Genomic DNA, 112,891 nt, shown 5'->3' with positions numbered 1-112,891 from the left:
CCAGCGCCGGTGCGCAGAAATTCACCGAAGGTAAAGTTGCGAAAAAAATTATCGTGGTACCCAAGCGCTTGGTGAACATTGTGGTATAAAGCCGCCCCGCTGCAAACTGCCTGGCCGACGCCAGGCAGTTTGTTTTCATGGTAACGGTTTCAGCTAAGCCGCTTGAATCAGTGAAACCGGCCTACCGTCACCCCTGTTTATCAATCAGCAATCGAACACAAATGAACACTCAAACCCTATTCGTCAGCGCCCTCCTGGCCGTTTTCTTATCCGCCTGCGGCAGCAGCGGGGGTAGCGGCCCGACAGTTGGCCAACCACCCGCCCCGCCGGCTGAAACCTTACCGGACACACCGTCCAAACCTGAAGCGCCAGCCAAGCCCGAAGCGCAGCCCAAGCCCGAAGCGCAGCCCAAGCCCGAAGCGCAGCCCAAGCCCGAAGCGCAGCCCAAGCCCGAAGCGCAGCCCAAGCCCGAAGCGCAGCCCAAGCCCGAAGCGCAGCCCAAGCCCGAAGCGCAGCCCAAGCCCGAAGCGCAGCCCAAGCCCGAAGCGCAGCCCAAGCCCGAAGCGCAGCCCAAGCCTGAGGCAGAACCCAAACCTGAAGCAGAACCCAAACCCGACACACAGCCAACACCGCCGGCATCATTACAAGAACTGAACCGCCAAACCTTTGAGAAACTGGTTGTTGACAATAGAATGAATGCGGAAAACCGCAACTTGGTGCAATTAAGCCTCGATACCGGCGGCAAAAACATCCAACTGCAAATTCTGCACCCAGATGCCAATTTTGTCGGCCAACCGCTGATCGAGACCTTGCGCGGGCACAATGGGCGTTTGATCGGCTACTACGGCCATGCCGCCGTCAGCCGCCAAGTTCGCAACGTATACAATAACGAACCTGAAGGCTCCATCCTGCACTTGCTGCACCTACAGGATGCCGACGACGCACTGTTGAAGCGGCCGGAAGGCTTGGCCAACCTGCATTACCGCGGCACCATGTATTACCGCCACCACCACGTCAGCAATGAAGTGCTTGAGGCACCGGTAGCGGCCGTTTATCACGGCGGCAACAAAACCCTGGCGATGCAGATCAACGGCAGCGGCCGTGACGGCGTACAGATCTGGCATCTGGGTCCCCAGAGCAGTCTCGCCCCCCGCGGCAGTAAAGGACTGGCCGTTCCGGTCGGTGACGACGGCCGTGTAAGCGGCCAGCTGTGGTTGGACACCCAAGGCGGACCCAATGCCCGACTGCAAATCAACGGCTTTTTTGACGGCGGCCTGTACGGTGAGCACGGCGAGGTGCTGACCGGCAAGGCGTGGAATGATCGCGATCAGCGAGACAGCCATTGGGAAGGCGTCATCGGCGCCACCACGGCCAAACCGGAATAACTCGGCTGAACCGCCTCCATCAGGGCTACCTGAAAGCATCACGCTTGCAGGTAGCCCTTTCGCATGAACATCCGCCCGCTGCCAAACGCCTGCCCGGGCGCGGCATGTTATGATGCCTACCTTTGTTCTACCGAAAACGCCCACATGACCGCCCAACGCATCCGCACCCTTACCGACACCCTCAACCGCTACGCCCACGAGTATTACACCCTCGACGCGCCCAGCGTGCCCGACGCCGAATACGACCGCCTCTACCGCGAGCTGGAGGCTCTGGAAGCCGCGCACCCCGAGCTGAGGCTACCTGAAAGCCCCACCCGTCGGGTGGGCGGCGCCGTGCTGGCCGGTTTCGACACCGTGGTGCACGCGGTGCCGATGCTGTCGCTCAACAACGCCTTTTCACCGCAGGACGACAGCGGGGCGTTTGATCATGCCGAAATGCGCGCGTTCAATGAACGGGTGGGCAAAGACTTGGGGCTGGCGCAGGTGGTGTATTGCAGCGAGCCCAAATTCGACGGCCTGGCGGTGAGCCTGCTGTATCGGCACGGCGTGTTGGTGCAGGCGGCCACCCGCGGCGACGGCGCCAGCGGCGAAGACGTGACCGACAATCTGAAAACCGTGCGCAATGTGCCGCTGCAACTGCAAGGCGGCCATCTTCTGCCAAAGTTGATCGAAGTGCGCGGCGAAGTGCTAATGCTGAAAGCCGATTTCGCCGCCCTCAACCGACGCCAGGAAGCGGCGGGGCAGAAACCGTTTGCCAACCCGCGCAATGCCGCCGCCGGCAGCCTGCGCCAACTCGATTCCAAAATCACCGCCCAACGCAAACTGCATTTTTTCGCCTACGGCATCGCCCGCCAACAAGGCGGCAAAGTAGCCGAGACCCACATCGACGAGCTGGCCTATTTGGGCGGGCTGGGTTTCAGCCTGCCTGAAGGCCGCTTTGCCGTGTGCAAAGGCATCGAAGCAGTGCTGGCCTTTTACGAGCGCTTGGCCGCCGAGCGCCCCGGCCTGCCCTATGAAATCGACGGCGTGGTGGTAAAGGTGAATAGCCTGGCTCAGCAACAGCAGCTGGGTTTCGTGTCGCGCGCGCCGCGTTGGGCGGTGGCGCACAAATTCCCCGCCGAAGAAGCGCTGACGGTGGTGGAAGCCATCGATGTGCAGGTGGGCCGCACCGGTGCGGTCACGCCGGTGGCACGTTTGCAGCCGGTGTTTGTCGGCGGCGTCACCGTGACCAACGCCACCCTGCACAATCAGGACGAAGTCAGCCGCAAAGACGTGCGCGTGGGCGACACCGTGGTGGTACGCCGCGCCGGCGACGTGATTCCCGAAGTGGTGCGCATCCTGCCTGAGCGGCGGCCGATGGTGGAAATACCGGGCGCAGACTTGTTTTCAGGTAGCCTCTCACCACAATCTCCGCCCTTCAGGCTACCTGAAAGCTGCCCGGTGTGCGGCAGCGCGGTGGTACGCGAAGAAAACGAAGCAGTGGCGCGTTGCAGCGGCGGCATGCTGTGCGCGGCGCAACGGGCGCAAGGCTTGATTCATTTCGCCGCGCGCAAGGCGATGGACATCGAAGGCTTGGGGCAAAAACAGATTGAAGCGCTGGTGGCGCAGGATTTGGTGCACGGCTTTGCCGACCTCTACCGCCTCGACATCGCCACCCTGCAACAAATCAAAGACGGCGGCCAAGACGACAGCAGCAAGCCCAAGCCGCAAAAATGGGCACAGAATATTCTCGACGGCATCGCCGCCAGCCGCACCCCGCCGTTGGCGCGGCTGCTGTTTGCCTTGGGCATCCGCCATGTGGGCGAAAGTACCGCCAAGCAGCTGGCCGCCGCCTTTGGCAAGCTGGCGCTGCTGCGGCAGGCGCCGCAGCCCTTGCTGGCGTGCCTGCCCGACATCGGCGGCGTGGTGGCGGCCTCGATTGCCGATTATTTCCGCCAGCCCGCACAAAGCGCGCTGTTGGACGATTTGCTGGCCGCCGGCGTGCAGCCGCAGGAAGGCCCGCCCAGCCCGCAGCTGGTGCAGTATTTCGCCCCGGAGCAATGGCTTGCCCGCCTGCCCGGTATCAAACTGAGCGAAAAACGCGCCGCCGAATTATGGGCGCTGGCCGGCGGCAGCATGAATGGCCTGTTACAAGACGAAGCGCTGCCGGCGGCCTGGCAGCAATGGCGCACGCAAACCGAACACGCCGCCCTGCTGCGCGACATCGCCCGCTTTCTGGCCTCATTGCCCGAGGCCGCAGACCACGCTGCCGCGGCCGGCGTTTCCGACAGCCCGTCTGCGCCGCTGGCCGGCAAGACTGTGGTGCTCACCGGCACCCTGCCCAGCCTCAAGCGCGATGAAGCCGCCGCCTTGATTGAAGCGGCCGGCGGCAAAGTGTCCGGCAGCGTGTCGAAAAAAACCGATTATGTGGTGGCCGGCGAAGCCGCCGGCAGCAAGCTGGACAAAGCCCAAGCTTTGGGTGTGGGCATTCTGGACGAAGCCGGCCTGCTGGCGCTGCTAAACGGAGAGCACCACAGCGGATAAACCGCCAAGCGCCGTTGCGGATTGCCTGCCCCAATATACGAGAAAGGCTACCTGAAACGTTTCAGGTAGCCTTTTGCTGCTTTGAGCGTCAAGATTACAGAGCTTTCCAGCGGGCTTGCGACTCGCGGATCACTTCCTTGGCCTCTTCAATGTCGCCCCACTTGGTCACTTGGGTGGTGCCGGGCTTTTTCAGGTCTTTGTAGTGGTTGAAGTGGAATTCGATTTGTTTGATCAGCTGCTGGGGCAAATCAGACAAGCTGTTAATCGCATTGCCGGTATGGCGGTCGTCGGCCGGTACCACCACCACTTTGTCGTCTACTTCGCCGTCGTCCACAAACTTCATCACACCGATGACTTTGGCTTCCATATAGATGCCGATGGGCAGCGGGGTGTCGGTAATGATCAAAGCATCCAGCTCATCGCCGTCTTCGTCCAAAGTTTGCGGGATAAAACCGTAATTGGTGGGCTTGGCAAAAGCCAGGGGTTCCACCCGGTCGAGTTTCATTACCGCGTTTTTACGGTCCCATTCGATTTTGTGGTTGGAGCCCTGCGGGATTTCAATCACCACATTGATGATGCCGCCGTCTACGTCGCCGGCGTCGAGAATTTTGTTGAAGTCTGCCATGGTTGTTCCTTAATGTTGGAAATACAGGGCGGCCATTATACTGTAAAACCCTGCGGGTTATTGGCCGCCGCCACCCTAAAAGCTTTTCAGGTAGCCTCAGCAGGCTACCTGAAAGCCGTATAGATAGTGTGATTTTATTTCTGGTTGTCGGCAATCGCTTGCTTCAACTCGGGGTTGGGCAGATAACCGGCCATGATTTTGCCGTTGGGAAAGACCAAAGTCGGCGTACCGTTAAAGCCCAACTGCGTCCCCAATTCCATGGTGTCGGCAATCGGATTGCCGCAAGCCGGCACTTCTGCCGGCACCGCGCCTTTGCGCATCCAGCCTGTCCACGCTGCCGTACGGTCCTGGTTACACCAAATGCGCTCGGCTTTAGCTTTGGCCGCCGGATGCAGGGAGGGAATCGGCATCATAAAGTTGTAAATCGTGATGTCGCTCATCTTCTCAAACTCACGCTCCAGACGCTTGCAATACGGGCAATCCGGATCGGTAAACACCGCCACTTTCAAGCTGCCGTTGCCGCGCACCTCAGTGATCGCTTTATCCAAAGGCAGGGCCGCATAATCGATGCGGTTTAAATCGCTGCGCCGCTGTTCAGAAAGATTGCTGCGTTCGGTAACGTCAATCAAATCGCCGGTGAACATATGGTTGCCGTCCGCACTCATGTAAACCAATTGATTGCCGGACAAATACACCTCGTAAATTCCCGCTACCGGCGACTCGGCTACGTTCAGCACTTTAATGTCCTGCTCGGCATAAGTTTGCGTGATTTTATCGGTAATGGCTTTAACGGCATCTGCCGGCGCAGCAGCCGGTTGTGCGGATTTGTGCGCCGGCTGTGCATTACAAGCGGCTAAAGGCAGCAGCGCGGCCAAAACCGCGGCACGAAGAAAAGCAGACTTCATCAACATTCCCCAAGATGGTGTGCAAAAAGTAAGCATTATGCCTAAAAATAGGATAAGCGAACAGAAAAGAAGTCTATATCCATGCCAAATGCCTGAAACATTGGCACATCCGAAATCAGATATGTGTTCTGCATTTATCCAAGATGGTTGCTTCAAAAGCAAAAGCCCCCTGATATTCAGGGGGCTTTAGTAATGGGGTTTGGCGGTGACCTACTTTCACACGGGTATCCGTACTATCATCGGCGCTGAGTCGTTTCACGGTCCTGTTCGGGATGGGAAGGCGTGGGACCAACTCGCTATGGCCGCCAAACATAAACTGTCAAATTGGTAAGCCGTTATGAAGCGCTGCTTCACTTATTTATTGTTTAATCAACGGTGCGATGATGTGTCATCAAGTCTTATGTAAGCTTTTATCTTTTTATTACTTTGATTCGTGATGTTGGATATCGGTTTGCCGATATCCGATGTCCGAATCCAAAGTTCTTCAAATGATAGAGTCAAGCCTCACGAGCAATTAGTATCGGTTAGCTTCACGCATTGCTGCGCTTCCACACCCGACCTATCAACGTCCTGGTCTAGAACGACTCTTCAGGAGGGTCAAGCCCTCAGGGAAGTCTCATCTTCAGGCGAGTTTCGCGCTTAGATGCTTTCAGCGCTTATCTCTTCCGAACTTAGCTACCCGGCGATGCGACTGGCGTCACAACCGGTACACCAGAGGTTCGTCCACTCCGGTCCTCTCGTACTAGGAGCAGCCCCCGTCAAACTTCCAACGCCCACTGCAGATAGGGACCAAACTGTCTCACGACGTTTTAAACCCAGCTCACGTACCACTTTAAATGGCGAACAGCCATACCCTTGGGACCGACTACAGCCCCAGGATGTGATGAGCCGACATCGAGGTGCCAAACTCCGCCGTCGATATGAACTCTTGGGCGGAATCAGCCTGTTATCCCCGGAGTACCTTTTATCCGTTGAGCGATGGCCCTTCCATACAGAACCACCGGATCACTATGTCCTGCTTTCGCACCTGCTCGACTTGTCGGTCTCGCAGTTAAGCTACCTTTTGCCATTGCACTATCAGTCCGATTTCCGACCGGACCTAGGTAACCTTCGAACTCCTCCGTTACTCTTTGGGAGGAGACCGCCCCAGTCAAACTGCCTACCATGCACGGTCCCCGATCCGGATTACGGACCTGGGTTAGAACCTCAAAGACACCAGGGTGGTATTTCAAGGACGGCTCCACAGAAACTGGCGTCTCTGCTTCTAAGCCTCCCACCTATCCTACACAAGTGCCTTCAAAGTCCAATGCAAAGCTACAGTAAAGGTTCACGGGGTCTTTCCGTCTAGCAGCGGGGAGATTGCATCTTCACAACCATTTCAACTTCGCTGAGTCTCGGGAGGAGACAGTGTGGCCATCGTTACGCCATTCGTGCGGGTCGGAACTTACCCGACAAGGAATTTCGCTACCTTAGGACCGTTATAGTTACGGCCGCCGTTTACTGGGGCTTCGATCCGATGCTTGCACATCTTCAATTAACCTTCCAGCACCGGGCAGGCGTCACACCCTATACGTCCACTTTCGTGTTAGCAGAGTGCTGTGTTTTTAATAAACAGTCGCAGCCACCGATTCTCTGCGACCCTCCAAAGCTTACGCAGCAAGTGCTTCACCTCAGAGGGCATACCTTCTCCCGAAGTTACGGTATCAATTTGCCGAGTTCCTTCTCCCGAGTTCTCTCAAGCGCCTTAGAATTCTCATCCTGCCCACCTGTGTCGGTTTGCGGTACGGTTCTGATTCAACTGAAGCTTAGTGGCTTTTCCTGGAAGCGTGGTATCAGTTACTTCTTGTCCGTAGACAATCGTCATCACTTCTCGGTGTTATGAAGACCCGGATTTGCCTAAGTCTTCCACCTACCGGCTTAAACAAGCTATTCCAACAGCTTGCTAACCTAACCTTCTCCGTCCCCACATCGCATTGAATCAAAGTACGGGAATATTAACCCGTTTCCCATCGACTACGCATTTCTGCCTCGCCTTAGGGGCCGACTCACCCTACGCCGATGAACGTTGCGTAGGAAACCTTGGGCTTTCGGCGAGCGGGCTTTTCACCCGCTTTATCGCTACTCATGTCAACATTCGCACTTCTGATACCTCCAGCACACCTTACGATGCACCTTCTCAGGCCTACAGAACGCTCCCCTACCATGCGCGCTTCATTAAATAAACTCCACTTTAATAAATGCTTTCCGTCGCTTCGCTCCGGCAAGCTATCTGAATTCATTTAATGAAGCGCGCATCCGCAGCTTCGGTTACAGATTTGAGCCCCGTTACATCTTCCGCGCAGGACGACTCGACCAGTGAGCTATTACGCTTTCTTTAAATGATGGCTGCTTCTAAGCCAACATCCTGGCTGTCTGGGCCTTCCCACTTCGTTTACCACTTAATCTGTCATTTGGGACCTTAGCTGGCGGTCTGGGTTGTTTCCCTCTTGACAACGGACGTTAGCACCCGCTGTCTGTCTCCCATGATTGCACTTTCCGGTATTCTTAGTTTGCCATGGGTTGGTAAGTCGCAATGACCCCCTAGCCATAACAGTGCTTTACCCCCGGAAGTGATACATGAGGCACTACCTAAATAGTTTTCGGGGAGAACCAGCTATCTCCGAGTTTGTTTAGCCTTTCACCCCTATCCACAGCTCATCCCCGCATTTTGCAACATGCGTGGGTTCGGACCTCCAGTACCTGTTACGGCACCTTCATCCTGGCCATGGATAGATCACTCGGTTTCGGGTCTACACCCAGCAACTGATCGCCCTATTAAGACTCGGTTTCCCTGCGCCTCCCCTATCCGGTTAAGCTCGCTACTGAATGTAAGTCGTTGACCCATTATACAAAAGGTACGCAGTCACCCCATTAAGAGGCTCCCACTGTTTGTATGCATCAGGTTTCAGGTTCTATTTCACTCCCCTCCCGGGGTTCTTTTCGCCTTTCCCTCACGGTACTGGTTCACTATCGGTCGATGATGAGTATTTAGCCTTGGAGGATGGTCCCCCCATCTTCAGACAGGATTTCACGTGTCCCGCCCTACTTGTCGTATACCTAGTACCACTGCTGGAATTTCGAATACGGGGCTATCACCCACTATGGCGGACGTTTCCAAGTCCTTCTTCTATCCCAACAGCTATCGTATACAGGCTCCTCCGCGTTCGCTCGCCACTACTTGCGGAATCTCGGTTGATTTCTTTTCCTCCGGGTACTTAGATGGTTCAGTTCTCCGGGTTCGCTTCGCTTATCCTATGTATTCAGATAAGGATACCGTACAGAATACGGTGGGTTTCCCCATTCGGACATCACCGGATCATAGCTCTATTGCCAGCTCCCCGATGCTTTTCGCAGGCTTACACGTCCTTCGTCGCCTATCATCGCCAAGGCATCCACCTGATGCACTTATTCACTTGACTCTATCATTTGAAGAACCTGCTGACTTCGCTAAACCTTCCGTTGACAAGTCGGTTTAACTTAGGCTCTCTACTTTGATAAAGCTTACTGCTTGTTGTGTGTTCGTCTGTGCCTTTTGCACTCACAGACAAACGATACAATCATCACCCAAATTACTGTGGTCTCACCCTTGCCTTTGCAGGCTGCCTGAAGACAAATGAATCGCTTCGGGCGGGTAAAACCAACATTGTCTTTGTTTGTTGATTTCGGCTTTCCAATTTGTTAAAGATCAATGCAACTTTTAATCGCAAATAAAAACCAGCTCTTCAAACTCGTTTTTATTTGCCATCAGCTTTTGGTGGAGGCAAACGGGATCGAACCGATGACCCCCTGCTTGCAAAGCAGGTGCTCTACCAACTGAGCTATGCCCCCAATCTCTTGGTGGGTCTGGCAGGACTTGAACCTGCGACCCCACGCTTATCAAGCGTGTGCTCTAACCAGCTGAGCTACAAACCCAGATTACTCCAACTTCGTCGGGTTCCCCCAACCAGTTTCGCATCTCTAATTCACAGTTTACCGATAAGTGTGAATGCACCAAGCCCCGTCTTTTCTCTAGAAAGGAGGTGATCCAGCCGCAGGTTCCCCTACGGCTACCTTGTTACGACTTCACCCCAGTCATGAAGCATACCGTGGTAAGCGGGCTCCTTGCGGTTACCCTACCTACTTCTGGTATCCCCCACTCCCATGGTGTGACGGGCGGTGTGTACAAGACCCGGGAACGTATTCACCGCAGTATGCTGACCTGCGATTACTAGCGATTCCGACTTCATGCACTCGAGTTGCAGAGTGCAATCCGGACTACGATCGGTTTTTTGGGATTGGCTCCACCTCGCGGCTTGGCTACCCTCTGTACCGACCATTGTATGACGTGTGAAGCCCTGGTCATAAGGGCCATGAGGACTTGACGTCATCCCCACCTTCCTCCGGTTTGTCACCGGCAGTCTCATTAGAGTGCCCAACTAAATGATGGCAACTAATGACAAGGGTTGCGCTCGTTGCGGGACTTAACCCAACATCTCACGACACGAGCTGACGACAGCCATGCAGCACCTGTGTTACGGCTCCCGAAGGCACTCCTCCGTCTCTGGAGGATTCCGTACATGTCAAGACCAGGTAAGGTTCTTCGCGTTGCATCGAATTAATCCACATCATCCACCGCTTGTGCGGGTCCCCGTCAATTCCTTTGAGTTTTAATCTTGCGACCGTACTCCCCAGGCGGTCAATTTCACGCGTTAGCTACGCTACTAAGGTGTCATGCACCCCAACAGCTAATTGACATCGTTTAGGGCGTGGACTACCAGGGTATCTAATCCTGTTTGCTACCCACGCTTTCGAGCATGAACGTCAGTATTATCCCAGGGGGCTGCCTTCGCCATCGGTATTCCTCCACATCTCTACGCATTTCACTGCTACACGTGGAATTCTACCCCCCTCTGACATACTCTAGCCTGCCAGTTCAGAACGCAGTTCCCAGGTTGAGCCCGGGGATTTCACATCCTGCTTAACAAACCGTCTGCGCTCGCTTTACGCCCAGTAATTCCGATTAACGCTCGCACCCTACGTATTACCGCGGCTGCTGGCACGTAGTTAGCCGGTGCTTATTCTTCAGGTACCGTCATCACTCCAGGGTATTAACCCAAAGCTTTTCTTCCCTGACAAAAGTCCTTTACAACCCGAAGGCCTTCTTCAGACACGCGGCATGGCTGGATCAGGCTTGCGCCCATTGTCCAAAATTCCCCACTGCTGCCTCCCGTAGGAGTCTGGGCCGTGTCTCAGTCCCAGTGTGGCGGATCATCCTCTCAGACCCGCTACTGATCGTCGCCTTGGTAGGCCTTTACCCCACCAACTAGCTAATCAGACATCGGCCGCTCGAATAGCGCGAGGTCCGAAGATCCCCCGCTTTCCTTCTCAAAGCGTATGCGGTATTAGCCATCCTTTCGGACAGTTATCCCCCACTACTCGGTACGTTCCGATGCGTTACTCACCCGTTCGCCACTCGCCACCCAAGAAGCAAGCTTCTCTGTGCTGCCGTCCGACTTGCATGTGTAAAGCATGCCGCCAGCGTTCAATCTGAGCCAGGATCAAACTCTTATGTTCAATCTCTAACTTAATAACTTCTGGTCTGCTTCAAAGAAACCAACACAATGTAGTTAATCTACATCTTGTCTGTTTTTGTCGCAGTGTGAGGCTCAATGCACTCACACTTATCGGTAATCTGTACTGTTAAAGAGCAAAATTTTTGCTGCCGAAGCAGCGAAGAAGGCGAACTATACGCCCCCAACCAAACACAGTCAACCACAAATCACAAAAAAATCCCACCCAATCCATCACCACCATGAATAACAAGGAAATTTTATCAGACAATAAAATAACCAGCCCGCACCCAACCCCAAAATAAACCCAAATCAGACCGCCCAACCTGAATACAGGCTACCTGAATACAGGCTACCTGAAAAGTTTCAGGTAGCCTGAGCCACTTCAACTTATCTCATCTAAGCAAGCTGAGACCTTTGCAAAACCCTCAGATGTGGATACAGTTCAAGGCGTAGCAGCGCAGCGAACGCAGACATATCATCTAGATAGGCAAGTGAGCGAGCAGCGCACAACGCAGAAATGCGCCGCAGATGGGGGTTTTGCAAAGGTCTCAAGCTATACTTATCCAACTTACATGGTTATATTGCCAAGATTGATTCATTAATGTGGAGCTTGTCATGAACACACCTTTTCGAACCGTACCCACCACCCGGATGCGCCGGATGCGTAAAGACGAATTTTCCCGCCGTTTGATGCGTGAGCACTTATTGAGCACCAATGATCTGATTTATCCGGTTTTTGTTTTGGAGCAGGGGAAGCAGAATGAGGCTGTCTCCTCTATGCCGGGTATCGAAAGGCAAACTTTGGACAATCTGCTGCACCAAGCAGAAGAAGCCTGCAAGCTGGACATTCCGATGTTGGCACTTTTTCCGGCATCGGTTGCTCACAAAGACTTGCAGGCCAGCGAGGCTTTTAATCCGGAAGGCATTATTCCGCGTACGGTACGCGCTTTACGCGAACGTTTTCCCGAATTGGGCGTAATGACGGATATTGCTTTGGACCCCTATACCAGCCACGGGCAGGACGGCCTGGTTGACAATCAAGGCTATGTTTTGAATGATGAAACCATTGAAGTCCTGATCAAACAGGCACTTTGTCATGCGGAAGCCGGGGCGCAAGTGGTGGCCCCCTCGGATATGATGGACGGTCGGATCGGCGCCATCCGCGATGCGCTGGAAGAGGCCGGACATCGGCACACCCGCATCATGGCCTATTCCGCCAAATACGCTTCCGCTTTCTACGGCCCTTTCCGTGATGCGGTAGGCAGCTCGGGCAATTTGGGCAAGGCCGATAAGCAGACCTACCAGATGGATCCGGCCAACAGCGACGAAGCCTTGCATGAAATCGCTTTGGATTTACAGGAAGGGGCCGATATGGTGATGATTAAGCCGGGGATGCCGTATCTCGACATCATTCGTCGGGTAAAAGATGAATTCGGGGTACCGACTTATGCCTATCAAGTATCCGGCGAATATGCGATGTTGCAGGCCGCCATCGAAAACGGCTGGCTGGACGGCAGCAAAGTTATTTTGGAAAGCCTGCTGGCTTTTAAACGGGCGGGGGCAGACGGCATTCTGACCTATTTCGCTTTGCAAGCGGCGCGGCAATTGAAACGCTGAGCATCATCCAATGGAAAAGGCTACCTGAAAATTTTCAGGTAGCCTTGATTTCAGCCTAAAAGGCTTATCCTTCGATTCTCACCTCAACTCGACGGCCTTCGGCATTGTTGCCTTGAGCGGCAGTGGTGTCTTCCGGTTTACGCAGCTCGATGTTTTTCGGATCCACACCTTGCGCCTCTAAAAATGCCTGTACGGCTTGAGCGCGCTGCTTGGACAACTCGGCATTTAAGGCGGCATTGCCGGTGCTGTCGGTATAGCCGCTGATCACCAGTTTTTTACCGGCTTTACCGGCCTCAACCAACTCGGCGGCAACTTGGGCGGCATTGCCGGCCACTTCGCTCTTACCGGTGGCAAAATAGAAGACGGCCATACCTTTATCAAACGATACTTGCGCTTCATCCGCAGCGGGCTGGGCTTGCGAGGCTGCTACGGGAACAGCTTGAGAAGCGGCAGCTTCGGAAGCAGCAGGCGCAGAAGCAGGTTTGGTGTCTGCCGCAGCGGCGGCTTGGCCGTTATTGGATTTGCCCCATACGTAAGCAGTCAGGATGTGTACTTTGTCGTCATTCAGGAAGCCTTCCCATGCCGGCATTTGGTTGTGACGGCCGTTGGTGATAGTTTCCATGATGGCTTTCTCGCTGTTGCCCCACAGCCAAACATCATCACTCAGGTTGGGGCCGGCACCCAATACGCCCTGACCTTTGTCACCATGGCAGACGAAACAGTTGGCAGGCGGGCCGTGGAAGACAGCTTCACCGCGTTTTACGCGGGCCGGATCCAAGCTGGGATTACCGGAATTGGACAGGGACAACACATAGTGGGCGGCATTTTTCACGCCTTCCTCACCCAGTTGCGGGCCCCAGGCAGCCATGATGCCGACGCGGCCTTTGGCAATACTCTCCTTGATTTGCTCGGGAGAGCCGCCCCACAGCCAGTCGTGGTCGGTCAGATCGGGGAAGCCGCGCTGGCCCTTGGCATCGGAACCGTGACATTGGATACAGTAGGTATCAAAGAGGTGTTTGCCGATACGTTGCGCATCTTCGTCTTTGGCCACTTCTTCCACCGGCATATTGGCAAATTTCGCATAAACCGGAGCGAATTTTTCGTTGGCCGCTTTGACTTCCGACTCATACTGGCTTTGGCTGGTCCAAGCCTGGCCGCCGAAGCCCACGCCTTTGAAGTCGCCCATACCGGGATACACAATCAGATAGCCGATACTGAACAAAACGGTGAGAATGAAGAGAAAGAACCACCAACGCGGCAGCGGGTTGTTGTACTCTTCAATGCCGTCCCATTCATGGCCCATGGTTTTGACGTCTTCGCCTTTCGGCGGCGCTTTCACTTTGTTTTGTGAAAACAGCAGCCAAAACAGACCGATGAAGCTGAGGATGACAATGGCACAAATATAGTAGTGCCAGAAACTGCTGGTAAATTGAGATGTTTCCATTATTCTGCTCCGTGCCGGTTGCGGCTACCTGAAAGGCCGGAATCATCGCCAGGCGTATCTTCATCGTCAATGATGCGCTGGCCTTCGTTTTCATAATGCGGCTTGGCTTTACGGTTGAGGGTAATCCACAACACCAAAGCAAACATCAACGCAATAATCAAAGTGACCACGATGTAGATGATCTGATTCACAGCCAAAGTCAGGATAGCCATAACCCGCCTTATTTCACTTCGTTGTTTTTCAGTGCCAAGCCCAAGCCTTGCAGGTAGGCGATGACGGCATCCAGCTCAGACTTGCCTTCCACTTCGCCGGCAGCGGCGGCAATCTGCTCGTCTGTGTAGGGCACGCCCACGGTGCGCAGGGTGCGCATGTGTTGGGCCACGGTTTCGCCGTCTACGCGATTGCGCGCCAACCACGGGAAGGCAGGCATATTGGACTCCGGCACCACATCACGCGGATTCAGCAGGTGCAAACGGTGCCATTCGTCAGAATAGCGGCCGCCCACACGGGCCAGATCCGGACCGGTACGCTTGGAGCCCCATTGGAACGGGTGGTCGTAAACCGACTCGCCGCCCACCGAATAGTGGCCGTAACGCTCAGTTTCCGCACGGAACGGGCGGATCATTTGCGAGTGGCAGTTGTAGCAGCCTTCGCGGATGTACACATCGCGGCCGGCCACTTGCAGGGCGGTGTAAGGCTTCACGCCCGGAGCAGGTTCGGTTACCGATTTGGTGTAAAACAGGGGAACCACTTCGACAAGCAGACCCACGCTGATTACCAAGAAGGTAAACACGATCAGGTAACCGACTTTTTCTTCAACAAGTTGTTGTAATTTCATTTTGGTAGCCTGTGCTTTCTATCTGTTGGTATTAGTGATGCTGGTTTTGGGTCAAAACCGGGATTTCGGCATTAACAGGCTTGCCGGCGGTAATCGTGCGGTACACGTTATAGGCCATCAGCACCATGCCGGACAGATACAGCGCACCACCGACAAAGCGGATCAGGTAGAACTTCATGCTTTCCTTCACAGACTCAACGAAAGAATAAGTCAGCGTACCGTCTAGGTTCAGGTTGCCCCACATCAGGCCCTGCATCACACCGGCAATCCACATGGAAGCGATGTAGAGCACGATGCCGATGGTGCCGATCCAGAAATGCACTTCAATCAGCTTGGTGCTGTACATTTCTTTGCGGCCGAACAGGCGGGGAACCAGATAGTAGATAGAACCGATGGTGACGAAGCCCACCCAGCCCAAAGCGCCGGAGTGCACGTGGCCGACCGTCCAGTCGGTGTAGTGGCTCAAAGCGTTCACCGTTTTGATCGACATCATCGGGCCTTCGAAAGTAGACATACCGTAGAAGGACAGGGACACCACCAAGAACTTCAGAATCGGATCGGTGCGCAGTTTGTGCCACGCGCCGGACAGCGTCATGATGCCGTTGATCATGCCGCCCCAAGAGGGCGCAAACAGAATCAGCGACAACACCATGCCCAGAGACTGGGTCCAATCAGGCAGGGCGGTGTAGTGCAGGTGGTGCGGGCCGGCCCACATATAGGTGAAAATCAAAGCCCAGAAGTGCACAACGGACAAACGGTAGGAATAAACCGGACGGCCCGCTTGTTTGGGCACGAAGTAATACATCATGCCCAAGAAAGCAGCGGTCAGGAAGAAGCCCACCGCATTGTGGCCGTACCACCACTGCACCATGGCGTCGATGGCGCCGGAATACACCGGGTAAGAAGTCATGCTGAACAGGCCGGTCGGCACAGCCAAGCTGTTGACCACGTGCAGCAAGGCCACAGCCAAAATGAACGCACCGTAGAACCAGTTGGCCACATAGATGTGTTTCACCTTACGCTTGGCGATGGTGCCGAAGAACACAACCGCATAAGCCACCCACACCAAGGTAATCAGAATATCGATCGGCCAAGCCAATTCGGCATATTCCTTACCTTGGGTGTAGCCCAGCGGCAGGGTAATGGCGGCCAGCACAATCACGGCCTGCCAGCCCCAGAACGTAAACGCCGCCAGCTTGTCGCTGAACAGGCGCACATTACAAGTACGCTGCACCACATAATAAGAAGTGGCGAACAGGCCGCAACCGCCGAATGCGAAGATCACCGCATTGGTATGCAGAGGACGCAGGCGGCCGAAGTGGAACCACGGACCTACATCGGTCAAGTTGAGTTGCGGCCAATAAAGCTGCGCGGCGATAATCACGCCGACCAGCATGCCCACAATCCCCCAAACCACAGTCATGATGGCGAACTGGCGCACCACTTTGTAGTTATAAGTTTGCGTTTCCATGAGAAATCTCCATTAAAAATGGCTTTATATAACATCAATATCGGTTTGCATCGGCCAAATTTCCGCACCCATGCGTCCGATTTATCTTAAAAATTGAAACACCGCAGCCGCCGTTAAACATAGTCTTAACACAAACTGCGGGTGTTTTAACCGTGCCATTTTAAAGCAAAATACGGGCCTTAACCACAAAAACGCAGTTTACGCCCTGTTTTTTACTTTGTGCCGCGCCCGGCAGGCCGGCGAACCCGGCAAGAATATCCTTTTCCCTCCCCCGCCGCCTTGACAAACATCAAGCCGCCCCAAAATTGTAAACAACTCTTTACACGAGGCTACCTGAAACATGCCGCACTACCGCATTTCCGCCCTGCCCCTGCGCCACCTTTTCCGCGTCGAGCTCACCTTCTCCCACCAAGGCAATCAAGCACCGAAGCTCAGCCTGCCCAATTGGGTGCCCGGCAGCTATATGATCCGCGAATTCGCCCGCCATCTCACCGATCTCTCTGCCAGCTGCAACGGACAAACCGTTCCCCTGCAACAGCTCGACAAACACACTTGGCAGGCCGCCGCCAATTGCCACGGCGAATGGCAACTGGTTTACCACATCTACGCCTTCGACCTTTCCGTGCGCGGCTGCTATCTCGACCGCGAACGCGGCTTCTTCGACGGCGCCGCCCTGTTTCTGCGCCTGCACGGCAGCGAGCAACAAACCCATCGGGTAAGATTAGACTTCCCCGCCGAATGGCAAACCGCCACTTCCCTGCCCCGCCTGGACGACGGCAGCTACCACGCGCCTAACTACCGCCAACTCATCGACCACCCAGTAGAAGCCGGCTGTTTGGAAATACTCGAATTCACCGCCCGCGGCCTGCCACACCGCATCGTGCTCAGCGGCCGTTATGCCGACTTCGACCGCGACCGCCTGCTTCGAGACACCCGCGCCATTTGCGAAACCCAGCTCGACTTTTTCCCTGCTCCCGCCCCGTTTGCCGACTACACCTTTTTACTGCACGTGGGCGACAAGCTATACGGCGGCCTCGAACACGGCAGCGCCACCGCCCTGCTGGCCGACCGCCGCTGCTTGCCTGCGCACGGCTTGGGCGAACCCGACGACGGTTACACCCAATTGCTCGGCCTGATTTCGCACGAATACTTCCACGCCTGGAACGTCAAATCCATCCAGCCGGCCGCCTTTGCCGAATCCGAACTCGACCGCGAAGCCTATACCGAACAGCTGTGGGCGTTTGAAGGCATCACCTCTTATTACGACGATTTATTTCTCGTACGCAGCGGCGTGCTCAGCCCGGCAGGCTACCTGAAACTGCTGGCGCAAAACCTCACCCGCGTACAGCAAGGCCACGGCCGCCGCCTGCAAAGCCTGGCCCAATCCAGCCTCACCGCCTGGGACAAATACTACAAACCCAACGAAAACAGCCCCAACGCCATCGTCAGCTACTACCAAAAAGGCGCCCTCGCCGCCCTCTGTCTCGACCTCACCGTGCGGCAGCGCAGCCAAGGCCGACACAGCCTCGACAGCATCATGCAGGCGCTCTACCAAGACTGGCTCGACCACCGCAACCCCCTGCCCGAAGGCCGCTGGGAAAGCTTCGCCCAAGGCCTCACCGGCTTGGACCTGCAAGACTTTTTCGACCACGCCATCCGCAGCACCGCCGAGCTGCCGCTGGCCGAAAACTTGGCACACGGCGGCATCCGCCTGAGCTGGCTGCCCCTGCCCCGCAGCCACGGCGGCGGCACGGGCGACACGCCGCCGCCGGCCGCCGTCGTTCCCGACTTCGGCGCCCGCTTCAAACAAAACACCGCCGACATCACGCTCAGCCATGTTTTCAGCCACGGCAGCGCCGAACAGGCCGGTCTGGCCGCCGGCGACCGACTGATCGCCCTCAACGACTATGCCGCCGCCGACTTTGCCGCACTGTGGGCACAACAACCGGTGGGTAGCCGCATCAGCGCACACTACTTCCGCCACGGCGTGCTGCAGCAAACCGAGATTGACGTGCAGGCCGCCCAAGCCGACACCGCCTGGCTGTCGGTAGCCGATGCCGACGCGCTGGCCCGCTGGCTGCAGATGCCCGATGCTGTTCAGGTAGCCTGATCCGCCGCCATGAACAAACTCATCGCCCAACTGCCCGTTTTCATCACCCCGCCCCTGCTGTGGGCGGGCAATATGATTGTCGCCCGCGCCATCCGCGACGACATTCCGCCGCTCACACTGGCCTTCGGCCGCTGGGTGATTTCCCTCTTGATCCTGCTGCCGTTTGCCTGGGCGCTGATGCGGCGCGACCGCCTGCGCTACCGGCAGCATTACCGCCTGATCATCGGCACCGCGCTCGCGGGCATCGCCGCCTTCAACACCTTTGTTTACATCGGCCTGCACACCACCACCAGCACCAACGCCCTGCTGCTCAATTCCTGCATTCCCGTGCTGATCATGCTGCTGGGCGCCGTGTTTTACCGCCAAAACCTCAACCGCTGGCAAAGCCTTGGCCTGATATTGTCTTTGGCGGGCGTGGCCGTCATCATCCTGCGCGGCAGCTGGCACAACCTGCTCGCCCTGCGCTTTGCCGTCGGCGACGTGTGGGTGTTTGCCGCCACCGCGTGCTGGGCGGTGTACACCCTATGGATGAAACGCTTGCCGGCCGACATCCACCGCACCGGCCTCACCGCGGTGCAAATCCTCATCGGCCTCTTCGCCCTGCTGCCTTTCTTCCTGTGGGAAACCGTCTCCGGCGCAACGGTCAACTGGCAACCCGCCGCCCTGCTCGGCTTGGCCTATGTGGGCATTTTCCCTTCCGTGGTCGCCTATCTGTGCTACACCGCCGCCATTGCCCGTTTCGGCGCGGTGCGTGCCGGGCTGAGCATCCACCTGATGCCGGTGTTCGGCACCCTCTTGGCCTTCCTGCTACTCGACGAGCAACTGCACGCATACCACTGGTTCGGCATCGCCGCCATTTTCGGCGGCATTCTGCTCAGCAGCCGCAACGCCGATGGCAAACCTTGAAGTGCCTTGCAGTCAATCTGCTTTCAGGTAGCCTGCGGAGGGCGGCGGCAGTCCAGGATGCCCGCCCTACAGTTCAGTTGCCCACCGCCGCGCACAACTCGCAACAAGCCGAATACGCCTATCCAACAATATGCGGCCGAGACCTTTGCAAAACCCCCATCTGCGGCGCATTTCTGCGTTGTGCGTTTATGCCCTATGGGTACTGCTCACTCACTTGCCTATCGTGTGATATGTCTGCGTTCGCTGCGCTGCTACGCCTTGAACTGCATCCACATCTGGAGGTTTTGCAAAGGTCTCGACCAGTACTTTGTCAGCCCCCAAAATCCGGCCAAGCGCCCATAAAAACAGGCTACCTGAAACCTTTCAGGTAGCCTGTTGGCCACAGTGGAAACGGCAAGGGATTACACATAATCCCGCTGTTCGCCCTGCCCTTCGATGTTGTCGGCGCAGCGGCCGCAGATGGTGGGGTGGTCGGCACGGGCGCCGACTGCTTCGGTGTAGTGCCAGCAGCGTTCGCACTTGGGCGCTTGGCTGGGCTGCACCGCCGCAGCCCATTCTTCACCTTCTTGCAGGCCGACTTTCGACACCAGCAGGGCGAAGCGCAATTCGTCGCCCAAGGCTTTCAGGTAGCCGTAGGCTTCGGCCGGAGCGGTCAGCGCCACTTCGGCCTGCAGGGACGAACCCACCGATTTGTCGGCGCGCAAAGGCTCGATGGCGGCGGTCACGGCGGCGCGCGCCTGGCGCACGGCACCCCATTTTTTCAGCAGTTCGGCTTCGCTGGCCGCCTGCATGGTGGGGAAGTTGTGCCAAGTGTGGAACAGCACGCTGTCCTCCTCGCCGCCGCCGATAATGTCCCACGCTTCTTCGGCGGTGAAACACAAAATCGGCGACATCAACAACACCAGGCTGCGCGTAATGTGGTAAAGCGCGGTTTGGGCGCTGCGGCGAGCGTGGCCGCAGGTTTGGGTGGTGTAGAGGCGGTCTTTCAGAATGTCCAGATAGAACGCGCCGAGGTCTTCGGAACAGAAATTGACGATTTCCTGCACCGCGAAGTGGAAGGCGTAACGCGGATAATATTCGCCGGCCACTTTCTCCTGCAGCTGGCGCGCCAACACCAGGGCGTAGCGGTCAATTTCCACCATATCGGCCTGCGGCACCGCGTCGTCGATCGGGCTGAAATCTTTCAGGTTGGCAAACAGGAAGCTGAGCGTGTTGCGGATGCGGCGGTAGCTTTCGGTGACACGCTTGAGAATTTCTTTGGAAATGGCCAGCTCGCCGCTGTAATCGGTGGCGGCGGTCCACAGGCGTAGGATGTCGGCGCCGAATTCGTTATACACCTCTTGCGGGGCTACCACATTGCCCAGCGATTTGGACATTTTGCGGCCGTTTTGATCCACCACGAAGCCGTGGGTCAGCAGCTGTTTATACGGGGCGCGACCCAAGGTGGCGCAGCCGGTGAGCATGGAGGATTGGAACCAACCGCGGTGCTGGTCGCTGCCTTCCAAGTAAAGGTCGGCCGGCCAGGCCAGTTCTTCGCGTTGTTTCAACACGGAAAAATGGGTGCTGCCGGAATCGAACCACACGTCCATGGTGTCGCTCAGTTTGTCGTACTGTTCGCAGTCTTCCGGGCTGAGCAGCTCGGCTTTATCCAATTCAAACCAAGCGTTAATGCCTTTTTGCTCGATGCGTTGCGCCACTTTTTCCAGCAGCTCGGCGGAATCGGGGTGCAACTCGCCGGTTTCTTTGTGGGCGAAGAAGGTCATCGGCGTGCCCCAGTAACGCTGGCGGCTCACCACCCAGTCGGGGCGGCCTTCGATCATGGCCTGCAGGCGGGCGCGGCCCCAGGCGGGGAAGAATTCGGTGTCGTCCACCGCTTTGAGGGCGGTGTTGCGCAGGGTGGCGCCGTTGTGGCCGGCTTTGTCCATGCCGACAAACCATTGGCCGGTGGCGCGGTAGATCAGCGGGGTTTTGTGCCGCCAGCAGTGGGCGTAGCTGTGTTCGATTTTGTCTTCGGCCAACAGGCGGTTTGCTTCTTTCAACCAGTCGATGATCACCGGATTGGCGGCCCACACGGTCAGGCCGGCCACGCGCGGCACTTCGCTGATGTAACGGCCTTCGCCGTTTACCGGGTTGTAGAGCTCGATGCCGTATTGCTGGCAGACGAAATAGTCTTCCAAACCGTGGGCGGGCGCGCTGTGCACGAGGCCGGTACCGGCGTCGGTGGTCACATGGTCGCCGTTGAGCATCAGGATGTCGCGCTCGAGAAAGGGGTGGGCCAGATGCAGGTTTTCCAGTTTGCTGCCGGTGGTTTCGGCCAGCACGGGGCTACCTGAACAGCCGTAGCGGGCCAGCGCGGCTTCGGCCAGGTCTTTGGCCAGCACCAGTTTGCCTTTGGGCGTGTCGATGAGCTGGTACACGATGTCGGCACCGGCGGCAATCGCCTGGCTGGCCGGCAGCGTCCACGGCGTGGTGGTCCAGATCACGGCATAGGCTTCGCCGTCGAGGGCATTCAAGCCGAAAGCCGCCGCCAATGCTGCGGGGTCGCGGAAGGGATAGGCCACGTCGATGGCGTGGGAAATTTTGTCCTTATATTCCACTTCGGCTTCGGCCAGCGAGGAGCCGCAGTCCAAACAGAATTGGACGGGCTTGGCGCCGCGGTAAAGGTAGCCGGCTTGGTAGATTTCGCCGAGGGTGCGCACGGTGTCGGCCTCGGTTTGATAGTTCATGGTGAGGTAGGGGTTGTCCCAATCGCCCAGCACGCCCAAGCGGATGAAGTCTTTTTTCTGGCGGGCAATCTGCTCGGCGGCGTATTCGCGGCACAGCTCGCGGAATTTGCCGTCGGGCATGTCTTTGCCGTACAGCTTTTCCACCATCACTTCAATCGGCAGGCCGTGGCAGTCCCAACCGGGCACATAGGGGGCGTCGAAGCCGGCCAGCGTTTTGCTGCGCACGATGATGTCTTTGAGGATTTTGTTGACGGCATGACCGATGTGGATGTCGCCGTTGGCATAGGGAGGGCCGTCGTGCAGGATGAATTTCGGGCGGCCTTGGGCTTTTTGGCGCAGTTTCTGATAGCGTTTTTGATCCTGCCAGTCTTTCACCCAAGCCGGCTCGCGCTTGGCCAGGTTGCCGCGCATGGGAAAGGGTGATTCGTAAAGATTGACGGTTTTGCTGTAGTCGGTCATATCGGGTTCTCTTGTTTGAGCAGCGGTTATCATCGAGCCGCTGAAATTCTCAGGCTACCTGAAACCCGGTTTCAGGTAGCCTCGGGGCAACGCACACTCGCGTTACCATTTGTTAAAGGATGTTTATTTTATAAGGCTTAGGCCAAAAAGGCTACCTGAAAGGCGGCCTGGCGTGCCTCATTCGGGCAACTCGGGCGGAGGCGGCGGCATGGCGGCGTTTTCACGCTCGGGATCGGGTTTTTTCCAGCCCAGCAGCAGCCACATGCCGAGCAGGCAGATTTGGCCGAGCAGCACATAGGCGGAAATCATCAGAAAATCTTCCCAAAACCAGAAATCGAAGCGGTAGTTTTCCATCAGCGGATTGCTCTCGCCGAGAAACACCCAGGCGGCATGCAGCCACATGCCCCAGGTGAGCAGGGTAAACAGCAGGTATTTCACCCGCCGGCGGCGCGGCAGGTGGTCGATTTTCTGCTGGATGATCATCGGGTTGATTTTGCTACGGCGGAACATCTCACACCCCCCTGTCCGGGCTGACCCAAGTGGCCTGCCGTTTGCGGTCGCGCAGCAGGGCTTTGGGAATGCCCATCACCAAGGTGGCCACGCTCATGGCCCAAAACACATAGGGATACCACACACTGTTGACAAAATAGCGGCCCACGCCTTTTTCGTAGCGGCTGTCTATCCACACGCTCAACATGAATTGCACCAGGAAAAACAGAAACAGCAGCGCACTTTGCGCGGGCAGAAAGTCGTCACTGTTGTTCCAGGTAATCATCGGCGTGTCGTAGAACACGATTTTAGCCACCAAGATGGCAATCAGCGAGTAGGCCCAAAAAGCCGTGACCATGTATTCCGCATACAGCGGCCACAGGCGGCGGTAGTCCCAGCGCCACACATAACGCGCGTATTTCATGATCACTTCCGCCCCGCCCTGCGCCCAGCGCAAGCGCTGCTTGAACAGGCCGCGGAAAGATTCCGGCATCAGCACCCAGCACAAGGCGCGCGGCTCGTAAGCGATGTTGTAGCCCGCCAGCTGCACCTTCCAGCTGATGTCGATGTCTTCGGTGATCATATTGGTGCTCCAACCGCCCACCTGCAGCAACACCGAGCGGCGGAAACCGCAAATCACGCCGGAAACGGTAAACACCGTACCCAAAATACATTGCGCACGCTTGATCAGGCCGATGATGGAGCTGAATTCGGCCACCTGCATTTGGCCGAGAATGGTGCTGCGGTTGCGCACACGGGGGTTGCCAGTCACGCCGCCGATCATCGGGTCGGACAGCAGAGTCTGCATCATGTAGTCCACCGCTTTGCGGTCGAGCACGGCGTCGCCGTCGATACAGACCACATATTCGCTGTCGATTTTCTGCAGGGCATTGTTGAGCGCACTGGCCTTGCCGCCGTTGGGCTGGTGGATGGCGCGGATTTTGTGGGGATGCTGCGCCGCCAGCTCGTTGATCACACGGCGCGTGTTGTCGCGGCTGCCGTCGTTAATCAACACCAGCTCGTAATTGGGGTAGTTCAGCGTGACCAAAAACGGGACGGATTTGCGCAGATTGGCCGCTTCGTTGTAGCAGGGCACCAAGACGCTGACTTTGGGCGCGTCTTTGGCGCGGAATTTCGGCTCGGGCTTGCCGCGCTCCCAGAAGAAATAGTAGAAGGTGCCGAACACCGTCCAATAAACGGCCATCGCACCGGGATAGAGGAAAACAAACAGCGCCAGCCAGCTAATCCATTCAGGCATGGCCGCCTCCCTGCGGGAGTGCAAACAGGTAAGCAGTGTGTGTGGTCATAAAGCACCATTGTGTCCGGCAAAGCTTGAAGCGGCTGTTAGGGTTTCAGGCCGCCGGTATTGTTTTTATGGGATGAAAAAGCAGCATCCTGTTTTCCGCCGGTATCATGCTGACGGAGCGGAAAAAAGGGAGAGCGGATTTTAACACAGCCGCCCGCCGCAGATGAAGGCGGCTGCCCTGCGGCCGCCCGGTTTTACCGTGGCAGATGGCAAAAGCGCCACACAGATACCCTTGTCCCCACCCACAGGCTACCTGAAAGCGCCACCGTGTTTCAGGTAGCCTGTTCGGCATGCAGCACTTCCGGCCAGCCGAATGCCCGCATCACCTGCCGCCAAGCCGTATCCGGCTCTGCCTGCACCGTGATGCGGCAATCCGGCTTCTGCGGGCTGCAAAAACTGAGCGCACGCGCGTGCAGCAGCAGGCGGCGGTTGCCGCAAAAAGCGGCGACGGCATGGTTTTGGCGCAAATCGCCATGAGTGGTGTCGCCCACAATCGGGTGGAAAATGTGCTTGAGATGGCGGCGGATCTGATGCTGGCGGCCGGTGAGCGGTGACACCGCCAGCCAGGCGTAGCGCGAGGTGGGATGACGCGGATGGCTGGCAAACGGCAGTTCGGCGCGCGCCAGCGTGCGATAGTCGCTTATCGCCTGCTGCGCGGCTTTATCGGGATCGGCCAAGGGGTCGGCCAGCGGATCCGCCAGGGTTTTCAGGGGGTGGTCGATGCGGCCGCACTCCGGCGGCCAGCCGCGCACCACCGCCCAATATTCCTTATCCACTTCACGGTTTTCAAATTGTCGTGTCAGCAAGCGGGCGGCTTCGGGATCACGGGCAAACAGCACCACGCCGGAAGTGGGTCGGTCGAGACGGTGGACGGGGTAAACATGGCCGCCGATTTGGTCGCGCAGGGTCTGCATCAGAAACACAGTTTCGCGGCGGTCGATCGCACTGCGGTGAATCAGCATGCCGGCCGGCTTGCACACGGCCAAACAGGCCTCGTCTTGGTACAGAATCGGAATCATACACATACGGGCTACCTGAAAACCAAACAGCCCCTCCAAACAAACAGGCTGAGACCTTTGCAAACCCCCCATCTGCGGCGCATTTCTGCGTTGTGCGTTTATGCCCTATGGGTACTGCTCGTTCGCTTGCCTATCTATATGATATGTCTGTCCCACAGGGATTCCTGACGTTCACACTCGCTGCGCTGCTACGCCTTGAACTGCATCCACATCTGGGGGTTTTGCAAAGGTCTCAGGCTTGGTATTTTAGCCCACCCTCCTTACAATAGGCTCCGTTTTTCTCCTTCCTGTTCCACCCAATGAGCAGCCAAGCCGTTTATTTCACTTTTCTTCTGTTTGTGGCCGCCACCACCCTGCTGCAGCTCTATCTTTCATGGCGCCAGAGCCGTGCAGTGCTGCGCCACCGCCACCGCGTGCCGGCCGACTTCGCCACCGCCGTCACGCTGGAGGAACACCAAACCGCCGCCGATTACGCACTGGCCAAACAGCGGCTGGCACGCTGGCAGATTGTGTACGACACCCTGCTGCTCCTGCTGTTCACCCTCGGCGGCGGCCTCAACCTGCTGGCCCGCTGGACGGCCGGCTGGAGCGAGCACCCGCTCACCCAAGGCGTGTATCTGGTGGCCGCCTTCGTTTTGCTCAACGCCCTGCTCTCGCTGCCCTTCTCACTCTACCGCACCTTCCTCCTCGAAGCCGCCTTCGGCTTCAACCGCGCCACGCCCGCCACCTTTGCCGCCGACCAACTCAAAGGCATGCTGCTCGGCGGCCTGATCGGCATTCCCCTGCTGTATGCCGTGATTTATTTGATGGGCGCCATGGGCAAGGGCTGGTGGCTGTGGGTATGGCTGCTGTGGCTGGGCTTTTCGCTGCTGATGCTGTGGGCATTTCCCAAATGGATCGCCCCACTGTTCAACCGCTTCGAGCCGCTGCCCGATGCCGCCCTGCGCCAACGCATCGAAAACCTGCTTTCGCGCACCGGCTTTTGCAGCGACGGCGTATTCGTGATGGACGGCAGCAAACGCAGCGGCCATGCCAACGCCTATTTCACCGGCTTGGGCCGCCACAAACGCATCGTCTTTTTCGACACCCTTTTGGGCAATCTGCTGCCGCAAGAAGTGGAAGCGGTGCTGGCGCACGAGCTCGGCCACTTCAAACACCGCCACATCGCCAAACAAATGACCATCACCTTCCTGCTGGCCTTGGCCGTGCTGTTTGTACTCGGCCAAGTCATCCACCACAGCGCGTTTTACCAAGGCTTGGGCGTGGCCTACCCCAGCCACGCCATGGCCCTGCTGCTGATGCTGCTGGTTTTGCCCGTGTTTACCTTCCCGTTTGCCCCGCTGGCCGGCTTCAGCTCGCGCAAAAACGAATTCGAGGCCGACCGCTTCGCCGCCGAACACGCTTCGGCCGGCGATTTGGCCGCCGTCCTGGTCAAACTCTACCGCAGCAATGCCGCCAGCCTGGTGAGCGACCCCTGGTATTCGCGCTTCTACGACAGCCATCCCGGCGCCCGCGAACGCCTGGCCGCGCTCAAACAGCTGCCCGAACAGGCTACCTGAAACCCACAAGCAAGCGCCGGGGGCAACACCGGTGCCGCAGCCTGTGTATAATCCCTTCCTTTCCGCATAGCGCCGAGGAGCGAGCCGTGAACCGTTTTTACCCCCATCCCGTGATTGCCTTGGAAGGCTGGCCGTTTATCATCGGCGGCCTGATTGTCAGCCTCCTGCTCAGCTTCTGCTGCGGCTGGTGGTCGCTGCCCTTCTGGCTGTTCACCCTATTTGCCGTGCAGTTTTTCCGCGACCCCGCCCGCGATATTCCGCAAGACCCCGATGCCGTGCTCTGTCCGGCCGACGGCCGCATCGTGGTGGTGGAACGCGCCACCGACCCCTTCCGCCAAACCGAAGCCCTCAAAATCAGCGTGTTCATGAACGTGTTCAACGTGCATTCCCAACGCGCACCGGTGGACGGCACCGTCACCCGCGTCGAATACTTCCGCGGCAAATTCCTCAACGCCGCGCTGGATAAAGCCAGCACCGAAAACGAACGCAACGCCGTGCTGGCCACCACCCGCAGCGGCCGCGACATCACCTTTGTTCAGGTAGCCGGCCTGGTGGCGCGCCGCGTGCTGTGCTATGTGAACGCCGGCGAACCGATTGTGCGCGGCGAACGCTACGGCTTCATCCGCTTCGGCTCGCGGGTAGATGTGTATCTGCCCGTGGATGCCCAAGCCGCCGTGAGCATCGGCGACAAAGTCAAGGCCAGCGAAACCATTCTCGCCCGCCTGCCCTTAACCGCCCCTGCGGCTGAAACACCCGCTGCACCCGCCTCCGCCCCGGCTGCCACCGCCGAAGCCATGCCTGCTGAAGCCACAGCGGCGCAAACAGACGAACAGCAAATCGTTTTGGCCGCCGCCGAACGCGCCCAAGCCGCTGCCAAAACCGTGATGAAGCAGGAATAAACGGCTGTCCGCCACCATGCTGCCCAAATAAAAGGCTACCTGAATCGTTTTCAGGTAGCCTTTTCTCATCTCCTCTGCCAACCGTTTACATCACGGCTTGCCCGTCCGCAGTTTTCAGTGTGGCGGCTCCGCCATCATCCCAACCCGCGTTGTTAATGCAGGCAAACAAACGATGACCCGCCATGCGCTCAACAAAAATCAGGCTGAGACCTTTGCAAAACCCCCATCTGCGGCGCATTTCTGCGTTGTGCGCTGCTCGCTCGCTTGTCTATCTATATGATATGTCTGCACTCACTGCGCTGCTACGCCTTGAACTGCATCCACATCTGGGGGTTTTGCAAAGGTCTCAGGCTACCTGAAGGCTTTAGCTACGCAGGAACTCGCGCAGCTCGTTTTCAGGTAGCCTTTTTGTGGTGGTGTCGGCGGGCTCGGCCGGCCCCGCATGGTTGGCGAGTATGGTGCGGAACGTCAGGTTGATGCGGGGCTGCTTGACGGCAGTATTTTTCAGCAGCGCGTGTTGCCAGTATTGCTGGGTGGTGCCGCACATCAGCAGCAGTTGCCCGTGCGCCAGGGGGAGAATGCGTTTTTCTTGCGTCTGTTTGTGGCGGAAGGCGAAGCGGCGGATGGCGCCGAAGCTGAGTGAAGCGATGACCGGGCCGAGTTCGGCTTCGTCGTCGCTGTGCCAAGCCATCCCTTGCCGGCCGTCGGCATAGAGGTTGAGCAGGCAACTGTTGAAGTGCGCCTTGCAGACAGCGGCGGCGTGCGCTTCAACCCGCTGTTTGATTTCGAGCAGCAAGGGCGTCCATGGCCGGGCGGCACGGGCGATGCCGGAATAGGTGTAAAGCAGGCCGTTGTCGCCGTACCAGGCGGTTTGGCGGGCGGTGGTGAGGGTTTTGCCGTAGAGCCGCACTTGGTCGTGTTGCCAAGGGGTGTTGTGCAACAGGCTGTGCAGGTAATGGTCGGCTTCGGCGGCAGCAAACGGACTGCCGAGAAGGCGGACTTCGCCGTCGTAGGGCAGAAGATTGTGTTCAGGTAGCCCGAGGTCGGGAAATAAGGTAGGCGGGATCATTAGAAAGTACTTGCAGGGCGTGCGTTTTGCCGCTGCTTACATAGCTTGGCCAAGCGCATCAGTGCGACCTGCGTTCGTCGTTTCGCTCCTTGTCTGCTGCTTCGCTTTCGGCGGCATCGTAGGCATCGACGATTTTCTGCACCAAGGGGTGGCGCACCACGTCTTCGCTGGTGAAGGTGTGGAAATACAGCCCTTCGATACCGGCCAGCTTTTCTTTGGCGTCTTTGAGACCGGACTTAATATTGCGCGGCAGGTCGATTTGGCTTAAGTCGCCGGTAATCACGGCTTTGGCACCGAAGCCGATGCGGGTGAGGAACATCTTCATTTGCTCGGGCGTGGTGTTTTGCGCTTCGTCCAGAATCACATAGGCGCCGTTGAGGGTGCGGCCACGCATATAGGCCAAGGGGGCGATTTCGATGAGGCCTTTTTCCAACAGCTTGGTGACACGGTCGAAGCCCATCAGATCGTACAGGGCGTCGTAGAGCGGGCGCAGATAAGGATCGACTTTTTGCGCCAAGTCGCCGGGCAGAAAGCCGAGCTTTTCGCCGGCCTCCACCGCCGGCCGCACCAAAACAATGCGCTCGACCTGGTGTTTTTCGATGGCATCCACCGCAGCGGCCACGGCCAAATAGGTTTTGCCGGTGCCGGCCGGGCCGAGGCCGAATACGACATCGTGATTAAGCAGGGCACGGATGTAGCCGTTTTGGCGCGGGGTGCGGCCGCTGAGGTTGCCGCGGCGGGTGCGGAAGTGGTATTGGTGGTTGGCGTCGGTTTGCGGCTGGAAGGCACTGTCGGCGGTTTGCGCTTCCACGGCGGCCAGGCGGATGTCGTTGTCGTCCAAATCGCGGCTTTGCGCCAGTTCGGCCAGTGCGAGCAAGGCGCGGCGGCCGGCATGGGCGGCTTCGCCGAGAAAGGTGAAATGTTCGAAACGGCGGCTCACTTGCAGGTTTAGGGCGCGGCCGAGAGTGGCGAGGTGGCTGTCGAGCGGGCCGCACAGGCGTTGCAGCACGGTGTTGTCGATGTCTTCAAATTGCAGGCGTACGGTATGGCTCATAAATGGTGGGGGTTCCGTAAAAATAGAGTAGGCTACCTGAAAAGGCGGCCGGCTAATCAAATGGCTTGGTGAGGGAAGTCATTATAAGGTAAGGGCTAAAATTTTTCCTGTGTGCCATACCTCGTAAAGACAGTTGCGCTGGCAGTTAATTTCCGTTAATTTGACGGGTTATGCGGATGTGCTGCGCATTCTATATTTCTTTTTTACGACTTCATTTCGGAGATATGCCATGAAAAACACTTCTTCCAAACTGATTATGCTGGCATTGGCTGCTGCATTGGCAGCTTGTGGCGGAGACAATACCGCCAAACCCGCCGCAAGCAGTGATGCGGCACCCCAGCAAGAGCAGGCGGCACAAAACGGCCTGCAGACCAAATTCGTGACCGTGGGCACCGGCGGCGCTTCCGGCCCCTACAACATCATCGGCACCGCCTTGAGCGAGCTGTATGCGCAAAAATTCGGCGTGAACGCCAAAACCCAAACCACCGGCGCTTCGGTAGAAAACCTGAATCTGCTGGCCCAAAACAAACTGGAAATGGCCTTTGTGATGAGCGATGCTTTGAGCGACGCAATCAACGGCCAGGGCAGCTTCAGCCGTAAAGTGGAAAACGTGGAGCAAATCGCCGCGCTGTACCCGAACTATGTGCAAATCGTCACTTCCGCCTCTTCCGGCATCAAATCGATTGAAGACTTGCGCGGCAAACGGGTGGCCGTGGGTGCACAAGGTTCCGGCGTTGAGTTGGCTACCCGTGCCCTGCTGAACGGCTTCGGCATCAACTACACCGACATCAAAGTGGATTACTTGGGTTATGCCGAAGCGGCGGATGCCTTGAAAGCCGGCAAGCTGGATGCGGCCTTCCTCACCAGCGGCTTGCCCAACTCTTCTTTGATGGAACTGCAACAAGGCTTCGACCTGCAGCTGGTGGCCGTACCGGCCGACAAGCTGGCAGAAATTGCCCAGACCACGCCGTTCTTCAACGCCATGCCGATTCCGAAAGGCACTTATAATAATGCCGAAGACATCCCCACCGCCGCCATTTTCAATGCCTTGGTGGTGCGCAAAGACATGAGCGAAGAAGACGTTTACCAGCTCACCAAAGCGCTGTTTGAGAATCTGGACAAATTGCAAACCGCCCACCAGGCTGCCAAAGGCATCAGTGTTGAAGGTGCGCAAAAAGGTTTGGTAGCGCCGCTGCATGCCGGTGCCAAGCGCTATTATGACGAAGTGGGCGCGGTAGCGGCTCCGGCAGCCCCGGCGGCGTCTGAAGCTGCTGCGGTGCCGGCTTCCGCTGCATCCGCCGCCCAATAAATGGCAACAGGCTACCTGAAAAAGGTAGGGCAAGGCGCAACTTGGCTTGCGCCTTGTTTCTGTCTGTGGCTTTTGTGGCAGCCGCAGGAAAAAATTGTGCTGCAAGCAGAGACGCTGCGCTGTGTGTGGCCGCACCCGGAATTTGTCTTGAAATGGCGCCACTCGGTAGAAAAGCAGTATTGGCAGGAAGCTTATGTGCTGGAGAACGGCAGCCTGCATCTGCGCCATACGTATATTCAGGCTTTCGGCGCGGGCGTGCCGGTTTCAGGTAGCCCGATACCGGCACCGCCGGGTTACGTTGGCCTGAGCAGCGAAGTGCGGCTGCCTGAAATCAATTGGATGGTGTCGCGCAATATGCAGGGCGAGGTGCGGCTGGGTCAGCGGGTGCTGCCGCTTTACCGCATGCTGCCGGATTACACGGCGGTCAACATTGCTCCGGTCCGTCAAAGCCGGCTGCAATGGTTTTTTGAAAAGGATTGTTGATGAACCATGAACAAGAAGCTGCGGCCAAGTCGCAGGAAATTTTGGAAAAATACGACCGCGAGTCGGTTACGCGGAATCCGCAGAGCAAGGCCGTGCGCACTTTGATTGCGGTGATTGCCGTGGCCTATTCGCTGTTCCATCTTTATATTACCTTCAACCCTTTGCCCGAATTGGTGCAGCGCTCGGTGCACGTTGCCGTGGGCGTGGCGCTGATTTTTCTGATTTATCCGCCCGCCAAGCGCAGCAGCCGCAAGCAGGTGGCTTGGTATGACTGGCTGTGGGTGTTGGCCGCTTTTTCCAGCGCAGGCTACCTGATTTGGCAGTACCAAGACATCGTTACCGTGCGCGGCGGTATTCCGAACCAAATGGACATTGTGTTTTCCATGATTACCGTGGCCGTGGTGTTGGAAAGCACCCGCCGCATCACCGGTTGGATTCTGCCGATTTTCGCCTTGGTATTTTTGGCCTATCCCTTCATCAGCCACATGGGCTTCATGCCCGACCGGCTGCTCACCCGCCCTTACGATCTGGGCGACATCTTCGGCCAGCTTTATCTGAAAACCGAAGGTTTGTATTCCTCGGCCATCGGCGCTTCGGTGACCTTCATTTTCCTGTTTATCCTGTTCGGCGCTTTTTTGGCGCGCTCCGGCATGGGCCAGCTGTTTAACGATCTGGCGCTGGCGCTGGCCGGACACAAACAGGGCGGCCCGGCCAAGGTGGCGGTGATTTCCAGCGGCTTTATGGGCAGCATCAACGGCGCGGCGGTGGCCAATGTGGTCGGCACCGGTGCGTTTACCATTCCTTTGATGAAAAAAATCGGCTACCACAAAAACTTTGCCGGTGCGGTGGAAGCCAGTGCATCGGTGGGCGGCCAGATTCTGCCGCCGATTATGGGTGCCTCCGCGTTCATTATGGCCGAAACCACCGGCGTGTCTTACGGCACCATCGCCTTGGCCGCCCTGCTGCCCGCTTTGTTGTATTACCTCGGCGTGATTGCCCAAGTCCATTTCCGTGCCGGCAGCCGCGATTTGAAAGGCATTCCGAAGGCCGATTTGCCGCGCGCGAAAGAAGTATTGAAAGCCCGCGGCCACATGCTGCTGCCGATTGTGGCGCTGGTGTGGATGCTGGCCGAATCGGTGCCGGTGGGCTATGCCGCGGCTTATACCATCGGCGTGACGGTGGCGGTAAGTATGTTGCGGCCGGAAACCCGTATGGGCGTGAGCGACATCATCGGCGCCTTGGCCGACGGCGCCAAACAATCCCTGTCTGTGATGGCGGCCTGTGCCATGGTGGGTGTGGTCATCGGCGTGGTCAACCTCACCAGCTTCGGTACCGTGATGACCTCCTCCATCGTGACCCTGGGCGCAGGCTCCCTGTTTCTCACCCTGGTGCTGACCATGTTGGCCTCCATGGTGTTGGGCATGGGCTTGCCGTCTATTCCGGCCTACATCATCACCGCCACCATGGCCGCCCCCGCACTGGCCGGTTTTGACGTGCCGGTATTGGTGGCGCATATGTTTGTGTTCTATTTCGGCATCTTTGCCAACATCACTCCGCCGGTGGCCTTGGCTGCTTTTGCCGGCGCAGGCATTGCCGGCGGCGATCCGATGAAAACCGGCTTCCAGTCGCTCAAGCTCGCTTTGGCCGGTTTTATCGTACCGTTTATGTTTGTGTACAACCCGAACATGATGATGATCGATGTCACCAACGCCGCTGTTACCGCCAAAACCTTCCCTTTGCCGGCTTGGCATGTGATCGCCATGGTAACGGTGACTTCCATCATGGGTGTGCTGGCCTTGTCTGCGGCAGTGGAAGGCTACTTCAAAACCCATATTCCGATGTGGCAGCGTATCGTGATGGCCGTCGGCGCATTCTGCCTGATCGTGCCGGAAACCCTGACCGACATCATCGGTTTGGTGGTGGCGGGCGCCATGCTGCTGCTCAACTGGCGTATGGCCGTGCGTACGAAACCAGCACAGATGGAATCTGCGCCTTAAACAGACCGGATGCCCCAAGGGGCTACCTGAAAAGCATGGTTTCATGAAGAAATTTAGCTTCCAGGTAGCCTTTTTCCTTTTGCAGGCAGGCGAGAGACGAGGGGCAGACTGCTGGGCGTTGGCAAAAAAGCAACAAATCAGCCGTGCTGTACATGATTTTCTATAAATTTGTAAAATCCATTTTACTTCAAAATATTAAATTTATTTTGTGGTGGAAAGTCTACAGGTGCCGAATGGTTTCCATTACCGATGTGCGGATTAAATTTGTTTTTTTGCAGCCCAGCAATTATATTACGCCCCATGAAATCGCTAACGCGGCGATGACGTGAATAACTTGAAGAACAAGCAGCTTCTTTGAGTTTGTTTTTTTAGACTAAGAAAAGGAATGCAGCAATGAAAAAAACCCTGATTGCATTGGCATTGGTTTCCTTGCCGGTTGCCGCTTCAGCTGAAGTAATTTTGTACGGTGCCGTTAAAGCCGGTGTTGAATACCAATCTAACTCCGAGCGCGCCGCTTCTGGCCACAAAGAAAAAGCTTTCCACATTGTTGACTACGGTACCCGTATCGGCCTGAAAGGTTCTGAAGACTTGGGTAACGGCCTGAAAGCCATTTGGCAAATTGAAACCAAAGCCAATGTTGGCGGCGGTGAAGAAAAAGGCTTCGGTACTCGTGATTCTTTCATCGGTTTGGAAGGCGGCTTCGGTACCGTTCGTGCTGGTTTTGTTAGCTCTCCGCTGAAACACGCTGTTGATGCTCAAGACAACTGGGAATACAGCGACGAAGTTTTGGGCTTGGGCCGCTACACCCGTTTCGGTGCCCGCCGTACCAGCATCAACTACACCTCTCCCAACTGGGGCGGCTTTGAGCTGATGGCTCAATATGCTCCGGGTAACAATGTTTACGGTGGCAACCGTAGCGACAAAGTGCCTGTATACGGCTTGGGCTTGGGCTACAGCAACAGCGGCTTCTTCGCTCGCTACGCAGTAGACTACTACACTGTTCGTGCAGATAAAGATGCTCACGTTCACAACCTGAGCGGTGGTTATGATGCCAACAACCTGTATGTTGCCTTGGGTCTGCAATACGCTAAAAATAACGATGGTTCTTTGACTGCTGTTAACTACGGTCACGAGAACACCCGTGAAGTACAATTGAGCGGTGCTTACACATTTGGTGCAGTAACTCCCAAATTGACTGCCGCTTACGGTAAATCCAGCAGCAGCAACACCAACGCTCACAGCGGTGCCCGTTACACCCAAGTGATTGCTGGTGCTGACTACGCCTTCTCTCGTCGCACTACCGGTTTGGTATCTCTGGGCTGGTTGCGTGACAAAGCTGGTACTGGTGCTAAAAACGTAAACTCTTGGTCTGTTGGTACCGGTGTTGTTCACAAATTCTAATTTGTGTTGATCACGGCTTAAAAAAAGGGCTTGCCTTCGGGCAGGCCCTTTTTGTATACGGAGTTTATGGCATGAAACTGTTTGCTGATGGGAAGTGAGATGGTCCAACACAAGGCCTTGCTGCGGCAGCAATTGCGGCAGGCGAGAAAGCGTCTGCCACAGACCAAACGCAGGCAAGCGGAACGGCATGTGGCAAATCTGCTGAAAGGCTACCTGAAACGGGGTAAGCGTTGGGGGGTATATTGGCCGGTTAGTAGTGAATTGCGTTTGGACGGTTTGCTGCAGGCCGCGCGGCGGCGCGGTGTGCAGCTGTATCTGCCCTATATTGAAGCCGGGGCATTGCGCCTTTGGTTTACGCCCTATCCCGAACGCGCTATTGCCGAACGTAAGCGGCATAAACAACCGGCCATTCCGCAGTTTACGGGCAAAAAAATCCGTGCCCACCACCTGCATCTGATGCTGATTCCTTTGGTGGGCGTGGATACGCGAGGCTACCGCCTGGGACAGGGTGGCGGCTATTATGACGTTACTTTGGCGGCCACGCGGGGGCGTTTACAGCCCCTCAAAATCGGCGTCGGCTTCGCCTGCCAACAGGTGACTGCTCTACCTGCAGAGCGGCACGATATGCGTTTGGATCTTTGGATCAGCGAACGTGGATGTCAAGATTTTCGCGGAAGAGGTCGGCATGGTTGTTCCGCCAGGCTACCTGAAAGAAGCAAGTGCTGTACCACTTGGATATCTTGACTGTGTGAAATAAACATTGAGGAAGCCGTCCGCTTGTTTTTTGAGACGTCTGACGACATGCTTAAAGTGTTTTGATGGGAAGTAATAAGTCATTATTTCAATTTTAGAAATTTTTAATTTTTAGAAATGATGAAATACTTTTACAGAAGTCGAAAGGTCTAAGTTTACTGTTAAAAATATTGATAATTATTTTTAATTAATGCAGAATATTTGCTCATCTTAACAACTCCCCACTTTTCTTAGCATATGAGCCCCACACATACAGTCCGTTTTTCCGCGCCCCGCTTCACTCTGCTTTATTTGCTGTTGCTCGGCGCATTCTCTGCTTCTGCGCAAGGCACAGACGGAGCGGAGCAGGAAGAAAGCATCGAGCTGGAAAGCATCACGGTTACCGGTAAGCGGCCATCTGCCTGGCAGTCGCCAAGCGGTGTGGTGGCCACCCGCAGCGCTACGGCCACCAAAACCGATACCCGGTTGCTGCATACGCCGGCATCGGTTTCGGTGATCACGCAGGATCAGATGCGGCAAATGGGGGCGCAGAATGTGGCGCAGGCATTGCGTTATACGCCGGGTACGTTTTCCGAATCGCGTACCAGCCGCCGCTACGACAGTATTTTTTTGCGCGGCTTCGGCGGTTTCGGCGGCAATGCCAACTTTGTCCAATATCTTGACGGACAGCGTTTGCCGGCCGGACAAGGCTACCTGAAAAGTGCCATTGATCCGTATTTGTTGGAGCGGATTGATGTGGTGCGTGGCGCCAACTCTGTGCAATACGGCCAAATCAATCCCGGCGGTTTGGTCAATCAAATCAGCAAACGTGCCTATTTCGAGCCGAGCAGGGAGGTGGCGGTTGAGGCCGGCCATGACAGCAACCGCTTTGTCGGTTTCGACATCAACCAGCCTTTGGGGCAGGGAGAAAGCGTGGCCTTGCGGCTCACCGGTCTGCACCGGTACAGCGAATCGAAAACCGGCTTGGCTGCCGAGCGTTATGCCCTGGCTCCTTCGCTGACCTGGCGCATCGGCCCGCAAACCGAGCTGACGGCACATGCGCAGTGGCAGCACGATCCTGCTGGGGGCGATTACAATGCGGTGCCGGCTTATGGCACGTTGGCAAACAATCCGGCAGGCAATGTGCCGGAACATGCTTTTTTGGGCGAGCGTAGTTTTGAGCGCTTTAAGCGCGATACGGCGCTGTTGGGCTACCGCCTATCTCACACATGGAACGAAAATATTTCCTTACAGCATAATCTGCTCTATGCACATGGGCGTTCTGAGTTCCGCAACACTTCATTGATGGGGCATCTGGGCGGCAGCATTTGGGCCAGAACGGCCACCGCCTCCGATGAAAAAATGCGCGGCATCCACACCGATGCCCAATTGCGCCTGCGCTTTCACACCGGTGCCGTCAAACATACGCTGAATATCGGTGCCGATTACCAAAACAACCGGGCCGAGCGCCTATTGGGCAATTTACGCGGCGGAGCCGGGGTGCCGCCGGTGGATGCGGCCAATCCGCAGAGCAGCGTCATCCTCACGCCGCCTTGGCAGAGTGACGGCCGCATGCGGCAGCAACAGCTTGGCCTGTATGTTCAGAACCAAATGGAAGCCGGCGCTTGGCTGGCGCAGCTGGGGGTACGCCATGACCGCGTACATACCCGGGAAACGGTGGACCAGCTGTTACCGGTCTACCGACAGCAGCAGCATGACCGGCGGGACCACAAAACCACGTATCAGGCGGCGCTGATGTATCGGGCGGACAACGGTTTGTCGCCTTACGCCAGCTATGCCACTTCATTTGAGCCGGTATCAACCCTGAATCTTTATGGCGACAAAAAACCGTTCCACGCCACCACGGCCGAGCAGTGGGAAATCGGCCTCAAATATCAGCCCGAGGAGTTTCGCGCTTTGTTCGGCCTGTCCGCTTTCCAGCTGACCCGGAATCATGTGCTGACCAAAGACACCCGCACAGGGGCACATCCGAGTGCGCAAATTCAAACCGGCCAAGTGCGCGTGAGGGGCATGGAGTTGGAAGCCCGGGCGGAGTGGAACGAGCGCTGGAGCACCATTGCGGCGCTGACTTGGTTGAAGCCCGAAGTGACCCGTTCCAACATCAAAGAGGAGTTGGGCAGCCGCCCGGTGGGGCTGCCCGCCACCATGGCCTCGCTGTGGCTGCAATATGCCTTGCTGAACGAGAGATTGAAATTGTCTGCCGGCATACGCCATGTGTCTGCCAGTTATGCGGATGTGGCCAACACGGTAAAAACGCCTGCCGCCACCTTGGTTGATTTGGGCGCCCGTTACGATTTGGGCCACCTCAGCCAAATGCTGCAAGGCGCGACGGCCTCGCTGGATATCCATAATGCGGCCGACAAAATCCATTACGGCGGCTGCTTTGCACGCGGCACCACCGGCAGTGCACGCACCACCCAATGCTTCCCCAGCAGCCGCCGCAGCATTGTGTTCGGCCTCAATTACCATTGGTAAAACATCATGCGTTGGACGATTTTCTTGAGTGTGCTCAGTATATGGTTGGCCGCCCCGGCCGCCCGCAGTGAGCCGGCGGTGCCTGCGGCACAATTGTCGCCGGCGGTGGTGCCGGGGGCGTATGAATACCGTTTACCCAGCCGCCATACCGGCAAAACCTACCGCATTCAGGTAGCCGCAGTCGGCCCGGCGCCGGCACAGGGTTATCCGGTGCTGTATGTGTTGGACGGCGACGCGTTTTTCCCGGTAGCGGCCATGGCCGCTCAAGGCATGTGGATGCGGGCGGAGGAAAACGGCGCGGTGCCTATGTTATTGGTGGGGGTGGGCTACTCCGACCGGCATTTTCTGGATTTGGCCACCCGTGCGGAAGACTACACGCCTCCATCTGAAGATTACAGCCAAACCGGCGACCGTTTGAGCCGTCGCTTTGGCGGGGCAGACGCGTTCCACCGTTTCCTTACTGAAGAATTACGGCCCGATTTGGCGCACCGTTTTTCGTTGAATCCGCAGCAGCAAAACTTATTCGGCCATTCTTACGGCGGTTTGTTCGCTTTGTACAGCCTGATGAAATACCCGGCCAGCTTCCGCAACCGCTTGGCAGCCAGCCCGTCTATCTGGTGGAACCAACGCCGCATCCTGCAAGAATGGCCGGCCTTCTCGGGCCGCCTGGCTGCGGCGGGAGAGGGCCGGTTCGGATTGCGGCTCAGCGCCGGCCAATACGAAGAAACATTGGCTCCCCATCTGCCACGCTCATCGCAGCGCCAAGCCGTATTGTCCGAGCGGGCCATGGTCAGCGAAGTGCAGCATTTCGGCGCACAACTGCTGAAGCCGCAGTATCGGCAGTTATCGGTGGAAACCGTCACCTATCCCGAAGAAACCCACGCCAGCGTGGCACTGCTGGCCATTGGCGACGGCATCCGCTGGCTGTATGCGCGTTGCCGCGAAGATGCCGGCTGCCGCCCGCCGCTTTTCAGGTAGCCTGTCTGTGGCATATGGAAGCGGAAAGCCTGAATGAGGCGGTTAAAATCGGTTAAAATAAGCCCGTTTTTCTTTTCCGACTCAGAAAGCGCATCATGAGCCAATCTTTAAGCTACCGCGACGCAGGCGTGGACATCGACGCAGGCGACCAACTCGTTGAAAACATCAAACCTTTTGCCAAACGCACCATGCGCCCCGAAGTATTGGGCGATTTGGGCGGCTTCGGCGCACTGGTGGAAATCAGCAAGAAATACCAAAACCCCGTGCTCGTTTCCGGCACCGACGGCGTGGGCACCAAACTGAAACTGGCTTTCGATTGGGACCAACACGACACCGTCGGCATCGACCTAGTGGCCATGAGCGTGAACGATATTCTGGTGCAAGGCGCGGAGCCGCTGTTTTTTCTCGACTACTTCGCCTGCGGCAAACTCGATGTCGCCCGCGCCACCGACGTGATTAAAGGCATCGCCCAAGGCTGCGAAGCATCCGGCTGCGCCCTCATCGGCGGCGAAACCGCCGAAATGCCCGGTATGTATCCCGAAGGCGAATACGATTTGGCCGGCTTCGCCGTGGGCGTGGTGGAAAAAGACCAAGTCATCAACGGCCGCAGCATCGTGCCCGGCGACGTGGTGCTGAGCTTGGCTTCCAACGGCGCACATTCCAACGGCTATTCTCTGGTGCGTAAAATCATCGAGCGCGACCAGCCCGATTTGGACGCACCGTTCGACGGCGGCAAAACTCTGCGCCAAGCCATCATCGCCCCGACCCGCCTGTATGTGAAACCGATTCTCGCCGCGCTGAAGCAGTTCACCATCAAAGGCATGGCGCACATCACCGGCGGCGGCATCACCGAAAACGTACCGCGCGTACTGCCGGAAAACACCGTAGCCCAAATCGACGCCAAAGCATGGCAAATGCCCAAGCTGTTCCAATGGTTGCAACAAGCCGGCAATGTGGCGCAGCAAGAAATGTACCGCACCTTCAACTGCGGCATCGGCATGGTCGTCATCATCGCCAAAGAAGATGCCGACGCAGTGCAGCAGTTCTTGGCCGAACAAGGCGAAACCGTTTACCGTTTGGGCGAAATCCGCGCACGCAACGGCGACGAACACCAAACCCAAGTGGCATAAGCAGCAAACTGCTCTGCTCAGCTTCTGTAACAGCTTTCAGGTAGCCTGAGAAGAAAAAACCGAGGCCGTTTCTGTTTGGACAGAAACGGCCTCGGTTTCTTGATGCGCGCTTTTATTGGGTGGGCAATACTGGCCGCTTGTGTCTGGGCACTTAAGGTTCTTTGGCAGACGGCGGGTTTTGCTCCTGTCGCTTCATCAGCCGGTTGCGCCGTCTGACCATCGCCACCCAAAACATAAACAGGGTGGGCAGAATGGTCCAGAACACCAGATAAATCAAGGCCCGCGCCAAAGAAGGCTGGGCGATAGAGAACATCAGGGTGACGAAAATATAGCCGATGGCGACGATGTGCCACATGGTTTTGCTCCTCAGGCTACCTGAAAAAACACTTTGCCTTTTCAGGTAGCCTGTTTATTTAAGCGGCGTATTCGCTGCCGTCTTCACGCAGCAGTTTGGGCTGCTGTTGCCGGTCGATGACGGCTTCGTCAATGACCACGGTTGTGATCTCATCTTTGACATCGGGCAGGCGGTACATGGTTTCCAGCAGGGCGCGCTCGACAATCGAACGCAGGCCGCGGGCGCCCGTTTTGCGGCTCATCGCCAACTTGGCGATGCTGCGCAGGGCAGAGGGCTGGACCTTCAATTCCACGCCTTCCATGGCAAACAGGGCTTGGTATTGTTTTACCAAAGCGTTTTTCGGCTCGGTGAGAATATTGATCAGCGCATCTTCATCCAGTTCGGCCAGGGTAGCGATCACCGGCAGACGGCCGATTAATTCGGGAATCAGGCCGAATTTGATCAGGTCTTCCGGCTCCACCACTTCAAACAGCTCGGTGATGTCGGCGTCTTCATCTTTGCTGTGCACCGCCGCACCGAAGCCGATGCCGCCTTTTTCGGTGCGCTGACGGATCACTTTCTCCAAGCCGGCAAAAGCACCGCCGCAGATAAACAGGATGTTGGTGGTGTCCACGTTGATGAACTCTTGGTTCGGGTGCTTGCGCCCACCTTGCGGCGGCACGGAGGCCACGGTGCCTTCAATCAGTTTCAACAGCGCTTGCTGTACACCCTCCCCGGAGACGTCGCGCGTAATCGAAGGGTTGTCGCTCTTGCGGGAGATTTTGTCGATTTCGTCAATATAGACAATGCCTTTTTGCGCTTTCTCTACGTCGAAATCGCATTTGCCCAGCAGTTTGGTGATGATTTGCTCCACATCTTCGCCCACATAACCGGCTTCGGTGAGGGTGGTGGCGTCGGCCATCACGAAAGGCACGTTCAGCTTGCGTGCCAGGCTTTGTGCCAGCAGGGTTTTGCCCGAGCCGGTGGGACCGATGAGCAGGATATTGGATTTGGACAGCTCGACGTTGTCGCCTTCTTTGGGGTGGCGCAGGCGTTTGTAATGGTTGTAAACCGCAACGGCCAAGGCTTTTTTGGCCTGCTCTTGGCCGATCACATGTTGGTCGAGGTTGGCCACGATTTCCGCAGGGGTGGGCAGACGGTCGTTTTCCGCGTCGGTGCCGGTATCGGCTTCCGCGTTATGGATCATATGGCTGCAGGTGTCGATGCACTCGTTGCAGATTAAGGCATCGTCTCCCTCAATCAGATTTTTGACTTCGTTTTCGGATTTGCCGCAGAAAGAACAATGGCGGAGGTCTTTACTCATGATGTTTGTACTGGAAAAAATGGCTGCAAAAGACGCGCCAGTATATAGAGTTACGCCTGCCATATCAAACGGCGCCCGGTTGTGCCGGCGATACGCAGCACGGGCGGATTGGGTAAAAAGGCTTTACAAGGCCGTGTTTTTTAACCAAAATGAATAAGGTTATGTTTTCAATCATAAATTGAACGTTTGCGTAAACGTGTGATGCGGCAGAATCTGCAGCCGCTTTGTTTGATTTAAGTAGTTGAGGTAAAACAAAAATGCAGTGGTTTCAGTTTAAAAAATGGGGCGTAGCCCTGGCCGCCGGGTTCAGCCTGATGGCATTCAGCTTACCGGCATCGGCGCAAGACGACATCGACGTATTGGGCGACTTTTTGGAACAAAAGCTGCCGGTACAGGAAGACCCGCTGGGCAATTTCATCAGCAGCCGCCCGGCCGATGCGGTGGAAGCGCAGGCCGCATTGGCCGGCCCGCTGTTGTCTTCACAGTCGGCTTTGATCATGAACGGCCGCAGCGGCGAGATTCTCTATCAGAAGGGCATCGACCAAGTGCGCCCGATTGCCTCTATTTCCAAGCTGATGGCGGCCATGGTGGTGCTGGATGCGCGTCAGAACATGGGTGAGCAGCTGGAGATTACTACGGCTGAAATCGACCGTTTGAAAGGCACGTCCAGCCGCCTGAGCATCGGCACGGTCATGAGCCGTCGCGATATGCTGCATTTGGGTTTGATGAGCAGCGAAAACCGCGCCATCCATGCCTTGGGCCGCAATTATCCGGGCGGGATGCCGGCTTTTGTGGCGGCGATGAACCAAAAAGCGCAAAGTTTGGGCATGCACCAAACCCGTTTTTACGAGCCTACCGGTTTGGATTTCCGCAATGTTTCCACCGCCCGCGATTTGAGCCTGATGGTGCGGGCGGCCAACGAGTATCCGGTGATCCGCCAGTTCAGCACAGCTAATTCCGGCTCAGCCTATACCAGCAACGGCCGCGTGCAGCAATATCGCAACAGCAATGCGCTGATCCGTGAAGGCGCGTGGAATATTTCCCTACAGAAAACCGGCTACATCCGCGAAAGCGGCCGTTCCATGGTGCTGTATGCCAATGTGCAGCAGCAGCCTTTGGTAATTGTGCTGCTCAATTCGCCTTCCACCACCACCCGTGTGAACGATGCGCGTGCCATTCGCAACTGGGTGAGCGGCCGCGCCATTTAAATCGAACCGGCAGCAGCCGGAACGGAAAAAGGCTACCTGAAAGTTTTAGCTACGCAGAAATCCGCGCAGCTTGTTTTCAGGTAGCCTTTGGTTTGATGATTGGGGAAAATCAGGGAGCCATGTCTAAGAGCGTTGCAGTTCCGGCGGCAGCTGCTCGCTGGTGCGGCCGAAGCGGCGTTCGCGTTTTTGGAAAGATTGTACTGCTTTGTCGAGTTCGGCGGCGTCGAAGTCCGGCCACAAGACATCGGTAAAATACAGTTCGGCATAGGCCATCTGCCACAGCATGAAGTTGCTGATGCGGGTTTCGCCGCCGGTGCGGATAAAGAGGTCGGGTTCCGGCGCTTCGGCCAGCATCAGGCGGGCGGCCAAATCGGTCTCGGTGATTTCGGTTTTGCCTTCCCGTATCAATTGGTTGGTGGCCTGCAAGATGTCCCAACGGCCGCCGTAATCGGCGGCTACGGTGAGGGTGAGGCCGGTGTTGGCGGCGGTCAGCGCCTCGGCGGCTTCGATGCCGGCGATGATCTCGGGGGAGAAGCGGCGGCGGCTGCCAATCACTTTCAAGCGCATATTGTTTTGGTGCATTTTCTCCACTTCCACTCTGAGCGCGCGCATGAACAGCTTCATCAAAAACGATACTTCGTCTTCGGGGCGGCGCCAGTTTTCGGTGGAGAAGGCGAATACGGTGAGGTAGGCCACGCCCAATTCGGAGCAGCGGGCGGCCATGGTTTCCAGCGTTCCCACGCCGCGCTTGTGCCCGAGCACGCGGGGCAGGAAGCGCTTTTTGGCCCAACGGCCGTTGCCATCCATCACCACGCAGATGTGGCGGGGAATGGCGGTGGGAGAGGGGATGGTTTGGGTGCTGCTGCTCATGGCGGGCTCCTTTGCAGGGCATTTGGGGCAGTTTAGCAAGATAAGAGGCTACCTGAAAGCAGTTTGTGTGGCTGTTTCAGGTAGCCTGAACGGACAAAGAGACGGATGAGCGGCGCGGTTGGCGGCTTAGATGGCCATCAGGTCTTCTTCTTTGGCGGCCAGCATTTTGTCAACTTCCGCAATGTATTTGTCGGTCAGTTTTTGCACGGCTTCTTCGCCACGGCGTGCATCGTCTTCGGGCACTTCTTTGTCTTTCAACATTTTTTTAATGTGGTCGTTGGCGTCGCGGCGCACGTTGCGGATGGCCACGCGACCCTCTTCGGCTTCTGCGCGCACCACTTTGATCAGGTCTTTGCGGCGCTCTTCGGTGAGCATGGGCATCGGTACGCGGATCACGTCGCCCATGGCGGCAGGGTTGAGACCGAGGTTGGAATCGCGGATGGCTTTTTCTACGGCGGCGGCCATATTGCTTTCGTACACTTTGACGCCGATGGTGCGCGCGTCGAGCAGGGTTACGTTGGCCACTTGGCTCACCGGCACCGGGCTGCCGTAATATTCCACTTCCACTTGGTCCAACAGGCCGGTGTGGGCGCGGCCGGTGCGCACTTTGACCAGGTTTTCGCGCAGCACTTCCAGCGAGCGCTGCATTTTGCTGTCGGCTTGTTTTTGAATGTCATTCAGCATGGCGGGTTTCCTTTGGATTTTGATGAATGGTTGTTTGTCGGTTTCAGGTAGCCTTGGGCACCGTTCTTTAAATGTGCACCAAGGTGCCTTCGTCTTCGCCCGTTACCACGCGCTTGAGGGCGCCTTCTTTGGCGATGCCGAAGACGACGATGTTGAGCTTGCGTTCGCGGCAGAGGGCGAATGCAGTGGCGTCCATCACTTTCAGGTTTTTGATGATGGCTTCGTCGAAGGTAATGGTTTGGTAGCGGGTGGCGGCCGGGTCTTTTTTCGGGTCTGCGGTATAGACGCCGTCCACATTGGTGGCTTTGAGCATGATGTCGCAGTTCATTTCGGCACCGCGCAGGGCGGCGGCGGTGTCGGTGGTGAAGAAGGGGTTGCCGGTGCCGGCGGCGAAGATGACCACTTTGCCTTCTTCCAGATATTGAATGGCTTTGGGCCGCGCGTAGGTTTCGGCAATCTGCTGCATGGAGAGGGCGGATTGCACGCGGGCGGGTTGGCCGAGGCTTTCAAAAGCGTCTTTGAGAGCCAGCGCGTTCATGACGGTGGCCATCATGCCCATGTAGTCGGCCGTGGCGCGGTCCATGCTGCCCGCTTGGGCGGATACGCCGCGGAAAATGTTGCCGCCGCCGACCACCACGCCCACCTGCACGCCCATGTCGGCGATTTCTTTCACCTGGCCGACAATTTCCATGATGGTGTCGCGGTTGATGCCGAAGGGGTCGTTGCCCATCAGCGCTTCGCCGGAGAGTTTCAGCAGGATACGTTTGTATTTTACGGACATGGCGGCCTCTCTGTTTCGGATACTCAAACGGCGGCTATTATACGCGCTTTCAAAGCGGCTGTTGGCGCTATTTTGGCAGGAGAAAGGCTACCTGAAAGGCTTTCAGGTAGCCTTTGGCGGGCAGAGGTTGTTGACCATTAGTGTTGCGGCGGTATTTTTGCTGCGCAAGTTCGCTTCTGTGTCTGCTTGAAAATCCATGCCTGCTGCGTTGTGCATGCGCACAAAGTGTCCAGCCTTGTGCGCATTTCCGCTCGTCCGGGGAGGCTTGACTCAGGGCAGGCGGTGCTCGAGGCCATGCTCTTGGCACACCCGGATGGGGGGGCATGACCGAGAAATAAAGCAGGGATTCTATCCATCATTAGGCATCAGGCTACCTGAAAAAACCACGGGCAAAGACAACAGATAGCTGGCCGCTGTCTAGCAGCGACACAAAAATGCTGGAAGTGAAATACCGGGCAGAGACCTTTGCAAAACCCCCATCTGCGGCGCATTTCTGCGTTGTGCGCTACTCGCTCGCTTGCCTATCTACTATCTGATATGTCTGCACTCGCTGCGCTGCTACGCCTTGAACTGCGCCGCAGATGGGGGTTTTGCAAAGGTCTCGGGCAGTGACTTGCTCGATGTTGCACACACGGTGCGCTTGATCATTTGCTGCGCAGTCATTTCCGAAGAAAAACCCTGCGGCTATCGGAGTTTGCAGATGCTTGGGCCACAATAATGCCTGCTTGAAACCGCATTCCAAGCAGGCAGCCACAGAATTTAAGCCTTATAGGCCGAATACTTGCAAGCGTTCTTCCAGCGGTTTGAACGCTTTCTCGCCGGCGGGGGCATCAATGCCGCCGAACACCATTTGCGCACGCAGGGTCCAAGATGCGGGGATGTTCCACTCTTTAGCCACGGCTTGGTCAATCAAAGGATTGTAGTGCTGCAGATTGGCGCCGATGCCGGCAGCAGCGAAGGTCGTCCACACGGCATATTGGTGCATGGCATCGGTGTGTTCGGCCCAAACCGGGAAGTTGTCTGCATACAGGGGGAATTGTTCCTGCAAGCCTTTAACCACCGTTTGATCTTCAAAAAAGAGCACTGAGCCGGCCGCTGCTTTAAACATATCGAGCTTTTGTTTGGTGGAATCAAACTGTTCGGCAGGCACAATGGCGCGCAAGGCTTCTTCGGCGAATTGCCACAGCTTTTCATGGTCTGCACCCAGCAATACCACCACACGGGTAGATTGCGAATTGAAGGCAGAAGGCGTATGCAGCACGGCATGCTTCACGATTTCCACCACTTCGGCCGCCGGCAAAGGCAGGTTTTTATTCAGCGCGTAAACAGAGCGACGGGTTTCTGCGGTTTTTTGAATATTTTGATAAGACATAGGGTTTCCTAGATTTTCAATGAATGAGGATGGGGTAAAAGGAAAAAGCATCGACAACCCAAAGACGGGCGGCAAGCGGTACGGCATCGGCGCTTTCGGCAGAATCTTGCTTTGGCTGCGTGAAGCATATCGGCACAACGTATCACGCCGCACTTAATTTCCGGCCTCTGCTGACAGATTGTCACCCGAATGCCAGTCCATACCGCCTGGCATGAAACACCGCGGGAAGGCGCTGCTTGTCGGCAGTTTTAAGCGCTTTTATCCAGCTGCTTATCCAAAGCCCAAAGGCCGCCGCCTGCCGATGCGATATATAAGAAGATAAAGCAGAACAGGGCTGCCGGTTCGCCGCCATTGAGCAGCGGAAGCAGCGGAGAAGGCGCTGTATGGGCCATAAAATAGGCGAATGCCATTTGACCCGACAAAATAAAGGCCACCGGGCGGGTAAACAGGCCGACCAAAAGCAACAGGCCGCCGACGACCTCGAGTATACCTGCTAAGCCGTAGATTGACATCAGCTGCATGCCGTCAAACATTTCCACATGGGGCAAAGCAAAGAGTTTGGCCGTACCGTGCAGCAAGAACATATAGGCGGATGTGATCCGCAAAACAGCGAGCAGGGCTGGCTGAAAGCGGCTGAGTTTATGATTCAAGGTATTCATTTGGATGTTGTGTGTGTTGGTTTCAGAAGACACGCAGTATATTGATTTCCTATTTGTATATATATAACCTTTTTATTGATGAATCATTTCCCAATAAGAAAACATAGATACCTTATCCAGCCTGAAACCTTTGCAAAACCCCACGCCAACAAAAAGCCGGAACATACCCCGTTATGTTCCGGCTGTTTTTGCCTAAAAAGCAGACAAGCAATCCCCAAAACCCCTTTAAAGTACCTAATCATTAGTCGCTTCCTGCCTGTTCAGGCAGCCATAGGCACACTGAGCCTTTTGGCCGCACTCAGCAGGTATAGACTTCGCTTTCAGGTAACTTTTCTGCGACCACCTTCTGTAAACCAAAGTACGAGCACAACCATAGCGGAATCTACGCTGCAACGTACCAAAGCCTTGTTCCACCACATAGCGCACTTTGGTCAGTCGCCCGTTGCGCACGCTCTGTTCTCGGCTTAACAGCCGACTGCGGTGTGCTTTGTTGCATGATGCCGTCTTTCAATCCACACCCTACCAAATGGTGTCGGCTCTCTCAGCTGCCGTAGACTGAGATCTTGGATGTATGCGGCTCTCCCGCCCGCGGCCTTATGGCGCTTCCGCTTTCTGCAAGCTATACAAATCCGCCATCTCGCCTTCCAAACGGTTGCCTTCGGCATCCATGCCCCAGATGCGGTTTTCGCCCACCAGGTAATAGCGCCGGTCGCCCGCTGCGTCCAAACGGATGCGGCTGCCGTCGTCCAGCCATTCAAAGCGGCCGGATACCTCGGTGCGCACCGGCTCGCGCTCCAGATAGGTTTCCACCAAGCGGTAGCCGCCGTCCTGCTGCAACACCAGCTCGGTTTCGATGGCTTCGCAGGAGCCGCAGGGCAGTTTGCCGCGGTAGGTGCCGGCCCAATCCAGCACGTCGCGGCTGGGGTGGGCGCCATCAGCAAGCGGCTGCGATACGGCGGCAGCCGGGGCGGAAGCCGCAGAAGCGGCCTGCGGGACGGCGCTGTCTTGCGGCGAACAGGCGGCCAGCAAAACCGCTGCTGCAATCCAAACATAATGTTTCATGTCATCACTCCGGTTTCAACACATCGGTATCGGTGGCCGATGCAGAAGCGGCGGGCGGTTCGGCAGCCGCCTCCTCGGCCAAACGGGCTTTTTCCGCTTCCAGATAACGCTGGATGGTCTGCACCAATTCCTGCGTGCCCTGATGGGTGAGCGCGCTGATGCGGAACACGCGCGGGGTGTCGCGGTCGAAGCCGAAGCGGTCGTCCGGCTCAGGGTAATCCCAGCCGATGGCGCTTAAAAATTCGGCCACCCGGCTTGCCTGCTCGTCTTCGGGCAGCATGTCGAACTTGTTCAACACCAACCAGCGCGGCTTCTGATACAGCGCTTCGTCGTAACGGCGCAGCTCGTCCACAATCGCCAGGGCTTCGGCGGCGGGGTTGGCGGCCTCATCAAAAGGCGCCAAATCCACCACGTGCAGCAAGAGGCCGGTGCGCGCCAAATGCTTCAGAAAGCGGTGGCCCAGCCCCGCACCTTCGGCCGCGCCTTCAATCAGACCGGGAATATCGGCCATCACAAAGCTGTGGTTTTCGTCCAAACGCACCACGCCCAAATTCGGATGCAGGGTGGTAAACGGATAATCGGCCACTTTCGGGCGGGCCGCGGATACGGCGCGGATCAGGGTGGATTTACCGGCATTGGGCATGCCGAGCAGGCCCACATCGGCCAGCACTTTCAATTCCAGCTGCAGGCTGCGCGCCTCGCCTTCCTCGCCGGGCGTGGACTGCTTGGGCGCACGGTTAACGGAAGACTTGAAATGGATGTTGCCCAAGCCGCCTTTGCCGCCGCGCGCCAAGCAGACGCGCTGGCCGTGGTGGGTGAGGTCGGCCACGATTTCATCGGTGTCGGTGTCGCGGATCACGGTGCCGACCGGCATTTTGAGTTCGATGTCGTCCGCGCCCGCGCCGTAGCAGTCGGAGCCGTGCCCCTTCTCACCGTTTTTGGCCTGATAGCGTTTGACAAAGCGGTATTCCACTAAGGTGTTCACGTTTTCGTCGGCCACGGCAAACACGCTGCCGCCGCGGCCGCCGTCGCCGCCGTCCGGCCCGCCGCGCGGCACGAATTTCTCGCGCCGGAAGCTCACCGCGCCGTTGCCGCCGCGGCCGGCGACCACTTCGATTTTGGCTTCGTCAATAAATTTCATGGATGGATTTCCGATTGGTTTTTCAATTCTTTATGTTACAGGCTTTCAGGTAGCCTTTCGGCCAGCGTCAGGCTGAGACCTTTGCAAAACCCCCATCTGCGGCGCATTTCTGCGTTGTGTGCTGCTCGCTCGCTTGCCTATCTTCATGATATTGTCCCACGGGGATTCCTGGCGTTCACGCTCGCTGCGCTGCTACGCCTTGAACTGCATCAACATCTGGGGGTTTTGCAAAGGTCTCAGGCTACCTGAACACTAAAACGCCGCCACAAACAGGGCCACGATGCAGACCAAGCCGACGGTAAACGAGATCGAGCGCAGGGTGTGTTTGTCGCAGATATAGCAATAGATATACAGCAGGCGGCTGGCCACAAACAGCAGCGCCCAAAAATTGATCACGCCTTGGGCAGCCCCGCCGGTGGCGTGCGCCACCAGCACGGCGGCGGCAAAGGGGGCGAACACTTCGTAGCCGTTTTGCTGGGCGGCGTTGGCACGGGCGGCGCGGCCTTCGGTTTTGGCCAGAAAATCGCGCGGATTGCGGTTGTCGGCGGCAAAGTTGAAACCGGCCGCTTTTTTGGCGTAGGCGGCGCAAAACAGGGGCAAAAACACGGCTATCAAAATGCAGAAATAGGCTAAAGTCACGACGCACCTCCTTCGGGCGGCAAACACAAAACGCAAAGCGCTCCGCATTATAAAGGATAATCCGCCCCTTCCCTTATCTTTCTGCCGGCTCTGTGGCACAATCCGCGCTTCGTTTTTCTTTTCAGGTAGCCCGTGATGAATCCTCTGCGTAATCTGATGCACGCCAAACTACTGGTGGTGAAAGTCGGCTCCAGCCTGGTCACCGCCGGCGGCGACGGCATCGACCAGCAGGCGCTGGCGCGTTGGGCGGCGCAGATTGCGGCGCTCAAAACACGCGGCGTGCAAGTGGTGTGGGTGTCGAGCGGGGCGATTGCCGAGGGCATCAAGCGTTTGGGCTGGCCGGGCCGGCCCAAGGCTTTGAACGAATTGCAGGCAGCCGCCGCCGTGGGGCAGATGGGGCTGGCGCAGGCTTATGAAAACGTGTTTGCCCCACTGGGCATGCACACCGCGCAAATCCTGCTCACCCACGAAGACCTCAGCAACCGCACACGCTACCTGAACGCCCGCAGCACCCTGCGCACCCTCTTGGCCAAAGGCATTGTGCCGGTGATCAACGAAAACGACACCGTCACCACCGAAGAAATCAAACTCGGCGACAACGACACCCTCGGCGCTTTGGTAACCAACCTGATCGAAGCCGATGCGCTCGTGATCCTCACCGACCAGCGCGGCCTCTACGACAGCGACCCGCGCCGCAACCCGTCCGCCCGCCTGATTCCCCACATCGCCGCCGACCACCCCGATTTGGAACGCATGGCCGGCGGCGCGGGCAGCAGCGTGGGCACCGGCGGCATGTACACCAAAGTACTGGCCGCCCGCCGCGCGGCGCTCAGCGGCGCCTCCACCGCGGTGGCCTCCGGCCAGGAAGCCGACGTCTTGCTGCGGCTGACCGAAGGCGAGAGCATCGGCACCTTGTTCACGCCGGCGCACAACCGCCTCAATGCGCGCAAACAATGGCTGCTCGGCCATGTGCAGCTGTGCGGCAGCGTGGTGGTGGACGACGGCGCCGCCCGCGCGCTTACCCAGAAAAACGGCAGCCTGCTGCCGGTGGGCTGCGTGTCGGTACAGGGGCAGTTTCACCGCGGCGAACTGGTGGCGGTGCTCGACGGCCAAGGCCGCGAAATCGCCCGCGGCCTGGCCAATTACGCCAGCGGCGAAACCGCCAAAATCCTGCGCACGCCGTCGGAGCAAATCGCCACGCGGCTGGGCTATGTATCAGAAGACGAGTTAATCCACCGCGACAATATGGCGTTGGTGCGCTGATTGCGCCATCAATCATCAAAGCTAAAAGCTACCTGAAACCCTTTCAGGTAGCCTTTTAGCCTTGCCGACCGCCAAACTAACGCTCATCCACCACCACAAAACCTGCCACCACCGGCAAAGCCGGCGGATAGCGTTTTTGGTCTTTCGGATGGGCATACAGCGGAAAATGCAGCTGGCCGCCGTGCAGCGACAGCTGCCGCTGCGGCGTGCTGTACACGGTCAGAATCCGCTCCACCGCAGCCGGACGGCGGGCATCGGGCGGCAGGCGGTAGAGCGCAATCAGAGCCCGCATGGCATTCAAGCGCATTTGGGTATCCTGCATACGGTGCACATAGCCCGCAAAATCCACCTGCATCTCGTCCGCAGTCAGGCCGCAGCCCACCGTATTGCCGATGCAGGCCCAGCTTTGCGCCCAATTCCAGTGCAACGGCGCGCTGTCCCGCCACACTTCGTCACGCCGCAAAGTATCGGCCGCCGCGCCGCGGCAGGCCGAAGCATAATAGGGTGCCATACGCGCCGCGCTGTGCGCTTCGTTGATCTGCCAAGCTGTCAGCCAGCCCAAGGGCCGCTCGGCGGCGGCGGAGACGGCAATATTGTGTACGGTTTGGCGGTACAGGCGGAATTCGTCGCGCATGGCGCGGCAGAGACTGAGTTCGGTCGGCGGCAGCGGATCAAAAGCAGCCAAACAGTCGGCGGACAAGGCGCCGGCCAATTGCGGCCGCTCGGCCAGAATGTGGGCAGCCACGTCGATATTGCGGCGCAACATGGCGCTGCCGACCATCGGATAAATCAAACCCGGGCGGCTTTGCAGCAGCAGGCGGCCGGTTTTCATCTGCCGGCAGGCTTGGCGCAGGCCGGCGGCGGCTCCTTGCTGCTGCCACAACAACAGCGGATACAGTGTGCCTTCTTGCGTGAGCGGACGCAGATTGGGCATCACCAGGTTTTCCATCCCGCTGTGCCCGTCGGGCCAATAGGGATGGTGGAACACCTCGTAATCGGCCAAGGCATCGATATTGGCCAACAGGCGCTCGCGGCCGGCCAAGGCGCCGGCAAATGCATCCGGATCGGTACGCATTTGGCCGATGCAGGCAGCCACCGAGTCTTCCAGACAGGCCAGGCTGTCCATTTCCGTTTGATGCAGGCGGCGGGGTGCCAAATCGGTCATCATCTGCGGCGAGTGGTTCATGGCCGCACCGTAGCGGCGCAGCAACGCCTCTTGCTCGGCCGCCGGAATATCATGATTGAGCAACCACAAAGCCGCAAAAACATTGCGCCGTCCGGGGGCGGGCGGCGGCTCTTCGCTCTCCAACAAGCGCATATCGGCGGCCGCAGCCTCAATCTGCTGGCTCTGCAGCCATTTGGGCAGACCGTAAAACAGGGCCAAACAAAGGGCCGCACAAGCGGCGGCCAAACTGAAAAACAAACGCATGGCGCTTTCTCTCTCCCAGCAAAGCGAACGGTTTCAGGTAGCCTGTTCGGCCAACACCGCTTCAATTACCTCCTGCGCGCCGTCGTCGGCCAGCTTTTTGGCCACGGCGCGGCCGAGGGCGTCGGCATAGGCCAGCGGCGCTTGCGCCGACGCCTGCAACATCACCGAACCGTCGGGATGGCCGACCAAACCGTGCAGGGTGAGCAGGCCTTCGCTTTCGGTGCAATAGGCGGCCAAGGGCACTTGGCAGCTGCCGCCCAAAGCACGGGCCAAGGCGCGTTCCGCAGTCACGCAGGCATTGCTCAGCGGGTGGTTGAGCGGATTGAGGATTTCGAGCAAATCGTAACGGCCCTCGGCAATCTCAATGCCCAAAGCGCCTTGGCCGGCAGCGGGCAGGCTGTCGGCGGGCGAGAGGATTTGGCGGATGCGGCCGTCCAAACCCAAGCGCTGCAAACCGGCCGCCGCCAGAATCACCGCGTGGTACTCACCGGCGTCAAGTTTCGCCAAACGGGTTTGCACATTGCCGCGCAAGGGCCGCACCTGCAGATGCGGATAGCGCGCGCGCAACTGGGCTTCGCGACGCAGGCTGGACGTGCCCACCACTGCACCGGCCGGCAGGTCTTCCAAGCGCTCAAACTCATTGGCTACCAAGGCGTCGAAAGGATTGGCCCGCTCGCCGATGGCGGCCAAAACAAAACCTTCGGGCAAATCCATCGGCACGTCTTTCATCGAATGCACGGCCAAATCGGCGCGGCCGTCTTGCAGCGCCTGCTCCAATTCTTTGATAAACAGCCCCTTGCCGCCGATTTTCGACAGAGTACGGTCAAGAATCTGGTCGCCGCGCGTGGTCATGCCCAAAATGCTGACCGCGCAATCGGGATACAGCGTCTGCAGGCGGCTGCGGATGTGTTCGGCCTGCCACATCGCCAAGGCGCTCTCGCGGCTGGCGATGACCAATTTTTTCGGATGCATACTGAAATTTCCGGCTCAGAAAAAAGGCGGCTAGTCTAACACGAAATCCGCCAAGCGGCGTATTGACGCCCATGGCCACGGCTTCCATAATCGGCGGCCGCCAACCGAAACTTTGCGCCGATGGATGCTTTTGTTTTGCACACCCTCTTCAAGCGGCTGCTGCACCGCACGCCGCTGAAACATCTCAATTCCCGCCACTGGCTGATGCTGTTTGGCCTGCTGCCGGCCTGCTTGGGCCTATTGGGCTTTTGGCGCGGCGGCTGGACTTTAGCCCTGATTGCTTTTTTTCTGAGCCAATCGGTCTTGCTGTTTGCGCTTTCCGCCTTCCTCCATCACCACCCACGGCGCGACAGCCTTTCCCTTGCCGAGCTGTGGCGGCATCCCGTTGCCTATCATCCGCCCGAGCCGCACCTTTCCCGCCGGAGATGACGCCATGAAACGCCACCCCTTACTGATTCCCTTGTCGCAAGCGCACCACCATTCACTGGCCCTGTGCTTGCGGATTCTGCGCGACCCCGCGGCCGACCACCGCGCCGACATCGCCGCCCACCAAAACGATTTGCTGGCCCACTTCGCCGCCGAAGAGGCGCAGTTCGCCCCCTTATGGGCCGCACTCGGGCAACCCGAACTGCAAACGCGCTTTACCGAAGACCACGCCCGCCTGCGCGCCATGCTGGCCACCCCCGCTTGGGACGATGCCGAATGGAAGCGGCAGTTTGCCGAAACCCTGCGCGAACACGCCCGTTTTGAAGAACGGGTGCTGTTTCCCGCCCTCACGCCCCTGCTGCCTGAGCGCCTGATCTAAGCTTTCTTGTGAAATGATTTTGGGTGGCAAAAACCACGCATATCAGGAGAAAGGCGCAGTCGGCGTATTCCCTTCCCCCGACTATTGACCTCACCCACCATGAACATCCTCTCTGCCCGCCACCCCCTGTGGGGCATGGCCTTCCGCCCCTTCTACCTCTTGGCCGCCTGCTACGGCGCGCTGTCCGTTTTGCTGTGGGGCTTCGGCCACACCGGCACCGCCGCCCTGCCCGGCTTTTACTGGCACGCCCACGAAATGATTTGGGGCTACACCGGCGCGGTGGTGGTGGGCTTTCTGCTCACCGCCGTCGCCACTTGGACCGGCCAGCCGCGCACACAAGGCAAAGCGCTGATGCTGCTGGCCGCCCTGTGGCTGCTGGCGCGGCTGGGCGCGTTTGTCGGCGTGTTGGCAATACCGGGGGCGGCGGCCGGCGTGGCGTTTTATTGGCTGGCGGCGGGCTATATGGGCGCGGCGGTGTGGCGCAGCCGCAACCGGCGCAATTATCTGGCGGTGGCGGCCTTGGTGGTGTTCGGCCTGCTGCTGGCGGTGTTTCAGTTTCAGGTAGCCCGCGGCCGCTTTGACGCCTTGCAAAACGGTTTGCTGGCCGGCTTAAGCGTGGTGGCGGGTTTTATCGGCCTCATCGGCATGCGCGTGGTGCCGTTTTTCACCGCCAAACGGCTGGGCGGCGAGCAAGTGGCGTCCCACCCCCATATCCTGACCGCTTCGCTGGCCGCGCCGCTGCTGATGGCGATGCTGTACGGCTTTCAGGTAGCCTTGCCCGCAGCGGCGGCCGTTGCCGTGGCCACCGGCGGCCTGCTGTTGGTGCAAACACGGCGCTGGTGGCGGCCGGAAGTGGCGAAAGAGCCGATGCTGTGGGTGCTGTTTCTCGGCTTTGCCTTTACCGGCGCGGGCTTAATCGTGATGGGCATCGGCCATTGGCTGCCGAAGTGGAACAGCTTGGGCGTGCATCTGTTTGCTGTGGGCGGCATCGGCGTGATGACTGTGGGCATGATGGTGCGCACCGCGCTGGGGCACACCGGCCGGCCGCTCTATCCCGCGCCCAAGCTGATGACGACCGCTTTTTGGCTGATGGTCGCGGCCGCTTTGGTGCGCGCGCTAGCGGCGGTGATGCTGTATGTGCAGCCGACTGCCTACCAGCACAGCCTTTATCTTTCCGCCGTATTGTTTGCCGCCGCCCTGCTGCTCTATCTCTGGCGTTACCTACCGTGGCTGACTGCGCCGCGCGCGGACGGCAAAGCGGGATAAAGCTTTCCCGATCAAACAAAAAAGCACTTCGCTTGGAAGTGCTTTTTCTATGGGGCGCGCAGGCGGCCCGAGACCTTTGCAAAACCTCCAGATGTGGATGCAGTTCAAGGCGTGGCAGCGCAGTGAGCGTGAACGCTAGGAATCCCCGTGGGACAGACATATCATCTAGATAGGCAAGCAAGCGAGCAGCGCACAACGCAGAAATGCGCCGCAGATGGGGGTTTTGCAAAGGTCTCGGCCCATCTCATTTAACGATGTAGGTAACACCGGTGGCGGTTTCCTTGAACGTAACGTCCACCGGATAGTTTTGATTGCCGCATTGCACCACCCAGATTTCCTGCCATTGGCGCTGGCCGACGGCGCCGCTGGGCTCGGCTTTTAAAAACGGCGCAACACCCTGCGGCGATTGGCAGCCCTGGGTGTGGGCGCTGATCATCACAGGCGTCATGGTGTCGCGCACCAGAATTTCATTGGCCATTGAGCCCGCACGAATGGCGCCGGCCGGCGCTTCCAGCGAGGGTTGCGCCACGGCGCAAGCAGCCGCCGAGCAGGCGGCAAAAGCAAATAAGGTGCGTGCAGAAATCATGGTTTTTCCTCTTAAAACGGAAGCCGCGGCCGTCAAACCACTTCTGGCCGCAGCAGGAGGGCGATTATAAGGAATGCCGCTCCGTGCAGGCAACGCAGCCCGCCGGTCTTTACTTACTGAAACACAGACTTACCCAAAGTGACCAAGCGGGTGCTCGGCCAAACGCCCTCAGGCTACCTGAAAACCCTGACCGGCCTTTCAGGTAGCGTTCAGCGCCCATCAACGGCCGGGAAACAGGCCTTTCATGCCCTGCGCCATGCGCATCAGCTTGCCCATGCCCTTGCCGCTGAACATCTTCATCATTTTTTGCGACTGCTCGAACTGCTTGAGCATTTTGTTCACTTCCTGCACGCTCACGCCCGCGCCGGCGGCAATGCGGCGTTTGCGGCTGGCCTTGATCAGCGCGGGGTTGCTGCGCTCTTTCGGCGTCATCGAATTGATGATGGCCTCCACGCGGCCCATGGCTTTTTCCGCCGTGCCTTCGGGAATCTGCGCCGAGAGCTGGCCGAATTCACCCGGCAGCTTGGACATCAGCGATTCCAAACCGCCCATGTTTTTCATCTGCTGAATCTGCGCTTTGAAATCGTTGAGGTCGAAGCCCTTGCCTTTGTGCAGCTTTTTCGCCATTTCGGCGGCCACTTCCTCGTCGATGCCCTTTTGCACGTCTTCAATCAGGGTGAGCACGTCGCCCATGCCCAAAATGCGGCTGGCGATGCGGTCGGGGTGGAAAGGCTCCAAGCCGCTGATTTTCTCGCCGGTGCCGATAAATTTAATCGGCTTGCCGGTTACTTGGCGCACCGACAACGCCGCGCCGCCGCGCGAATCGCCGTCCATCTTGGTGAGCACCACACCGGTGAGCGGCAGCGCCTCGTTAAACGCCTGCGCGGTGTTCACCGCGTCTTGGCCGAGCATCGCATCCACCACAAACAGGGTTTCCACCGGCTTCACCGCCGCATGCAGCGCCTTGATTTCGTCCATCATCTCCTGATCGATGGCCAGGCGGCCGGCGGTATCCACCATCAGCACGTCGTAAAAATGCTTTTTGGCATAATCCAGCGCCGCCTCGGCAATCGCCACCGGCTGTTGCGAGGTATCGGAAGGGAAGAAGTCCACGCCCACCTGCTCGGCCAACAGACGCAGCTGCTCGATGGCCGCGGGGCGGTATACGTCGGCCGACACCAGCAGGATTTTCTTTTTGCCTTCGCTTTTCAGCAGGCGCGCCAGCTTGCCCGCAGTGGTGGTTTTACCCGCGCCCTGCAAACCGGCCATCAGCACTACCGCCGGCGGCACGGCAGCCAGATTGAGGCTGCTGTTCTGCGTGCCCATCAATTCGGCCAGCTCTTGGTTCACGATGCCGATAAAAGCCTGGCCGGGCGTGAGGCTGTCGGCAATTTCGCGGCCGATGGCGCGCTCTTTTACCTTGGCTACAAAATCCTTCACCACCGGCAGGGCCACATCGGCCTCCAACAGCGCCATGCGTACTTCGCGCAGCGCGTCTTTAATATTGTCTTCGCTCAAACGTGCCTGGCCGCGCAGGTTTTTGCTCATCTGGCTCAGGCGGCTGGATAAGTTTTCTAACATGGTTGTCCTTATGTTTCGGCAAACCGGCGCAGGCAACCGCCCGCGCCGTAGGGCGTGTCGTCATCATGCTTGCGAAGCGGTTTTTTGAGGCAAAATCTGCAGCTGCAAGGCAAAACGCGCAGCAAGATTGGACATCTTGCGAGCATTTTTAACGCCGCAGATGGGGGTTTTGACCAAAAATACCGCCGCAACGCTTTATGACGGCACGCCTAGGGGTTTTGTTATAAAATCGCCGCATTTTACACCACGCGCGCGGCACAGTCGCCAAAATTGTCCCGAAACCGACATCGGGCTACCTGAACGCCCGCCGCCAGCTTGAAGCCCCGCCATGACCCTGCTTTCCCTTTTACTGGCCGCCTTTTATGCCGCCATGAGTGCCTTTGTTTGGCGCTTCGGCCGCCCCAACGCCCCGCAGCACTATCCGCTCAAAGGCGAAATGGCGGTGCTGATCCCCGCTCTCTTGGCCCACGCCGCCGCCGTTTGGCTGCCCGTGGTGCAGCAGCAGGCCTTTCTTTCCGGCTTCGGCTACGCCTTGAGCATGGTTACCTGGCTGATGCTGATGCTGTATTGGGGCGGCAGTTTTTTCTATCCGCTCAAAGGGCTGCAACTGCTGCTTTACCCGCTGGCTTCCCTGGGCATGCTGGCCGCCGCTCTGCTGCCGCAGCACACCGGCGGCACCACCGTGGCCCACCTGCCCTTTGTGCTGCACATCACCGTTTCCCTGCTGTCCTACAGCCTGTTCGGCATCGCCGCCCTGTTTGCCTTGCTGATTCTGCTGCTCGACCGCGATCTGCGCCGCCACCGCTTTTCCCCCTTGGTTTCTTTCCTGCCGCCGCTGCTCAGCCTGGAAAAACTGATGTTCCAAAGCATGCTGCTCGGCTTCATCCTGCTCACCGTTTCCGCCCTCAGCGGCACCGTATTCGCCCCCGCCGTGTTCGGCCACCCGATGGCGTGGACGCACAAAACCGTTTTCGGCCTCGCCGCCTGGCTGATTTACGCCATGATTCTGCTGCTGCGCCGCACCCGCCGCTGGCGCGGCCGCCAAGCCGCCTGCTGGTGCCTCGCCGGCTTCGCCAGCCTGATGCTGGCCTATATCGGCAGTAAATTTGTGCTGCAGGTGTTGCTGCAGCGGGTGTAGTCAAAGATGGCCGATAGGGAAAAGGCTACCTGAAAGGGTTTCAGGTAGCCTGTTTTCATGGAAACAATTGTACTCAACAGCTTTACCAAGGCCGCAAATCCACCACGCCGAGAATTTCCCGCTCTTTGCTGTTCAGCAACACCACGGCATCTTCAGCCGGGCCTTTTAAGGGCAAATAACCGTCAGCTTCGGGAAAGTGTTGCAATATATTTTGCCTGTCTTGTGCGGAATTGTATTGCAGCAGCTCATCCAAATCATGCCGGTTTTTCACGATTTCCGGCCATGCCTCGTCCAAAGACTGATACAAATCTGCCTGCATGGCCGGTGATACGCCGGTTTGCAGCTCGGTAAACGTGCGTTGGCTTTGTTCTGCCGCATCTCGATAGGGGCGCACGGCCAGCCACTGGGGCGCAAAAACCGGATTGCTGCGGTAGGCCGCCGCGATTTCTTTGCCTGCATTGCGCACCACGGAATCGGCCTGCACCAGCTCGAAGCGGATACGGTCAAACGCCAGATACACCGGCCGGCTTACCGCAATACTGTGCATACCATACAAATACGCCCCAATCTGCAACAAGCAGATCACGGCCAAATCAAACTTCAGCGTTTTCTTCTCTTTACTGCTGGCCACCAACAAACTGAGCAGCGGGCCGACTACCACATCAATCGCCAGCAACATCAAAAAAATATGGGTTACCCCCACGGCTTTCTGCAACGGCGCCGGATGCCACACCTGAAACACCAAAAACAGGCTGCATAAAGCCACCAACAGCGAAATACCGAGATGGGATAAAAAAACTTTTAGTCGAAACGGTATCTTCATGGCCGAATCAGTTGGCGCAAGAAGACGGGATAAAGCGCTCGGGGTTACTCAAAGTGGTGCTGTTGGCACTACACACCCACATAATTACCTGTTCGTTTAAATTAGCCCTTGGATTAACAGTGGGCGTGAGCACCAATTCCAATCCAGAGATAGTTCCCGCATCAAACGGCACGGTAATCACACCACTATCCGCCGCCACCGTAATGCCGCCGTCATCAATATACTTCCCTTGCAAAGCCGCCGCCTGCTGGCCGATATAGCCGGTAGCCGCTACCGCTGCCGCATCAGGGAAAGCTTTATAATTGGCCAGCCAAATGGCTATCTCCTGCCGCAATCCCTCGGTTGCCGAGAAACCTTCCATGGTTTGTGCGCGGCCGGTGTAGTTTTGATAAGCCGGCAGTGCAAGCGCCGCCAAGATTCCGATGATGGCAATCACAATCATCAGCTCAATCAAGGTAAAACCGCTGGATTTTTTCATTTTTATTTATTCCTAATCAAAACACCCTCCCTACGCCGGGCATAGAGAGGGTAAACATCTAAGCAAAGCTTAAAGTATTATTGACAGCTGGAAGGCAGACGTTTGGCCTCAATACCATTGGCAGCTGCAGGGGCGCAAGTCCAGCCAGTAATCTGGCCGTTTGATTGAGCCGGAGTGATGGTCATGCCTTTACCGCTATTAGCACCCGCAGTAAAAGCAACTGAAATAACACCAGTACCATCGCCAACACTTACATTACCTGCATTGAAATATTTGCCATCCAACGCAGCAGCAGCAGTATGTACAGCGCTATTAGCAGCAGGATAAGAGCCAGTATCAGCCAACACTACACCAATATCAGTTTGCAAACCGGAAGTGGCTTTAAAGCCTTCAGTAGCTTGAGCGCGGGCGGTGTAATCTTGGTAAGCCGGCAGGGCGATGGCGGCCAGAATACCGATAATGGCGATCACGATCATCAGCTCGATCAAGGTAAAACCTTTTTGTACTTGTTTCAACATAATGAAATTCCTTTAAAAAATAAACAACGAAGTAAGTAGACAATCAACCTAAAAAGAAAGGGTACTGCGTTTCGGAGGGTACAACAATGAAAACATACCTAACAAGCTTTGGAGCATCCTATTCTCCGCTGCCATGAGAAGGGTTGAGCAACGGGGATGCCAAAACAGCAGCCCAATCTCTGAATCCATTTTTAATCATATGAAATAATTATTTTTTATATTATTTATCTTCAATTTTAGGCTGGATTTTTTCTTTGATGCCCCGTCTTTTTCCGCCTGAGCCAACACTCCAAACTGACATTTTTTGTCAGTTTTCTACCTCCGCTTCCGCAAAATCTGACTTTTTGCGGGGCAAAAGCAAGCACACTATGCCAAAAAACAAAGCAGGCTACCTGAACAGGGTTTCAGGTAGCCCTTTTGGCTGCCGCACGGTACACCGCCAGCCGTTCGCGTTTGCCTATGGCCAGCACGGTTACGGTAATCCGCTCTCCATCTACCCGATAAACCAAACGGTAGCCTGCGCCGCGCAGTTTGATTGTGTAGCAGTCCGGCATATTGTGCAGGGCAGCAGAGGGGATACGGGGTTCTTTTAGACGTTCGGCCAGTTTGGATTTGAATTGCCGCTTGATGCTGCCGCCCAGTTTGTCCCACTCCCGCTTGGCCGACGGCAGGAAATAGAGTTTATAAATCATCCAACGCCACCTCTACGCCTGTTTCATTCGAGCGGCGGCGCACGGTTTCGGCATCTTCCAAATCTTCCAAATAATCCATGAGGGCTTCATAGCGGGCGGCGGGGATTAAGTAGGATTCCGGTTTGTTGTGGTTCAACACGGCCACTGCGCCGTCGGCCTCGGCTACGATGGCGGCGTAATTGCGCTTCAATTCGGTCACGCTGACGGTGTAGTCGGCTAAAATGGTGTGCATACGTTACTCCTCTCAAAAGATGCTTTATTTTATGCTTTATTCAGCATCTTTTTCAATATCGAGTTGATTGCGCTAAAAAACGCTTTTGTTTTAAACGGTTCCACATGCAGCTGTGGTATGTGGTAGGTAGGAACAGAAAATTCTTCTCCCTATTCCGCAGCAGCCTTTTCTTCTTCGCTTTTGTTCAGCTTTTTCAAAAACTGCCGCACTTTCTCCAAATCTTCCAAGCGCAGCAGTTTGCCGGTTTGTTCGGCCAGGGCTTGGCTGTCACTTTGGATGACCACGTTTTTCACGGCCAGCAGGTTGCTGGTGTTCATGGAGAAGCGGCGCAGGCCGAGGCCGAGCAGCAGGCGGGTGTAGTGCAGGTCGCCGGCCATTTCGCCGCATACGGAAACGGGTTTGCCCAAGCGGTCGGCGGTGCGGATGATGTTTTGCAAGAGCTTGAGCACGGCAGGGTGGGCGGGCTGGTAGAGGTGGCTGACGCTGTCGTCGCCGCGATCTACGGAGAGGGTGTATTGGATGAGGTCGTTGGTGCCGACGGAGATGAAATCCAGCGATTTGAGCAGGGTGGCCACGGTGAGGGCAGCGGAGGGAATTTCAATCATGGCGCCCACTTCGATGCTGCCGTAGGTTTCGCCGCGTTCGTCGAGCTGTTTGCGCGCGGTGGCCAGGTGGGTGAGGCATTGGCGGATTTCGTCTATCGAGCCGATCATGGGCCACATCATTTTCACCGGGCCGTGCGCGGCGGCGCGCAGGATGGCGCGCATTTGGGTGCGGAACATCACCGGCTCGGCCAGGCACAAACGGATGCCGGTGAGGCCGAGGGCGGGATTGAGGGCGTGGTTTTGGCCGAACCAGCGCGGATTTTTGTCTACGCCCAAATCGACGGTGCGGACGGTGAGCGGCTTGCCTTTGAGTTTTTTCACCAGGCTGCTGTACACGCGGTATTGCTCCTCTTCGTCGGGCTGGGTGTCGCGGTTGAGATAGAGGAATTCGCTGCGGAACAGGCCCACGCCGTCGGCGGAAAGTTTGTGCAGCAGGCGGATGTCCTGCACGGATTCGATGTTGGCCAACAGCTCGATGTTCACGCCGTCGCAGGTGGTGGCCTCGCTGTCTTTCAGCTTGTTGAGCAGGCGTTTCTGGCTGCGGTAGAGGCGGTCGCGCTTGCGGTATTCGGCCAGAATCAATTCGTCGGGATTGATGATGAGCACGCCGCTGATGCCGTCCACAATCACCCATTCGTCTTCGGCAATCAGCTCGCGCGCGTTGTGCAGGCCGACCACGGAAGGAATATCGAGGCTGCGGCCGAGAATCGCGGTGTGGCTGGTGGGGCCGCCGGCGTCGGTGGCGAAGCCGGCGATGCGCTGTTCTTTAAAAAATACGGTGTCGGCGGGGGCAAGATCGTGCGCCACCAAGATGATGTCGTCGGTTTCGTTTTCGGGGCGCAGCAATTCGGTATCGAGACCGGCCAGGTTTTTATAAATCCGTTCGGCTACCTGAAGCATGTCTTGCTTGCGCTCGCGCAGATAGGCGTCGTCGATGGCATCGAACTGTTCGGAGAGTTTGTCGGTTTGCAGCTTGAGCGCCCATTCGGCGTTGATGCTTTGGGCGCGGATGATGTCGATGGGTTCGCGCGAGAGGGTAACGTCGGTGAGCAGCATCAGGTGCAAGGAAATAAACGCCCCCAGCTCGGTGGGCGCGTTTTCGGGAATCGCGCTGCGCAACTGCTCGAGCTGGCGGCGGGTCACTTTGATGGCGGTTTCGAAACGGGCGGCTTCGCCTTCGATTTCGTCGGGCTCCAAATCGACATGCGGCACTTCTTCCATGCCGCGCGCGGGCAGGTGCGCCCGCCCGATGGCGATGCCGCCCCCCACCGCCACGCCGTGCAAGACTACGCTCATGTTTACTCGCCTTCGTCGAAATAGTTGTTGATCAAGGCCAGCAGGGCATTCATGGCGGCGGCTTCGTCGGCGCCGTCGGTTTCGATTTCAATCACCGCGCCTTTGGCGGCGGCCAACATCATCAAGCCCATGATGCTTTTGCCGTTTACCCGTTTGCCATCGCGGCTCACCCATACGTCCGACTGGAAGCCGCCGGCGGTTTGGGTGAATTTGCACGAGGCCCGCGCATGCAGGCCGAGCTTGTTGATGATTTCCGCTTCCTGTTTCAGCATGATGCGTCTCCCTCTTGCGAATGTAAACAAACAATACCGTCCAAACCGGTTTGCCGCACTTTTTGGGCGAATACCACCAAATCCTGCGCTTGCGGCGCGTATTGCAGGGCTTTGATCACCATCGGCGCATTCATGCCGGCCAACACCACGCGCCCGCCGTCCGCCAACAGGCGGCTGCCCACATTGCAGGGGGTGGCGCCGTAAATATCGGCCAACACCAGCACGCCGCTGCCGGCATCCACCCTCGCCGCTTCGGCGCGCGCCCGCTGCCACACCGCTTCCGGGTCTTCCTGCGGATGTACGCCGACAATGCCCAGATACTCGGGCACCCCGCCGAAGAAGTGCTCGGCCAGTTCGGTATAGGATTTGCCCAAGGTTTCATGGGTCATCAGGATTAAGCCGATCATGGGTGGTCCTCAAAAAACATACGGTATGGGCTTTCAGGTAGCCTGAGACCTTTGCAAAACCCCCATCTGCGGCGCATTTCTGCGTTGTGCGCTGCTCACTCGCTTGCCTATCTATATGATATGTCTGCGCTCGCTGCGCTGCTACGCCTTGAACTGCATCCACATCTGGAGGTTTTGCAAAGGTCTCAGCCTGAAAGCCTGTTCGGTGAATTTAACTCAACCAATAATAAATATACAGCCCGGCAATGCTGAACAACACCACCAAGGCGCAGCCCAGCTTGGCCACCACCCCGACGATAAAGCCGATAAAGGTGCCGACGCCCACTTTGCCCGCACGCAGCAGATTGCGCCGCGCCCAAAATTCGCCGGCCGCCGCGCCCACCAAGGGGCCGAACACCATGCCGGGCAGCGCAAAAAACAGCCCCACCAAGCCGCCGATGACCGAGCCCCAAAGCGCCTCTTTGCTGGCACCGGTAAACTTCGCGCCCAGCAAGCCGGACACATAATCCAACGCCATCGCCACCGCCAGCAGCACGCCCATCACAATCAGCGCGGTCGAGCCGATGACTTGGTAATCCTGGCTGTAAGCCAGCAGCCAGGCGCCCATAAACATCAGCGGCATACCCGGCAGCGCCGGATGCACCGCGCCCAACAAACCCACCAGCAGCAGAATCAGCGCCAGCGTAATCAGAATGGCTGTCATATTTGGATATCCTTTAGTCAACAGGTTTTCAGGTAGCCTGGGGCGTGTCGTCAAAAAACATGGTGGCGGTCTTTACTCACAACCACTGCCCAAGCTTTCTGGCAACACGCCTTAAATCAGGGCGGCCGCCCGATTTTAAAGCCTTGCCGCGCGGGCAGCCATATATTAGAACGCCGCCGGCCAAAGGTAAACCGCGGCCATACCGCCGCCCCTTTTTCCCGCGTATAATAGCGGCCTTTGCTCTTTAACAAATCCCTGCATCAACCCCTTGCCGCCCCTGCCGGCGGTTTCATCACAGGAAAACCCCATGAATCCCGTTCTCAACACCGCCTTCAAGGCCGCCCGCCGCGCCGGCGACATGATGATGCGCGCCGCCAACAATCTGTCTGCCGTGAAAGTGGACAGCAAAGCCTTCAACGACTTCGTTTCCGAAATCGACCGCAACGCCGAAGCCATCATCAGCGACATCCTGCTCGAGGCCTATCCCCAGCACAGAATCACCGCCGAAGAAGGCGGCAGCCGCGGCAACCCGCGCGCCGAATACGAATGGATCATCGACCCCTTGGACGGCACCACCAACTACCTGCACGGCCATCCGCAATACGCCATTTCCATGGCCCTGCTGCACAAAGGCGTGTTGCAGGAAGCCCTGGTTTACGCCCCCGAACGCAACGATTTATACATGGCTTCGCGCGGCAAAGGCGCCCTGCTCAACGACCGCCGCATCCGCGTTTCCAACCGCATCGAAATGAACCGCAGCCTGATCGGCACCGGCTTTCCGGTGGTGGACCAAAGCATGATGGACCGCTATCTGGCCATTCTGCGCGACTTCCTCGCCAAAACCGCCGGCGCCCGCCGCGAAGGCGCCGCCTCTTTGGATTTGTGCGCCGTGGCCTGCGGCCGTTTCGACGGCTTTTTCGAATTCAACCTCAAGCCGTGGGACATCGCCGCCGGTGCGCTGATTGTGCAGGAAGCCGGCGGCATCGTCACCGATTTGCGCGGCAACGAGGGCTGGCTGGAAAGCGGCGACATTGTGGCGGCCAATCCGAAAGTGCTGGCCCAAATGCTGAAAATCATTGCCCCGCATCTGCCCGCCGACAGCGCCACTGCAGACACTTGACGGCCTGATTCGTCCACATCATAAAAGGCTACCTGAAAACGAGCTGCGCGGGTTTCTGCGTAGCTAAAAGTTTTCAGGTAGCCTTTTGCTATTTGCTACAAATGCTTATTGTTTCATGGCATTGACCATGGCGTTCACATTGTAGCGGAACATCTGCTCGTAAGTGGCGGCGGGCGCACCGCGGCTGAGGGCGTCGGTGTAGAGTTTGCCGTTGATGCGGATGCCGGTTTCCTGAGCGATGCGCTGCACCATACGCGCATCTTTGATGTTTTCGCTAAACGCCGCGCGGATGTTTTGGCTGCGGATTTGACGGATCAAAGCCGCCACCTGTTGCGCGGAAGGCTGGGCATCGGTGCTGACGCCTTGCGGGGCAACGAATTCCACTTTGTAGCGCTGGCCCAGATAGCCGAACGAATGGTGGCCGATCAACACTTTGCGCCGCGCCTGCGGCACGCTGTTGAACTGACTGTTTGCCCACTGGTGCAGGGCATTGAGCCGGCCCTGATAGTCGGTGAGGCGCTGTTGGTAATAGGCGCGGCCTTCGGGATCCACGCGGATCAGGGCGTTGGCCACATTCTGCGCGTAAGTGCGCATCAGCACGGGATCGCTCCACACATGCGGGTCGAATTCGCCGTGGTCGTGATGATGATGGTCATGGCCGTGGTCATGATCGTGATCGTGGTGATGGTGGTCGTGCGCTTCGGCTTTTATCGGGCGGATGCCTTGGGTGGCTTCGGCAAAGGGTACGCCGCTTTGGCGGATGCCGCGCATCACCGCCGCCTGCTCAAAGCCCAAGCCGTTCACCAGCACCAGCTTGGCATTGCGCACGGTGCGCAAATCGCGGCTGGTGAGGTTGTAGGCATGTGCGTCTTGGTCGGGGCCGACCAGATTGGTTACGTTCACGCGCTCGCCGCCCACCTGCTTCACCACATCGCCCAAAATGCTGAAACTGGCCACCACTTCCATCGGCGCGGCATACAGGCTACCTGAAAACAGGGCGGCCACCAGGCCGAGCTTCCATCGTTTCATGTTCATCTTCCAACTCCTTTTCGTTGATCCAATCAAACCGTTTTGTGCCGGCCGCGCCACCACTTCGGCAGCATGCCGCCCTCGCGGCCGGCAAACAGCGACACCGCATACAGCCCGCCCAGCCACAAAATAATCGCCGGGCCCGACGGAATGTCCACATAATAAGAAAACAACAGCCCGCAAAAACTGCACAACAGCGCAAACAGCACCGCCAGGCCGATCAACCCGCCCATGCTGCGCGCCCACAGACGGGCGGTAATCGCCGGCAGCATCATCAGCCCCACCGACATCAGCGTGCCCATGGCCTGAAAGCCGGCCACCAGATTCAGCACCACCAGCATCAGAAACAGCACATGCCACAAACCGCCCTTGCCGTTGACCGCACGCAGAAACAGCGGGTCCACGCTCTCCAGCATCAGCGGGCGGTAAATCACCGCTAAGGTAAGCACCGACACCGCACTCACGCACCACACCAGCAGCAGCGAAGCGTCATCCACCGCCAGCACCGAGCCGAACAGCAGATGCAGCAAATCCACATTGCTGCCGTGGCTACTCACCAGCACCACCCCCAAGGCCAGGCTGGCCAGATAAAAGGCGGCAAAATTGGCGTCTTCTTTCAAATTGGTCAATCGGCTCACCAGCCCGGCCAGCAGCGCCATGGCGATGCCGGCGGCAAAGCCGCCGATGCTCATTGCCGGCAGGCTGAGCGTGCCGGTGAGCATATAGCCTGCCGCCGCACCGGGCAGCACCGCATGGCCGAGCGCATCGCCGATCAGGCTCATGCGCCGCATCACCAGAAACACGCCCACCGGCGCGGCACCGACGGCCAAAAACAACACCGAAGCCAAGGCATAGCGCATAAAGCTGTCGGCAAAGGGGTCGGTGATCAATTCGATTAAATTCATCAGCACACTTCGGTAAAAACGGGAAAACAGACAGAGACCTTGGCCAAGCCCCCAATCGCCAAGCCCCCAATATGGACACTGTTCAAGACGCAACAGCGCACAACACAGAAATGCGGCACAGATGCAGGTTTTGCCAAGATCTCAGGCTACCTGAAAACAGAACAGGATTGGGTCATCAAAGGCGTATCGTCAGCGTGATGGCTCAGCGCTCGCACCACTCCCGGCTTTCCATCTGCCGCATCGCATCGTTGGCGGCTTTCAGGTAGCCTGCCGTCAGCACCTCGCCGCTGGCGCCGGCGGCAATTTTTTCGCGGGCAATCAACAGGGTGTGCGGAAAATGGGCCCGCACCTGCTCGTAATCGTGCAGCACGGCCACCACCGCCCGTCCTTCCTGACGGTGGCATTGGTCCAACAGGTCCAGCAGCGCTTCGGTGGTGCGGGCGTCCACCGCATTAAACGGTTCGTCCAGCAGCAGAAAGCGCGCATCCTGTACCAACATACGGGCAAACAACACGCGCTGGAATTGGCCGTTGGACAGCTGGCTGATCGGGCGGCGGGCGAAATCCGCCATCCCCACCCGCGCCAGCGCTTCCCACACCCGCTCTTTCTGCCCACGGTTGATGCCGCCGAAAAAGCCGATTTCGTACCACAGGCCCAAAGCCGCCAATTCGTACACCGACATCGGCTGGCTGCGGTCGGTTTCCGCCTGCTGGGGCAGATAGGCAATATCGCGGCGCGACAAACCTTCCCACAACACCGCGCCGGTATCCGCCTGCAGCAGACCCATCACCGCCTTCAGCAGCGTGGATTTACCGGCACCGTTGGGCCCGCACAGCGCCCATTTGCCACCCGCCTCAAAAGCGCAGCAAACATGATGCACCACCGGATGCCGGCGGTAGCTCACGGTAAGGTTGTCCACCAAAATGCTCATGCGGCCACCGCCCAAAAAAATAAGGCCGCCATCACGGCAATCAGCACCGCGGCCAGCAACAGACGGCCGCCGAGGCCGCCGAGCAACCAAGAATACATACCCAAGGCAGTCTTTCGTTGATCCGGAAAAACGGGAAGCGGATGATACCTTATAACAACCATACTGGCTAGGGCAGGCCGTCTGCCTGCCAGCCTGCCGCCGCCCGTTTTTTGTGCAGTGCAGCACATCTTCTCACACCCGAGCAACCGCTCTTCAATCAAAAGAAAAAAGGATAAGTTTTATTTACTTATCCCAACATGATTGCACGGCCTGATGGCGGCTATCCAAAAAAAAGATTGGCTTCTCCGGCGCAATTCGGGTTCAATGCGCCCACGTTCTTCAGTAGCCCGCTACCAAGACCGAATCAAGTATATAAAGGAAAAGTAGAGAGCGCACATAAGGCTACCTAAAACCGGCTTCCGCCGCTTTCAGGTAGCCTTATATTCTTTCCCCCGACCGCCTATCCGCAAAGGAGTCACATTATGTCTGCGATTGAATCCGTCTTGAAAGAAAACCGGGTATTCGAACCCAGCGACCAAACCCGCACCCGCGCCAACGTCAGCGGTATGGAGGGCTACCACGCGCTGTGCGAGAAGGCCGACGAAGACTACGAAGGTTTCTGGGGTGCGCTGGCCCGCGAACACATCAGCTGGCACCAACCCTTTTCCCGCGTACTCGACGAGCGCAATGCGCCGTTTTTCAAATGGTTTGACGACGGAATCCTCAACATTTCCTACAACTGCCTCGACCGCCACCTGGCCGACAAAGCCGACAAAACCGCCATCATTTACGAAAAAGACGACGGCAGCAGCGAAACCATCAGCTACCGCGAGTTGTACGAGCGCGTGTGCCGCTTTGCCAACGGCCTGAAATCCCTGGGCGTAGAAAAAGGCGACCGCGTGGTGATTTATATGCCGATGGTGCCCGATGCCGTGGTGGCGATGCAGGCCTGCGCCCGCATCGGCGCCATCCATTCCGTGGTGTTCGGCGGCTTCTCCTCCGGCGCGGTAAAAGACCGCGTGAAAGATGCGGCGGCAAAAGTCATCATCACCGCCAACGAAAGCGTGCGCGGCGGCAAGCGCGTGCCGCTGAAAGCCACGGTGGACGAAGCGCTGGCCGACGGCGACTGCCCGAGCGTGGAAAAAGTGGTGGTGTTCCGCCGCACCGATGCCGACGTGGCCATGGGCGGCAAAGACGTATTCTGGGACGAACTGGTCGCCGGCCAAAGCGCGGAATGCGAACCGGAATGGATGAATGCCGAAGACCCGCTGTTCATTCTCTACACTTCCGGCTCCACCGGCAAACCCAAAGGCGTGCAGCACAGCACCGGCGGCTACCTGCTCGGCGCCATCATGAGCATGAAATGGGTGTTCGACTACAAAGACGACGATGTGTATTGGTGTACCGCCGACGTGGGCTGGATCACCGGCCACACCTACATCGCCTACGGCCCGCTGGCGGTAGGCGCCACCCAGATTGTGTTTGAAGGCGTACCCACTTATCCCGACGCCTCGCGCTTCTGGAGCACCATCGAAAAACACAAAGTCACCACCTTCTACACCGCGCCCACCGCCATCCGCTCGCTGATCAAGCTGGGAGCAGACGCGCCCAGCCAATTCGACCTCTCCAGCCTGCGCCTGCTCGGCACCGTGGGCGAGCCGATCAATCCCGAAGCGTGGATGTGGTATTACGAAGTGGTGGGCGGCGGCCGCTGCCCGATTGTGGACACTTGGTGGCAAACCGAAACCGGCTCCAATATGATCGCCCCCCTGCCCGGCGCCGTGGCCATCAAGCCCGGCTCCTGCACCCTGCCGCTGCCCGGCATCATGGCCGATATTGTGGACGAATCCGGCGCGCCGGTGGAAAAAGGCAACGGCGGCTTCCTCGTCATCAAACGCCCCTTCCCCTCTCTGCTGCGCACCGTATGGGGCGACGACGAACGCTTCAAGTCCACCTACTTCCCCGAAGACTTCGGCGGCAAATACTATGTGGCCGGCGACTCGGCCCACCGCGACGAAAACGGCTACATCTGGATCATGGGCCGCGTAGATGATGTCTTGAACGTGTCCGGCCACCGCTTGGGCACCATGGAAATCGAATCGGCATTGGTGGCCAACCCGCTGGTGGCCGAAGCCGCCGTGGTGGGCAAACCGCACGACGTGAAAGGCGAAGCGGTGGTGGCCTTTGTGGTGCTCAAAGGCGAGTATCCGCAGAATGACGCCGACAAACAGAAGCTGGCTCAGGAGCTGAAAAACTGGGTGGCGCACGAAATCGGCAAAATCGCCCAGCCCGACGACATCCGCTTCGGCGAAAACCTGCCCAAAACCCGCTCCGGCAAAATCATGCGCCGCCTGCTGCGTTCGCTGGCCAAAGGCGAGGAAATCACGTCCGATATTTCCACTCTGGAAAACCCGCAGGTGATGGAACAGCTGAAACACAGCAATTGAGGCTTAATGGACATTTGGGTTGGTAAAAACCGCTGTAATCCTTAGCATACAAGGCTTTCAGCGGTTTTTTGCCAATGTTTGTTAAAAATGCCCGTTTTGCCATCAAAACACCCTTATCAAATACGGAAGAAAAAACGGTAGGCAAAGATATAAATGTTCTGCCTGCAACAAATTTCTCCCGGTCTCAAAGACACTCGACAATGACTGTCTTTTGTATGAGTACATCCACCTCAAACAAACTTATGCCCAACTGGCCCATCGGCACCGTTGCAGCTTAAAAACCATACAGCGCCGCCTCAAACAAGCCAGCCTGCATCGGCCGCCGCCGCCCCATCCGGTTGCCAACATCATCATGGACACAACCTACTTCGGCAGAGCTTTCGGCGTCATGGTGTTTATGAACAGCCTCAACGGCCAAGTGCTGCACAAGCAGTATGTGGCAAAAGAAAGTACCGTACTCTATGAACAAGGGTTAAAGGCTATTCTCAATAAAGGCATTGCCATTCAAAGCATCACTGCCGACGGCTTCAAAGGATTGAGCACACTGTATCCCGACATTCCTTTCCAACTCTGTCAATTTCACCAACAGCAAACCGTCCGCCGCTATCTGACCCGCCGTCCAAAGTCGGACGCAGGCAGAGAGCCGAAAGAGTTGGCTGACAGTTTGTTTGGCTACAGCAAAGCCGACTTTGAGAGTGAGCTGTTTTTATGGCATGCAAGACATCGCGACTATTTGAACGAACTCAGCTACAGCATAGACGGACACCAAAAGTGGTACACCCACAAAAGATTGAGAAGTGCTTACCACAGTCTGAGGCGCAACCTGAGCTATTTATTCACGTATCAACAAAATCAAAAACTGATGATACCGAACACCACCAACCGCTTAGAAGGGAAATTTGGCGAATTGAAGACCAAAATACGCTGCCATGCCGGGATGAGTATGGAATCTAAAAGACTGTTTATAGATAATTTCTTTGGAGTTTAGGAAGCAAAAAAGAGCTCAAAAACCAACCTAAATGTCCATTAGAAGCTAAGTTCTCTAAAAACCAACCCAAATGTCCATTAAGCCGCAATTGATGACACCGCTTCGCGGCAAGCAAACAGGCTACCTGAAACTTTCAGGTAGCCTGAGACCTTTGCAAAACCTCCAGATGTGGATGCAGTTCAAGGCGTAGCAGCGCAGCGAGCGCAGACATATCATATAGATAGGCAAGCGAGTGAGCAGCGCACAACGCAGAAATGCGCCGCAGATGGGGGTTTTGCAAAGGTCTCAGCCTGTTTTCATGTTGCCATGCGGTCAATCCGCCTCGGCAATGAAGGGCGTTGGCCGCCTCAACGCCTCGCCAACACCGCGTGGGCCAGATATTGCTTGGTGCCGGCGGCAATCGCGCGGGCGGCTTTTTTGCGGAATTCGCCGCTGGCCAGCAGCCGCTCCTCGGTGGGATTGGAAATAAACGCGGTTTCCACCAAAATCGACGGAATATCCGGCGCGCGCAACACGGCAAAACCGGCCTGATCCACATGGCCTTTGTGCAGGCGGTTGATCTTGCCCATTTCGTTGAGCACCGCTTTGCCGAGCTTCAAACTGTCGTTGATGGTGGCGGTCTGCACCAAATCGAGCAGGGTATTGTCCACTTGGCTGTTGCCGCTGCTGCGGATGCCGCCGATCAGGTCGGCCGCGTTTTGCGACTGCGCCAGCCGGCGGGCGGCCTCGCTGGTGGCGCGGCCGCGGCTGAGGGCGTACACGCCGGCGCCGCGCGGATTGGGCGTGGTAAAGGAATCGGCGTGAATGGAAATAAACACATCGGCCTTCTGGCTGCGCGCCTTGGCCACGCGCACGCGCAAGGGCAGGAACACGTCTTCGTTGCGCGTCATATACACCTGATAGCCCATGCGCTCCATTTCGCGGCGGGTTTCGCGGGCGATCGACAGCACCACGTCTTTCTCGCGCACGCCGCTGGGGCCGATGGCGCCCGGGTCTTCGCCGCCGTGGCCGGGGTCGAGCATGATCACCGGCTTGCGGTTGCGGGCGGTTTGGGCGGGCGGCGGGGTGTGCTGTACCGGCGGCACATGCGTCTGCGCGCTGGCTTCGGCGGTACCGTCGCTGCGGATTTTGCCGTTGCTGTAATCCTGCAAGAGCGCCATCAAGGGGTCGTTCTGCTCCTGCGCCAAAGCCACGGCCTGAGTGGGATACAGATCCACCACCAACCGGTGCTGGAAGTTGGCCACCGGCGGCAGCGCAAACACCTGCGGATTGACCGCGGTTTTCAAATCCATCACCACGCGGATGGTTTCGGGGTTGTACTGCCCCACGCGCACATTGTGGATATAGGGGTCGGTGCTCACCACTTTTTGCGACAGGCCCTGCAATACGCTGTTGAGGGTAGCGCCTTGGATATCCACCACCAAGCGGCGCGGGTTGTCGAGCGTGAAGTGCTTGTAGCGCACGGGCTGGGTGGATTCGATGGTGAGACGGGTGTAGGAATGGGCCGGCCAGATGCGCACGGCCACAAACTGCGGCGTGTTGCGCCCCCAGGCGGTGGCGGAGAGGCCGAGCAAGAGCAGGCCGGCGCTGCCGCCGAGAAACTGTCTGCGGGTAAAGGGAGAGTTCATATTGCCAAACTTTGTCTGCCGTTGTCGGTGAGGGCGGTGAGGGTGCACAGGCGGCCGCCGTCCTGCACGCTCAAGGCTACCTGAACATCGGGCGGCGGCGTGAATCCGCCGCCGTTTTGCGGCCATTCGATAAAGCGCAGGCCGGGTTGCTCGAACAAATCGTCCAAGCCCGCGTCTTCCCACTCCTCGGGCGACGTGAAACGGTAGAGGTCGAAATGGTGGATGTCGGTGCCGCCCACGCGGTAGCTTTCCACCAGCGCATAAGTGGGGCTTTTCACCGCGCCCTGATGGCCGAGACGGCGCAAGAGTGCGCGCACCAGCGTGGTTTTGCCGGCGCCCAAATCACCATCCAGCCACACCGTAAGCGGCGCCTGCAAATGCGGCGCCCAGCGTTCGGCCAGCGCATCGGCGGCGGCTTCGTTTTCCAGAAAAATGCGGAAGGTATCGGCTTGTTTGTCCATAGGGGCGGATTATGCTTGCCGCCGCGCCAAATGCCAAGCCGGCCGGCCGCGCCCGCCGGCGCTTTTGCGCGTTTTTAACATTCGCCGCCGCCCATTCAGGTAGCCTGCAGCGGCCAAACAGGTATAGTAAAATGCCCACTTTGCCCGCCAGCCGCTTTCCACGCCATGAGCCGTAAAAAATCCGACGCCTTCGGCCGCCTCACCGACGCCCTCAAAATATTGCCCAATGTCGGCCCCAAATCCGCCCGCCGCATGGCTTACGAACTGTTGCGCCACAAGCGCGACGGCGCCGCCGAGCTGGCCGCCGCCCTGCAGCACGCCCTGACCGCCGTGCAGCACTGCCGCCTGTGCAACACCTTTTGCGAAGGCGAATTGTGTGCCATTTGCGCCGACCAAAACCGCGACCCGCGCCGCCTGATGATTGTCCACCTGCCCGCCGACGTGGCCGGCATGGAAGCCGCCAACTGCCACGACGGCCTCTATTTCGTGCTGATGGGGCAGATCAGCCCCGCGCAGGGCATGGACCTGCAACACATCGCGCTCGACAAACTGGTGGCGCGGCTGCAAAACAGCCCGGTGGAAGAAGTCATCATCGCCACCGCCTTCACCCCCGAAGGCAACGCCACCGCCTATGTGTTGGCCGAGCTGTTCAAAACCCTGCCCTACCGCGTCAGCCGGCTGGCCCACGGCATGCCCTTGGGCAGCGAACTGGAATACATCGACGCCGGCACGCTCGCCCAATCCGTGTACGAACGCAAACTGCTCAAAGAAGCCGAATAACAAACCGTTTTCAGGTAGCCCGATGAAGCCCGCCCGCCCAAAATCCCTGCGCTACTGGCTGCGCCAAGCCAGCCAAACCCTGCTGCTGATCTTTGCCGTGATGTGGCTGTTCGACTGGTGGCGCGCCCCCGTTTTGCCCGCCGATGCCGACCAAACCCTGCACACCGCCGACGGCCGTGCCCTCAACCCCGCCGAACTCAGCCGGCAAGAGCCGGTAGTGCTGTATTTCTGGGGCAGCTGGTGCGGCATCTGCCGCCACACCTCGCCCGCCATCGAACAGCTGCGCCAAGACGGCGTGCGCGTGCTCAGCATCGCCACCGCCTCCGGCAGCGAGGCCGACATCGCAGGCTACCTGAAACAGCACGGCTGGCAGTTTCCCGCCGTGGCCGACCCGCAAGGCCGCCTGGCCGCCGCCTGGCAAATCAAAGCCTTCCCCACCATCGTCATCCTGCGCCACGGCAAAATCCGCCACAGCACCAGCGGCATCAGCAGCTACTACGGCCTCAAAGCCCGCCTGGCCTGGGCGGCTTGGTAGCCCTGGCACAGCAACACTGCGCCCCTCATACAATCTCCACACAAATAAACAGCACTTCATGGTAAATGAAGTGCTGTTTCTGCTCGACTATTACTTTCAGGTAGCCTCAGGCTGAGACCTTTGCAAAACACCCCCAAATCCTCTACATTCCCCACCCATCCGGCCCAAGGAATGCAGAGGATTTGCTTCATGAGCAGCTTTTTACACACCGACGCCCTCCACCACATCGAAAAACATCTCGACCGCTTCCCGCTTATCAAGCTCGACCGCATACTCGACTGGACACACATCGAACAATACCTTACCGGCCGCAAAACCCGCTACGTGCGCGACAATGGTGGCCGTCCCGCCTATCCTGTGCTCTCCATGTTCAAAGCCATCCTGCTCGGCCAATGGCACAGCCTTTCCGACCCCGAACTCGAATACAGCCTCATCACCCGCATCGATTTCCAACTCTTCTGTCGCTTCGACGACTTTTGCATTCCCGACCACAGCACCCTTTGCCGTTTCCGCAACTGGCTGGCACAAGACAACACCTTGGCCGAACTACTGGATCTGATTAACCGCCAACTGACTGACCAGGGCTTAAAAGTAGAAAAAGCATCCGCCGCCATCGTTGACGCCACCATTATTCAGACGGCCGGCGGCAAACAGCGTCAGGCCATCGAAGTGGATGACGAAGGCGTTGTCTGTGGCGAAACCACCCCCAGCAAAGACCCGGATGCCCGTTGGATCAAAAAAGACGGCCGCTTCCATCTGGGCTACAAACAACACACCCGCACCGATGCGGACGGCTATATCGAGAAACTGCACATCACCCCGGCCAACGCCCATGAGTGCAAACACCTGCTGCCTTTGTTGGCAGGCTTGGCCCAAGAGACGACGGTTTATGCCGATAAAGGCTACGACAGCATGGAAAACCGGCAACATTTGGAAAAACATCAGCTGCGGGACGGCATCATGCAAAAAGCACACCGTGGCCGACCGTTAAGCCAAGAGCAGAAAATCCGCAACGGCCGGCTGGCGAAAGTGCGCTATGTGGTGGAACAAAGCTTCGGTACGTTGCACCGCAAATTCCGCCATGCCCGGGCAGCCTATTTTGGTCTGCGCAAAGTGAGTGCACAAAGCCACCTGAAAGCGATATGTGTGAACCTGTTGAAAGCAGCCAACAGGCTCAGTGTGCCTGTCGCTGCCTAAAGGGCAGCGGATTGTCTAAAAAACAGGCAATCCGTAGAGGAGAACAGGGAAGTTTGGCCAAAAAGCGATGAAAATATCCGAAACCATAGGCTACGGTTTCGGATGCTGGGTGAGGCCAAATTTTGCAAAGGTCTCAGGCTACCTGAAAGCTGTTGCAAACACGGGCGCGGTTTACATTAGGCTTTAAATCAGGCTGAAACTGGTATGGTCGAGCTGGTTCAATCCACTGCCCTGCAGGGTGGCGAAGTGGACGGCGGCGGCACTGCCGTTGCCGTCGGCGTCGTAGTACAACTTGCCGTCGGCTTGGTTGAACAGAATGCGCTGGCTGCTGTTGGTGGCACTGCTGCCCAGGCCGAATTCGGCTGCTTCGATGCTGTTGCCCAGGCCGCTGAAGATGGCTTTGCCTAAGGCCAGCAGGTCGGTGCCGCGGCTGAAGTCTTTTACGGTATCTACGTTGCTGCTGTTTAAGGCGCTGTCGAAGACGAAGGTGTCTTTGCCGGCACCGCCGTAGAGGATGTCTTTGCCGGCGCCGCCGTAGAGCACATCGTTGTTGTGCTCGCCGTAAAGGGTATCGTTGCCGTCGCCGCCCCACAGCCGGTCGTCGCCCCAGCCGCCACCGAGCAGGTCGTTGCCGCTGTTACCGTATAAACGGTCGTTGCCGCTGCCGCCGAAGAGGCGGTCGTTGTTATGCTCGCCGTAGAGGACGTCGTTGCCTTTGTCGCCCCACATGTGGTCGTCGCCCCAGCCGCCGGTGAGGACGTCGTTGCCGTCGCCGCCGTAGAGTTTGTCGTTGCCGCTGTTGCCGTAGAGTTTGTCGTTGCCGGCTTCGCCGTAGAGCATGTCGTCGTTGTGCTCACCGTAAATGGTGTCGTTGCCGGCACCGCCCCACAGCCGGTCGTAGCCCCAGCCGCCGCTGAGGAGATCATGGCCGTTGTTGCCGTAGAGGATGTCGTTGCCGCTGTCGCCGTAGAGCTTGTCGTCGTCGTGTTCGCCGTAGAGGGTATCGTTGCCTTCGCCGCCCCACAGTTGGTCTTTGCCCCAGCCGCCGCTGAGCAGGTCGTCGTCGGCGTGACCGTAGAGTTTGTCGTGGCCGCTTTGGCCGTTGATGATGTCGCGGCCAAAGCTGCCGTTGAGGGTGTCGTGGTTGGCGGTGCCGTTGATCAGATAGGGCTTGAGGAAGTCGGCGGCCTGCAGGATGCTGCCGTCGGCAAATTTGATGGCCTCAATACCGTCCAAATCATTGTCATATTGCCACCGTACCGTGATTTGATTGCCGTCGGCGGTATCGATCAGCAGATCGTTTTGTTCCTCTCCACTGCCGCGGCTGAAACGGACATCGGCTCGTTGGTAGCGGGTGAATTCGATGCGGTCGGAACCATCCTCATTCCAAATCTCATCAGTCCAAATTTCATCCCGACCGAAGGCGGCACCGAAGCGGTAGGTGTCGTTGCCGCCTCCGCCATGCAGCTCGTCATCGCCGCTACCGCCATCGATTATGTCGTCGCCCTCGCCGGCAAGGAGAATATCGTTACCGTCTCCACCTTCCAAAACATCGTTGCCATCATCACCACCCAACACATCATTGCCCTGACCGCCTCGAAGAATGTCGTCACCTCGGTAACCGTAGAGGAAATCATCGCCGTTTTGGCCGTTTAAAACGTCATGGAAGCGGCTGCCGTGCAATTTGCCGCTGCCGTTGATGTGCTGGACGTTCGGTTGCTCGAATTGGACCCAAATGTCTTCCAAGTTCAGCTCGGTTCGATCGGTAAACTGGATGCTTTCAATGCGGCGGGCCGCTTGGTCAAAAAAAGATTCCACATGTACGATGTCGTTGCTACCTGCCACCAGCAGTAATTCCCCGTATTCCCTTTGGATGGCGATCTGATCGCGCCGGTGGGCGGTAAATTCGATGCGGTCATGGCCTTCTAATTCCGCTATCTCGTCCAAACCAAACGCGGCATCAAATAGGTAGGTATCATTACCTCTGCCACCGTCAGCCTCATCATCGCCGCGGCCGCCATAGAGCTTGTCATCGCCATCTCCGCCGGCCAAATAATCATCACCATCCTCACCGTAAAGCTCATCATTCCCACCGTAGCCATAAATATGATCTCTATCCCCGCCGCCATAGAGTTTGTCGTTACCGTATCCTCCATATAGCCAATCTCTTCCGCCATAGCCGTAAATTTCGTCATCTTCAGAATCGCCGCTCAAATGGTTTGTTCCATTGTCTCCACGAATAATTTTGCTCTGAGCCTGAGCCGACAAACGGCTGCTTTGCAAGGCGACCTGATGGAACAATTCTTCGCTGGCGCTTGGGGCTTTCAGTTTCATAACGTTTTCTCCTAAATAAAATGAGCGATGGCTGCCCGGCTAATCATAGATGGTATGGGTATTTTCACGCCCAAACCCGTTCAGTTGTACTGGACTCCAGGCATATTATCCATTTAAGGACCATACCAGATAGGCAGTTAAAAATGGGATAACTCGTCCATGGTTAATAGGCTTTCAGGTAGCCTCACTCAGGCTACCTGAAAAGGTGGTTACCGCTCCGGCAGGCAGGGAATGTCCCACCAGGCGGCCTGCGGGAAATGCCGTTTCAGGTAGCCTTGCAGATAAGCGTGGGTGTTTTGGTGGATGGTTTCGTCTTGGCTGCGGAAAAACGGATTGTAGGCCACGCCGGCCAGGGGGATGCCGCGGTGGCGCAGGGCTTCGAGACTGAGCAGGGTGTGGTTGATGCTGCCGAGTTTGCCGCTGCTCACCAAAATCACCGGCCACTGCTTCTCGCGCACCCAGTCGATTTGCAGATAATCTTCCCGCAGCGGCACCAGCAGGCCGCCGGCGCCTTCTACCAAAACGGTGTCGTAACGCTGCTGCAAGACGGCGAGGGAATGGTCGATGGCGGCGAAGTCGATGGCGCGGCCGGCCAGCTCGGCGGCCAGATGGGGGGAGCAGGGGTAGGGGAACATCTGCGGCATGGTGAGCTTGTCGCGGTCTTCGACCAACAGCCCGCAGCCCATGATGGCGCGGTGGCGGAGGATGTCGTCCGCCAGATCCGTGCAGCCGGTTTGCACCGGTTTGTGGGTGATGACGCGGCCGCCGGCTTGGGCGATGCGGGCGGCGAGATAGCCGGTGGCCACGGTTTTGCCGGCATCGGTGTCGATGCCGCCGATAAAGTAGGTGCCGTGCAGATGCTTCATTTTTTCCTCGCCAACAGCAAAAGGGGATGGTAGGTAAGCGGCACGCCGGCACCACTGCCGAAGCGTGCTGTGTAATCGGCCTCAAACGCCCGCAACTGCCGCCGGCTCCACGGGGTGCGCTGCACGCCGGAAACGCCGGTGTGGCGCATGTGGGCCAATACCATAGACGGCTGCGCAAAAACCAGGCGGCGCAGCGTTTGCTGCGTGCACACGATGTCGAACTGCGGCGCCAGCCAATCGCAGTATTGCTCGAGGGAGTAGTAAGTCAGGCCGATGCCGGTGAGGGCTTTGGTTTCGGCGTAGTGCTGCGGGCCGAAGCTGGAGAGCACCAGCCAGCCGCCGCGTTTGAGGCTGTCGGCGCAACGGCCCAGCAAACGAGGCAAATCGTTGGCCCATTGCACGGCGGAGGCGGATACCACGGCGTCCAAATCCTGCGGCAGCGCCACGCTTTCCATATCGCCTGCCAGAAAACGGGCGCAGCCGGCGGGAAACAGCGCGGTCAAGCCGGCCGACTGGCGGCACAAATCGTTGAGGTACACGTTTTCCAGCCCAATCAGGCCGGCCAAACGGCGGGTGAGGTTGCCGGTGCCGCAACCCAGCTCGAGCAGGCGGCCGGCCTGCGGCCGCTGCCGCTGCCATTGGGCAAACAGCTCCGCGCTGATGTCGGCCTGCACGGCGGCATGGGCATCATAAGAGGCAAAGGATTTTTCAAAACGGCTTTTTACCAAATCGGGGCAAATCATAGCGCCTCCGCCAGCCTGGCCACGGTTTCTTCATCCAAAGCCGCGCTCAGGCTGAAGCGCACCCGCGCCTGATGGTTGGGCACGGTGGGCGGACGGACGGCGGCGGCGTAAAAGCCGTGCCGCATCAGCTCGGCGGCTTTGTCCAAAGCCGATTGGTTGGTACCGGTAATCAGCGGCACGATGTGCGAGGTGGAGGGGCAAACGCCGTATTTTTCGCACACGGCATCGGCCAAGCGGCTGCTGATGGCGGCCAGATGGCGGCGGCGCTCGTGCAAAGCAGGCAGGCGGCGCAGCACGAAATCGGTCCACGCCGCATTGAGGGGCGGCAAGGCGGTGCTGAAAATCAGCGGCCGCACGTGGTTCACCACATAACGGCGCACCAAGTCGCTGCAAATCAGGTAGCCGCCCACTGAGCCGACGGCCTTGCCGAAAGTGCCGACCAAAAAATCGATCTCACTAATGCAGCCGGCCGCTTCGGCACAACCTAGCCCTTTTGCGCCGCGCACGCCGACGGCATGGGCTTCGTCCACATACAGCGCCACGTTGGCATATTGGCGTTTGAAACGTACCAGTTGCGCCAGATCGGCTTCGTCGCCGTCCATGCTGAAAATGCTTTCGGTCACGATCACGATGCGTTCGTAATCGCGGTGGTGGCGCGCGAGCAGGTCGGCCAAATGCGCCATGTCGTTGTGGCGGTAGCGGCGGAACGGGGCTTTCGACAGCAATATGCCGTCCACCATGCTGGCGTGCACCAGTTTGTCGGCCAACACCAGCGTGTGCGGGCCGCCGGCCAAAGCCGCCAACAAGCCCTGGTTCATTTGATAGCCGCTGGTAAAGCCGACGGCGGCGGGCGCTTGAAACAACTCGGTCAGCGTGTGTTCCAAGCGCCGGTGGGCAGGCGCATGGCCGGCCAGCAGCTGGGAAGCGGAGGCGGACGGCAAACGCTCTTCGGGCGGCGTTTGCGCCCAAAACTCGGCCAGCCACTCGGTGTCGGCGCCGATGCCCAGATAGTCGTTGCCGGCCAGATTCACCAGGCGCCGCCCCTGATGCCGCACATAAACGCCCTGCCGCGCCAAAGGCTGCAGCCGTCTTTGATTGTGTGCCGCCTCTTTTTCCGCCATGCGGCCGGCCAACCAGGCCTGCCAGCTTTTAGGTAGCCTGTTCATAGTTCGGCCACCAGCTTAAGGGTTTGCGCCACTAAATCATCCAACTGTTCGTTGCTGATCACATAAGGCGGCATCAGATACACCAAACGCCCGAACGGCCGCAGCCATACGCCCAATTGCGGCAGCAGGCGCTGCACCTTATCCATATCCGCCGCGCGGGTAAGCTCCACCACGCCGATGGCGCCCAACACACGCACATCGGCTACCTGAACGCAGGCACGCGCCGCCTGCAGTCCCTGCAAACGGCCTTCGATGCGGCGGATATTCGCCTGCCAGTCTTGCGACAGCAGCAAGCGGGTGGACGCCAGCGCCACCGCGCAAGCCAGCGGGTTGGCCATAAAGGTGGGGCCGTGCATAAACACACCGCCGCCCGCGCTGATGCCTTCGGCCACCTGCCGCGTGGCCAGCACCGCCGACAGCGTCATATAACCGCCGGTGAGCGCCTTGCCGATGCACATGATGTCTGGCTGCACGCCGGCATGCTCCCAGGCAAACAGGCGGCAGATGCGGCCGAAGCCGGTGGCGATTTCGTCGAACACCAGCAAAATATCGTGCTCGCGGCACAAAGCCGCCAAACCGCGCAGGTATTCGGGGTGATAAAAAAACATCCCGCCCGCGCCCTGCACCACCGGCTCGATGATGAACGCCGCAATCTCGCCGCCGTGGCAGGCAAACAGGCGGCGCACCGGATCCAAATCCTCTTCGCGCCACGCTTCGCCGAAACGCACCTTAGGCGCATCGGCAAACAGGCGCTGCGGCAGGCTGCTGCCGAAAATGTGGTGCATGCCGTTTACCGGATCGCACACCGACATCGCATTCCAGGTATCGCCGTGGTAGCCGCTGCGCACGGTGGCGATATTGTTTTTCTGCGGCCGCCCTACGCCCGCCCAATACTGCACCGCCATTTTCAGCGCCACTTCCACCGCCACCGAGCCGGAATCGGCATAAAAGATTTTGTCCATCTGCGGCGGCGCAATCGAGAGCAGCTGCTCGCCCAATTCGATGGCCGGCCGGTGGGTGAGTCCGCCGAACATGATGTGCGACATCTCGGCCAGCTGGTCTTGCACCGCCTGATTGAGCACGGGATGGTTGTAGCCGTGGATGGCGCACCACCAGGAAGACATGCCGTCAATCAGGCGCGTGCCGTCTTGCAGCTCGATTTCCGCGCCTTGCGCCCGTTTGACCAACAAGGCGGGCAGCGGGCGGGTCATGGACGTGTAGGGATGCCAGAGATGGTGTTGGTCGAATTGGAGCGGGTTCACAGCGGAGTTCGGCATGGATTTGTTTCGGCAGATTAAGGGATTAAAAAAGCATGCACCGCCTCGGCGCAGGCTTGGGCACGGGTGAGCGGCAGCAGATGGCCGGCACCGGCCAACAGCCGCACCTGCACATCGGGCCGCTGCGGCAGACGGGCCGCCACCGCGGCGGAGTCGAAGAGTACATCATTTTCGCCCAAGAGGTGCAGCTGCGGCACAGACAAACGGTGCAGACAATCGAAAGTATCCAGCCGCGCCAGCCAGCCCAAATGCCGCAAATTCACTGCCGCCTGCCCTTCGCCTTCGGGCACGCGGGCGCGCACCTCGCGCACGATTTGCCGCAGCTGCGGACTGTCGTCGCCCATGCCCGCCAAAGCGGCAAACTGCGCCACATTGTGCTCGGGCTGCGCTTCCTGCCGGCGCACAAAACGCGCAAACACCTCCGCCGCCATGCCGCCCGCCCAATCTTCATCGGCGCAAAACTTGGGGCTGGAAGCTAAGGTCACCAGCCGGCAGCCCGCCGCCTGAGCCAGCAAAGCCGCCAACTGGCCGCCCAAAGACCAGCCCAACACCACATCGTCCGCACCCAAAGCATATTGCCGGCACACCGCTTCCAGCGCCGCCGCCAAGTCCTCATCCTGCGGCAGCGGCAGCGGTATCGGCAGCGCCGCATAACCTTCATCCTGCAAAGCCGCCGCCAAATCACACAGCGGATAATCGCCCAAGGCAAAACCGCCCAACATCAGAATACGCCGCTTGATCACATCTCTTTCCTTTCACGCCAAACAAAACCGCTCTTTCAGGTAGCCTGTTGCCCGAAACCGCATCGCAGGCTACCTGAAAGCCTCTATAACAAGTTTTTCCTGCCGCGGCAAACCCCGCCTGTTTTGGGCGGCGCGTGATACACTAAGACCGCCTCCGGGCACACTCGAAATCTACCAAAACATTACATTAGGAGTTTCACCATGCAAAAACGTCACTTACCGGCCCTCATCGCCCTTTCCGCCTTAGCCTTGTCCGCCTGCGGCAGCAGCGGCGGGGGCAGCAATAATGCCTTCCACAACGGCGGCAACCCGCCCAATCCCGGTGCCAACACCCCCGTGGTCAGCGGCCAACTGCTCACCGTTAATCCAAACGGCTCGCCCCGAGGCACCGCCCCCGTCACCTACACCGATGACATCAACAAAATCACCATCGCCGGCCAAACCATCGAACTCCTGCCGCCGGGCATCAGCAGCGGCATCATGGTGACATTAAACGACCGGAATATGCAGCGCACCATCGGCACCAACCTGACCCACGCCCGCTGGGGCTACCTGAAGCAGACCAGCCAAACCGAAGGCTATGTCTTCGCACACGGTAAATCGACCGAGCAAATGCCCACCAATAACGGCATGGTCAAATACCAAGGCTACTCCGTACACCGTGGCCACACGCCCAGCACCGCCGTACAAGGCACCGCCAACTTCAATGTGGACTTCGCCAACAAAACCCTCACCGGCACCGTCTCCCCCAGCGGCGTCTCCCCAATTAACTTGCAAGCCACCATCAGCGGCAACACCTTCTCCGGCAACCACAACGGCGTGCAAACCAACGGCGGTTTCTACGGCAAAGACGCAGCCGAACTGGCCGGCGTGTACCGCAGCCAAGGCCAATTCAGCGGTGCCTTCGGTGCCAAAAAACAATAAGCCCGTTCCCCTCCGCCCACACCCGCTGCCGCCCGCAGCGGGTGTTTTTCATCCCATCTTCAAAATCGGCTTTCAGGTAGCCTGAACCCCTCCACAAAGCTATGATGGCGCCCTCCTGCCGATTCAGGCTACCTGAAACCCTTTCCCGCTTATGATGCCATGACCCCGCACGACGACCCCTACCGCCATTTCGAACAACTGGCCCACCCCGACACCGAAGCCTTTGCCGAAGCCGAACACCGCCGCACGCAAAGCTGGTTGGAACAACAGCCCGACTACGCCGCCCTGCGCCAAGACATTCTTACCATGCTGCAGGACGAAAAACAGATTCCGTTCTGCCAGGAACACCGCGCGCGCATGTACCACTTCCACCTGAGCGCCGAGTTTCCCAAAGGCGTGTACCGCGTCTGCTCCGCCGCTTCCTACCGCGCCGGCCTGCCCGAATGGGAAGTGCTGTTTTCGGTGGCCGATTTCGACGACATTTTGGGCGCCGACGTTTATCTGGAAGGCGTGTCGCACCATGTGGAAAACCCGGAACGCGCCCTGCTCTTTCTCAGCCCCGACGGCGGCGATGCCTGCTTCACGGTAGAGTTCGACTTGGCCGCACGGCAAATTGTGGCAAACGGCTTCCACTTTCCCGCCGGCAAAAACCACATCGCCTGGCGCGATGCCGACAGCGTGTGGGTGTGTCCCGCCTGGGACGAGCGCCAGCTCACCGCTTCGGGCTACCCGCGCGAAGTGTGGCTGATGCGGCGCGGCCAAAGTTTCGAAGAAGCGCAGCCGGTGTTGCAGACGCCGGCCGAATCGGTGTTGGTGCACGCCTGGCGTTATCTGGACGGCCAAGGCGCGCCCATCGACCTCATCGAAGAAGCCAGCGGCTTTTTCAGCAAACAGTATTATCAGGTGGATGCCGAGGGCACACCGCGGCCCTTGGGGCTACCTGAAAACTGCGAAGTGGTCGGCTATTTGGGCGGCCAGCTTTTGGTGCAGCTGCGCGACGGCTGGACGCGCGCCAACCGCCGCTATGCCGCCGGCAGCCTGCTGGCGGTGAAGCTGAACAAAGGCGTGCTGGGCGAAGCCTGCTGCCTGTTCGAGCCGCAACACGGGCAGTCGGTGGAGAGCGTGGAAACCACCAAGCGCTTTGTGGTGGCCAGCCTGCTCGACAATGTTTCAGGTAGCCTGAGGGCCTGGCGCTTCCGCAACGGCAACTGGGAAGCGGTCGAGCAGCTGCCCGCCCTGCCCTCGGGCGCGCTGGAGCTGACCGACCAGCCGTGGGGCGGCGACGTGCTGTATATCGCCGCCAGCGATTTCCTCACCCCGCTCACCCTCTACAGCCTCGATTTGCAGCGCATGGAACTGTGCGTGCTGCGCCGCCAGCAACCGCAGTTCGACCCCGCCGGCCTGGCCGTTCAGCAACACTGGGCCGCCTCCGCCGACGGCACCGCCGTGCCCTATTACCACATCGGCAGCGGCCGGACGGACGCCCCCACCATCGTCTATGCCTACGGCGGCTTCGGCGTGCCCGAGCTGCCGCATTACCTCGGCACCATCGGCCGCCACTGGCTGGCTCGAGGCGGCGCCTTCGTGCTGGCCAATCTGCGCGGCGGCGGTGAATTCGGCCCGCAATGGCATGCCGCCGCCCAAGGTGCGGCACGCAAACACAAAAGCGTGGACGACCTGTTGGCCGTGGCCGCCGATCTGGCCGAACGGCAGCTGGCCCGCCCCGAACGCATCGCCCTGCAAGGCGGCAGCAACGGCGGCCTGATTACCGCCGCCGCCTACTGCCGCGCCCCCGAGCGCATCGGCGCGCTGGTGTGCGAAGTGCCGCTTACCGACATGCTGCGCTACCCCCTGCTCTCCGCCGGCGCTTCTTGGCTGGAAGAATACGGCGATCCGGCTGACAGCGCCGATGCAGGCTACCTGAAAGCCCTGTCGCCCTACCACAATATCGCCGCCGGCCGCCCCTATCCGCCCGCCCTGATCACCACCCACCTCAGCGACGACCGCGTGCACCCCGCCCACGCCTTGAAGTTCCACGCCCGTCTGCAGGAAAACGGCGCCCCTTCCCGCCTCTACGCCCCCGCCACCGGCGGCCACACCGGCAACGCCTCGCAGGAAGAAACCGCCGCCGAACTGGCCGCGGTGCTGGTTTTTCTGCGCCACGCCTTGGGCAAGCCGGCAAAATAATTGCCCAATAATCTGTTTTTAAACATGATTTTCAATTATTTGCAAACCAGGTACGCTGTGCTAATATGCGCGCCATCGGTCGGGCGGCACAGTCTCTGGCCAACGGCCTTTGCCGTCACGGCGGGCAGGCGGCACAGCCGCTGCAGGAAATGGATAGAAAACTCTAGCCAAATCCGTTACAATGGCGCCGCTTGAAACAGCCCGATTATTTATTTTTATTTCATCCGTTTTGATTAAGGACAAGGAATCACACAATGGACAACATCGAACAACGCGTGAAGACCATCGTTGCCGAACAACTGGGTAAAAGCGAAAGCGAAGTGAAAAACGAATCTTCTTTCAGCGAAGATTTGGGTGCCGACTCTCTGGACGTGGTAGAGCTGGTAATGGCTTTGGAAGAAGCTTTCGGCGTAGATATCCCCGATGAAGAGGCCGAGAAAATCACCACCGTTCAACAAGCCATCGATTTCGTTACCGCACACGCCGGCTAATCCGAACGGGGTTTCCGAATTCAAGACAACCGCCTCTGCCCTCAGGTGCGCCCACCGCACGCCTTGCGGCAGAGGCTTTCTATTGAGAGTGAAGCAATATGAGCCAAAGAAGAGTGGTGATTACCGGCTTGGGCCAGGTTTCTCCGGTCGGCAACAATGTGGCCGATGCCTGGCAAAACCTGCTGGCCGGCGTGAGCGGCATCGGCACCATCACCCGGTTTGACGCCTCCGGCCTCAACGCCCGCATTGCCGGCGAAGTGAAAGGCTTCGACATCGGCCAATACATCAGCGCCAAAGAAGCCCGCCGCATGGACGTGTTTATCCACTACGGCATCGCCGCCGCCCTGCAGGCCATTGTCGACGCCGGCTTGGACGACGTAGCCGGCTTGGATAAAGACCGCGTGGGCGTGAACATCGGCTCCGGCATCGGCGGCCTGCCCTCCATCGAAGCCACCGGCAATGTGGTCAATGCCAACGGCCCGCGTAAAATCAACCCCTTCTTTATTCCCGGCTCCCTGATCAACCTGATCGCCGGCCACATCACCATCCTGAAAGGCTACCGCGGCCCCAGCTACGGCATGGTGTCCGCCTGCACCACCGGCGCGCACAGCATCGGCGATGCCGCCCGCCTGATCAAATACGGCGATGCCGACGTGATGGTGGCCGGCGGCGCCGAAGGTGCCGTCTGCCTGCTCGGCGTCGGCGGTTTCGATGCCATGAAAGCGCTCTCCACCCGCAACGACGACCCCGCCACCGCCTCCCGCCCTTGGGACAAAAACCGCGACGGCTTCGTTATGGGCGAAGGCGCCGGCATTTTGGTATTGGAAGAATACGAGCACGCCAAAAAACGCGGCGCCAAAATCTACGCCGAGCTGGCCGGTTTCGGCATGAGCTCCGACGCCTACCACATTACCGCGCCGAATACCGACGGCCCCGCGCTGGCGGTTACCCGCGCCCTGAAAGACGCCGGCCTCAACCCCGACGACATTGATTATGTCAACGCGCACGGCACCTCCACCCCGTTGGGCGACGCCAACGAAACCAACGCCCTGAAGCTGGCCTTGGGCGAACACGCCCGCAACGTGGTGGTGAACTCCACCAAATCGATGACCGGCCACTTGCTCGGCGGCGCCGGCGGCGTGGAAGCCGTTTACTCCGTGCTGGCTGTACACGAGCAGAAATCCCCGCCCACCATCAACCTGTTCGAGCAGGACATCGAAGGCGGCTGCGACTTGGACTACTGCGCCAACGAAGCGCGCGACCTGCCCATCCGCGCCGCCCTGTCCAACTCCTTCGGCTTCGGCGGCACCAACGGCACCTTGGTCTTCAAGCGCTTTAGCGGCTAAAGCATCTTTCGCGATGCCCACGCTCTCCCTCAGGCTACCTGAAAGCATTGCCGCGGCTTTCAGGTAGCCTGCGGTGTTTATTCCGCCTGTCCGCACAACACTGTTGAAAAATTCATGAAAATGACAAACGAGACCTTTGCAAAACTTCCAGATGTGGATGCAGTTCAAGGCGTAGCAGCGCAGCGAGTGCAGACATATCATCTAGATAGGCAAGCGAGCGAGCAGCGCACAACGCAGAAATGCGCCGCAGATGGGAGTGTTGCAAAGGTCTCAAACAGCGGGCAGGTCCGCCCAATCCACTTCACCAACACAAAACGAGCCGCATGAATATCTGCATCATGGGCGCCGGCGCCTGGGGCACCGCCCTCGCCATCCATTTCGCCCAACACCGCCACCGCGTGACCCTATGGAGCCGCAACCCGCAACACGCCGCCGCCATGCAGGCCGAGCGCAGCAACACAGGCTACCTGAAAGGCTTCCCCTTTCCCGATGCCTTGGCCGTTGCCTCCTCCCCCGAGCACATCCCCCATCCCGACTTGGTCATCATCGCCACACCGGTGGCCGGCCTGCGTGAAAGCCTGCAACATATGCGCGCCTGGGGCTGGGCCGATGTGCCGCTACTGGCTGCCTGCAAAGGCTTCGAGCAAAACAGCGGATTGCTGCCGCAGCAAGTGGCCGCCGCCGAGCTGCCCGGCCACAGCCGCATCGGCCTGCTTTCCGGCCCCAGCTTCGCCCAAGAACTGGCGCGGCAACTGCCTTGCGCCGTTACCCTGGCCTCTGCCGACAGCGCATGGATCGACCACCTGGCGGCCGAACTCAATTCTCCCGTGTTGCGCCTGTATGCCAACCACGACCCCGTCGGCGTAGCCGTCGGCGGCGCCGTCAAAAACGTCATGGCCATCGCCACCGGCATCGCCGACGGCTTGGAATACGGCATGAACGCCCGCGCCGCCCTCATCACCCGTGGCCTGGCCGAAATCAACCGCCTGGCGCTGGCCTTGGGCGCCCAAACCACCACCCTGCTGGGACTGGCCGGCGTCGGCGACCTCATCCTCACCTGTACCGGCTCCCTCTCGCGCAACCGCCAAGTCGGCCTCAAATTGGCCGAAGGCAAAAGCCTGCCCGACATCTTGGCCGAACTGGGCCATGTGGCCGAAGGCGTTTACACCATCCGCGAAGCCGCCGCCCAAGCCCGCCGCTGCAGCGTAGAGATGCCGATTACCTTTATCCTCAACGATCTGCTGGACGGCAAAATTGCCGTGCGCGAGGTCGCCGAACAATTGATGGGGCGCCGGGTTCGTAACGAATCGGCATAAAACATCGGCAGCCACAGCCAGTTTCAGTATAATGCCCCCGTTTGCCGGCAGACCCGGCCGCACCGAATCACGAGATCCATGCCATGCACAGCCAATTAGAACACCTGCAGGCCTCCATCGAAGCCTTGGTCCACAAATACCAAACCGCCGCCAGCGAGAAACGCCAGCTGAAGCAGGAAGTTGACCGGCTGCAACAAGAGCAGCAACAGCTCATTCAACAGCACCAGGCGGCCATGGAAAATCTGAATCTGAGCTACACCGACCGCCTGGGGAAATTGGAAGCCGAAGCCAACCAATACATTCTCGCCCTGCAACAAGAAAACGCCGGCTACCGCGCCATGCTCGAACAAAGCGCCGCCGACATCCGCCACTTGCTGTCCCGCCTGCCCGTCAGCGAAACACAGGAGCCCTCTGCATGAGCATCGAACAAGTCAGCGTCGACATTCTGGGCCGCCAATTCAATATCGGCACCCCCGCCAGCGAAAAAGAAACCCTGTTGCAGGCCGTGCACATGCTGAATCAGAAAATCGGCACCATCCAATCGAGCGGCCGCATTGTGGAAACCGACAAAATCGTCATCATGGCCGCCCTCAACCTGACGCACGATTTGTTGAAGATGAGCGCAAAAGACGGTTTGGCAATCGGCGAAATTGAGCGTAGAATAAGCGCCATGATAGAAAGCTGCGATAAGGTGCTCCGCACCGAAGGCTAGCATTCTTCAGATTCCGTTTTTACCCTGCGGTGCTCGCGAAGGCATACAATTCCTTTGAACCAATAAGTTCGCTTTTGGCTGCCGATTGTAGGTGGGCGTGCGCGTTCCTTGAGAATGTACCCGAAACCGACTCAGAAGTGGCCGACCTTGATTCAAAGGTTCAAGCGAATTTCGCCGGAACGGCATTTGCGGGGTTCCTTTCCACCGGTATGCGGCCGCATACCGGTTTTTCTTTATCCGTCCGCCGGACAAACATTGAAACAACACTTTTCGCAACGGCAAGAGAAAAACTGAGATCCTTGCAAAACTCCCAGATGTGGATGCAGTTCTAAGCGTAGCAGCGCAGCGAGCGTGAACGCCAGGCATCCCCGTGGGAAAGACATATCACCTACAAGGCTAAACGAGCGAGCAGTACCCATAGGGCGTAAACGCACAACGCAGAAATGCGCCGCAGATGAAGGTTTTACAACAGTCTCAAGCCGCCCGCCTGCAGAATCAGCATTGACAGCCACCATCCGAGTCTTTAAAATCGCCGGTTTCTGATATTAATTTGGATTATTCCGTTATGAAAACCTTTTCAGCCAAACCGCACGAGGTGAAGCGCGAATGGTACGTTATCGACGCCGAAGACAAAGTCTTGGGTCGCTTGGCTGCCGAAATTGCCCGTCGCCTGCGCGGTAAACATAAGCCCGAATACACCCCCCACGTTGACACCGGTGACTACATCATCGTCATCAACGCCGACAAACTGCGTGTGACCGGCGCCAAGAACGAAGACAAAATCTACTACCGCCACTCAGGTTTCCCCGGCGGTATCTACCAGCGTACTTTCCGCGAAATGCAAGACCAATTCCCCGGTCGCGCATTGGAAAAAGCCGTGAAAGGCATGCTGCCCAAAGGTCCCTTGGGCTACGCCATGATCAAAAAACTGAAAGTGTATGCCGGTGCCGAACACCAGCACGCTGCACAACAACCCAAAGTTCTCGACATTTAAGGACGCGACATGAACGGTAAATATTATTACGGCACTGGCCGTCGCAAAAGTTCTGTGGCTCGTGTATTCCTGCAAAAAGGCAGCGGCCAGATCATCGTAAACGGCCGCCCGGTAGACGAGTTTTTCGCCCGTGAAACCAGCCGCATGGTGGTGCGCCAACCCTTGGTACTGACTGAAAACGCCGAAGCGTTCGACATCAAAGTTACCGTAAACGGCGGCGGCGAAACCGGCCAATCCGGCGCCATCCGTCACGGCATTACCCGCGCCCTGATCGACTACGATGCCGCCCTGAAACCCGCTCTGTCTCAAGCCGGCTTCGTGACCCGCGACGCCCGCGAAGTTGAGCGTAAAAAGCCCGGCCTGCGCAAAGCCCGCCGCGCCAAACAGTTCTCCAAGCGTTAATTGGATGGAATCGACAAAAAGAGCCTCAGGGCTCTTTTTTGTTTCAGGTAGCCTTAACGCCCATAGAACCGACATCAAACAAGGTCATCATCAAGTTGTGACCGTCTGTCGAAGCACCGCCAACAAACAGGCTGAGACCTTTGCACCCCCCAGATGTGGATGCAGTTCAAGGCGTAGCAGCGCAGCGAGTGCAGACATATCATCTAGATAGGCAAGCGAGCGAGCAGCGCACAACGCAGAAATGCGCCACAGATGGGGGTTTTGCAAAGGTCTCAGGCTACCTGAAAACCATTTGGCCCCAACCCACCCACACAAACTTCCCGAGCTTATGATTTATCCCAAAACCTACGACGTCATCGTGGTCGGCGGCGGACACGCCGGCACCGAGGCCGCCTTGGCCGCCGCACGCATGGGCGCGCAAACCCTGCTGCTTACCCACAATATCGAAACGCTGGGCCAAATGTCTTGCAACCCTTCTATCGGCGGCATCGGCAAAGGCCATTTGGTGCGCGAAGTGGATGCGCTCGGCGGCGCCATGGCGCTGGCCACCGATATGTCCGGCATCCAATTCCGCCGTTTAAACGCCAGCAAAGGCGCCGCCGTGCGCGCCACCCGAGCGCAGGCCGACCGCATGCTTTACAAAGCCGCCATCCGCGAGATGCTGGAAAACCAGCCCAATCTCGACATTTTTCAGCAGGCGGTGGAAGACATCAGCGTGGAAGGCGACCGCGCCAACGGCGTAAGCACCCAAATGGGCGTGACATTCCAAGCCCGTGCCGTAGTGCTCACCGCAGGCACCTTCCTGGCCGGCAAAATCCACATCGGCTTGGAAAACTACGCCGGCGGCCGCGCCGGCGACCCCGCCGCACAAGGCTTGTCGGGCCGCCTGAAAGAGCTGGCGCTGCCCGTCGCCCGCCTCAAAACCGGCACTCCGCCGCGCATCGACGGCCGCACCATCAATTTCTCGCAGCTCACCGAACAGCCCGGCGATACCCCCGTGCCCGTATTCTCCGTGCGCGGCAGCGCCGAACTACACCCGAGCCAAGTATCGTGCTGGATTACCCACACCAACCTGCACACCCACGACATCATCCGCTCCGGCTTCGACCGCAGCCCCATGTTTACCGGCAAAATCGAAGGCGTCGGCCCGCGCTACTGCCCCTCGATTGAAGACAAAATCAACCGCTTCGCCGACAAAGACAGCCATCAGATTTTCCTCGAACCCGAAGGGCTGACCACCAACGAATACTACCCCAACGGCATTTCCACCAGCCTGCCCTTCGACATCCAGCTTGCGCTGGTGCGCTCCATGAAAGGCTTGGAAAACGCCCACATCCTGCGCCCCGGCTACGCCATCGAATACGACTATTTCGACCCGCGCAACCTCAAAGCCAGCCTCGAAACCAAAACCATAGCCGGCCTGTTTTTCGCCGGACAAATCAACGGCACCACCGGCTACGAAGAAGCCGCCGCCCAAGGCCTGTTGGCCGGAGCCAACGCCGTACAGTATGTGCGCGAACGCGACCCGCTGCTACTGCGCCGCGAACAGGCCTACCTCGGCGTCTTGGTGGACGACCTCATCACCAAAGGCGTGAACGAGCCCTACCGCATGTTCACCAGCCGCGCCGAATACCGCCTGCAACTGCGCGAAGACAACGCCGACATGCGTCTCACCGAAGCCGGCTACCAAATCGGCCTCGTAACCGAACAGCAATGGCAGGCTTTCGACCAAAAACGCGAACAAATCGAACGCGAAATCCAACGCCTGCGCAGCACCTGGTACACCCCCGCCAAGCTGCCCGAGAGCGAGCAGGAGCGCGTGTTCGGCCAAAAACTCTCCCGCGAAGCCAACCTGCACGACCTCCTGCGCCGCCCCAATATCGACTACGCCGCCCTGATGACCCTGCCCGACGCCGCCCCGGCAGACAGGCTACCTGAAAACGTCATCGAACAAGTGGAAATCCAAGTCAAATACCAAGGCTACATCGACCGCCAAAACGAAGAAATCGACAGCCGCAAAGACTTGGAAACCCTCAGGCTGCCCGCCGACATCGACTACGCCAAAGTCAAAGGCCTGTCAGCCGAAGTGCAGCAGAAACTCAACCAAAACCGCCCCGAAACCGTCGGCCAGGCCAGCCGCATTTCCGGCATTACCCCCGCCGCCATCGCCCTGTTGATGGTGCATTTGAAACGCGGCTTCAAAGATGCAAAATAAGTTTCAGGTAGCCCCATCACTTAGGTGAAAAGATTGCAAACCGCCCGATACCGACGCCATTCAAGGCACGGCAGGCACAGATTTCGCAAAAATCTCGGGCTACCTGAAAAAATCTGGATGGCTGTACTAGATAAGCAGTCATGTTAGACTGCAAAATACAGATAACCCGTTGTAAGCTGAAAAGAGTACTCAAAGAAAATTTCTTCAGTTTTTTGTGCTTCAAATTACCACCCGTTCTGCCGCCGATTTATTAGGGCGTGTCGTCACGGTCAAAAATCACGCCTGCTGCGTTGCAAATACTTGTCGGGTGCCCAACCCGGCTTCCATTTCCGCCTTGCATTCACGGCTTTTGCCTTGCAAAACCGTTGTACAAGCTTCCTGACGACACGCCCTGGTACAACCCCAAATCTTGTCATCAACCTGACTACAAAGGAGCACCTGATGAAACACACCTGTCTCTCCCTGTCTTTACTCATCTGCACCACCCCTCTGGCCGCCACCCCCTTATCGGAACAAGTGAACAAAATCGAAGTGCAACACTGCGTTGCCCCAAGCATCTGCCACACACAAGAAGCGATGTATCCAACCTCCGGGCATAGCGCCTTAGACCGCTGGGCAGTCGGCACCTTGAAACAGAGTATCGGCACCCGCAGTTTGCAGCCAAACGCCCTGAAAGCCGCCTTGCAGGAACAAACCGGTAATGACCGAAGCTGTGAACACAGCTATATCAACGATATCAAACTATTGGGGGAAAGCACACACTACGCGGTATTCGGAGAAGAAGACTGGGAATACACTTGCGGTGCCCACGGCAACGGCACCCGTCGGCTCTATGTGCTACCCAAATCCGGCGCCGCTCGGGTGCTGCCTTTGGCACAAATGGTGCTGCCGGACAAAATGGCGCAGTTGGCCAACTTGCAACTGGCGGCTTGGCGGCAATATCTGGCCAAGCCCGCCGACCCGGATACCCCCGCCATGAGCCCTGCCGAGATTGACGCCCACTTGGCGCAATAGCCGTTTAAGCCAACCGGCAACTGGCGGCTCGCCGAAAACGGACTGGTGTTTCTGTTCCAATCCTACAGTATCGCCCCCTACGCTATGGGGCGGCCGGAATTATTCATTCCCAATGAAACATTACAAGGCGTGGTCAAACCCGAAATCCTGCGCGAAACTGCCACCTTCCGCCCCAGCCGCCACCTCAGCAATTAAACGCGTCCTGAGCAAAAGGCTACCTGAAAGCCTTTCAGGTAGCCTGCATACACAGCGCGATAATCAGTCTTCGAAGCGGTTTTCGGTTTCCGGCACCTCATCCACATCCTTCATCGCATCGCTCACGGTTTGGGCAATCGGATTGATGCCGCTCTGCTCGCGCACAATCTCTTTCTGCCGCTCCGTGAGCGGGGGATGCACCTCGGTGGACTCGGCTTCGCGTCGGTGCTCCATCTCTTCGAAACTTTCGTAGGGTTGGGGTTTGACTTTGCTTAAATCTACGTCGTCATGTTTGAATATGCTCATAACAGCTCCTTTTCTCGGGTGTGCGGGCAGAACATACCACATTGCGGCCTTGAGTGCGATGTGCCGGCGGCCGGTATTTTCAGATAAGATTACGCCTGCACGATTTGACGAAAGACATCATGGACAACAAACAAAAACTACAGCAAGGCCTGCAAGAGCTGGGGCTGACGCTTTCCACCGCCCAACAACTGCTGCTGCTCGAATACGTGGCCCTGCTGAAAAAATGGAACAGCACCTACAACCTCACCGCCCTGCGCGACGAAACCACAATGATCAGCCACCACGTGCTCGACAGCCTCACCCTGCTGCCTTATGTGAAAGACGCGCAAACCCTGATGGACGTAGGCTCCGGCGGCGGTATGCCCGGCATTCCCACCGCCATCTGCCGCCCCGATTTGCAGATCACGCTGTTGGATTCGAACACCAAAAAAACCACCTTTTTGCAGCAGGCCGTCATCGAGCTGGGCTTGAACAACGTAACCGTGGCCAGCGGCCGTGTGGAAGCCATGCACGACAAAAAGGTGGACGTGGTCACCAGCCGCGCCTTTGCCGAACTGGCCGACTTTATCGCGCTCACCAAACACTTGTTGAATGCCAACGGCTATTGGGCGGCGATGAAGGGCGTATATCCCTATGAAGAGTTGGAGCACGTGCCCGACACCGTGGCCGTGCTTCAAGTGGACAAACTGAATGTGCCGATGCTGGAAGCCGAGCGCCATATGGTGTTGATGCGGCCCAAGCAGGCATAAACATAAACCGGGGAGGCAGACCATGAGCGCCAACATTCTGGCGGTGGCCAACCAAAAAGGCGGGGTGGGCAAAACCACCACCGCCGTCAATCTGGCCGCCTCGCTGGCCGCTCGCGGCAAGCGGGTATTGGTGGTGGATCTCGATCCGCAGGGCAACGCCACCACCGGCAGCGGCATCGACAAAAGCAGCCTAAAAAACGGCATCTACCAAGTGCTGCTCGGCGAAAGCGAAGCGGCCGAGGCCAAGTTGCACAGCGAAGCGGGGGGCTACGATGTGCTGGCGGCCAACCGTTCGCTGGCCGGCGCCGAAGTGGAGCTGATTCAGGAAATCGCCCGCGAAATGCGTTTGAAAAACGCCCTGCTGCCCTTGAGCGGAGACTATGATTTCATCCTGATCGACTGCCCGCCCACGCTCACCCTGCTCACCCTCAACGGCCTGGTGGCCGCCCACGGCGTGCTGGTGCCGATGGTATGCGAATACTATGCGCTGGAAGGCATTTCCGATTTGGTGGCCACCGTGCGCAAAATCCGCCAAGCCATCAACCCGCAGCTCGACATCGCCGGCATCGTGCGCACCCTCTACAACCCGCAAAGCCGCCTGGCCTTGGAAGTGAGCGAACAGTTGGAACAGCACTTCGGCAACAAAGTGTTCACCACCACCATTCCGCGCAACATCCGCCTGGCCGAAGCCCCCAGCCACGGCATGCCGGCGCTGGCCTACGATGCCAAAGCCAAAGGCACGCTGGCCTATCTGGCGCTGGCCGACGAACTGCTGGCCCGCTTTGCCTGAGCAAAGCCCGTACACCGGCTCCGCCCAAACGCCTGCCTGAAGCTTTCAGGTAGCCTGTACCACCCCACACTGACCACCCCAAAACCATGGCCCAATTCTTCGCAATCCACCCCGACAACCCCCAAGAACGGCTGGTCAAACAGGCCGCCGACATCGTCCGCAACGGCGGCGTGATCGTTTACCCCACCGATTCCTGCTACGCGCTGGGCTGCCATCTGGGCGACAAAGCCGCCATGGAGCGCATCCTCGCCATCCGCCAAATCGACCTGCGCCACCACCTTACCCTGATGTGCGCCGACCTCTCCGAACTGGGCACCTATGCCAAAGTGGACAACAGCCAGTTCCGCCAGCTCAAAGCCGCCACCCCCGGCGCCTACACCTTCATCCTGCCCGCCACCAAAGAAGTGCCCAACCGCACCCTGCATCCGAAGCGCAAAACCATCGGCCTGCGCGTGCCCGGCAACCGCATCGCCCTGGCACTCTTGGCCGAGTTAGGCGAACCCATGCTTTCCTGCACCCTGATGCTGCCCGAAGACAGCGAACCGCTGACCGACCCCTACGAAATCCGCGACCGCCTCGAACACAGCGTGGATCTGGTTATCGACGGCGGCTGGTGCGGCACCGAACCCACCACCGTCATCGACATGACCGACGGCACCGAACTCATCCGCCAAGGTGCGGGCGACGCCGCCGTGTTCGGCCTGTAAAAACCTGCTCCAAACCGTAACCAACCGCACATCCTGCCGCAACAGGCTACCTGAAACCCGCTTTCAGGTAGCCTGTTTGCATTCGGCCGCGCCCGCAGGCAGACGCCCATTTTGCAAAACTTCTGCCGATTATGGTTAATTTACGTTTACCGCCAAACAATATCCGCCAAAAGCAAGCATCTCATTTCAATCAATAAATTTAAATTAGAGAATCACCCCAAACTGGCATGATTCCTGCTAGTAACTTGTTTTGCTTCTAAAGACAACACAGCGAACAAGGTTTTTCCCATAATGGCCCGTTTAAAAACATCTTCCCGTAACCAAACCAGCCGCCCCGCCAGAAAGAAATCCGGCGGCACCGGCAGTGCCGGCCGCATTCTCGGCCTGCTGCTTGTGTTGGCGCTGCTCGGCGGCGGCGCCTTCCTCTATCTGAATCCGCAGGCATTGGACCAACTCAAAGCGGCCGCCGGCTTGGCCGAAGCACCGGCAGCAGCGTCGGCAACACCCGCCACACCTGCTGCCGATCCGGCAGCGCCGGCCGAGCCCGCTTTGGTATTCGAAGCCGATCCCGCCGCTGCCGAAACGCTCAACACCGCCAAAATGATGGTGAATATGCGCTTTAAAGAAGGCAAAACCCTGACCGACATCAACGAGCCGTTCAAGCTGTCGGCCTCGGAAAAGCAGCACTGGCAAAGCGTACACATCAATCAAGGCACGGTGTCCGCCGTCCATGTCAACAGCAACCCCGACCACCCCATGGTGCTGCTGCCGATGCAGCACAACGGCGAATTGGTTTGGGTATGCGCCGGAGACGTACCTGCCGCACTCGAAAGCGTGTGCACCTCATAAAAACGGCGGTTTCCACCACCCCCTCAGGCTGCCTGAACCCGTTTCAGGTAGCCTGAGACCTTTGCAAAACCCTCAGATGTGGATGCAGTTCAAGGCGTAGCAGCGCAGCGAGCGCAGACATATCACATAGATAGGCAAGCGAGCGAGCAGCGCACAACGCAGAAATGCGCCGCAGATGGGGCTTTTGCAAAGGTCTCAGCCTGTTTTGCATCCGTTTCCCATGCAACGCAACACGGAGCAGGCCGAAACCTCAACAACACCCCAAGCGAATGCGAACGCTGGAAATCCGCGTGGAGCAAACCGAATAAACCAAGCCAAGTAAACGGGTAAACACTTCAGAACGTCAACAAAACATCAACGCAAATGCAGCCATGCGCCGCAGCTGGCCTCTTGCAAAGGTCTCAGCCTTTTATTTGGCGCTATAATCCCGCCATTTCCTCATCCGAAAGCATCCGCCGATGAACGATTGGCAACGCGGCCGCTGGCAGCAGGCCGTCCAACAACACTCCCCCAACTGCAGCCCGCGCCCCGAAGGCGAAACGGTTTCCCTGGTGGTGTTGCACAATATTTCCCTGCCCCCGTTCGAATACGGCAGCGGCGCCGTAGAAGCGCTGTTCACCAACCGCATCCAGCCCGACGCCCATCCCTTTTTCTCCCAGCTCAACCAACTGCGCGTGTCCAGCCATTTTCTGATTGAACGCAACGGGCGCACCGTACAATTTGTCTCCTGCGATGACGCCGCCTATCACGCCGGCGTATCCGCTTTCCGCGGCCGCCAAGCCTGCAATGCCTTTTCCGTCGGCATCGAATTGGAAGGCTGCGATTTCGAGCCCTTTACCGAAGCCCAATACGCCGCCCTGCTCCCGCTGCTGCACAGCCTCATCCGCGCCTACCCGATTGAAGCCGTCATCGGCCACCAACACATCGCTCCCGGCCGCAAAAGCGACCCCGGCCATTTTTTCGACTGGGCCGCCCTGCAAGCCGCCGGCCTGCCGGTGGCGGAAGAAGTATTTGCAGCAGACACGCCGCCGCCATAAAAACTTTAAACAACTCAGGCTACCTGAACGCCCGACAGCCGGCGGCTACAGATTTTTACGCAGCGCATTCCGCCGCCGGCCAATCAACGGCAACCCCTTGCGCCGATTTTGGTTATAATCCGCCGGCAAAGACGGACTGCCCACACCATCGGAACCGCCCATGAGCCAGAACACCTTACTCCTCATCGCCATTTTGATTTTCGCGCCGATTTTCGGCGTCTTGCTGTACAACACCTATCAGGAAAAAAAATACCGCGATGCGGTGCGCGCCCAATTCGGCCACGCCGATAAAGACGCCCTGCTCGAAAGCCGCACCCACTCCGTGCGCGACGGCAAAACCGCCGCCAACGCCCCTGTTGCAGAGGAAACGGATGCCGGCCAAGCCGCCGAACCCGCCCTGCTGAAGCCCTCTTTTACCCGCCAAACCGCCCTATCCGAAGCAGACGCGGCCGAAGACCAAACCGTATTACCGCCGCCCGCCCCTGCGCAGGCCGACACCCCCGCCGAGCCGGTGTTGCAAACCGCGCCGGCCGCCGCCCCGCCCGCTTTCTCCTTCAAAAAAGTGCCGGTGGCCCAACCGTCGCAAACCCAATCTGCCGCCAAACAAAAGCTGCTGCTCGACCTGCACGACCTGGCCAAACAGGAACTGCCGTGGTTTGACAGCCGCTTCGACTACCTGGCCTACATCGCCCTCAAAGAGCCGCAAGAGCTGCACGCCATGCCGCGCCTCTCCAGCAGCCGCCGCTTCCGCATTGCCGGCTGCACCATGGACGACCGTTTCCAAATCGCCGAGCCGATTCCCAGCGTCTATTACCAAGGCTTCGTCATCGGCCTGCAGGCCATCAACCGCAACGGCCTGGCCAGCATTGCCGAATTGGAGCAGTTCGGCGAACAGGCCAACGCATTTGCCGAAAAAATGGACGGCGGCCTGCTGCTCACCGACATCGACACCTTCCTCAGCGTCGCCCGCCCGCTGGACGATTTGTGCGCCCGCGTTGACCAAACCATCGCCATCCACCTGGTGTCGCGCAACAACATCAGCGGCGTGGAGCTGCGCAACGCCGTAGAACGCCAAGGTTTCGAGCTCTCGCACGACGGCATGTTCTACCTCAACAACCCCAAAGGCGAACCGCTGTTTGCCATCTCCACCCTCGACAACAGCGCCTTCACCTCCGCCCTGCTTTCTTCGCAAAACTACCGCGGCTTCAGCATGCTGTTCGACGCCCCGCACATCCCCGACGGCGAGAAAAACTTCAACCGCTTCATGGACATCGCCGTCAAACTTTCCAGCATGCTCGGCTTGGACCTGGTGAACGACAAACTGGAAGAACTCTCCACCCAATGGCTGAAAGAAGTGCGCCGCTACGTGGTGGAGCGCCAAGACGAAATGAAACAGGTCGGCATCGAACCCGGCGGCGAACTGGCCCAACGCCTGTTTTCCTAAATCCCAAGCAGCCCACAGGCTACCTGAAAACTTTCAGGTAGCCTTTCTTCATGCTCGGCAACCTGATGCCAACATTTCCTAACAACCCGCCTGCTACAATAAGCCCGCCAATTGTTCTGCCAAGCCAGCCCCACCACACCCATCCAGAATGATGAAGATTTTTCCCCTATGCCTGCTGCTGTTTGCCGCCCTGCCCCTGCAGGCGCAAACCGCGGCTTCCGACGTTCCGCCGCCGCCCGCGCCGGAGCCGGTTTACATTTGCCAAACAGACGACGGCCGCACCGTGCGTACCGCCGTGCCGCAAGGCCGCTGCCGCCCCTTCAGCCGCGAAGAAACCGTCCGCCTGGGCGTAGAGGAAACCGAAGCGTCCGAACCCGCCGTCGCGGCCAAGCCTGCCGGCCAAACCGATACCCCGCGCGCCTATATCTGCCAAACGCCCGACGGCAAAGCCGTATTTGTTTCGCAGCCGCAAGGCCGCTGCCAGCCCTCCCACATGGACGGCGCCCAAATCGACACCTCGCCCGTGGCCACCGCCGACCAAGAACTGGCCAAAATCTGGCAGGCCGCAGAAGCCGAAGCGGGCGATGTACAGGTATTGCCCAGCATGCAGGTGATTTTGCGCCAACAACAGCAGCAAACTGCCGCCAAACCCGCCCTCAGCACCAGCATCCGCCGCCCGCCGCCGCGCTATGTGCCCCCGCCCAAACCGCCCAGCCGCCGCGAGCTGGTTGAGCGCGACATCCGCCGCGAAGAACGTGCCCTCGCCCGCGAAGAGAGCGAGCTGGCCGCAGCCCGCCTGAGCCGCAATGCCGAACGCATCCGCCGCCTGAACCAAACCGTGAACGAGCGGCGCAGCGGCTTGCGGGCCTTGCGCGAAGAATTGCGCCGCTATCCGTGAAACAGGCAAAATCGGGCGGCCGCAATCGGCTGCCAGCCCTTTCAGGTAGCCTCCATCAGAACAAATTATTGTCCCAGCAGGCTACCTGAAACTCACCCGCCGCCAAAGCGGCACCACAGAAAACAGACAGCCATGACAAACCCATCCCCCACCCTCGTGTTAATCGGCGGCAGCGGCTTAATCGGCCGCCACTTGGCCGCCTTCTTCCGCCAAGACGGTTGGCGCGTGCTCATCGTCAGCCGTGATCCCAACCGCGCACGCGAAGATTTGGGCGGCCAATACGAATACGTCGCCTCCCTCAACCATCTGTATGCCGACATGCCCATCGACCTGGTGGTCAATCTGGCCGGCGCCTCCATCGGCGAAGGCAAATGGACGCCGCAACGCAAGCACGCCTTGCTGGACAGCCGCCTGCAGCCCACCCGTGCGCTGGGCGAATGGCTGCAACAGCGCACGCCCGACAAGCGCCCCAAACTGGTGGTGCAGGCTTCGGCCGTCGGCTACTACGGCAACGGCCGTGCCGACGGTTGGCCGCACTGCACCGAAAGTGCACCGCCGCAGACGGTTTTCCCTTCCCAGCTGTGCCAACAATGGGAAGCCGCGGCCAAGGAAGCGGCGCAGGCGGCCGGCGTGCCACTGGTCATCTGCCGCTTCGGCGTGGTGCTGGCCCGCGACGGCGGCATCCTGCCCCAACTGTTGAAGCCCGTGGCCTGGTGCGTCGGCAACATCGGCAGCGGTGAACAGCCGCTGGCTTGGATCCACATCGATGATGTGGCGCACGGCATCCGCTTTCTCTACCGCCTGCAGCCGGAGCGCCGCCGGGCGGTGTACAACTTCACCGCGTCGCAGCTCAGCACCCAGGCCGATTTCGCCCGTGCCGCCGCCAGCGCCCTGCGGCGGCCGCTGCTGCTCGGCATCCCCGCCGCCCTGATGCGCGGCATCATGGGCGAACAGGCCGATTTGGTGCTGGAAGGCCAGTTTGTCGTCCCCCAAGCTTTGCTGGCCGACGGCTACCACTTCCGCTTTCCCGAGCTGCCGCAGGCTTTGGCCGATTTGCTGAACGTTCAATAAAAAACGAACCGCCTGCCCCGCCGCCGCCCCACCCAAGCAAGCGGAGAACGCAGTGAACGGCGTCCAACTGTGCCTTCCTGCTCCGTTCTGCCGCCAAATTCCGCCTGTGCCGCCAGGCGGAAAATGTGGTCACAACGGGGTTTAGAGTGCTTATTCTTTTAAAATTCAATAGAAACATTAAGTTATGGATTGACGACTCTAGGATTTGCAGCGTATGGTTGCCTATCTTTCAGGTAGCCTGCCGCCTATCCGCAGCAACAGGCTACCTGAAAAACCGAAACACAAACGTGTTGCCATACAAATAAGGAGAAAATCAAATGACAGGCTTGATACTGTTGCTGGTATTGCTGGGTATTGCCGCCTATTTCCGCGCCAACGGCTGGGTGCTGACCGCCGCCGCCGTGGTGGGTGCGCTGTTGGGCGGCGCTTGGTGGCTGGCGCTTTTGGCCTTGGTGGTGGGCGTGTTGTTCTGCCTCACCGGCGTGCGCCGCGTGCTGTTTACCGACCGCGTATTCGGCACTTTCAAAAAAGTCACCCCGCCGATGTCGGAAACCGAAGAAGCGGCCATCAACGCCGGCACCGTGTGGTGGGACGGCGAGCTGTTTTCCGGCAAGCCCGACTTCAACAAACTGCTGAACTACCCCGATCCCAAACTGAGCCCGGAAGAGCAGGCCTTTATTGACGGCCCTACCGAGGAGCTGTGCCGCATGCTCGACGATTGGGACATCACCCACAACCGCAAAGACCTGCCGCCCGAAGTGTGGCAGTTCATCAAAGACCAGGGTTTCCTGGGCATGATTGTGAAAAAGCAGTACGGCGGTTTGGAATTCTCCAACTACGCCCACGCCAAGGTGGTGATGAAAATCGGCACCCGTTCCGGCAGCGCCGCCGTGAGCGTGATGGTGCCCAACTCTCTGGGTCCTGGCGAGCTGTTGCAGCACTACGGCACCGAAGAACAGAAAAACTTCTATCTGCCGCGTCTGGCCAAAGGCATTGATATTCCCTGCTTCGCGCTCACCAGCCCGCATGCCGGCTCCGATGCCGGCGGCATCCCCGACTTCGGCGTGGTCTGCCGCGGCGATTATGTCGATCCGCACACCGGCGAAGAACACAAAGACGTGCTGGGCATCCGTGTGTCTTGGGAAAAACGCTGGATCACGCTGGCGCCGGTGGCCACCGTACTCGGCCTGGCCTTCAAAATGTATGACCCCGACGGCCTGTTGGGCGGCAAAAAAGACATCGGCATCACCTGCGCGCTGGTGCCCACCAACTTTGCCGGCGTTGAAATCGGCCGCCGCCACTTCCCCTCCGGCTCCGTATTCATGAACGGCCCGACTTGGGGACGCGACGTGTTCATTCCGCTGGACTACATCATCGGCGGTTTGGAATACGCCGGCAAAGGTTGGCAGATGCTGGTGGAATGCCTCACCGTGGGCCGCTGCATCTCCCTGCCCGCTAACTCGGTGGCCGCCGGCAAAGTGGCCAGCTACACCACCGGCCTGTATGCCCGCATCCGCGACCAATTCGGTCTGCCCATCGGCAAATTCGAAGGCGTGGACGAAGCCCTGGCCCGCATCGGCGCCCACACCTACCAAATGGAAGCCAGCCAGGATTTGGCGCTCACCGGCGTGGACATGGGCGAAACCCCGAGCGTGATTTCCGCCCTGCTCAAATACCACAACACCGAGCGCTACCGCAAAGCCATCAACGACGCCATGGACATCCACGGCGGCAAGGCGGTGGTGCAAGGCCCGCGCAACTATCTGGCCAACGCCTACCAGGCCATTCCGGTGGCGATTACCGTGGAAGGCGCCAACATCCTGACCCGCAGCATGATGATCTTCGGCCAAGGCGCCATCCGCTGCCATCCCTATGTGCTTAAAGAGATGAAAGCGGCCTATGCCAACGATGCCGCCGCCTTCGACCAGGCTTTCAGCGCCCACGGCCACTTCATTCTCACCAATGTGTTCCGCAGCTTCTGGCTGGGCCTCACCAACGGCCGTTTTTCAGGTAGCCCCAAAGGCGGCGTGACCGCCCCCTACTACCGCCAGATGAACCGCGTGGCCGCCAACTTCGCCCTTTTGGCCGACATGAGCATGTTCAGCCTGGGCGGCAGCCTCAAGTTCAAAGAGAAAATCTCCGCGCGTTTGGGCGATATTCTCTCCAGCCTGTATATCTGTAGTGCGGTACTGAAACGCTTTGAAAAAGAAGGCTGCCAAAAAGCCGACGAACCGCTGATGCAGTATGCCGCCCAGCAGGCGCTGTATGACGCGCAAACCGCCATCGACGGCGTGCTGAAAAACCTGCCCGCCCGCCCCCTGGCCTGGCTGCTGCGCGTGCTGATTCTGCCCACCGGCCGCGTGATTGCCCCGCCCAGCGACAAACTGGGCAGCAAAGTGGCCGCAGCGATGATGCGCGGCGACGACACCCTGATGCGTTTGGCCCACGGCATGTACATCCCGCAAGACGAAAGCGAAGCCATCGGTGTGCTCAAACCCGCCCATGCAGCGGTGATCGCCAGCGAAGAGCTGGAGAAAAAACTGCGCAACCTGGCGCGCAAAGGCGAGTTCGCCGCCGTATCGCCCGCCACCCAGCTGCAGGAAGCCTTGGACAAAGGCCTGATTACCCAAGCCGAGTTCGAGCAAGTCACCCGCGCCCGCAAGCTCAAACGCGATGTGATCATGGTGGACGATTTCGACATGCAGCTGGATCAGCATGACGAAAACCTGCTCCAACGCCACGTTTTCTAAATCCGAAGCACCGGATTTCCTTGCCCGAGCAGCAGGGAAATCCGGATACGGCGGCCACGCTGCCGACCTGATGGCATTTTGCTTTCAGGTAGCCTTTTTTCCCCACGGCTTGATTTGTGAAGAAAGGCTACCTGAATGTAAAGAAATTATAAAGAAGCTCTAAATAGAGCCGCTACAAGGACCGGGGTTTGGTATAGAATGCCCACTCGTTTTATACCGCTTCAAGCCCCGATAACTCGGGCATTCCGGCAGTAGCCCTGCCTTGTCCCACTTCACAGGAGAAACCCATGAACCACTCAGTTTTGTTAAAAAGCAGCGTACTGCTGATTGCCACCGCCTTCAGCCTGCCCGCCTTGGCCTCCGGCTACCATTTCGGCACCCAATCGGTGAGCAGCCAGTCTACCGCCAACTCTTCGGCGGCCGAGGCAGCCGATCCCTCCACCCTGTTCTACAACCCCGCCGGCCTGACGCATCTGGAAGGCACCCAAGCCACCGTGAATGTGAACTTGGTGATGCCCAGCGTGAAATATTCCGATGCCAAAGCCTATTACCCCGGCCGCCCCGGCAGCCAAGAAGAGGTGAAAGGCCAAACCTCCGGCAGCATCGAGCCCAGCGATGTGGTGGTGGCGCCGCATATCTATGCCTCGCACAAACTCAACGACCGCTGGTCGCTCGGCCTCGGCGCCTATGTGCCCTTCGGTTCCGGCACCGAATACCAACGCGATTCCGTCTTGCGCTACAACCTCAACGAGCTGGGTCTGAAAACCATGGCCCTGCAGCCCACCGTAGCCTTTAAAATCAACGACAACCATTCCGTTGCCGTCGGTCTGGTGGCTCAACGCACCGAAGCGGAGCTGCGCCAATACGCCAACTTCGGCCCGGCATTGGCCGCAAGAGGCATCGGCCAAGGTTCCGGTAACGGCAATGCAGACGGCTATGCCAAAGTAGAAGGCGATGATTGGGGCTTCGGCTACAATCTCGCTTGGTTGTGGAACATCAACGACTCCGCCCGCCTCGGCGTGAACTACCGTTCCGCCATTCACCATACCTTGAAAGGTGAAGCCGAATGGCATCTGGACGGCGGCCTGTTCAACCGACGCGTCATCGGCCCTCAAGCGAAAAGAGGCATCCGCCGCGCAGGCTATGTAGAGCGTGAAGACGCCAACGTAAAAATCGTCACCCCCGAGTCACTGTCTGTGCACGGCATGTACAAGCTCAACCCGCGCTGGAGCCTGTTCGGCGACCTGACTTGGACCCGTCACTCCCGCTTCAACCGCGTCGAACTGAACTACGCCAACAACAAACTGGTTGCCAATCCGCAAACCGGTGCCAGCACCCAAAGCAACCAAACCATTCTCACCCCCGAATGGCGCGACACTTGGAAAGTGGGCCTCGGTGCCGCCTACCAAGTGAGCGATCCGCTGCAACTGCGTTTCGGCTGGGCGTATGACCAATCACCGGTGAAAAGCGCCGATCTGCGCATGAGCACCCTGCCCGATGCCAACCGTATGTGGTTCTCCGTGGGCGCCAAATACGATATCAATCCCAACCACACCTTGAATGCCGCCTACAGCTATCTGCACATTCAAAAATCCAGCGCCAACGTGAACGGCTGGTGCGGCGGCACCGCTGCCGGTGCCGGCTCGCAAGCTTGTGTGTCCAGCCGCACCAATGGCTCGGCCAACTTCAAGAGCCACGCCCACATTCTGGGTTTGCAGTACACCTATAAGTTTTAAGCTTTAAGTACCCGCATCAGGCTGCAGGCTGCCTGAAAGTACCATGCCTTTCAGGTAGCCTGAGACCTTTGCAAAACCCCCATCTGCGGCGCATTTCTGCGTTGTGCGCTGCTCGCTCACTTGCCTATCTATATGATATGTCTGCGTTCGCTGCGCTGCTACGCCTTGAACTGCATCCACATCTGGGAGTTTTGCAAAGGTCTCAGCCTGTTTTTATCGCCGCCCCCGATGCGGCACCCAGCCACGGCCTCAAGCCGCAGCCGGCTGACGCAAGCAGCACCGCCGTGTGTTTGCGCCAGCCTGTTGAAATCAATCAACCTCGCATAGGAGAACACCATGTCCCAAACCAAATTCCGCATCCGCAAAGTCGCCGTGTTGGGCGCCGGGGTGATGGGGGCGCAGATTGCCGCCCATCTGGCCAACGCTAAAGTGCCCACCGTGCTGTTTGACCTGCCGGCCAAAGAAGGCCCGAAAAACGGCATCGTGCAAAAAGCGCTCGACGCCCTGAAAAAACAAAAACCCGCCCCCCTGGCCCACAAAGCCACCCTGGGCTACATCACCGCCGCCAACTATGACGACGACTTGGCGCAACTGGCCGACTGCGATCTGGTGATCGAAGCCGTGGCCGAGCGTTTGGACATCAAAGAATCGCTTTACGGCAAAGTAGCGCCGCATCTGGGCCAAGACACCATTTTCGCCACCAACACTTCCGGCCTCTCCATCGAAACCCTGGCCGCCAAATTCCCCGCCGAGTTGAAACACCGCTTCTGCGGCGTGCATTTCTTCAACCCGCCGCGCTATATGCACCTGGTGGAACTGATCCCCACCGCCGACACCGAACCGCGCTACCTCGACAACCTCGAGCGCTTCCTAGTGAGCACCCTGGGCAAAGGCGTGGTACGCGCCAAAGACACCCCCAACTTCGTCGGCAACCGCATCGGCGTATTCTCCATGCTGGCCACCATCTACAACGCCGAGAAATTCGGCCTGCGCTTTGACGTGGTGGACGACCTCACCGGCAAACGCCTGGGCCGCCCCGGCTCCGCCACCTTCCGCACCGCCGACGTCGTGGGTCTCGACACCTTCGCCCACGTGGCCAAAACCATGGAAACCCAGCTGCCCGACGACGCCTGGCACGCCCATTTCAGCCTGCCGCAATGGCTGCACACCCTGATTGAAAACGGCGCCCTCGGCGCCAAAACCAAGGCCGGCATCTTCAAAAAAGAAGGCAAGCGCATCATGATGTTCGACCCGGCCGCGGGCGACTATGTGCCGAGCAACCAAAAAGCCGACCCCGCCGTAACCGAAATTCTGAAAGAAGCCGACTGGGGCAAAAAACTGGCCGCCCTGCGCGCCAGCGAGCACCCGCAAGCCCAATTCCTGTGGGCCATCTTCCGCGACTGCTTCCACTACATCGCCGTACAGGCCGACAGCATCGCCAACACCGCCCGCGACATCGACTTCGCCATCCGCTGGGGCTTCGGCTGGGACTTAGGCCCGCTGGAAACCTGGCAGGCCGCCGGCGTACAGCAAGTGGCCGCCTGGATTGAAGAAGACATCGCCGAGGGCAAAACCATGAGCAAGGCCCCGCTGCCCGCCTGGCTCAAAGGCGTGGACGCCTTCCACAACGACGAAGGCAGCCTGCATTTTGCCAGCGGCCGCTACGAACCGCGCTCCGCATTGGATGTCTATCAGCGCCAATACGTGCCCGCCAAACTGTTGGGCGAGAGCGACAAAGTATTGGGCGAAACCGTATTTGAAACCGATGTCATCCGCGCCTTCACCCTCGACAACCGCGTGCTGGTGGTGGAAAACCGCAACAAAATGCGCGCCATCAGCAAAGACGTGCTCGACGGCCTCAACCGCGCACTCGACATCGCCGAAGAGCGCTTCGACGCCTTGGTGCTGTGGGCGCCAGACGCCCCCTTCTCGGTGGGCGCCGACCTCAAATCGATGATGCCCGAATTCGCCACCGGCAACTTCGCCGCCATCGAGAAAATCGTCAAGCTGTTCCAAGACACCGCCATGCGCCTGCGTTACAGCCAAATCCCCACCGTGGCCGCAGTGCAGGGCTTCGCCTTCGGCGGCGGCTGCGAATTTGTGATGCACAGCAATAAAGTGGTGGCCGCGCTCGAAAGCTACATCGGCCTGGTGGAAGTGGGCGTGGGCCTGATTCCGGCCGGCGGCGGCACCAAAGATTTCGCCCTGCGCGCCGCCCGCGCCAGCCAAGGCGACCTCTTGGCCGCGCTGAAAGATCGCTACATGAATCTGGCCATGGCCAAAGTGGCCACCAGCGCGCTGGAAGCCAAAGAAACCGGCCACCTCAGCGAAGATGCTGTTGTCGTGTTCAACGCCTACGAGCTGTTGTACGTGGCGCTCAACGAAGCCCGCGCCATGGCCGACGCCGGCTTCCGCCCCGAAGTGCCGCAAACCTTCAAAGTGGCCGGCCGCCCCGGCGCCGCCTCCATCAAAGGCCAGCTCATCAACATGAAAGAAGGCGGCTTCATCAGCGAATACGACTTCTTCCTCGGCAGCCAAATCGCCTGGGTGATGACCGGCGGCGACGTGGACGAAGGCACGCTGGTGGACGAACAATGGATTCTTGATCTGGAACGCAAAGTGTTCGTCGAACTCCTGCAACAGGAAAAAACCCTGGAGCGCATCGAAAACATGCTCTCCACCGGCAAACCGCTGCGCAACTAAGCACATTAGGCTACCTGAACGCCTTTCAGGTAGCCTGATGCCACCCCCGTGAAGCAAGGAGCAGCCCCATGAGCCGAACCCATCATTACCGCACCACCGTCACTTGGACCGGCAACCGCGGCCAAGGTACCACTACTTATACCGCCTACGACCGCGATTTCACGGCTGCCGCAGCCGGCAAGCCGGATATCGCCGGCTCGGCCGATCCCGCTTTCCGCGGCGATGCCGGGCGCTGGAACCCGGAAGATATGCTCTTGGCCGCCGCTTCCGCCTGTCACAAACTGTGGTATCTGCATCTGTGCGCGGTCAACGGCATCGTGGTGCAGGCGTACACCGACCACGCCGAAGCGGAAATGGACGAAGGCGACGCCGAGCAGCCGGGGCGATTTGTCTCCGCCACCCTGCGCCCGCAAGTGACCATTGCCGCCGGCAGCAATGCCGACTTGGCGCTGGCCCTGCACGCGCAAGCGCATCATGCCTGCTTTATTGCCAATTCGCTGAATTTTCCCTTGCACTGTGCCGCAGAAATTCAGGTGGCCGCCGCCTGATCCTACCCTGCCAACGTTTGGGAGCCGCATCATGATAAAACTTCACATCCCGCTGCTGGCTGCGAGCCTCAGCCTGCTGCTGGCTGCTTGCGCCACACCCGAAAGCCGTTTGGCCGACGCCCGCAATGTGTTTAACAGCGAGCGTTTTATCAGCCGTTGCAGCGCCCGCTTGGCGGGCAGCGGCACGCCGGCCCAAGTGCGCCAAGGCTGCCGCTGCGTGCACAACCAAGTGGTGCGCCATTACCGCACGCCCGAACGGCTGGCGCAAAGCAGCCGCAGCGAATTCGACCGCGTGGGCGCCGAAGCTGCCCGCCGCTGTGCCGACCAAGTGCGGCGCCGACGCTAAACCCATCACATCCACCCCATACCGCCTGACCCCGCTCAGGCTACCTGAACGCCACACCGTGGCGACCCTGACCAGGAGAACCTTATGACCCAATTTCGAGACGCCTATATTGTTGCCGCCACCCGCACCCCGGTAGGCAAAGCCCCGCGCGGCATGCTGCGCACCACCCGCCCCGACGACATGCTGGCCCATGTGATCAAAAGCGTGATCGGCCAGGTGCCCGAATTCGACCTGCGCGAAATCAACGATGTCGTAGTCGGCTGCGCCTTCCCCGAAGCCGAGCAGGGCCTGAATATGGCGCGCATCGGCGT

Annotated in this window: 106 protein-coding genes, 2 tRNA genes, 3 rRNA genes, 1 other RNA gene and 8 pseudogenes (2 of these 120 only partly in view); 62 read left to right on the top strand and 58 right to left on the bottom strand. The window is 58.5% G+C overall.

Features of this window, described 5'->3' with window-relative positions; translation table 11 throughout:
• The 3 genes from leuS to ligA all read left to right on the top strand — a co-directional run.
• A protein-coding gene (gene leuS / locus H3L94_RS01030; protein WP_182122308.1) for a leucine--tRNA ligase crosses the window boundary here: on the top strand, positions 1-89 show its 3' portion. 2,548 nt of this gene lie to the left of the window's left edge; only the last 89 of its 2,637 coding nucleotides appear in the window; its start codon lies beyond the left edge, outside the window; the stop codon is at positions 87-89.
• 132 nt (positions 90-221) lie between these two features.
• A complete protein-coding gene (locus H3L94_RS01025) occupies positions 222-1,385 on the top strand; it encodes a hypothetical protein (protein WP_182122307.1) in 1,164 nt (387 codons plus the stop codon).
• Positions 1,386-1,529: 144 nt separating this feature from the next.
• Positions 1,530-3,908, top strand: coding sequence for an NAD-dependent DNA ligase LigA (ligA, locus tag H3L94_RS01020; RefSeq protein ID WP_182122306.1), 2,379 nt, complete (start codon positions 1,530-1,532; stop codon positions 3,906-3,908).
• 94 nt (positions 3,909-4,002) lie between these two features.
• On the opposite strand, the gene H3L94_RS01015 is transcribed toward ligA, so the two are convergent.
• From H3L94_RS01015 to H3L94_RS12220, 8 genes are all read right to left on the bottom strand, one after another.
• Positions 4,003-4,533, bottom strand: coding sequence for an inorganic diphosphatase (locus H3L94_RS01015; protein ID WP_009120192.1), 531 nt, complete (start codon positions 4,531-4,533; stop codon positions 4,003-4,005).
• 134 nt (positions 4,534-4,667) lie between these two features.
• A complete protein-coding gene (locus tag H3L94_RS01010) occupies positions 4,668-5,438 on the bottom strand; it encodes a DsbC family protein (protein ID WP_182122305.1) in 771 nt (256 codons plus the stop codon).
• A 197-nt stretch (positions 5,439-5,635) separates the two neighbouring features.
• Positions 5,636-5,748 (bottom strand): 5S ribosomal RNA (gene rrf / locus H3L94_RS01005).
• A 183-nt stretch (positions 5,749-5,931) separates the two neighbouring features.
• Positions 5,932-8,896, bottom strand: a 23S ribosomal RNA gene (locus tag H3L94_RS01000).
• 333 nt (positions 8,897-9,229) lie between these two features.
• Positions 9,230-9,305, bottom strand: a tRNA-Ala gene (locus tag H3L94_RS00995).
• 7 nt (positions 9,306-9,312) lie between these two features.
• A tRNA-Ile gene (locus H3L94_RS00990) sits at positions 9,313-9,389 on the bottom strand.
• 100 nt (positions 9,390-9,489) lie between these two features.
• A 16S ribosomal RNA gene (locus tag H3L94_RS00985) occupies positions 9,490-11,030 on the bottom strand.
• Together the 16S, 23S and 5S rRNA genes with 2 tRNA genes alongside form the textbook arrangement of a ribosomal RNA operon.
• Before the next feature lie 395 nt (positions 11,031-11,425).
• A complete protein-coding gene (locus tag H3L94_RS12220; protein ID WP_244958860.1) occupies positions 11,426-11,572 on the bottom strand; it encodes a lipoprotein signal peptidase in 147 nt (48 codons plus the stop codon).
• A 72-nt stretch (positions 11,573-11,644) separates the two neighbouring features.
• Here H3L94_RS12220 and hemB point away from each other — a divergent pair, with 72 nt between their 5' ends.
• On the top strand, positions 11,645-12,646 hold the full coding sequence (gene hemB, locus H3L94_RS00980) for a porphobilinogen synthase (RefSeq protein ID WP_182122304.1): 1,002 nt from the start codon (positions 11,645-11,647) through the stop codon (positions 12,644-12,646).
• Positions 12,647-12,710: 64 nt separating this feature from the next.
• On the opposite strand, the gene ccoP is transcribed toward hemB, so the two are convergent.
• Genes ccoP through ccoN form a run of 4 tightly spaced genes read right to left on the bottom strand, consistent with a single transcriptional unit; the run spans position 12,711 to position 16,399 of the window.
• Positions 12,711-14,093 carry a cytochrome-c oxidase, cbb3-type subunit III gene (ccoP, locus tag H3L94_RS00975; RefSeq protein ID WP_425325934.1) on the bottom strand — a complete coding sequence of 461 codons (1,383 nt, stop codon included), beginning with the start codon at positions 14,091-14,093 and terminating at the stop codon, positions 12,711-12,713.
• Entirely contained in the window at positions 14,090-14,302 is a 213-nt protein-coding gene (locus H3L94_RS00970; RefSeq protein ID WP_009119851.1) for a hypothetical protein, read from the bottom strand. Before H3L94_RS00970 ends, ccoP begins: the two co-directional genes overlap by 4 nt.
• 8 nt (positions 14,303-14,310) lie before the next feature.
• A complete protein-coding gene (gene ccoO / locus H3L94_RS00965; RefSeq protein ID WP_009119852.1) occupies positions 14,311-14,928 on the bottom strand; it encodes a cytochrome-c oxidase, cbb3-type subunit II in 618 nt (205 codons plus the stop codon).
• 31 nt (positions 14,929-14,959) lie between these two features.
• Positions 14,960-16,399 (bottom strand): cytochrome-c oxidase, cbb3-type subunit I, encoded by a 1,440-nt coding sequence (ccoN, locus tag H3L94_RS00960; protein WP_009119853.1) that lies wholly within the window; start codon positions 16,397-16,399, stop codon positions 14,960-14,962.
• A 340-nt stretch (positions 16,400-16,739) separates the two neighbouring features.
• Here ccoN and H3L94_RS00955 point away from each other — a divergent pair, with 340 nt between their 5' ends.
• From H3L94_RS00955 to H3L94_RS12930, 3 genes and pseudogenes are all read left to right on the top strand, one after another.
• Positions 16,740-18,509, top strand: coding sequence for a M61 family metallopeptidase (locus H3L94_RS00955; protein ID WP_182122302.1), 1,770 nt, complete (start codon positions 16,740-16,742; stop codon positions 18,507-18,509).
• Between the two features lie 9 nt (positions 18,510-18,518).
• Positions 18,519-19,415 carry a DMT family transporter gene (locus H3L94_RS00950; RefSeq protein ID WP_182122301.1) on the top strand — a complete coding sequence of 299 codons (897 nt, stop codon included), beginning with the start codon at positions 18,519-18,521 and terminating at the stop codon, positions 19,413-19,415.
• Between the two features lie 130 nt (positions 19,416-19,545).
• Positions 19,546-19,786: pseudogene (locus H3L94_RS12930) on the top strand (hypothetical protein).
• 30 nt (positions 19,787-19,816) lie between these two features.
• Here H3L94_RS12930 and ileS read toward each other — a convergent pair.
• The 4 genes from ileS to H3L94_RS00930 all read right to left on the bottom strand — a co-directional run bounded on the left by ileS (position 19,817) and on the right by H3L94_RS00930 (position 25,414).
• The gene (ileS, locus tag H3L94_RS00945; RefSeq protein WP_182122300.1) at positions 19,817-22,600 is read right to left on the bottom strand and encodes an isoleucine--tRNA ligase; all 2,784 of its coding nucleotides are present in this window, start codon (positions 22,598-22,600) and stop codon (positions 19,817-19,819) included.
• 177 nt (positions 22,601-22,777) lie between these two features.
• On the bottom strand, positions 22,778-23,110 hold the full coding sequence (locus H3L94_RS00940) for a hypothetical protein (protein WP_009119858.1): 333 nt from the start codon (positions 23,108-23,110) through the stop codon (positions 22,778-22,780).
• Between the two features lies 1 nt (position 23,111).
• Positions 23,112-24,347 (bottom strand): poly-beta-1,6-N-acetyl-D-glucosamine synthase, encoded by a 1,236-nt coding sequence (gene pgaC / locus H3L94_RS00935; protein ID WP_182122299.1) that lies wholly within the window; start codon positions 24,345-24,347, stop codon positions 23,112-23,114.
• A gap of 320 nt (positions 24,348-24,667) precedes the next feature.
• A complete protein-coding gene (locus H3L94_RS00930; RefSeq protein WP_182122298.1) occupies positions 24,668-25,414 on the bottom strand; it encodes a pseudouridine synthase in 747 nt (248 codons plus the stop codon).
• A 299-nt stretch (positions 25,415-25,713) separates the two neighbouring features.
• Here H3L94_RS00930 and H3L94_RS00925 point away from each other — a divergent pair, with 299 nt between their 5' ends.
• From H3L94_RS00925 to H3L94_RS12215, 3 genes are all read left to right on the top strand, one after another.
• Positions 25,714-26,973, top strand: coding sequence for a M48 family metallopeptidase (locus tag H3L94_RS00925; RefSeq protein WP_182122297.1), 1,260 nt, complete (start codon positions 25,714-25,716; stop codon positions 26,971-26,973).
• An 86-nt stretch (positions 26,974-27,059) separates the two neighbouring features.
• Complete coding sequence (locus H3L94_RS00920; protein ID WP_182122296.1) at positions 27,060-27,872, top strand: phosphatidylserine decarboxylase; 813 nt, start codon at positions 27,060-27,062, stop codon at positions 27,870-27,872.
• A gap of 212 nt (positions 27,873-28,084) precedes the next feature.
• A complete protein-coding gene (locus H3L94_RS12215; protein ID WP_342355408.1) occupies positions 28,085-28,231 on the top strand; it encodes a lipoprotein signal peptidase in 147 nt (48 codons plus the stop codon).
• 5 nt (positions 28,232-28,236) lie between these two features.
• Here H3L94_RS12215 and H3L94_RS00915 read toward each other — a convergent pair whose 3' ends face one another.
• The gene (locus H3L94_RS00915) at positions 28,237-28,941 is read right to left on the bottom strand and encodes an alpha-ketoglutarate-dependent dioxygenase AlkB family protein (RefSeq protein WP_182122295.1); all 705 of its coding nucleotides are present in this window, start codon (positions 28,939-28,941) and stop codon (positions 28,237-28,239) included.
• Positions 28,942-28,999: 58 nt separating this feature from the next.
• The gene (locus H3L94_RS00910) at positions 29,000-29,995 is read right to left on the bottom strand and encodes a PhoH family protein (RefSeq protein WP_182122294.1); all 996 of its coding nucleotides are present in this window, start codon (positions 29,993-29,995) and stop codon (positions 29,000-29,002) included.
• Positions 29,996-30,224: 229 nt separating this feature from the next.
• On the opposite strand from H3L94_RS00910, the gene H3L94_RS00905 reads away from it, so the two are divergent.
• From H3L94_RS00905 to purM, 8 genes are all read left to right on the top strand, one after another.
• Positions 30,225-31,304, top strand: a complete 1,080-nt coding sequence (locus H3L94_RS00905) for a TAXI family TRAP transporter solute-binding subunit (RefSeq protein ID WP_182122293.1) — start codon at positions 30,225-30,227, stop codon at positions 31,302-31,304.
• Between the two features lie 96 nt (positions 31,305-31,400).
• Complete coding sequence (locus tag H3L94_RS00900) at positions 31,401-31,787, top strand: DUF1850 domain-containing protein (protein ID WP_182122292.1); 387 nt, start codon at positions 31,401-31,403, stop codon at positions 31,785-31,787.
• Positions 31,787-33,784 (top strand): TRAP transporter permease, encoded by a 1,998-nt coding sequence (locus H3L94_RS00895; RefSeq protein ID WP_182122291.1) that lies wholly within the window; start codon positions 31,787-31,789, stop codon positions 33,782-33,784. Before H3L94_RS00900 ends, H3L94_RS00895 begins: the two co-directional genes overlap by 1 nt.
• Before the next feature lie 393 nt (positions 33,785-34,177).
• Positions 34,178-35,185, top strand: a complete 1,008-nt coding sequence (locus H3L94_RS00890; RefSeq protein WP_182122290.1) for a porin — start codon at positions 34,178-34,180, stop codon at positions 35,183-35,185.
• 99 nt (positions 35,186-35,284) lie between these two features.
• Positions 35,285-35,929: a 5-formyltetrahydrofolate cyclo-ligase gene (locus H3L94_RS00885; RefSeq protein ID WP_244958786.1), complete on the top strand. Its 645-nt coding sequence runs from the start codon at positions 35,285-35,287 to the stop codon at positions 35,927-35,929.
• A gap of 246 nt (positions 35,930-36,175) precedes the next feature.
• Positions 36,176-38,413 carry a TonB-dependent siderophore receptor gene (locus tag H3L94_RS00880; RefSeq protein ID WP_182122288.1) on the top strand — a complete coding sequence of 746 codons (2,238 nt, stop codon included), beginning with the start codon at positions 36,176-36,178 and terminating at the stop codon, positions 38,411-38,413.
• Between the two features lie 6 nt (positions 38,414-38,419).
• On the top strand, positions 38,420-39,391 hold the full coding sequence (locus tag H3L94_RS00875; RefSeq protein WP_182122287.1) for an alpha/beta hydrolase: 972 nt from the start codon (positions 38,420-38,422) through the stop codon (positions 39,389-39,391).
• A gap of 95 nt (positions 39,392-39,486) precedes the next feature.
• Complete coding sequence (gene purM / locus H3L94_RS00870; protein WP_182122286.1) at positions 39,487-40,521, top strand: phosphoribosylformylglycinamidine cyclo-ligase; 1,035 nt, start codon at positions 39,487-39,489, stop codon at positions 40,519-40,521.
• A gap of 151 nt (positions 40,522-40,672) precedes the next feature.
• Here the strand turns inward: purM and H3L94_RS00865 are convergent, their stop codons facing one another.
• Together H3L94_RS00865 and clpX are read right to left on the bottom strand one after the other, a co-directional pair.
• Positions 40,673-40,876, bottom strand: coding sequence for a hypothetical protein (locus H3L94_RS00865; protein WP_009119866.1), 204 nt, complete (start codon positions 40,874-40,876; stop codon positions 40,673-40,675).
• A 58-nt stretch (positions 40,877-40,934) separates the two neighbouring features.
• Positions 40,935-42,179: an ATP-dependent Clp protease ATP-binding subunit ClpX gene (gene clpX, locus H3L94_RS00860; protein ID WP_182122285.1), complete on the bottom strand. Its 1,245-nt coding sequence runs from the start codon at positions 42,177-42,179 to the stop codon at positions 40,935-40,937.
• Between the two features lie 314 nt (positions 42,180-42,493).
• On the opposite strand from clpX, the gene H3L94_RS00855 reads away from it, so the two are divergent.
• On the top strand, positions 42,494-43,387 hold the full coding sequence (locus H3L94_RS00855) for a serine hydrolase (protein ID WP_182122284.1): 894 nt from the start codon (positions 42,494-42,496) through the stop codon (positions 43,385-43,387).
• A 123-nt stretch (positions 43,388-43,510) separates the two neighbouring features.
• Here the strand turns inward: H3L94_RS00855 and uppS are convergent, their stop codons facing one another.
• The 3 genes from uppS to pyrH all read right to left on the bottom strand — a co-directional run bounded on the left by uppS (position 43,511) and on the right by pyrH (position 45,722).
• Positions 43,511-44,257 (bottom strand): polyprenyl diphosphate synthase, encoded by a 747-nt coding sequence (gene uppS / locus H3L94_RS00850; protein ID WP_182122283.1) that lies wholly within the window; start codon positions 44,255-44,257, stop codon positions 43,511-43,513.
• Between the two features lie 126 nt (positions 44,258-44,383).
• The gene (gene frr, locus H3L94_RS00845) at positions 44,384-44,941 is read right to left on the bottom strand and encodes a ribosome recycling factor (protein WP_182122282.1); all 558 of its coding nucleotides are present in this window, start codon (positions 44,939-44,941) and stop codon (positions 44,384-44,386) included.
• 67 nt (positions 44,942-45,008) lie between these two features.
• Positions 45,009-45,722, bottom strand: a complete 714-nt coding sequence (pyrH, locus tag H3L94_RS00840) for a UMP kinase (RefSeq protein WP_009119113.1) — start codon at positions 45,720-45,722, stop codon at positions 45,009-45,011.
• Between the two features lie 465 nt (positions 45,723-46,187).
• Here pyrH and H3L94_RS12210 point away from each other — a divergent pair.
• A pseudogene (locus H3L94_RS12210) lies at positions 46,188-46,366 on the top strand (lipoprotein signal peptidase).
• A 122-nt stretch (positions 46,367-46,488) separates the two neighbouring features.
• Here H3L94_RS12210 and H3L94_RS00835 read toward each other — a convergent pair.
• The 4 genes from H3L94_RS00835 to obgE form a co-directional block, all read right to left on the bottom strand.
• Positions 46,489-47,094 (bottom strand): nitroreductase family protein, encoded by a 606-nt coding sequence (locus H3L94_RS00835; protein WP_182122281.1) that lies wholly within the window; start codon positions 47,092-47,094, stop codon positions 46,489-46,491.
• A gap of 248 nt (positions 47,095-47,342) precedes the next feature.
• Positions 47,343-47,753 (bottom strand): DoxX family protein, encoded by a 411-nt coding sequence (locus H3L94_RS00830; protein ID WP_182122280.1) that lies wholly within the window; start codon positions 47,751-47,753, stop codon positions 47,343-47,345.
• Between the two features lie 594 nt (positions 47,754-48,347).
• Entirely contained in the window at positions 48,348-48,815 is a 468-nt protein-coding gene (locus H3L94_RS00825; RefSeq protein WP_182122279.1) for a copper resistance protein NlpE, read from the bottom strand.
• Between the two features lie 4 nt (positions 48,816-48,819).
• A complete protein-coding gene (gene obgE, locus H3L94_RS00820; RefSeq protein WP_182122278.1) occupies positions 48,820-49,956 on the bottom strand; it encodes a GTPase ObgE in 1,137 nt (378 codons plus the stop codon).
• 72 nt (positions 49,957-50,028) lie between these two features.
• Here obgE and H3L94_RS12205 point away from each other — a divergent pair, with 72 nt between their 5' ends.
• Positions 50,029-50,205 carry an ATP-dependent exonuclease gene (locus tag H3L94_RS12205; RefSeq protein ID WP_244958859.1) on the top strand — a complete coding sequence of 59 codons (177 nt, stop codon included), beginning with the start codon at positions 50,029-50,031 and terminating at the stop codon, positions 50,203-50,205.
• Between the two features lie 3 nt (positions 50,206-50,208).
• On the opposite strand, the gene H3L94_RS00815 is transcribed toward H3L94_RS12205, so the two are convergent.
• Positions 50,209-50,595: an MAPEG family protein gene (locus H3L94_RS00815; RefSeq protein ID WP_182122277.1), complete on the bottom strand. Its 387-nt coding sequence runs from the start codon at positions 50,593-50,595 to the stop codon at positions 50,209-50,211.
• Positions 50,596-50,730: 135 nt separating this feature from the next.
• Here H3L94_RS00815 and proB point away from each other — a divergent pair, with 135 nt between their 5' ends.
• Positions 50,731-51,858 (top strand): glutamate 5-kinase, encoded by a 1,128-nt coding sequence (proB, locus tag H3L94_RS00810; RefSeq protein WP_182122276.1) that lies wholly within the window; start codon positions 50,731-50,733, stop codon positions 51,856-51,858.
• Between the two features lie 76 nt (positions 51,859-51,934).
• Here proB and H3L94_RS00805 read toward each other — a convergent pair whose 3' ends face one another.
• Positions 51,935-53,287, bottom strand: a complete 1,353-nt coding sequence (locus H3L94_RS00805; protein WP_182122275.1) for a hypothetical protein — start codon at positions 53,285-53,287, stop codon at positions 51,935-51,937.
• A gap of 33 nt (positions 53,288-53,320) precedes the next feature.
• Complete coding sequence (hemC, locus tag H3L94_RS00800; protein ID WP_182122274.1) at positions 53,321-54,259, bottom strand: hydroxymethylbilane synthase; 939 nt, start codon at positions 54,257-54,259, stop codon at positions 53,321-53,323.
• 120 nt (positions 54,260-54,379) lie between these two features.
• On the opposite strand from hemC, the gene H3L94_RS00795 reads away from it, so the two are divergent.
• The 3 genes from H3L94_RS00795 (at position 54,380) to H3L94_RS00785 (ending at position 56,330) form a co-directional block, all read left to right on the top strand.
• Entirely contained in the window at positions 54,380-54,688 is a 309-nt protein-coding gene (locus tag H3L94_RS00795; RefSeq protein WP_182122273.1) for a hypothetical protein, read from the top strand.
• A gap of 4 nt (positions 54,689-54,692) precedes the next feature.
• Positions 54,693-55,064, top strand: a complete 372-nt coding sequence (locus H3L94_RS00790; protein WP_182122272.1) for a hemerythrin domain-containing protein — start codon at positions 54,693-54,695, stop codon at positions 55,062-55,064.
• A gap of 99 nt (positions 55,065-55,163) precedes the next feature.
• Positions 55,164-56,330 (top strand): NnrS family protein, encoded by a 1,167-nt coding sequence (locus H3L94_RS00785; RefSeq protein WP_182122271.1) that lies wholly within the window; start codon positions 55,164-55,166, stop codon positions 56,328-56,330.
• Positions 56,331-56,391: 61 nt separating this feature from the next.
• Here the strand turns inward: H3L94_RS00785 and H3L94_RS12200 are convergent.
• The 3 genes and pseudogenes from H3L94_RS12200 to ffh form a co-directional block, all read right to left on the bottom strand.
• A pseudogene (locus H3L94_RS12200) lies at positions 56,392-56,559 on the bottom strand (ATP-dependent exonuclease); the annotation flags it as partial.
• 15 nt (positions 56,560-56,574) lie between these two features.
• A complete protein-coding gene (locus H3L94_RS00780) occupies positions 56,575-56,916 on the bottom strand; it encodes a hypothetical protein (protein WP_182122270.1) in 342 nt (113 codons plus the stop codon).
• 219 nt (positions 56,917-57,135) lie between these two features.
• Positions 57,136-58,497, bottom strand: coding sequence for a signal recognition particle protein (gene ffh, locus H3L94_RS00775; protein WP_182122269.1), 1,362 nt, complete (start codon positions 58,495-58,497; stop codon positions 57,136-57,138).
• 328 nt (positions 58,498-58,825) lie between these two features.
• On the opposite strand from ffh, the gene H3L94_RS00770 reads away from it, so the two are divergent.
• The gene (locus H3L94_RS00770; protein WP_182122268.1) at positions 58,826-59,635 is read left to right on the top strand and encodes a cytochrome C assembly family protein; all 810 of its coding nucleotides are present in this window, start codon (positions 58,826-58,828) and stop codon (positions 59,633-59,635) included.
• An 82-nt stretch (positions 59,636-59,717) separates the two neighbouring features.
• On the opposite strand, the gene tfpZ is transcribed toward H3L94_RS00770, so the two are convergent.
• The 8 genes from tfpZ to H3L94_RS00730 form a co-directional block, all read right to left on the bottom strand.
• Positions 59,718-60,458, bottom strand: coding sequence for a TfpX/TfpZ family type IV pilin accessory protein (gene tfpZ / locus H3L94_RS00765; protein ID WP_182122267.1), 741 nt, complete (start codon positions 60,456-60,458; stop codon positions 59,718-59,720).
• Positions 60,459-60,465: 7 nt separating this feature from the next.
• Complete coding sequence (locus H3L94_RS00760; protein WP_182122266.1) at positions 60,466-60,936, bottom strand: pilin; 471 nt, start codon at positions 60,934-60,936, stop codon at positions 60,466-60,468.
• Positions 60,937-61,013: 77 nt separating this feature from the next.
• Positions 61,014-61,454 (bottom strand): pilin, encoded by a 441-nt coding sequence (locus tag H3L94_RS00755; RefSeq protein ID WP_182122265.1) that lies wholly within the window; start codon positions 61,452-61,454, stop codon positions 61,014-61,016.
• A 404-nt stretch (positions 61,455-61,858) separates the two neighbouring features.
• Positions 61,859-62,146, bottom strand: coding sequence for a type II toxin-antitoxin system RelE family toxin (locus H3L94_RS00750; RefSeq protein WP_182122264.1), 288 nt, complete (start codon positions 62,144-62,146; stop codon positions 61,859-61,861).
• Positions 62,136-62,378, bottom strand: coding sequence for a type II toxin-antitoxin system Phd/YefM family antitoxin (locus tag H3L94_RS00745; protein ID WP_009119890.1), 243 nt, complete (start codon positions 62,376-62,378; stop codon positions 62,136-62,138). The genes H3L94_RS00750 and H3L94_RS00745 overlap by 11 nt, the downstream gene beginning before the upstream one ends.
• 149 nt (positions 62,379-62,527) lie before the next feature.
• Positions 62,528-64,279, bottom strand: coding sequence for a phosphoenolpyruvate--protein phosphotransferase (ptsP, locus tag H3L94_RS00740; RefSeq protein WP_182122263.1), 1,752 nt, complete (start codon positions 64,277-64,279; stop codon positions 62,528-62,530).
• Positions 64,280-64,281: 2 nt separating this feature from the next.
• The gene (locus tag H3L94_RS00735) at positions 64,282-64,551 is read right to left on the bottom strand and encodes an HPr family phosphocarrier protein (RefSeq protein WP_009119893.1); all 270 of its coding nucleotides are present in this window, start codon (positions 64,549-64,551) and stop codon (positions 64,282-64,284) included.
• A complete protein-coding gene (locus H3L94_RS00730; protein ID WP_009119894.1) occupies positions 64,545-64,958 on the bottom strand; it encodes a PTS sugar transporter subunit IIA in 414 nt (137 codons plus the stop codon). The genes H3L94_RS00735 and H3L94_RS00730 overlap by 7 nt, the downstream gene beginning before the upstream one ends.
• 18 nt (positions 64,959-64,976) lie before the next feature.
• Between H3L94_RS00730 and H3L94_RS12185 the strand changes: the two genes are divergently transcribed.
• Positions 64,977-65,210 (top strand): signal peptidase, encoded by a 234-nt coding sequence (locus tag H3L94_RS12185; protein ID WP_244958856.1) that lies wholly within the window; start codon positions 64,977-64,979, stop codon positions 65,208-65,210.
• On the opposite strand, the gene H3L94_RS00725 is transcribed toward H3L94_RS12185, so the two are convergent.
• Positions 65,170-65,661 carry a DUF456 domain-containing protein gene (locus tag H3L94_RS00725; protein WP_009119895.1) on the bottom strand — a complete coding sequence of 164 codons (492 nt, stop codon included), beginning with the start codon at positions 65,659-65,661 and terminating at the stop codon, positions 65,170-65,172. The genes H3L94_RS12185 and H3L94_RS00725 overlap by 41 nt on opposite strands.
• A gap of 307 nt (positions 65,662-65,968) precedes the next feature.
• Here H3L94_RS00725 and H3L94_RS00720 point away from each other — a divergent pair, with 307 nt between their 5' ends.
• Positions 65,969-66,781, top strand: coding sequence for an inositol monophosphatase family protein (locus H3L94_RS00720; protein WP_182122262.1), 813 nt, complete (start codon positions 65,969-65,971; stop codon positions 66,779-66,781).
• Between the two features lie 105 nt (positions 66,782-66,886).
• On the opposite strand, the gene H3L94_RS00715 is transcribed toward H3L94_RS00720, so the two are convergent.
• The 3 genes from H3L94_RS00715 to H3L94_RS00705 form a co-directional block, all read right to left on the bottom strand.
• A complete protein-coding gene (locus H3L94_RS00715) occupies positions 66,887-67,810 on the bottom strand; it encodes a metal ABC transporter solute-binding protein, Zn/Mn family (RefSeq protein ID WP_182123071.1) in 924 nt (307 codons plus the stop codon).
• Between the two features lie 32 nt (positions 67,811-67,842).
• On the bottom strand, positions 67,843-68,715 hold the full coding sequence (locus H3L94_RS00710; protein ID WP_009119900.1) for a metal ABC transporter permease: 873 nt from the start codon (positions 68,713-68,715) through the stop codon (positions 67,843-67,845).
• A 202-nt stretch (positions 68,716-68,917) separates the two neighbouring features.
• Positions 68,918-69,646: a metal ABC transporter ATP-binding protein gene (locus H3L94_RS00705; RefSeq protein WP_182122261.1), complete on the bottom strand. Its 729-nt coding sequence runs from the start codon at positions 69,644-69,646 to the stop codon at positions 68,918-68,920.
• 521 nt (positions 69,647-70,167) lie between these two features.
• Between H3L94_RS00705 and acs the strand changes: the two genes are divergently transcribed.
• Together acs and H3L94_RS00695 are read left to right on the top strand one after the other, a co-directional pair.
• Positions 70,168-72,132, top strand: a complete 1,965-nt coding sequence (gene acs / locus H3L94_RS00700; RefSeq protein WP_182122260.1) for an acetate--CoA ligase — start codon at positions 70,168-70,170, stop codon at positions 72,130-72,132.
• Between the two features lie 97 nt (positions 72,133-72,229).
• Positions 72,230-73,120: pseudogene (locus H3L94_RS00695) on the top strand (IS256 family transposase, variant Zn-binding type); the annotation flags it as partial.
• Positions 73,121-73,253: 133 nt separating this feature from the next.
• On the opposite strand, the gene H3L94_RS12180 reads toward H3L94_RS00695, so the two are convergent.
• From H3L94_RS12180 to tsaE, 3 genes are all read right to left on the bottom strand, one after another.
• Positions 73,254-73,400, bottom strand: a complete 147-nt coding sequence (locus tag H3L94_RS12180) for a lipoprotein signal peptidase (RefSeq protein ID WP_342355416.1) — start codon at positions 73,398-73,400, stop codon at positions 73,254-73,256.
• Between the two features lie 67 nt (positions 73,401-73,467).
• Positions 73,468-74,748 carry an N-acetylmuramoyl-L-alanine amidase gene (locus H3L94_RS00690; protein ID WP_182122259.1) on the bottom strand — a complete coding sequence of 427 codons (1,281 nt, stop codon included), beginning with the start codon at positions 74,746-74,748 and terminating at the stop codon, positions 73,468-73,470.
• Positions 74,745-75,209: a tRNA (adenosine(37)-N6)-threonylcarbamoyltransferase complex ATPase subunit type 1 TsaE gene (tsaE, locus tag H3L94_RS00685; RefSeq protein ID WP_182122258.1), complete on the bottom strand. Its 465-nt coding sequence runs from the start codon at positions 75,207-75,209 to the stop codon at positions 74,745-74,747. The genes H3L94_RS00690 and tsaE overlap by 4 nt, the downstream gene beginning before the upstream one ends.
• 165 nt (positions 75,210-75,374) lie before the next feature.
• On the opposite strand from tsaE, the gene recR reads away from it, so the two are divergent.
• The 3 genes from recR to H3L94_RS00670 all read left to right on the top strand — a co-directional run bounded on the left by recR (position 75,375) and on the right by H3L94_RS00670 (position 77,721).
• Positions 75,375-75,989, top strand: coding sequence for a recombination mediator RecR (gene recR / locus H3L94_RS00680; RefSeq protein ID WP_182122257.1), 615 nt, complete (start codon positions 75,375-75,377; stop codon positions 75,987-75,989).
• A 22-nt stretch (positions 75,990-76,011) separates the two neighbouring features.
• The gene (locus H3L94_RS00675) at positions 76,012-76,524 is read left to right on the top strand and encodes a protein disulfide oxidoreductase (RefSeq protein ID WP_009119908.1); all 513 of its coding nucleotides are present in this window, start codon (positions 76,012-76,014) and stop codon (positions 76,522-76,524) included.
• Between the two features lie 189 nt (positions 76,525-76,713).
• Positions 76,714-77,721, top strand: a complete 1,008-nt coding sequence (locus H3L94_RS00670) for an IS5 family transposase (protein ID WP_182122256.1) — start codon at positions 76,714-76,716, stop codon at positions 77,719-77,721.
• A gap of 183 nt (positions 77,722-77,904) precedes the next feature.
• On the opposite strand, the gene H3L94_RS12765 is transcribed toward H3L94_RS00670, so the two are convergent.
• The 6 genes from H3L94_RS12765 to H3L94_RS00640 form a co-directional block, all read right to left on the bottom strand.
• On the bottom strand, positions 77,905-80,055 hold the full coding sequence (locus H3L94_RS12765; RefSeq protein WP_182122255.1) for a calcium-binding protein: 2,151 nt from the start codon (positions 80,053-80,055) through the stop codon (positions 77,905-77,907).
• Between the two features lie 209 nt (positions 80,056-80,264).
• Entirely contained in the window at positions 80,265-80,912 is a 648-nt protein-coding gene (bioD, locus tag H3L94_RS00660) for a dethiobiotin synthase (protein ID WP_220457329.1), read from the bottom strand.
• A 5-nt stretch (positions 80,913-80,917) separates the two neighbouring features.
• Positions 80,918-81,664 carry a methyltransferase domain-containing protein gene (locus H3L94_RS00655; protein WP_182122253.1) on the bottom strand — a complete coding sequence of 249 codons (747 nt, stop codon included), beginning with the start codon at positions 81,662-81,664 and terminating at the stop codon, positions 80,918-80,920.
• Entirely contained in the window at positions 81,661-82,830 is a 1,170-nt protein-coding gene (locus H3L94_RS00650) for an aminotransferase class I/II-fold pyridoxal phosphate-dependent enzyme (RefSeq protein WP_182122252.1), read from the bottom strand. Before H3L94_RS00650 ends, H3L94_RS00655 begins: the two co-directional genes overlap by 4 nt.
• Positions 82,827-84,107 (bottom strand): adenosylmethionine--8-amino-7-oxononanoate transaminase, encoded by a 1,281-nt coding sequence (gene bioA / locus H3L94_RS00645; protein ID WP_182122251.1) that lies wholly within the window; start codon positions 84,105-84,107, stop codon positions 82,827-82,829. The genes H3L94_RS00650 and bioA overlap by 4 nt, the downstream gene beginning before the upstream one ends.
• Positions 84,108-84,124: 17 nt before the next feature.
• Entirely contained in the window at positions 84,125-84,850 is a 726-nt protein-coding gene (locus tag H3L94_RS00640; protein WP_182122250.1) for an alpha/beta fold hydrolase, read from the bottom strand.
• Positions 84,851-85,051: 201 nt separating this feature from the next.
• Here H3L94_RS00640 and H3L94_RS00635 point away from each other — a divergent pair, with 201 nt between their 5' ends.
• The 4 genes from H3L94_RS00635 (at position 85,052) to fabF (ending at position 89,798) form a co-directional block, all read left to right on the top strand.
• Positions 85,052-85,774, top strand: coding sequence for a Slam-dependent surface lipoprotein (locus H3L94_RS00635; RefSeq protein ID WP_182122249.1), 723 nt, complete (start codon positions 85,052-85,054; stop codon positions 85,772-85,774).
• A 159-nt stretch (positions 85,775-85,933) separates the two neighbouring features.
• Positions 85,934-87,961: a prolyl oligopeptidase family serine peptidase gene (locus H3L94_RS00630; protein WP_182122248.1), complete on the top strand. Its 2,028-nt coding sequence runs from the start codon at positions 85,934-85,936 to the stop codon at positions 87,959-87,961.
• 254 nt (positions 87,962-88,215) lie between these two features.
• Entirely contained in the window at positions 88,216-88,452 is a 237-nt protein-coding gene (gene acpP, locus H3L94_RS00625; protein ID WP_009119918.1) for an acyl carrier protein, read from the top strand.
• 98 nt (positions 88,453-88,550) lie between these two features.
• On the top strand, positions 88,551-89,798 hold the full coding sequence (gene fabF, locus H3L94_RS00620) for a beta-ketoacyl-ACP synthase II (RefSeq protein WP_182122247.1): 1,248 nt from the start codon (positions 88,551-88,553) through the stop codon (positions 89,796-89,798).
• 112 nt (positions 89,799-89,910) lie between these two features.
• Here fabF and H3L94_RS12160 read toward each other — a convergent pair whose 3' ends face one another.
• Entirely contained in the window at positions 89,911-90,093 is a 183-nt protein-coding gene (locus H3L94_RS12160; protein WP_244958784.1) for a lipoprotein signal peptidase, read from the bottom strand.
• A 28-nt stretch (positions 90,094-90,121) separates the two neighbouring features.
• On the opposite strand from H3L94_RS12160, the gene H3L94_RS00615 reads away from it, so the two are divergent.
• The 6 genes from H3L94_RS00615 to rpsI all read left to right on the top strand — a co-directional run bounded on the left by H3L94_RS00615 (position 90,122) and on the right by rpsI (position 93,222).
• Positions 90,122-91,114 (top strand): NAD(P)H-dependent glycerol-3-phosphate dehydrogenase, encoded by a 993-nt coding sequence (locus H3L94_RS00615; protein WP_182122246.1) that lies wholly within the window; start codon positions 90,122-90,124, stop codon positions 91,112-91,114.
• Positions 91,115-91,197: 83 nt separating this feature from the next.
• On the top strand, positions 91,198-91,533 hold the full coding sequence (locus tag H3L94_RS00610) for a hypothetical protein (RefSeq protein WP_182122245.1): 336 nt from the start codon (positions 91,198-91,200) through the stop codon (positions 91,531-91,533).
• Positions 91,530-91,826, top strand: a complete 297-nt coding sequence (locus H3L94_RS00605) for a cell division protein ZapA (RefSeq protein WP_009119923.1) — start codon at positions 91,530-91,532, stop codon at positions 91,824-91,826. Before H3L94_RS00610 ends, H3L94_RS00605 begins: the two co-directional genes overlap by 4 nt.
• 18 nt (positions 91,827-91,844) lie before the next feature.
• Positions 91,845-92,025: non-coding RNA, 6S RNA (gene ssrS, locus H3L94_RS00600), on the top strand.
• A gap of 366 nt (positions 92,026-92,391) precedes the next feature.
• A complete protein-coding gene (rplM, locus tag H3L94_RS00595; protein ID WP_009119924.1) occupies positions 92,392-92,820 on the top strand; it encodes a 50S ribosomal protein L13 in 429 nt (142 codons plus the stop codon).
• A gap of 9 nt (positions 92,821-92,829) precedes the next feature.
• On the top strand, positions 92,830-93,222 hold the full coding sequence (gene rpsI / locus H3L94_RS00590; protein WP_182122244.1) for a 30S ribosomal protein S9: 393 nt from the start codon (positions 92,830-92,832) through the stop codon (positions 93,220-93,222).
• 74 nt (positions 93,223-93,296) lie between these two features.
• Here rpsI and H3L94_RS12155 read toward each other — a convergent pair.
• Positions 93,297-93,537 (bottom strand): annotated as a pseudogene (locus H3L94_RS12155) (hypothetical protein).
• A 13-nt stretch (positions 93,538-93,550) separates the two neighbouring features.
• On the opposite strand from H3L94_RS12155, the gene mnmG reads away from it, so the two are divergent.
• The 4 genes and pseudogenes from mnmG to H3L94_RS00575 form a co-directional block, all read left to right on the top strand.
• Positions 93,551-95,437, top strand: coding sequence for a tRNA uridine-5-carboxymethylaminomethyl(34) synthesis enzyme MnmG (gene mnmG, locus H3L94_RS00585; RefSeq protein WP_182122243.1), 1,887 nt, complete (start codon positions 93,551-93,553; stop codon positions 95,435-95,437).
• A 155-nt stretch (positions 95,438-95,592) separates the two neighbouring features.
• Positions 95,593-95,693, top strand: a pseudogene (locus H3L94_RS12925) (IS1595 family transposase); the annotation flags it as partial.
• A 185-nt stretch (positions 95,694-95,878) separates the two neighbouring features.
• Positions 95,879-96,451 (top strand): hypothetical protein, encoded by a 573-nt coding sequence (locus H3L94_RS00580; protein WP_182122242.1) that lies wholly within the window; start codon positions 95,879-95,881, stop codon positions 96,449-96,451.
• Positions 96,452-96,466: 15 nt separating this feature from the next.
• Positions 96,467-96,646 (top strand): annotated as a pseudogene (locus H3L94_RS00575) (RsiV family protein); the annotation flags it as partial.
• A gap of 63 nt (positions 96,647-96,709) precedes the next feature.
• Here the strand turns inward: H3L94_RS00575 and H3L94_RS00570 are convergent.
• Positions 96,710-96,952, bottom strand: coding sequence for a cytochrome-c oxidase (locus H3L94_RS00570; RefSeq protein ID WP_182122241.1), 243 nt, complete (start codon positions 96,950-96,952; stop codon positions 96,710-96,712).
• Positions 96,953-97,071: 119 nt separating this feature from the next.
• Here H3L94_RS00570 and rsmG point away from each other — a divergent pair, with 119 nt between their 5' ends.
• From rsmG to H3L94_RS00550, 4 genes are all read left to right on the top strand, one after another.
• Positions 97,072-97,701 carry a 16S rRNA (guanine(527)-N(7))-methyltransferase RsmG gene (rsmG, locus tag H3L94_RS00565; protein ID WP_182122240.1) on the top strand — a complete coding sequence of 210 codons (630 nt, stop codon included), beginning with the start codon at positions 97,072-97,074 and terminating at the stop codon, positions 97,699-97,701.
• A gap of 22 nt (positions 97,702-97,723) precedes the next feature.
• The gene (locus H3L94_RS00560; RefSeq protein WP_182122239.1) at positions 97,724-98,491 is read left to right on the top strand and encodes a ParA family protein; all 768 of its coding nucleotides are present in this window, start codon (positions 97,724-97,726) and stop codon (positions 98,489-98,491) included.
• 86 nt (positions 98,492-98,577) lie between these two features.
• Positions 98,578-99,198 carry an L-threonylcarbamoyladenylate synthase gene (locus H3L94_RS00555; RefSeq protein WP_182122238.1) on the top strand — a complete coding sequence of 207 codons (621 nt, stop codon included), beginning with the start codon at positions 98,578-98,580 and terminating at the stop codon, positions 99,196-99,198.
• Between the two features lie 291 nt (positions 99,199-99,489).
• Positions 99,490-100,047, top strand: a complete 558-nt coding sequence (locus H3L94_RS00550; protein WP_182122237.1) for a hypothetical protein — start codon at positions 99,490-99,492, stop codon at positions 100,045-100,047.
• A gap of 43 nt (positions 100,048-100,090) precedes the next feature.
• Here the strand turns inward: H3L94_RS00550 and H3L94_RS12150 are convergent, their stop codons facing one another.
• Positions 100,091-100,237: a lipoprotein signal peptidase gene (locus H3L94_RS12150; protein ID WP_244958779.1), complete on the bottom strand. Its 147-nt coding sequence runs from the start codon at positions 100,235-100,237 to the stop codon at positions 100,091-100,093.
• A gap of 268 nt (positions 100,238-100,505) precedes the next feature.
• On the opposite strand from H3L94_RS12150, the gene ampD reads away from it, so the two are divergent.
• From ampD to H3L94_RS00500, 11 genes and pseudogenes are all read left to right on the top strand, one after another.
• Positions 100,506-101,084 (top strand): 1,6-anhydro-N-acetylmuramyl-L-alanine amidase AmpD, encoded by a 579-nt coding sequence (gene ampD, locus H3L94_RS00545; protein WP_182122236.1) that lies wholly within the window; start codon positions 100,506-100,508, stop codon positions 101,082-101,084.
• Positions 101,085-101,244: 160 nt separating this feature from the next.
• Positions 101,245-102,528, top strand: a complete 1,284-nt coding sequence (locus H3L94_RS00540) for a cell division protein ZipA C-terminal FtsZ-binding domain-containing protein (RefSeq protein ID WP_182122235.1) — start codon at positions 101,245-101,247, stop codon at positions 102,526-102,528.
• 148 nt (positions 102,529-102,676) lie between these two features.
• Positions 102,677-103,426, top strand: a complete 750-nt coding sequence (locus tag H3L94_RS00535; protein ID WP_182122234.1) for a hypothetical protein — start codon at positions 102,677-102,679, stop codon at positions 103,424-103,426.
• A 132-nt stretch (positions 103,427-103,558) separates the two neighbouring features.
• Positions 103,559-104,497, top strand: a complete 939-nt coding sequence (locus H3L94_RS00530) for a TIGR01777 family oxidoreductase (protein ID WP_182122233.1) — start codon at positions 103,559-103,561, stop codon at positions 104,495-104,497.
• Positions 104,498-104,814: 317 nt separating this feature from the next.
• Positions 104,815-107,247, top strand: a complete 2,433-nt coding sequence (locus H3L94_RS00525; RefSeq protein WP_182122232.1) for an acyl-CoA dehydrogenase — start codon at positions 104,815-104,817, stop codon at positions 107,245-107,247.
• A gap of 287 nt (positions 107,248-107,534) precedes the next feature.
• Complete coding sequence (locus tag H3L94_RS00520; protein ID WP_182122231.1) at positions 107,535-108,983, top strand: OmpP1/FadL family transporter; 1,449 nt, start codon at positions 107,535-107,537, stop codon at positions 108,981-108,983.
• Between the two features lie 32 nt (positions 108,984-109,015).
• Positions 109,016-109,192: pseudogene (locus H3L94_RS12815) on the top strand (signal peptidase); the annotation flags it as partial.
• 127 nt (positions 109,193-109,319) lie between these two features.
• Positions 109,320-111,686, top strand: a complete 2,367-nt coding sequence (locus H3L94_RS00515) for a 3-hydroxyacyl-CoA dehydrogenase/enoyl-CoA hydratase family protein (RefSeq protein ID WP_182122230.1) — start codon at positions 109,320-109,322, stop codon at positions 111,684-111,686.
• Positions 111,687-111,754: 68 nt separating this feature from the next.
• The gene (locus H3L94_RS00510; protein ID WP_182122229.1) at positions 111,755-112,234 is read left to right on the top strand and encodes an OsmC family protein; all 480 of its coding nucleotides are present in this window, start codon (positions 111,755-111,757) and stop codon (positions 112,232-112,234) included.
• A 31-nt stretch (positions 112,235-112,265) separates the two neighbouring features.
• Positions 112,266-112,580, top strand: a complete 315-nt coding sequence (locus tag H3L94_RS00505) for a hypothetical protein (RefSeq protein ID WP_182122228.1) — start codon at positions 112,266-112,268, stop codon at positions 112,578-112,580.
• Positions 112,581-112,664: 84 nt separating this feature from the next.
• Positions 112,665-112,891, top strand: partial view of an acetyl-CoA C-acyltransferase gene (locus H3L94_RS00500; RefSeq protein ID WP_182122227.1) — the beginning only. Its footprint extends 973 nt past the window's final position; 227 of the gene's 1,200 nt are visible here — the first part of the coding sequence; the start codon lies at positions 112,665-112,667; its stop codon lies off the right edge, out of view.

This window comes from Neisseria shayeganii, assembly GCF_014054965.1.
Lineage (GTDB): Bacteria > Pseudomonadota > Gammaproteobacteria > Burkholderiales > Neisseriaceae > Eikenella > Eikenella shayeganii.
The sequence above is the reverse complement of the archived record's forward strand: the minus strand, read 5'-3'. Positions and strand labels throughout refer to the sequence as shown.

What these genes read in the sequence shown, in the direction of transcription:
- H3L94_RS01025 (WP_182122307.1), top strand. Translation starts at nt 222, where the DNA reads ATGAACACTCAAACCCTATTCGTCAGCGCCCTCCTGGCCGTTTTCTTA.
- ligA (WP_182122306.1), top strand. Translation starts at nt 1,530, where the DNA reads ATGACCGCCCAACGCATCCGCACCCTTACCGACACCCTCAACCGCTAC.
- H3L94_RS01015 (WP_009120192.1), bottom strand. Translation starts at nt 4,533, where the DNA reads ATGGCAGACTTCAACAAAATTCTCGACGCCGGCGACGTAGACGGCGGC.
- H3L94_RS01010 (WP_182122305.1), bottom strand. Translation starts at nt 5,438, where the DNA reads ATGAAGTCTGCTTTTCTTCGTGCCGCGGTTTTGGCCGCGCTGCTGCCT.
- hemB (WP_182122304.1), top strand. Translation starts at nt 11,645, where the DNA reads ATGAACACACCTTTTCGAACCGTACCCACCACCCGGATGCGCCGGATG.
- H3L94_RS00970 (WP_009119851.1), bottom strand. Translation starts at nt 14,302, where the DNA reads ATGGCTATCCTGACTTTGGCTGTGAATCAGATCATCTACATCGTGGTC.
- ccoO (WP_009119852.1), bottom strand. Translation starts at nt 14,928, where the DNA reads ATGAAATTACAACAACTTGTTGAAGAAAAAGTCGGTTACCTGATCGTG.
- ccoN (WP_009119853.1), bottom strand. Translation starts at nt 16,399, where the DNA reads ATGGAAACGCAAACTTATAACTACAAAGTGGTGCGCCAGTTCGCCATC.
- H3L94_RS00955 (WP_182122302.1), top strand. Translation starts at nt 16,740, where the DNA reads ATGCCGCACTACCGCATTTCCGCCCTGCCCCTGCGCCACCTTTTCCGC.
- H3L94_RS00950 (WP_182122301.1), top strand. Translation starts at nt 18,519, where the DNA reads ATGAACAAACTCATCGCCCAACTGCCCGTTTTCATCACCCCGCCCCTG.
- ileS (WP_182122300.1), bottom strand. Translation starts at nt 22,600, where the DNA reads ATGACCGACTACAGCAAAACCGTCAATCTTTACGAATCACCCTTTCCC.
- H3L94_RS00940 (WP_009119858.1), bottom strand. Translation starts at nt 23,110, where the DNA reads ATGTTCCGCCGTAGCAAAATCAACCCGATGATCATCCAGCAGAAAATC.
- pgaC (WP_182122299.1), bottom strand. Translation starts at nt 24,347, where the DNA reads ATGCCTGAATGGATTAGCTGGCTGGCGCTGTTTGTTTTCCTCTATCCC.
- H3L94_RS00930 (WP_182122298.1), bottom strand. Translation starts at nt 25,414, where the DNA reads ATGATTCCGATTCTGTACCAAGACGAGGCCTGTTTGGCCGTGTGCAAG.
- H3L94_RS00925 (WP_182122297.1), top strand. Translation starts at nt 25,714, where the DNA reads ATGAGCAGCCAAGCCGTTTATTTCACTTTTCTTCTGTTTGTGGCCGCC.
- H3L94_RS00915 (WP_182122295.1), bottom strand. Translation starts at nt 28,941, where the DNA reads ATGATCCCGCCTACCTTATTTCCCGACCTCGGGCTACCTGAACACAAT.
- H3L94_RS00910 (WP_182122294.1), bottom strand. Translation starts at nt 29,995, where the DNA reads ATGAGCCATACCGTACGCCTGCAATTTGAAGACATCGACAACACCGTG.
- H3L94_RS00905 (WP_182122293.1), top strand. Translation starts at nt 30,225, where the DNA reads ATGAAAAACACTTCTTCCAAACTGATTATGCTGGCATTGGCTGCTGCA.
- H3L94_RS00895 (WP_182122291.1), top strand. Translation starts at nt 31,787, where the DNA reads ATGAACCATGAACAAGAAGCTGCGGCCAAGTCGCAGGAAATTTTGGAA.
- H3L94_RS00890 (WP_182122290.1), top strand. Translation starts at nt 34,178, where the DNA reads ATGAAAAAAACCCTGATTGCATTGGCATTGGTTTCCTTGCCGGTTGCC.
- H3L94_RS00885 (WP_244958786.1), top strand. Translation starts at nt 35,285, where the DNA reads ATGGTCCAACACAAGGCCTTGCTGCGGCAGCAATTGCGGCAGGCGAGA.
- H3L94_RS00880 (WP_182122288.1), top strand. Translation starts at nt 36,176, where the DNA reads ATGAGCCCCACACATACAGTCCGTTTTTCCGCGCCCCGCTTCACTCTG.
- H3L94_RS00875 (WP_182122287.1), top strand. Translation starts at nt 38,420, where the DNA reads ATGCGTTGGACGATTTTCTTGAGTGTGCTCAGTATATGGTTGGCCGCC.
- purM (WP_182122286.1), top strand. Translation starts at nt 39,487, where the DNA reads ATGAGCCAATCTTTAAGCTACCGCGACGCAGGCGTGGACATCGACGCA.
- H3L94_RS00865 (WP_009119866.1), bottom strand. Translation starts at nt 40,876, where the DNA reads ATGTGGCACATCGTCGCCATCGGCTATATTTTCGTCACCCTGATGTTC.
- clpX (WP_182122285.1), bottom strand. Translation starts at nt 42,179, where the DNA reads ATGAGTAAAGACCTCCGCCATTGTTCTTTCTGCGGCAAATCCGAAAAC.
- H3L94_RS00855 (WP_182122284.1), top strand. Translation starts at nt 42,494, where the DNA reads ATGGCATTCAGCTTACCGGCATCGGCGCAAGACGACATCGACGTATTG.
- uppS (WP_182122283.1), bottom strand. Translation starts at nt 44,257, where the DNA reads ATGAGCAGCAGCACCCAAACCATCCCCTCTCCCACCGCCATTCCCCGC.
- frr (WP_182122282.1), bottom strand. Translation starts at nt 44,941, where the DNA reads ATGCTGAATGACATTCAAAAACAAGCCGACAGCAAAATGCAGCGCTCG.
- pyrH (WP_009119113.1), bottom strand. Translation starts at nt 45,722, where the DNA reads ATGTCCGTAAAATACAAACGTATCCTGCTGAAACTCTCCGGCGAAGCG.
- H3L94_RS00835 (WP_182122281.1), bottom strand. Translation starts at nt 47,094, where the DNA reads ATGTCTTATCAAAATATTCAAAAAACCGCAGAAACCCGTCGCTCTGTT.
- H3L94_RS00830 (WP_182122280.1), bottom strand. Translation starts at nt 47,753, where the DNA reads ATGAATACCTTGAATCATAAACTCAGCCGCTTTCAGCCAGCCCTGCTC.
- H3L94_RS00825 (WP_182122279.1), bottom strand. Translation starts at nt 48,815, where the DNA reads ATGAAACATTATGTTTGGATTGCAGCAGCGGTTTTGCTGGCCGCCTGT.
- obgE (WP_182122278.1), bottom strand. Translation starts at nt 49,956, where the DNA reads ATGAAATTTATTGACGAAGCCAAAATCGAAGTGGTCGCCGGCCGCGGC.
- proB (WP_182122276.1), top strand. Translation starts at nt 50,731, where the DNA reads ATGAATCCTCTGCGTAATCTGATGCACGCCAAACTACTGGTGGTGAAA.
- H3L94_RS00805 (WP_182122275.1), bottom strand. Translation starts at nt 53,287, where the DNA reads ATGCGTTTGTTTTTCAGTTTGGCCGCCGCTTGTGCGGCCCTTTGTTTG.
- hemC (WP_182122274.1), bottom strand. Translation starts at nt 54,259, where the DNA reads ATGCATCCGAAAAAATTGGTCATCGCCAGCCGCGAGAGCGCCTTGGCG.
- H3L94_RS00795 (WP_182122273.1), top strand. Translation starts at nt 54,380, where the DNA reads ATGGATGCTTTTGTTTTGCACACCCTCTTCAAGCGGCTGCTGCACCGC.
- H3L94_RS00790 (WP_182122272.1), top strand. Translation starts at nt 54,693, where the DNA reads ATGAAACGCCACCCCTTACTGATTCCCTTGTCGCAAGCGCACCACCAT.
- H3L94_RS00785 (WP_182122271.1), top strand. Translation starts at nt 55,164, where the DNA reads ATGAACATCCTCTCTGCCCGCCACCCCCTGTGGGGCATGGCCTTCCGC.
- H3L94_RS00780 (WP_182122270.1), bottom strand. Translation starts at nt 56,916, where the DNA reads ATGATTTCTGCACGCACCTTATTTGCTTTTGCCGCCTGCTCGGCGGCT.
- ffh (WP_182122269.1), bottom strand. Translation starts at nt 58,497, where the DNA reads ATGTTAGAAAACTTATCCAGCCGCCTGAGCCAGATGAGCAAAAACCTG.
- H3L94_RS00770 (WP_182122268.1), top strand. Translation starts at nt 58,826, where the DNA reads ATGACCCTGCTTTCCCTTTTACTGGCCGCCTTTTATGCCGCCATGAGT.
- tfpZ (WP_182122267.1), bottom strand. Translation starts at nt 60,458, where the DNA reads ATGAAGATACCGTTTCGACTAAAAGTTTTTTTATCCCATCTCGGTATT.
- H3L94_RS00760 (WP_182122266.1), bottom strand. Translation starts at nt 60,936, where the DNA reads ATGAAAAAATCCAGCGGTTTTACCTTGATTGAGCTGATGATTGTGATT.
- H3L94_RS00755 (WP_182122265.1), bottom strand. Translation starts at nt 61,454, where the DNA reads ATGTTGAAACAAGTACAAAAAGGTTTTACCTTGATCGAGCTGATGATC.
- H3L94_RS00750 (WP_182122264.1), bottom strand. Translation starts at nt 62,146, where the DNA reads ATGATTTATAAACTCTATTTCCTGCCGTCGGCCAAGCGGGAGTGGGAC.
- H3L94_RS00745 (WP_009119890.1), bottom strand. Translation starts at nt 62,378, where the DNA reads ATGCACACCATTTTAGCCGACTACACCGTCAGCGTGACCGAATTGAAG.
- ptsP (WP_182122263.1), bottom strand. Translation starts at nt 64,279, where the DNA reads ATGAGCGTAGTCTTGCACGGCGTGGCGGTGGGGGGCGGCATCGCCATC.
- H3L94_RS00735 (WP_009119893.1), bottom strand. Translation starts at nt 64,551, where the DNA reads ATGCTGAAACAGGAAGCGGAAATCATCAACAAGCTCGGCCTGCATGCG.
- H3L94_RS00730 (WP_009119894.1), bottom strand. Translation starts at nt 64,958, where the DNA reads ATGATCGGCTTAATCCTGATGACCCATGAAACCTTGGGCAAATCCTAT.
- H3L94_RS00725 (WP_009119895.1), bottom strand. Translation starts at nt 65,661, where the DNA reads ATGACAGCCATTCTGATTACGCTGGCGCTGATTCTGCTGCTGGTGGGT.
- H3L94_RS00720 (WP_182122262.1), top strand. Translation starts at nt 65,969, where the DNA reads ATGAATCCCGTTCTCAACACCGCCTTCAAGGCCGCCCGCCGCGCCGGC.
- H3L94_RS00715 (WP_182123071.1), bottom strand. Translation starts at nt 67,810, where the DNA reads ATGAAACGATGGAAGCTCGGCCTGGTGGCCGCCCTGTTTTCAGGTAGC.
- H3L94_RS00710 (WP_009119900.1), bottom strand. Translation starts at nt 68,715, where the DNA reads ATGAATTTAATCGAATTGATCACCGACCCCTTTGCCGACAGCTTTATG.
- H3L94_RS00705 (WP_182122261.1), bottom strand. Translation starts at nt 69,646, where the DNA reads ATGAGCATTTTGGTGGACAACCTTACCGTGAGCTACCGCCGGCATCCG.
- acs (WP_182122260.1), top strand. Translation starts at nt 70,168, where the DNA reads ATGTCTGCGATTGAATCCGTCTTGAAAGAAAACCGGGTATTCGAACCC.
- H3L94_RS00690 (WP_182122259.1), bottom strand. Translation starts at nt 74,748, where the DNA reads ATGAACTCTCCCTTTACCCGCAGACAGTTTCTCGGCGGCAGCGCCGGC.
- tsaE (WP_182122258.1), bottom strand. Translation starts at nt 75,209, where the DNA reads ATGGACAAACAAGCCGATACCTTCCGCATTTTTCTGGAAAACGAAGCC.
- recR (WP_182122257.1), top strand. Translation starts at nt 75,375, where the DNA reads ATGAGCCGTAAAAAATCCGACGCCTTCGGCCGCCTCACCGACGCCCTC.
- H3L94_RS00675 (WP_009119908.1), top strand. Translation starts at nt 76,012, where the DNA reads ATGAAGCCCGCCCGCCCAAAATCCCTGCGCTACTGGCTGCGCCAAGCC.
- H3L94_RS00670 (WP_182122256.1), top strand. Translation starts at nt 76,714, where the DNA reads ATGAGCAGCTTTTTACACACCGACGCCCTCCACCACATCGAAAAACAT.
- H3L94_RS12765 (WP_182122255.1), bottom strand. Translation starts at nt 80,055, where the DNA reads ATGAAACTGAAAGCCCCAAGCGCCAGCGAAGAATTGTTCCATCAGGTC.
- H3L94_RS00655 (WP_182122253.1), bottom strand. Translation starts at nt 81,664, where the DNA reads ATGATTTGCCCCGATTTGGTAAAAAGCCGTTTTGAAAAATCCTTTGCC.
- H3L94_RS00650 (WP_182122252.1), bottom strand. Translation starts at nt 82,830, where the DNA reads ATGAACAGGCTACCTAAAAGCTGGCAGGCCTGGTTGGCCGGCCGCATG.
- bioA (WP_182122251.1), bottom strand. Translation starts at nt 84,107, where the DNA reads ATGCCGAACTCCGCTGTGAACCCGCTCCAATTCGACCAACACCATCTC.
- H3L94_RS00635 (WP_182122249.1), top strand. Translation starts at nt 85,052, where the DNA reads ATGCAAAAACGTCACTTACCGGCCCTCATCGCCCTTTCCGCCTTAGCC.
- H3L94_RS00630 (WP_182122248.1), top strand. Translation starts at nt 85,934, where the DNA reads ATGACCCCGCACGACGACCCCTACCGCCATTTCGAACAACTGGCCCAC.
- acpP (WP_009119918.1), top strand. Translation starts at nt 88,216, where the DNA reads ATGGACAACATCGAACAACGCGTGAAGACCATCGTTGCCGAACAACTG.
- fabF (WP_182122247.1), top strand. Translation starts at nt 88,551, where the DNA reads ATGAGCCAAAGAAGAGTGGTGATTACCGGCTTGGGCCAGGTTTCTCCG.
- H3L94_RS00615 (WP_182122246.1), top strand. Translation starts at nt 90,122, where the DNA reads ATGAATATCTGCATCATGGGCGCCGGCGCCTGGGGCACCGCCCTCGCC.
- H3L94_RS00610 (WP_182122245.1), top strand. Translation starts at nt 91,198, where the DNA reads ATGCACAGCCAATTAGAACACCTGCAGGCCTCCATCGAAGCCTTGGTC.
- H3L94_RS00605 (WP_009119923.1), top strand. Translation starts at nt 91,530, where the DNA reads ATGAGCATCGAACAAGTCAGCGTCGACATTCTGGGCCGCCAATTCAAT.
- rplM (WP_009119924.1), top strand. Translation starts at nt 92,392, where the DNA reads ATGAAAACCTTTTCAGCCAAACCGCACGAGGTGAAGCGCGAATGGTAC.
- rpsI (WP_182122244.1), top strand. Translation starts at nt 92,830, where the DNA reads ATGAACGGTAAATATTATTACGGCACTGGCCGTCGCAAAAGTTCTGTG.
- mnmG (WP_182122243.1), top strand. Translation starts at nt 93,551, where the DNA reads ATGATTTATCCCAAAACCTACGACGTCATCGTGGTCGGCGGCGGACAC.
- H3L94_RS00580 (WP_182122242.1), top strand. Translation starts at nt 95,879, where the DNA reads ATGAAACACACCTGTCTCTCCCTGTCTTTACTCATCTGCACCACCCCT.
- H3L94_RS00570 (WP_182122241.1), bottom strand. Translation starts at nt 96,952, where the DNA reads ATGAGCATATTCAAACATGACGACGTAGATTTAAGCAAAGTCAAACCC.
- rsmG (WP_182122240.1), top strand. Translation starts at nt 97,072, where the DNA reads ATGGACAACAAACAAAAACTACAGCAAGGCCTGCAAGAGCTGGGGCTG.
- H3L94_RS00560 (WP_182122239.1), top strand. Translation starts at nt 97,724, where the DNA reads ATGAGCGCCAACATTCTGGCGGTGGCCAACCAAAAAGGCGGGGTGGGC.
- H3L94_RS00555 (WP_182122238.1), top strand. Translation starts at nt 98,578, where the DNA reads ATGGCCCAATTCTTCGCAATCCACCCCGACAACCCCCAAGAACGGCTG.
- H3L94_RS00550 (WP_182122237.1), top strand. Translation starts at nt 99,490, where the DNA reads ATGGCCCGTTTAAAAACATCTTCCCGTAACCAAACCAGCCGCCCCGCC.
- ampD (WP_182122236.1), top strand. Translation starts at nt 100,506, where the DNA reads ATGAACGATTGGCAACGCGGCCGCTGGCAGCAGGCCGTCCAACAACAC.
- H3L94_RS00540 (WP_182122235.1), top strand. Translation starts at nt 101,245, where the DNA reads ATGAGCCAGAACACCTTACTCCTCATCGCCATTTTGATTTTCGCGCCG.
- H3L94_RS00535 (WP_182122234.1), top strand. Translation starts at nt 102,677, where the DNA reads ATGATGAAGATTTTTCCCCTATGCCTGCTGCTGTTTGCCGCCCTGCCC.
- H3L94_RS00530 (WP_182122233.1), top strand. Translation starts at nt 103,559, where the DNA reads ATGACAAACCCATCCCCCACCCTCGTGTTAATCGGCGGCAGCGGCTTA.
- H3L94_RS00525 (WP_182122232.1), top strand. Translation starts at nt 104,815, where the DNA reads ATGACAGGCTTGATACTGTTGCTGGTATTGCTGGGTATTGCCGCCTAT.
- H3L94_RS00520 (WP_182122231.1), top strand. Translation starts at nt 107,535, where the DNA reads ATGAACCACTCAGTTTTGTTAAAAAGCAGCGTACTGCTGATTGCCACC.
- H3L94_RS00515 (WP_182122230.1), top strand. Translation starts at nt 109,320, where the DNA reads ATGTCCCAAACCAAATTCCGCATCCGCAAAGTCGCCGTGTTGGGCGCC.
- H3L94_RS00510 (WP_182122229.1), top strand. Translation starts at nt 111,755, where the DNA reads ATGAGCCGAACCCATCATTACCGCACCACCGTCACTTGGACCGGCAAC.
- H3L94_RS00505 (WP_182122228.1), top strand. Translation starts at nt 112,266, where the DNA reads ATGATAAAACTTCACATCCCGCTGCTGGCTGCGAGCCTCAGCCTGCTG.